Source organism: Mesorhizobium sp. M1328, from assembly GCF_040318075.1.
Lineage (GTDB): Bacteria > Pseudomonadota > Alphaproteobacteria > Rhizobiales > Rhizobiaceae > Mesorhizobium.
In genome coordinates, this window is the sequence record NZ_JAMYLO010000009.1 from 1 (window position 1) to 113,839 (window position 113,839).

Genomic DNA, 113,839 nt, shown 5'->3' on the forward strand with positions numbered 1-113,839 from the left:
GTCGGGTCATCCGATGCTGGCCTCCACTCCAGCCAGCATCTTGAATCACAAAACAGATAAATCTGGAATCCCCTTTGATTCCGTCAAAGGGGGAACCGCTCTAAAGCACGTCGCGTTCGACCTGCCTCATGCGACACGCTTTAGGTTCTTGTTTTGACGCATGTCGTCATCGCAAAACCGCTGCACACCTTGCGCGACATGCATTAACTATCGAGCAGCGCCTGCAGAGTCTCGATGCGGTCGGCTTCGGCCGCCGGCTTGTCCCAGCGCAGCCGCGAAATGCGCGGAAAGCGCATGGCAACGCCGGATTTGTGCCGCGTCGAGCGGTTGAGCCCTTCGAAGGCTACCTCAAGCACCAGCCCGTTCCTGCGGTCGGCACGCACCGAGCGGACCGGGCCGAAGCGCTCGATCGTGTTGTCGCGGACATATTTGTCGATTTGCCTCAGTTCCTCGTCGGTGAAGCCGAAATAGGCTTTTCCCACCGGCACCAGCTCCTCCGATCCTTCCGGCCCGGACCAGACGCCGAATGTGTAGTCGGAATAGAAGCTCGAGCGCTTGCCGTGGCCGCGCTGGGCATACATCAGCACCGCGTCGACCGTGTGCGGATCGCGCTTCCATTTGAACCACGGACCCTTCGGCCGCCCGGCCACATAAGGCGAATCCCAGCGCTTCAGCATGACGCCTTCGATGACCGGATGCAGCGGCTTGCGGCGCAATTCCTCCAGCGCCTGCCAGTCGGTGAATTCGACCAGTGGTGAGATATCGAAGCGACTCGGATCGAGTGTCCTCACGAAGGCCTCAAGCCGGCCGCGCCGTTCGCGGAAGGGCAATCCCCGCACATCCTCGTCACCAATCTGCAGCGCATCGTAGCAGCGCATGAAGGCCGGGTATTGCTGCTGGATCTTGGGTGACACGCTCTTGCGGTTCAGCCGCTGCTGCAGGTCCGAGAAGGTGCCCGTCGCCTGCCTGGGGTCACCGACCAGAAGCTCGCCGTCGAGGGCGCCGGAAAAATCCATCGCCTCGGCAAGGTCCGGAAAGGCGCCGGAGACATCGTCGCCGGTGCGCGAATAGAGCCGGCGAATGCCGCCTTCGCAAACCGCCTGGACGCGGATGCCGTCCCATTTCCATTCGGCCGCGTAGTCGGCCGGGTCGAGCTTTTCGAGATCGCCGTCACCGACGGCATTCGACAGCATCACTGGCCTGAACAGCGCCAGCGCCGTTTTCCTGGGTTTTTCCGCCTTGCCCTCCAGCCAGGCGAACAGCGCCGTATAAGGCGGCGTCAGCCCGTGCCAGAGTTCCTCGATCTCGGCGATATCGACCTTACCGAAATCGGCCAGCGCCTGCTTGGCCAGCCGCGCCGAGACGCCGATGCGCAGGCCGCCGGTGACCAGCTTTATGATGGCGAAGCGCGCCGAAGTGCTGGCGCTGTCGAGCAGCCGGGCCAGCACTTGCGGCCCGTCGGAACGGCTCGCCGCCTGCAGCTTGGCCACCACCTCGGCCAGCGTCGGCTCGTGGTTCGCAATATCGACCGGCGCTTGCGGCCAGACCAGCGACACGGTCTCGGCCAGATCGCCGACATAGTCGTAGGAATAGCCGAACAGCACCGGATCCATGCGCTCGATCACCAGCGTGCGCAGCATCGCCGGCTTGACCGCGGCGATGGACAGATCGCCGGTGATGGCCGCCAGCGCCAGCCCGCGATCCGGATCCTCGACGCTGCGGAAATAGTCGGTCAAAAGCGTCAGCTTGCCATTGCGCGACGGCGTCAGGACGAGACGGTCGAGAAGCTCGGCGAAGCGGTTCATGGGAGGGGCGCCAACAGGATAGGTTTGCGCTCTGTCACACCCCAGAGGGGGGTGTGAAGGATCGCGGCGCCCGCGATTGGTGGTTCAACAATTGCCATCAATCGCCCTCGTCCTCATAACCGACGAGATGCAGTGGCCTGGCGGCGATGCCTTCGAGTTCGCACCAGCGCACCAGCGCCTCCTCGCGGCCATGCGTTACCCAGATTTCTTCCGCGCCGGTCTCCTTGATCGTCGCCGTCAGTTCGTCCCAGTCGGAGTGATCGGAGATGATCAGCGGCAGCTCGACGCCGCCCTGCTTGGCGCGCTGGCGAATGCGCATCCAGCCTGAGGCGAAGCACGACATCGGATCGGGAAAACGCCGCGCCCAGCGATCGGCGAAGGCGGATGGCGGGCCGACGACGATGGCGCCGGCAAAGTCGCTTTTTTGGCCGGTCTCGACGGTCGCCGGTTCCAATGTGCCGAGATCGATATTTTGGCTCTGGTAATACTCGCTGAGCTTGGCCAGCGCGCCATGGATGTAGATCGGCTTTTCGTAGCCGGCATCGCGCAGCAGGCGCATGACGCGCTGCGCCTTGCCGAGCGCATAGGCGCCGACCAGATGCGTGCGCTCGGGAAACTGCTCGGTCGATCTCAGCAGCCGGGCGATCTCTTCGCTATCGGGCGGATGGCGGAACACCGGCAGGCCGAACGTCGCTTCGGTGATGAAGACGTCGCATTTGAGCGGCTCGAACGGCTCGCAGGTCGCGTCCTTCTGGCGTTTATAGTCGCCGGACGCGACGATGCACGTACCTTGATGCGCCACCTTGATCTGCGCCGAGCCCAGCACATGGCCGGCCGGGTGAAAGCTGACGGCCACACCGCCAAGCGCAATCGTCTCGCCGAGCACCGCGGCTTGCGTCGTTCCGGCAAAACCTTCGCCGTAACGCAGGCCCATAATGTCGAGCGTCTGCTGCGTCGCCATCACCGAGCGGTGGCCGGAGCGGGCATGGTCGGAATGGCCATGCGTGATCAGCGCCCGGTTGACCGGCCGCACCGGGTCAATGAAGAAATCGCCGGGCGGGCAATACAGCCCTTCCGGCCGGGGATGAAGCAGGTCGCTGGCGCGCATGGCCCCAAGATAGGCGCTAATTCCGGCGCGGGAAGCCTTTTGTAAGTCACTGCTGACTCCAGCATAGAGCGCAAGCCGGCTGCAACACCCGGCGGAACTCGATCACAATGAAACCGCTCCAGACCTCGTCCGGCGATTTGACCGCCGACCGCCGCGCCGACTATGCCGAAATGCTCTATGCATCCGGCGATCATGCGGCAGCGGCGGAATTGCTGCTCGGCGCGCTCGAACTGGCGCCGCAATGGGCAGCCGGCTGGTTCCGCCTCGGCGAGATGCAGGAGACGGCGGGCGCGCCCGATCTCGCCGCGCAGGCCTGGACGACGGCACTGCGGCTCGACCCGGCGGACAGGCTCGGCGCGGTGCTCAAGCTGCAATTGATCGGCAGGACAGCGGCGGCCCAGGCGCCGCCCAGCGCCTTTGTCGAGACGCTGTACGACCACTATGCCGGGAGCTTCGAGGGTGAGCTGGTCGACAGGCTCGGCTATCGTCTGCCCGAATGCCTCGACCGCGCCATCCGGGCAGCACGGGCGGGCCGGTTTTCGCTGGTGCTCGATCTCGGCTGCGGCACCGGCCTCATGGGCCAGAAGCTGCGGCCGATAGCGGATCGGCTGGAGGGTTACGACATCTCGGCCGGCATGCTGAGGCAGGCGCGCGCCAAGGGTGTCTACGATCTGCTCGTCAAGGCGGACCTGCAGGAGTTTTCCTATTCTGGCCCGAAAGCCGATCTGGTTACGGCGGCCGATGTGTTCATCTATGTCGGCGCACTCGACAAGGTGGTGAATAAGATTGCCGGAATGCTTGCCGGCGGCGGTTTGTTTGCGTTCTCCGTCGAGACGCTCGCCGGCGGCGACTCGTCTGGCAGCGGCGATTTCGCCTTGCTGCCGTCCCGCCGCTACGCGCATTCGCAAAGCTATGTAGAGCGGGTTCTGGACGCCAACGGCTTTTCGGTCCTGTCGCTGCAGGCAACGATTATCCGGCAGGATCGCCGCGAACCGGTCGAAGGGCTGGCCGTAGTGGCAAGCTTGCTTTCCGGCAGCGTAAAATCTGGCTAAGACTCCTGCCGCTGCGCAGGAGCGCGGCAGCTGCGAAAGACAAGGAGCACGTTCATGCGCTGGAACATGATGGTCTTGGCGTCTTGCCTGGCGATGGCCGGCTGCGTCGGCAATTCGATGTCCGAACGGCAGGACGAAAACGTCCAGTCCTCGCTGCTATATGACAAGGTGCCTTGCGATCAATTGCTGGCGCAACGAAACGGCCTGGCGCAGCAATATCATTTGCCGGTGGACGCCAAGCCGTCCTTCTCCAACCCGGCGACGGGCTTTGGCCCGTTCACGCCGGACACGCGCTCAAAAGCCAAGCGTGACGCCGACCAGGCAAGCGGCAAGATCGACGCCATGAACCGGTCGATCAGCCGCCGCGAATGCGGCAAGCCGGCCAAACAGAACAAGTTCGGCCTGACCTGACCGGATCCTAATCCGCCACCTTCCATTGCTCCCGCGAGGCGCTGGCGGGATAGACGCCGAGTATGCGCATCTCGCGCGAGAAAAACCGCAACTCGTCGAGTGCCAGCTTCACCAGCGGATCGTCGGGATGGCCCTCTATGTCGGCGTAGAACAGCGTCGCTGTAAACGCACCGAGCTGGTAGCTTTCCAGCTTGGTCATGTTGATGCCGTTGGTGGCGAATCCGCCCATCGCCTTGTAGAGCGCCGCCGGCACGTTGCGGACGCGGAAGATGAAGGTCGTCATCATCCTGGCGTCGGCCGAGGGGCGTTCGGCCCATTGCTTGTTCTTAGTCAGCACGACGAAGCGGGTGACGTTGCTGTCGGTGTCCTCGACATTCTCCTCGATGATGTCGAGCCCGTAGAGCGTCGAGGCCAGCGCCGGCGCCAGCGCGGCCATGGTGCGGTCCTTCATCGCGGCGACCATCTTGGCGGCGCCCGCGGTGTCGCCGGCAACCGTCGCCTTCCAGCCGTTCTTGCGGATGTATTTGCGGCATTGGCCGAGCGCGTGGATGTGGCTGTGCACGGTCCTGATCTCGTCGCGCCTGACGCCGGGCAGCACCATCAGCTGGAAGTGGATCGGCAGGAAATATTCGCCGATGATGTGCAGCTTCGATTCCGGCAAGAGGTGATGGATGTCGGCGACGCGGCCGGCAATGGTGTTCTCGATCGGGATCATGGCCAGATCGGCCTTGCCGGTCTCGACCGCGTTGAAGGCGTCCTCGAAGGTCGGGCACGGCAACGGCTCCATCGACGGGAACATGTTGCGGCAGGCGGTGTCGGAATTGGCGCCCGGCTCGCCCTGGAAGGATATTTTGTTGGTCTTTTCAGGCATGCGCAGAGTCTCGGGAATTGGGGAAGAATTTCTTAGTTGGAAAGGAGCGCCCTGGCGCGTTCGAGATCGTCCGGCGTATCGACGCCAAGCGGCACCGACTGCACGATCTCCGCATCGATGCGCATGCCGGCCTCCAGCGCCCGCAATTGCTCCAGCCGCTCGCGGCGCTCCAGCGGCGACGGCCTCAGCGCAACGAAGCGTTCGAGTGCGGCGCGGCGATAGGCATAGAGGCCGATATGATGGTAGAGCGGGCCTTCGCCCCAGGGCGCGGTGGCGCGGGTGAAATAGAGCGCCCTGAGCCGTGTCGCCGAGAGTGGCGAGCCGACCAGCTTGACGACATTCGGATTGGTCTTTTCCTCGTCGCGGACGATCTCGACGCAGAGCGTGGCGATATCGACCGCAGCGTCCTCGAAAGGCTTCAGCGCGGCGCCGATAATAAGGGGGTCGATAGTCGGCAGATCGCCCTGCACATTGACGATCGTCTCGACGCTGTTGCCAGGGTCGAGAATGGTCAGCGCTTCGAAGATGCGGTCGGAACCGGTTTCGTGGTCCGCCCGCGTCATCACCGCCTCGAAATCATGCGCGCGCACCGCCTCCGCAACGCCTTGCGTATCGGTGGCGACGACCACCCGGCCGAGCCCCGCTTCGGCGGCGCGGCGGGCGACGTGGACGATCATTGGAGTGCCGGCAATGTCGGCCAGCGGCTTGCCCGGCAGGCGGGTCGAGGCCATGCGGGCCGGGATCAGGATGAGCGTGGACATGAGGCGGGCAGGGGCTCGAAAAAGAGGAGGACAAAAGTGGCAAAAGGTCTCACTGGCAGCGCCCTTATAGGTGTTGCAACGCCGGAGCAAAAGACCTAGTTTCCGCGCGATTTGACCGCCTCGCAGGGTGGTTCACGATACCGACGGACGGAGTGGACGGATCGGTCCGCCGGAAAAGGGAGCCTGGGGCGTATGGATTCCAACGAAGTCAACAAGCTGCTCGCCGCTTTCCTCGGCACCGTGTTCATTGTCTTTTCCGTTGGCATCGTGTCCGACGCGCTGTTTGCCTCTCCAGCGCCGGAAAAGCCCGGCTTCGCCATCGAGGCGACCGAGCCCGCCGAAGGCGGCCCGGCCGCTCCCGCCGCGGAGGCCAAGCCGATCGCCGAGCTGCTGACCACCGCCAACGCCGAAGCCGGCGCCGCCATCTTCAAGAAATGCCAGGCGTGTCATTCCGGCGAAAAGGGCGGCCCCAACAAGGTCGGGCCCGATCTGTGGGACATCATCGACCGTCCGGTCGCCGAGCATGAGGGCTTTGCCTATTCTGCCGGCATGAAAGAGTTCTCCAAGGGCGGCAGCGAGAAGTGGACCTACGACAACCTGAACCACTTCATCACCTCGCCGAAGAAGTTCGTGAAGGGCACGGCGATGGGCTTCGCCGGCCTGCCGAAAGATGAGGACCGCGCCAACGTCATCGCCTATCTGCGCACGCTGTCGGACAATCCGAAGCCGCTGCCGGCACCCGGCGCCTCGGCCGAGAACGCGCCCGCCAAGCCGGCCGAAGGTGCAGCCCCTGCCAAGCCGGCAGAAGGCGCGGCGCCAGCCGCTCCGGCCGCACCCGCAAAATAACAAAACTGTAATGACATAATCCTTGAAAAAGCCGGGTTCAGCCCGGCTTTTTCGTTAGGAAAAATGCATATGCGACGACAAAGCCGCTCGGTTGCGGTTTTCAGCGGCGCCAAATGATCTAGATTGGGCCCAGACGCTATGGTGACGGCGCTATATCGCGAAGGGGAGAACGCATGACGGTTGGCCGAGCGCGGACGCTTCTGAAATCGGTGCTGATGCTGGCTGCTTTTGCCGGCGGCCTGCAGGCGGCCTTCGCGGACGAATGGCGCACGACCTCGTCGCTGATCGGCGAATCCAAATACGGCGACAATTTCAAACACTACGATTATGTCAATCCAGATGCACCAAAGGGCGGCACGCTGAATTCGGTGGCGCCCGGCACGTTTGACAGCTTCAATCCCTACATCGTCCAGGGTTCTGCCGCCGCTGGCTTCGTCCCTTTTGGCGGCGGTCTGCTCTACGACACGCTAATGGAGCAGGCGACCGACGAAGGCAGCACCAGCCATTCGCTGGTCGCTGAAGCCTATAAATATCCGGCCGATTATTCCTCGGCGACCTACCGGCTCGATCCGCGGGCGAAGTGGCATGACGGTCAGCCGATTACCGTCGACGACGTGATCTGGTCGTTCCAGGTGCTAAAGGCCAACAGCCCGCAATATAGCCGTTATTTCGAGAACGTTACCGATGCGGTCGCAATCTCCGATCGAGAGGTCGAGTTCCATTTCAGCCAGAAGGGCAATCGCGAACTGCCCAAGATTCTCGGCGATCTCGTCGTACTGCCCAAGCACTGGTGGGAAGGCAATGACGCCAACGGCAAGAAGCGCGACGTCACCCGGCCGACGCTGGAGCCGCCGCTGGGTTCGGCCGCCTACAAGATCGCCAGCTTCAAGCCAGGTTCGGAAATTGTATGGCAGCGCGTGCCTGACTATTGGGCCGCCAAGTTGCCGGTGAAGATCGGCCGAGAGAATTTCGACACGAAGCGGTACACCTACATCCTCGATGAGAATGCAGCTTGGCAGGCATTCACCAAGGGAGGGCTTGAGGACATCAACGCGGAAAACAGCTCCAGACGCTGGTCGACGGCGTATAACTTTCCCGCGATCAAGCAAGGCGACGTCATCAAGAGGGAGTTCAAGACCGAGTCGCCCGAGCCGATGCAGGGTTTCGCGCTTAATCTGCGACGTCCGCAGTTTCAGGATCGACGCATACGCGAGGCGTTGACCGACGTGCTCGATTTCGAAAGCATGAATCGTACGCTGTTCTTCGGTCTTAACACCCGCACGAGCAGCTATTTCCAGGGCACCGACCTGGCGTCCAGCGGCCTGCCGAAAGGCAAGGAGCTGGAGATTCTCGAGCAATATCGTGACAAGCTGCCGCCTGAAGTGTTCACCGAGGAATTCAAACTGCCGGTCTACGACACGCCGCAGGCGGAGCGTAAATACCTGAAGTCCGCGGTCGACCTGTTCGCCAAGGCTGGTTGGGTCATCAAGGGCGGCAAAATGGTCAATGCCCAAACGGGCCAGCAATTCAAGCTGGAGATCCTGGGACGGGACCCGACAGACGAAGTCATCGCAAATCCCTACGTCGATAATTTGCGAAAGATCGGTATTGATGCCGCACTTCGCATTGTTGACCCCAGTCAATATGTGAACCGCACCCGCAGCTTCGACTTCGACATGGTGACGGGGATCTTCCCACAGTCGGATTCGCCCGGCAACGAGCAACGCGACTTCTGGAGTTCAAAAGCCGCCGACGCACCTGGCTCACGCAATCTGATGGGCATTAAGGATCCGATTGTCGACGCGCTGGTCGACCGCGTTATCTACGCCACCGACCGCGACGATCTGGTTGCTGCCACCCATGCGCTCGACCGAGTTCTATTATGGAACTACTATGTCGTGCCGCAATGGCATAGGCCGGTGGTCTGGCTGGCCTACTGGAACAAGTTCGGCATGCCTGAAAAGCAGCCTGCCTATTTAGGCGTGGACACGGATTCCTGGTGGATCGATCCGGACAAGGAAAAGGCGCTGGCGGCCAAATACAAGAGTGGCAATTGATGGCGGCGCTGCCCCGTCGCTACTTCCTCGCCCTGGGCGGTGCCGCCGCGGCAGCTGCATGGCTGCCCGGCCGGGCTTTCGCCACGATCCCGACCGGCGTGAAACTGCACGGCCTGTCCGCCTTCGGCGATCTCAAATACGCGCCGGATTTCAAGCATTTCGACTATGTCAACCCGGACGCTCCCAAGGGCGGCCGGATGAATTTCGCCCCGCCGAACGCTACCTTCAATCAAAGCTTCCTGACTTTCAACACGTTGAACTCGCTGGTGTTGAAGGGGGATTCGCCGCCGCGCACCGAGCTCTGTTTCGATTCGCTGATGACAAGCGCACTTGACGAGCCGGATGCGGTCTACGGCCTGCTTGCCGAATCCGTTACCTTGTCGCAGGACCGCAATGGCTTCCGCTTCAGCCTGCGGCCACAAGCCCGCTTCCATGACGGCTCGCCGCTAACCGCGGAGGACGTTGCCTTCGCATTGAACCTCTACAAAGAGCGCGGACATCCGAATCTTTCCCAACCGCTGCGGCATATGACGGATGCGGTCGCAATCGATCCGCTTACAGTCAGCCTTGCCTTCAACGGCCAACAGTCCGCGCAGAATATCCTCGCCATCGTTGTTATGCCGATCGTGTCGAAAGCCTTCTACACGGCCAACGATTTCGACGCCTCGACGTTAACCCCACCGCTTAGCTCCGGACCATACAGGGCGGGACGGGTCGCGGCCGGGCAGACTGTCGAATATGAACGCGTCGCCGATTATTGGGGCCGCGATCTGGCCGTGAACCGCGGGCTTAATAATTTCGACCGCATCCGCATCGATTTCTATCTTGATCGCCAGGCAGCGTTTGAAGCTTTCAAGAAAGGGGACACGCATTTTCGCGAAGAATTCACATCGCGGGTGTGGGCGACCGGTTACGACTTTCCAGCGCTGAAGGATGGCAGGGTCATCAAACGGGAATTTCCCGGCGAGAAATCGCCCTCCATGCAGGCTGTCGCGCTGAACCAGCGCCGTCCACAATTCCGCGACATACGCGTGAGACGGGCAATCGCCTATTGCTTCGACTTCGAATGGACCAGGCGGGTGCTGTTTTTCGGCGCCTACGAGCGTTCGCAATCGAACTTCGAACGATCGGATTACAAGGCCGAGGGCCTACCCTCGCCCCAGGAACTGAAACTGCTGGAGCCATTTCGAGCCGAGTTGCCGCCGGAGACCTTTGGCGAACCGGTGATGCAACCCGTCTCCGACGGTTCTGGCCATGACCGTAAGTTGCTGCGCGAGGCTTCGAGGCTGCTTGCCGAAGCCGGCTGGAAGCGAGCGGGCAATTTCGTCGTCAACGATAAAGGCGAGCGGCTGCGGGTGGAAATGCTGGCCGAGGACGAGGGCCTGGTTCGCATGTTGGCGCCCTGGTCCGAGAATATGAAGGCGATTGGCATCGACGCTTCGGTCCGGCAGGTCGATTCGACGCAATTTGAAGCGCGGCAGAGCAATTTCGACTTCGACTTCAACATGCTCGCATGGTTGATCGGGGCGACGCCCACCACCGACGGTTTAGAGATCCTCTATGCTTCGCGGATGGCGAAAACGCCGGGGATGCGCAACTATCCAGGTACGGAAAGCAAAGCCATCGACGCGCTGATCGAGGCAGCCGGCAAGGCGCAGACCCGCATCGAACTCGTCACCGCGCTCAATGCCCTCGATCGGGTCTTGCGCGCGCGGCTCGACTGGATTCCAACATATTATCAGGCGAATCACCGAGCGGCCTATTGGGACATGTTCGGCTTTCCCGCTCAGAAGCCGGATTACGGCTTTCCGGTCGAGACGTTGTGGTGGTTCGACAAAGACAAGGCGGCACAGATTGGCAAAGCCTGAGATTTTCGCACAAGCGAGGCAGAGAGCCTGATGGGCGCCTATATACTGCGCCGCATCCTGTTGATGATCCCGACCCTGTTCGGCATCATGGCGGTGTCATTTGCCGTCATCCAGTTTGCTCCGGGCGGGCCGGTCGAGCAGGTCATCGCCAGGCTGACCAACCAGGGCGGCAGCGATCGCCTCGGCGGCGGCGGGGGTGATGCCGGCGGCGCCAATTTCGATGTGGCCGGCGACGTCGGCTCGAAATATCGCGGTGCGCAAGGGCTCGATCCGGAATTCATCAAGAAGCTGGAGAAACAGTTCGGCTTCGACAAGCCGCCGCTCGAGCGCTTCGGCATGATGCTGTGGAACTATCTCCGTTTCGATTTCGGCGACAGCTATTTCCGCGACATATCGGTGCTCGACCTGATCCTGGAAAAGATGCCGGTGTCGATCTCGATCGGGCTGTGGATCACGCTTTTGTCCTATTTGATCTCGATCCCGCTCGGCATCCGCAAGGCAGTCAAGGACGGCTCCACCTTCGATGTCTGGACCAGCGGCGTCGTCATCGTCGGCTACGCCATTCCGGGTTTCCTGTTCGGCATATTGCTGATGGTGCTGTTTGCCGGCGGCTCGTTCTGGGACTGGTTTCCGTTGCGCGGAATCACCTCGGACAATTGGGACCAATTGTCATGGCCGGCGCGGATCGGCGACTATTTCTGGCACATGACCTTGCCGTTGACGGCGCTGGTGCTGTCGGCCTTCGCCACGACGACGCTTTTGACCAAGAATTCCTTCCTCGAGGAAATCCGCAAGCAATATGTGGTCACCGCCCGCGCCAAGGGCCTGTCGGAACGGCGGGTGCTCTACGGCCACGTCTTTCGCAACGCCATGCTGATCGTCATCGCCGGCTTCCCCGGTGCCTTCATCTCGGCGTTCTTCACCGGTTCGCTGCTGATCGAGAACATCTTTTCGCTCGATGGGCTCGGCCTGCTCGGCTTCAACTCGGTGGTGCAGCGCGACTATCCGGTGGTCTTCGCCAATCTCTACATCTTCTCGCTGCTTGGCCTGTTCGTCGGGCTGTTGTCCGACCTGATCTACACCTGGGTCGATCCGCGCATCGATTTCGAGCGGAGAGACGTCTGATGGCGCAGGCCACAGCCGAAACGGCGCCGGCACGGATCGCGCGGCCCTTTCTGTCGCCGCTCAACCAGCGGCGCCTGCAGAACTTCAAGTCCAACCGGCGCGGCTACTGGTCGTTGTGGATCTTCCTGTTCCTGTTCGTGCTGTCGCTGGGTTCGGAACTGGTCGCCAACGACAAGCCGATCATCGCCTCCTACAAGGGCGAGATCCTGTTTCCGGTCCTGGTCGCCTATCCCGAGGAGAAGTTCGGCGGCTTCTATGCGGTCACCGACTACCGCGACCCGGTCATCCAGGACGAGATCAATGCCAATGGCTGGATGATCTGGCCGCCGGTGCGCTACTCCTACCAGACCGTCAACAACTCCATTCCAGAGGCAGCACCGACCAAGCCGTCCTGGCTCTACGACAAGAAAACGCGCTGCAACCAGTATCCGAAAGGCGAGGCGGACCCCAATTGCATCGTCGGCAACTGGAACTGGCTCGGCACCGACGACCAGGCCCGCGACGTGCTGGCGCGCGTCATCTACGGGTTCAGGGTCTCGGTGCTGTTCGGCCTGATCCTGACCGCCGGCTCGGCGCTGATCGGTGTGGCGGCCGGCGCCTTGCAGGGCTATTTCGGCGGCTGGACCGACCTTCTGTTCCAGCGCTTCATCGAGATTTGGTCGGCCATCCCGGTGCTGTATCTGCTCTTGATCGTTGCTGCCATCCTGCCGCCCGGCTTCTTCATCCTGCTCGGGCTGATGCTGCTGTTTTCCTGGGTGGCACTGGTCGGCGTGGTCCGGGCCGAGTTCCTGCGCGCCCGCAACTTCGAATATGTCAATGCGGCGCGCGCGCTCGGCGTGTCCAACGTCACCATCATGTTCCGGCATCTGCTGCCCAACGCCATGGTGGCGACGCTGACCTTCCTGCCCTTCCTGCTCAGCGGCTCGATCTCGACGCTGACCTCGCTCGACTATCTCGGCTTCGGCCTGCCGCCCGGCGCCGCCTCGCTCGGCGAGCTGTTGAAGCAGGCGCAGCGCAATCTCAACGCGCCATGGCTCGGCATTTCCGGCTTCGTCGTCATCTCGCTGATGCTGTCGCTGTTGGTCTTCGTCGGCGAGGCCACGCGCGACGCCTTCGATCCGCGCAAGACGTTCAGATGAGGGCGATGCGGGCTGGCATTCGGCATGTTATATTCCCGAGAATGGCAATCCGGACAAAAGCGGACGTATCCTCAAGGCGTTGGGGAAGGAAAGGGTTATGAATAGGGTCATCCTTGAACACTACCCGGCATCGAAGCTCCCGGATGAACTGCGAAAAGGCATAGCTCCGAGCGCTTCGGTCAAAGTGACAGTGGAAGAGGAGGCCAACAGGCCTCTTGGCCGCGAACAATTGCTTGAACTCATGCGGAATGCTCAGGCCAACGCGCCGGGAACAAGCCTCGACGAGGCTGTCGCGCGTGTTCGTGCCCTCCGCGATGAGTGGGAGGATTGATGGCTGCAGTCCGGATTTATGTCGATACCAATATTTTCATCTATGCCTTTGAAAACAACGATGCGCTTGCAAAAAAACTGCTTCAGGTCATTTCACTGAACGGGGGCAGAAAGCAGCCTTTCCTGACGACGAGTGAGATCGTCCTCGCAGAGTTGATGGTCGATCCCTTGAGAAAGAACAATGAGCGACTGATCGAACTCTACGACAATATATCAATCGGCAACGCCTTCATCTCAATTGGGGCGGTAACTCGCGAGGTTCTCTGGCACGCAGCACAGTTGCGTTCGGAATTCGTTTCCTTGAGATTACCGGACGCGATCCATCTCTCCACAGCGATGCACTTCGGCTGCACCCAATTTCTGACTGCGGATACGAGATTGAAAGAGACCTATTCTATCGCGCCAAATCGTCTCGTTCCCCCTCAAATGGCAGCCAAAATTTCGATCATACGACCGGAAATTTCCGCCTTGGACAGGGTTGTCGCGGAAATTGAGCCATGACCGCCTCTCTCCTTTCCGTACAAGACCTCAGCGTCGCCTTCACGCAAGGCGGCGACCAGTCGATCGCCGTCGACCATATCTCCTTCGACCTCGCCAAGGGCGAGACGGTCGCGCTGGTCGGCGAGTCCGGCTCCGGCAAGTCGGTCACCGCGCTGTCGGTGCTGAAGTTGCTGCCCTATCCGACCGCCAGCCACCCGTCGGGAAAGATCCTGTTCCTCGGCGCCGACCTGCTTGCCGCCGACGAGAAGGACCTGCGCCGGGTGCGCGGCAACAAGATCACCATGATCTTCCAGGAACCGATGACGTCGCTCAACCCGCTGCATACGATCGAGCAGCAGATCGTCGAGGTGCTAAAGCTGCACCAGGGCCTGGGGGACCGCAAAGCCAAGGCGCGCACGCTGGAACTTCTGCACGAGGTCGGCATCCGCGAACCGGAGAAACGGCTCGACGCCTATCCGCACCAGCTTTCCGGCGGCCAGCGCCAGCGCGTCATGATCGCCATGGCGCTGGCCAATGAGCCTGAACTCTTGATCGCCGACGAGCCGACGACGGCGCTCGACGTCACCGTCCAGGCGCAGATCCTCGAACTGCTCGCCGGCCTGAAAAGCCGCAAGAACATGTCGATGCTGTTCATCACCCACGATCTCGGCATCGTCAGGAAGATCGCCGACCGGGTCTGCGTGATGACCAAGGGCAAGATCGTCGAGACCGGCCCGACCAAGGAGATATTCGCCAATCCGCAGCACGCCTACACGCGGCATCTGCTTGCCGCCGAGCCGAAAGGCAAGCCGCCGGCGGCCAACCAAACCGCCAAGCCGGTGATGGTCGGCAAGGAGGTCAAGGTCTGGTTTCCGATCAAGAAGGGCTTCTTCCGGCGCACCGTCGACAATGTGAAGGCGGTCGACGGCATCGACGTCACGGTGCGGGCCGGCCAGACGCTTGGCGTCGTCGGCGAATCCGGTTCCGGCAAGACGACGCTCGGCCTGGCGCTGGCCAGGATGATCTCGTCGACCGGGACCATCCAGTTCAACGGACGCGGCATCGATCAGCTGTCCTTCAACGAAATGCGGCCGCTGCGGCGCGAGCTGCAGATCGTCTTCCAGGATCCGTTCGGTTCGCTCAGCCCGCGTATGTCGGTCGCCGAGATCATCGAGGAAGGGTTGAAGATCCACGAGCCGAAACTGTCGCCCGATGCGCGCGACGAGCGTGTCGTCGACGTGCTGAAGGAAGTCGGCCTCGATCCGGCGACGCGCAACCGCTATCCGCACGAATTCTCCGGCGGCCAGCGCCAGCGCGTCGCAATCGCGCGCGCCATGGTGCTCAACCCGCGCTTCGTCATGCTGGACGAGCCGACCTCGGCGCTCGACATGAGCGTGCAGGCGCAGGTCGTCGACCTCTTGCGCAGCCTGCAGGCCAAGCATGACCTCGCCTACCTCTTCATCAGCCACGATCTGAGGGTCATCCGCGCGCTGGCCAACGAAGTCATCGTCATGCGCAATGGCAGGATCGTCGAGGCCGGCCCTTCCGAACAGATTTTTGGCAACCCGCGGACCGACTATACAAAGGCGTTGATCTCGGCCGCCTTCAAGATCGAAACGGCGCCGGTCGGCATCGTCAGCGAGTAGATTTTCGCCAGAGATCATGCACAAAATCAAAACGCTGCCGCGCCCTTGCACGTTGGGACGCGAACGCTGTTGGTAAAAAGGGATAAACAATCCGCAATGGAAAAAGGCCGCATACTGCTTGCCCTCACCGGTATTCATCCGCTGCGCTGGCGCGAACTGCTGTCGGCGGAACGCGAAGTGGTGCTCGAGCCGAATGGCGCCGGCGATCCCTCGATCACCTATGCGGTGGTGTGGAAACAGCGGCCGAACCTGTTGTCGTCGCTGCCCAATCTGCGGGCCATCTTCTCGATCGGCGCCGGCGTCGACCACATTTTCGCCGATCCCACCTTGCCCGACGTACCGGTCGTCAAGGTGGTGGCCGACAACCTGACCCAGTACATGACCGAATACGTCGTCTGGCGGGTGCTCGACCACCATCGCCAGGGCATGCTCTACCGCGCCCAGCAGCAGAAGAAGATCTGGCACGAACCGCAGCAGCGGCCGGCCAGCGACATCTCGGTCGGCATTATGGGGCTCGGCACGCTTGGCCGCGCGGCGGCATCGGTGCTGTTGTCACTCGGCTTTCCCGTTAATGGCTGGTCGCGCAGCGACCGGCCGATGCAAGGTGTCTCGACTTACGCGGGCGAGGCCGGCCTGATCCCGTTCCTAAACGCCACCGACATCCTGGTGGTGCTTCTGCCGCTGACGCCACAGACGCACGGCATCATCAATTACGGCGTGCTGAAGGAGCTGCGCAAGCGCAACGGGCTCGGCGGCTCGGTGCTGATCAATGCCGGGCGCGGCAGGCTGCAGAAGGACGCCGACATTTTGCGCGCGCTGGACGACGGCACGCTGAAGGAAGCCAGCCTCGACGTGTTCGAGGTCGAGCCGCTGCCGAAGACCAGCCCGCTATGGAGCCATCCGAAAGTGTTCGTGACGCCGCATGCGGCGGCGACCTCCGATCCGGTCCACCTGGCGCCGATCATGCTGCGCCAGATGGACGCCTTCGAGCGCGGCGAAGCGCTGGAAAATGTGGTGGATCGCGACGCGGGGTATTGATTTTCTAGAGCGCCGCTTTCCAGTCTCAGCCCCAGCCAAGCGGCACGTAGTCGATCTCCATAAACGCCGCGACCTCCGGGATCCAGCGGTCGCGGACGAAGGCGACGTGGTCGGGATGGTCGTTATAGCCGGAATAGGCCCGCTGGTCGGCGAACTCCATCGAGAAGCCGAAGCGGTAGTCGTTCTTGGGGCTGACCTGCCGCAACTGCTCGAAATGCGTGACGCCCTTTATCGCCGTGAGGATCCTCTTGGCGTCGGCGAGGAACCTTTTTTCCTCGAGCGAATGCGGCGGGTGTTTTAGCGTGAACACGACGGTGTGACGGATCATTTTCTGCTCCTGCGATGTCGATCCTGCTATGCGCTGTCGGCCCAGGCGCGGATCAGGTTATAGGCGATCGCCCCCTTCGGCGGCGTCACCAGGCCGCCCGGATGCTCGCGGGCCAGCATCGAGAGCACCTCGTCGCGAAAGAACCAGCGGCAATCTTCCAACTCGTTGAGGTCGGGCTGGATATCGTCGTTGAGCGGTTCGCCGAAGCAGCCGATCATCAGCGAATAGGGGAACGGCCAAGGCTGGCTGGCGTGGTAGACGACGCGGCCAAGCCGGATGCCGGCTTCCTCCAGCGTTTCGCGGCGCACCGCCGCCTCGATCGTCTCGCCCGGCTCGATGAAACCGGCGAGCGCCGAATACATACCGGGCCCGAAGTGCCGGCCGCGGCCGAGCAGGCATTTTTCGGGCGTTGCCGTCAGCATGATCGCCACCGGGTCGGTGCGCGGAAAGTGCTCGGTGCCGCAGGCCGGGCAACGCCGCTTGTAACCGCCCGCCCGCATCTCGGCTTCGGTGCCGCATTTGCTGCAGAAGCGATGGCTGGCATGCCAGGCGAGCAGCGCCGCCCCTTGCGCCAGCGCGCCGGCCGCCGCTTCGTCGATCAGCCCCTGCATATAGACCGAGCGATAGTCGATCGCCTTGATCGCCTCGGGAAGCTGCTCGGGCTCGACCCCGGCCGGCACCGCCAGCACCGGGCCGCTTTCGGAAAAGCCGAGCAGGACGCCGTTTTCGAGCGATGCTTCGAGCGGCCGGCTTTCGGCCGCTCCGAACCAGGGGTCGAATGCGCCTTGCGCAAGCTTCAAATAGAGCCGGCCGCCACGCATCAGCAAAAGCCGCGCCGAGGGATCGGCGAGCGCCTTTTCGACGGAATCATCGGCGCGGTTTTCGGACTGCCGGTCGATAATGTTGCCGGCGAAGCCGACGAACTGGCTCGGCTCGCGCAAGGGCGCGTCAAACAGGCGAAAGCTCATGCAGACTCGGGAAGGTTCAAGGTGGACACGGGAGAGGCTTATAGCGCTGCCTTGATCTTTTCCGCAAACTTGCGAAGGTCGGAGCGCTGATAGGGCTCACGCAGGCCGTGCCCCCACACCGGGCCGGGCCAGCCGGGATCGCCTTCCGAGCGCGCAATGACGTGTACATGCAACTGTCGCACGATGTTGCCGAGTGCGCCGGTGTTGATCTTGGTGCAGCCGGTCACGCGCTTCAGCGCCAGCGCCACCATGTTGGTCTCGAAGGTCAGCATCGCCTGGTCGAGCGGCGTCATATCGTGGATTTCCTCGATGCCCGGCCGCTGCGGCACCAGCAGCAGCCATGGCCAGCGGCGGTCGTTCATGACGCGCAATTCGCACAGGCCGAGCCACATCAGCTGTTCGCTGTCGGCTTCCAGCTGGGCGTCAAGCGTGAATCCGGCCTTGAGGCCCGGCAGCATCGGCGTTTCCCTCACTTTTGACGTTTTTTGAACTCCATCGACGCTAGAGCGGCTTCCGAAGGGCCGCAAGGGGCAGCAAGCAACATTGGCCGTCGTGGCGCTTATTGTGCGCGAAGAAGTGAGGGCCCGGGCAAATTGCATCAGGTTGGGCGCTGCCCCGCCGAGGTCGACAATTTTGATCACGGCCACATTTTGTTCTTGCTTTGTGCCGGCAGCTATGCTACTAATCTCGCTATGGTGATTATTCGCACCAACGACCCGCCCGCCGAGGCGGGTTTTTGGTTTCAGCTGTCGTCGTCGCTCACGACCTCTATCATCCGCACTTGCATTTCATCGCCGGATTGCCGATATGGAGGCTGGGAGGTTGGTGGTGGACGGTCCACTCGCCAACCGGGTCAGGTCCGGAAGGAAGCAGCCCTAACGAGCCCGGAACGGGTCATTGTTCCAGCCTCCCGCCTCTTCGCCTTTTGCCCCGACATTGACGGCGCCAAGCCGTGCGGGCGAAACTATGCGCAGGAATCGGCCGCCTCCAGTGGCAGCCCTTGGAGCTTAACGGGCGAATGAGCGAAGCCGGAAACGAGGCCGGGAAATTGGACAAGCCTGCCGCCTATCGCGTGCTGGCGCGCAAATACCGACCGTCGAATTTCTCCGAGCTGATCGGCCAGGAGCCGATGGTCCGCACGTTGACCAATGCCTTTGCCACCGGCCGCATCGCCCAGGCCTGGATGCTGACCGGCGTGCGCGGCGTCGGCAAGACGACGACCGCGCGCATCCTCGCGCGGGCCCTGAACTACAAAACACCGACGGTCGACCAGCCTTCCGTCGACCTTGCTGTGCTCGGCGAGCATTGCCAGGCGATCATGGAAGGCCGCCATGTCGACGTCATCGAGATGGACGCCGCCTCGCATACCGGAATCGACGACATCAGGGACATCATCGAACGTGTGCGCTACGCCCCGGTGTCGGCGCGCTACAAGGTCTACATCATCGACGAAGTGCACATGCTTTCCACCCAGGCCTTCAACGGCCTGCTGAAGACGCTGGAAGAGCCGCCGCCGCACGTCAAGTTCATCTTCGCCACCACCGAAATCCGCAAGGTGCCGATCACGGTCCTGTCGCGCTGCCAGCGTTTCGACCTCAGGCGCATCGATGCGGCGATGATCAAGGCCGACCTTGCCAGGATAGCCGGTCTGGAGGGTATCGAAGTCGAAGACGATGCGCTGGCGATGATCGCGCGCGCGGCCGAAGGCTCGATGCGCGATGCGCAGTCGATCCTCGACCAGGCGATCGCCCATGGCGGCGGCGCGGTCAGCGCCGAAGCGGTGCGTGCCATGCTCGGCCTCGCCGACCGTGCCCGCATCGTCGACCTGTTCGAACATGTCATGAAGGGCGACGTCGCCGCGGCACTTGCCGAATTCCGTGCGCAGTACGATACGGGCGCCGATCCTGCCGCTGTGCTGACCGACCTTGCCGAGTTCAACCATCTGGTCACCCGTCTGCGTTTCGTGCCGGCTGCCGTCGACGACGCCTCGCTGTCCGAGGACGAGCGCCGGCGCGGCGCCGATTTCGCCAGCACGCTGTCGGTCAAGGTGCTGTCGCGGACGTGGCAGATGCTCTTGAAAGGCATTCCCGAGGTGCAGACCTCCAACCGCCCGGTCAGCGCCGCCGAGATGGTGCTGATCCGGCTGGCCCATGCCGCCGACCTGCCGACGTTGGACGAGGCCCTGAAATCGCTGGAGAACGGCGGTACCCTGCTGGGCGCCGCGCCGCGCGTGAATGGCACGCCGGCAAGCCCCGGCCCTGCAAACCATGCGCCTGCAAGCGGTGGTGCCGGCGCCGTGGCGCAGGCGCGGATGCCGACGGCCAATGGCGGCGCGCAGACGATGCGCCTGATCGAGGCCGAGCCCGTGCCGACGAACTTCGTTGCTCCGCCGGAGCCGGCGGTCGAGGCGCCGCCGGTGCCGGTGAAATCGCTGGCAGACATTGTCGCCCTTGCCGACGCCCAGCGCGACATGGCCTTCAAGGTGCTGGTGAAGCGTTGCGTGCGCCTGGTGCGCATCGAGCCCGGCCGTATCGACGTCAGCCTGACCGACGATGCGCCGAAGATGCTGCTCAATGATTTGACCGCCAAGCTGCGCGCCTGGACCGGCCGGAACTGGCTGGTGTCGCTGTCGAGGGAGGAGGGCGGCCAGACGCTGGCAGAGATGGAATCGACAAAGCGCGAAAACGCCTTCCTCGATGCCAAGAGCGACCCGACGGTCGCCGCCATCCTGGCGCGCTTTCCCGGCGCCAAGATCATCGACGTGCGCATTCCCGACGCGCCGGAAGCCGATGCGGCCGAGGCCGAAATGCCGGTCGAGCCGCCGCCTGACGACGACGAAACCTGAACAACCAGCACCAACTGCAAAGGACAGTGCGATGAAAGATCTTCTTGGCCTGATGGGCAAGGCAAAGGAAATGCAGGCCAAGTTCCAGGCCATGCAGGATGAGATCGCCACGCTGGAAGCCACCGGGCAGGCCGGCGGCGGCCTGGTCAGCGTGACGCTGACCGGCAAATTCGAGATGAAGTCGCTGAAGATCGACCCGGCGCTGTTCAAGGAGGACGAGGTCGAGATTCTCGAGGACCTGCTGCTCGCTGCCCACAACGACGCCAGGACCAAGGTCGAGCAGACCATGCAGGAGAAGACCAAGGCGCTGACCGCGGGACTGCCGATCCCGCCGGGAATGAAGCTGCCGTTCTAAGGTGTGTTGATATTCAGGTGATGCCGGCCTGCAAACGGCGGCTTCCTGCGCTTCCGGTGCTCACGTACGAAAAGTACGCTCCGCTCCGGGTTCTCGGAAGCCACCATTTTCGGCTCGGCCTGACCTGAATCTCAGCACACCTCGAGCTGTGTTTACAGTTACCGCGTCGACTGAACCAATCTCTCCAGGCTTGGGCAAGCCCTCCTGCGGAGATTGCGGCGCCCCAAGGTCACGGCATGAATCCTTGGAACCATGCCGGCACCTGACCGAAGAGGGCAGCGATCCAACGCTCTTCGCCCGCCAGCTGTGTCTATTGGGCAACTCCCCACACTTAATAACGCTTTAGCCATCTTTTTGCCCGAAAGTGTCTCATTCTTGCCGCAACCAGGGGCGGGCTGGCAGCAGAATGAGGGGACGCCTGTTTGATCTCTACCCGATGGAAGACGCCGTTGCGGCTCGGCGTCGTTGTCTCGCCGCTGTTTTTGGCCGCTTGCAGTCAGACCGCCTCGCACGGCATGTCCAGCCTGACCGATGCCATTACGCCGGGTTTCCTGAGCTCGCGCTCCTACAATTCCACGCCCAAGGAGAAGGAGTGCCTGGAGCGGGCAATGTTCTTCGAGTCTAACCGGTCGAGCCGTGACGGCATGATTGCGGTCGGCACGGTGGTGATGAACCGGCTGCGGTCCGGCAAGCACGGCGACACCATCTGCGAAGTGGTTGGCGAGCGCGGCCAGTTCGCGCCGGGCGTCATGACACGGCCGATGAATTCGAAGGCGATGCCCGACGTCGAGGAAGCCGCCGAGGCGGTGCTCAAGGGCGAGCGCAAAGCCAAGCTGAAGAACACGATGTATTTCCACACCGCCGGCCTGCGCTTCCCCTACAAGAACATGCACTACACCATGGTCGCGGGCGGCAATGCCTTTTATGAAAAGCGCGGCCGCAACTGGCAGCCGCTGCCGGACGAGCCCGTGATTGCCATTGCCCAGGCCAAGCCGCAAGCGCCTGCCGCTCAGGCCATACTTGTCGCCTCGGCGGAGCCGGCACGCGAGGTCAAGCCGACATTCGCCAAGGCGACCTATGTGACCGCCGCTGCATCGCAGCCGGCAAAGCAGACAAGGGTGACTGCCGGAATGGCAACCGCGGAGAGGGCGACGGCGGAGAAGCCGATGCTTGTGGCGCTGCAAGAACCAATGCAGGAGCCCGATGCGGCCCGTTTTGGCGGAACCGTGAGCGAGCGGCCTGTCACCTCCTTCCAGGCCGCGCCGGCAGAGCCGACAATGTCATTCGAGGCGACGCCCGAGAACACCGACGCCATCGGCGCGATGATCGCCGGCCAGACCCGGCCGCTAGAAGACAACTGAGGCGGTCAACGTCGGCGCCGCCCCTCATCTGGCTGCCGCCATCTTCTCCCCGTATAGTGACGGGGAGCAGGACGCCTTTGCCAAGGATTTCGCCAATTTCCGGCGCTACAAAAAGGGTGCCGAGGTTGCGGTCAGCCCTTTCTCCCCGTCACTATACGTGGAGAAATGCCCGGCAGGGCAATGAGGGGCGGCGCAAACCCGGGCGATTGCCTCTTTGCGCGTTGAACAGCACGCGCCCCAGCAGTGTTCCAAAACCCGTTGAAAAATCATAGAGCCTGATCCATTCCGAAAGATCGGAATGGGGCTCTATCGTCTTGTTTGACCATGATCTTTTCCGAAAACCGGTTTCCACTTTTCGGGATCATGGTCTAAACCGGTGCGATGTCGAAGCGAATCGCCGGTCCCGAGATCGAACGCCTGATCCAGCTGCTGGCCAAGGTGCCGGGGCTCGGTCCGCGTTCGGCACGGCGCGCCGCGCTCCACCTCATCAAGAAGAAGGAGCAGCTGCTGGCGCCGCTCGCCGCCGCCATGGGCGAGGCGGTCGACAAGGTGCGCATCTGCTCGACCTGCGGCAATGTCGACACCTCAGATCCATGCATGATCTGCACCGACCCGCGCCGCGACCCCACCACGCTCATCGTCGTCGAGGACGTGGCCGACCTTTGGGCGCTGGAGCGGGCGACCGCCATGAACGTGCGTTACCATGTGCTCGGCGGTACGCTGTCGCCGCTCGACGGCATTGGCCCCGATGAGCTCAACATCCGCTCGCTGGTCGATCGCGTCGCCGGCGGCGAGGTCAAGGAAGTGATCCTCGCCGTCAATGCCACCGTCGAGGGCCAGACCACCGCACATTATCTCACCGACCAGCTTTCCGGCTTCGACATCAAGGTGACGCGCCTGGCGCACGGTGTTCCGGTCGGCGGCGAGCTCGATTATCTCGACGAAGGCACGCTGGCCGCCGCACTGCGCTCGCGGACGGCGTTTTGAGGCGAGCTGCGGGGAGGGTGCGAATGATGACTGCAAACTTGGCACTCCGTCCGCAGGAACCCAAACCTCTCCGATTGGCTCTGCTTTCCCTGTTTGCAGCCCTTATCGCCTTCCTCCTCGCCACCCCCGCCTCCGGGGCAAAGATCGACGACCAGTTCCGCGCCTGGCTTGGCAACAACCTCTGGCCCGAAGCCAAGGCCAAAGGTATCTCAAAGAAAACCTTCGATGCCGCCTTCGACGGCGTCAAGCCGAACCTCAAGCTGCCCGACCTGGTGAAGCCGGGCGAGAGGGCGACGACGCCGCAGAAGCAGCATCAGGCCGAGTTCGGTTCGCCCGGCGCCTATTTCGCCGAAAGGATAGTCCGAGCGGTGACCGCCGGCGGCCGCACCCGCGAGGCGGCCAACGCCAGCACGCTTGCCGCGATCGAGAAACGCTACGGCGTGCCTGGCGAAGTGCTGCTGGCGATCTGGGGCCGCGAGAGCGGCTTCGGTGCGGCAAAGCTGCCCTATGACGCCTTCGAGGTGCTGGGCACCAAGGCGTTCATGTCGACGAAGAAGGCGTTCTTCCGCACCGAGCTGCTGGCGGCGCTCGAGATTGTCGAGCGCGGGCTTGCCCCGGTCGACGCGATGAAATCGTCCTGGGCCGGCGCGCTTGGCCAGCCGCAGTTCATGCCGACATCGTTTCTGAAGCATGCCGTCGATTTCGACGGCGACGGCCGCACCGACATCTGGAATTCGACGCCCGACATACTGGCATCGATCGCCAATTATCTCGTGCATTATGGCTGGGTCAGGGGCCGCGGCTGGGGCTTCGAGGTGACGGTGCCGGACAGCGTCTCGTGCTCGCTCGAAGGTCCCGACCAGGGCAGGAAGATTTCGCAATGGGCTGATATGGGCATCAGGCGCGTGTCGGGCAAACCGTTTCCGGCGAGCGAACTGAAAGCCGAAGGTTTTCTTTTGATGCCGGCGGGACGCAGCGGCCCGGCCTTCATCGTCACCCCCAATTTCTATGTGCTGAAGCAGTATAACACCAGCGATCTCTATGCCCTGTTCATCGGCCATGGCGCCGATCGCATCGCCCATGGCGACAGCAATTTCTCGGGCAATTGGGGCGCGGTCGGCGGGCTCTACCGCTCCGACATCGCCGCCCTGCAGCGGGCGCTGGAGGCAAAGGGTTATGATGTCGGCAGCGCCGACGGCCTGCCCGGCTTCAAGACGCGCCGCTCGATCGGCAAATGGCAGGCCAGCAACGGCCGTTCCGCCACCTGCTTTCCCGACGCCGGCCTGGTTACCGCGCTGAAATAGCCGGGTTTTCGCACCGCCGGTCTGGCCCAATCAACCGTTCTGCAAATGCTCGTTGCCGCGCTCGAAACCGCCGGATATGGTGAGCCGGAACTGCACAAAAAATTGCCTAGACAACGGTCCGGGGATCACCGTTCGACGCGGCAAGAAATGCCACAACCCTGAGCCGGGAACTCAGGTCAACAAAAACAGGGAACAGTTAAAATGATGATGGAAAAGTTTGCTCTACGCTCCCGCTTCTTGCTCGCGGGCGCGGCAATGTCCGCGCTACTTCTGGCCGGTGCGCCTGCCTTCGCGGTCACGCCCGCCGACACGCTGGTCGAGGGTTTCGCCATCGACGACATCATCTCCATGGATCCGGGCGAGGCATTCGAATTGTCGACCGCCGAAATCACCGGCAACACCTATGATCTTCTGGTGCGCCTCGACCTCAGCGACACCTCCAAGGTCAAGGGCGATCTCGCGGAAAGCTGGAGCGTCTCCGACGATGGCCTGACCTACACATTCAAGCTCAAGCCCGGCCTCAAATTCGCTTCCGGCAATCCGATCACGGCGGCGGACGTCGCCTATTCGTTCGAGCGCGCCATCAAGCTCGACAAGAGCCCGGCCTTTATTATCGGCCAGTTCGGCATCGATGGCGGCAACGTCACCGAGAAGGCCAAGGCTGTTGATGATACGACGTTCCAGTTCACCGTCGACAAGGCCTATGCGCCGAGCTTCGTGCTGAACTGCCTGTCGGCGACGGTCGCCTCGGTCGTCGACGCCAAGCTGGTCAAGGAGCATGTCGCCGCGGTCACGCCGAGCGCCGATTACAAATGGGACAATGATTTCGGCAATGCCTGGCTGAAGACCGGCTATGCCGGCTCCGGTGCCTTCAAGCTGCGCGAATGGCGCGCCAACGAGGCCGTCGTCCTCGAGCGCAACGACAATTACAACGGTGAAAAGGCAAAGCTTGCGCGGGTCATCTATCGCAACATGAAGGAAAGCTCCGGCCAGCGTCTGGCGCTGGAAGCCGGCGACATCGACGTTGCCCGCAATCTCGAGCCGAACGACCTCGATGCGATCGCCAAGAATGCCGACCTCACCACCACCAGCGCACCGAAGGGCACGGTCTTTTATATCAGCCTCAACCAGAAGAACCCGAATCTCGCCAAGCCCGAGGTTCGCCAGGCCTTCAAATATCTGGTCGACTACGACGCCTTGAGCTCGACCATCCTCAAGGGGATCGGCGAGATCCACCAGACCTTCCTGCCCAAGGGCGTGCTCGGCGAACTGGACGAGAACCCGTTCAAGTTGGACGTCGCCAAGGCCAAGGAACTGCTTGCCAAGGCGGGTCTCGCCGACGGCTTCAGCGTCACCATGGACGTGCGCACCGGGCAGCCGACGACGGGCATGGCGGAATCCATCCAGCAGACGCTGGGACAGGCCGGCATCAAGCTGGAGATCATCCCCGGCGACGGCAAGCAGACGCTGACCAAATACCGCGCCCGCAACCACGACATCTATATCGGCCAGTGGGGCCAGGACTATTTCGACCCGAACTCCAACGCCCAGACCTTTGCCAGCAACCCCGACAATTCGGATGAAGGCAAGACCAAGACGCTGGCCTGGCGCAACGCCTGGGACATTCCGGACCTGACCAAGCAGACCGAAGCGGCTCTGCTCGAGAAGGACGCGGCCAAGCGCGCCGCAATGTACCAGGATCTCGAGAAGAAGATCCTCGATACCAGCCCGTTCGTCATCATCCACCAGCAGCTGGAAGTGGCCGGCCTGCGCAAGAACCTCAAGGGCTTTGCCCTCGGCCCGAGCTTCGACACCAACTTCGTCGGCCCCGTCTCGAAGGAGTGACGGCGGCGGACGCGCCGTATGAGTGTGGCTGAAAGCGAAGCGATGGCAGGGCGCGGCGGCGCCCGCGCCGTTGCCGTGGCCTCATCGATCGCCAGGTTCCTGGTCATCGCGATAACGACCTATCTCGGTCTGCTCGCGGTGACCTTCTTCATCGGCCGTGTGATCCCGATCGACCCGGTGCTGGCGGTGCTCGGCGACCGGGCGCCGGCCAATGTCGTCGAACGCACGCGCCGCGAGATGGGCCTCGACCTGCCGCTGGTCGAGCAGTTCTACATCTATGTCAAACATGCCCTGAACGGTGATTTCGGCACCTCGGTGCTGACCACCAATCCGGTGATGACGGACATCCGCCGCGCCTTTCCGGCGACGCTCGAACTGGCAACGCTGGGGACGCTGATCGGTTCGGTGATCGGCGTGCCGCTCGGCGTGCTGGCCGCCGTGCGGCGCGGCAGCATCATCGACCAGATCGTGCGCATCATCGGTCTTGTCGGCTATTCCGTGCCGATCTTCTGGCTGGGATTGCTGGCGCTGGTGCTGTTCTATGCCAAGTTGCAGTGGGTCGCCTTTCCCGGCCGCCTCGATGTCGTCTACGAATACACCTTCACGCCGATTACCGGCTTTTACCTGCTGGATGCACTCTGGCAGCGGCAGTGGGACGTATTTGCCGATGCCTTCCGCCACATCATCCTGCCGGCCTCGCTGCTCGGCTATTTCTCGCTCGCCTATATCAGCCGCATGACGCGCTCCTTCATGCTGAACGAACTTACCCAGGAATACATCGTCGCGGCGCGCGCCAAGGGCCTGTCGGAAACGCGCATCATCTGGGGTCACGCGCTGCGCAACGCTGCGGTGCCGATGGTCACGGTGATCGCTCTGTCCTATGCCGGGCTGCTCGAAGGCTCGGTGCTGACCGAGACGGTGTTTTCGTGGCCGGGCATCGGCCTCTACATCACCAACTCGCTGCAGAACGCCGACATGAATGCTGTGCTTGGCGGCACCATCATCATTGGCTCGGTCTTCATCGCCATCAACCTATTCTCCGACCTGCTCTACCGGGTGCTTGACCCAAGGACCAAGGCGGGATGAGCACCGAAGCGATTCAAACCCGCCGCGACTGGCTGCTCAGCGAGCGGCCGGCGTCGCGCGTGCAGGCAAGGCTCGGCCGCGCCTATGTGGCATGGCGGCGCTTTTCCGCCAACCGGCTGGCATTCATCGGTCTGCTCATCATCATCGCGCTGCTGGTGGTCGCGGCCTTCGCCGATGTGCTGGCGCCCTATTCGCCGACATTCGGCGACCTCAAAGGCTCGCGGCTGCTGGCGCCGAGTGCCGCGCACTGGTTCGGCACCGACGATCTCGGCCGCGACATCTATTCGCGCATCATCTTCGGCTCGCGCTGGACACTCTACGTCGTCATTCTGGTTGCCATCATCGCCGCGCCAATCGGCTTGCTGGTCGGTACCGTCGCCGGCTATGCCGGCGGCTGGACCGATGCGATCCTGATGCGCATCACCGACATCTTTCTCGCCTTTCCGAAGCTGATCCTGGCGCTGGCCTTCGTCGCCGCGCTCGGCCCCGGCATCGAAAACGCCGTGCTCGCCATCGCCATCACCTCGTGGCCGCCCTATGCCCGCATCGCGCGCGCCGAAACGCTCACGGTGCGCAATTCGGACTACATCAAGGCCGTGCAGCTGATGGGCGCCTCGCCGTTCCGCATCGTGCTTCGCCACATCATGCCGCTCTGCATCTCCTCGCTGATCATCCGGGTGACGCTCGACATGGCCGGCATCATCCTGACCGCCGCCGGCCTCGGCTTCCTCGGCCTCGGCGCGCAGCCGCCGCTGCCGGAATGGGGCGCGATGATCGCATCGGGCCGCCGCTTCGTGCTCGACCAGTGGTGGGTTGCGGGCGCGCCGGGCTTTGCCATTCTCATCGTCAGCCTCGGCTTCAACCTGCTCGGCGACGGCCTACGCGACGCGCTCGATCCCCGAAGCGGTGACCAATGAGCACGCTTCTCGAAGTCGACGACCTGCGCGTCACCTTCCCGACGCGCACCGGCCTGATCGAGGCGGTGCGCGGCGTTTCCTTCTCGCTCGGCCGCGAGCGGCTCGGCATCGTCGGCGAGAGCGGTTCGGGCAAGTCGCAGACCGGCCGCGCCATCATGGGCGTCACCCCGCCGCAGGCCGAGGTGACCGCGAAGACGCTCGCTTTTGACGGCATCGACCTGCTTGCCGCCTCGTCGCGCGAGCGCCGCGCGCTGCGCGGCAAGCGTATCGCCATGATCCTGCAGGATCCGAAATATTCGCTCGACCCGGTGATGAGCATCGGCCGCCAGATCGTCGAGACGCTGCGCACGCATGAGAAGGTCTCCAAGGCCGAGGCTCGAGACCGCGCGCTGGCCATGCTGGAGGCCGTGCAGATCCGCGATCCGGCCCGTGTCTTCGACCTGCATCCGCACGAGGTCTCCGGCGGCATGGGCCAGCGCGCCATGATCGCCATGATGCTGATCGCCGGGCCGGAAATGATGATCGCCGACGAGCCGACCTCGGCACTCGACGTCACCGTGCAGCTCGACGTGCTCGGCATCCTCGACCGGCTGGTCAGCGAGCGCGGCATGGGGCTGATTTTCATCTCGCACGATCTGCGCCTGGTCTCGTCCTTCTGCGATCGTGTCATCGTCATGTATGCCGGCAAGGTGGTCGAACAGCTCAAGGCCTCGGAGCTCGGCCGCGCCCAGCATCCCTATACGCGCGGCCTGCTCAACTGCATGCCCAAGATCGGCGCCGACCGCCACCCGCTGCCGGTACTCGACCGCAAGCCGGAGTGGGCGGCATGACGGCAGCCCTTTCCGTCGACAGGCTGGAGGTGATGTTCGACCGCTTCCGCGCGCTGAAAGGCGTCAGTCTCGAAGTCGAATCCGGTGAATCCTTCGGCCTCGTCGGCGAGTCCGGCTCCGGCAAGTCGACGCTGCTCAGGGCAATCGCCGGCCTGGCGCCGGCCGCATCAGGCACCATTACCGTCAACGGCAAAACGCTCGGCGTGCGCCGCGACAAGGCGTTCTACCGCGAGGTGCAGATGGTGTTCCAGGACCCGTACGGCTCGCTGCACCCACGCCAGACCGTCGACCGCCTGCTGCAGGAGCCGCTCGCCATTCACGGCTTCGCCGACGGCGAAAAGCGCATCCAGCGGGCACTCGACGAGGTCGGCCTGGGCACCGGCTTCCGTTTTCGCTATTCGCATCAATTGTCCGGTGGCCAGCGCCAGCGCGTGGCGATCGCGCGCGCCCTGATTCTGGAACCGTCGATCCTGCTGCTCGACGAGCCGACCTCGGCGCTCGACGCTTCGGTGCAGGCGGAGGTGCTGAACCTGCTGGAAGAGATCAGGCGGCGGCGCAAGCTGACCTTCCTGATGGTCAGCCACGACCTCGCCATCATCACTCACATGTGCGAGCGGCTGATGGTGATGCAGAACGGCGAGGCCGTCGAAAATCTGGCGGCGAGTGACCTTGTCGAGCGTCACGTGACCAAGGACTATACGCGCAACCTGTTGAGGGCGAGCGACGGGTTTGTCAGGGCTTAGCGGTATCTTTCTATTCCACGTGCTGCGACTCAATTCGCAGCCGTGCGGTCAGGCCACGCTGCCTATAGGAACCTCGTCGCCACCGTTTGCGCTCTCCTCGTTTTCAGGCGTTCCTTTCGGCTCCTTGATCCTGAACCACGTCACATAGAGCGCTGGCAAGAACAGCAGTGTGATCGCCGTGCCGGCGATGATGCCGCCCATCATGGCATAGGCCATCGGCCCCCAGAACACTTCGCGTGCGATCGGGATCAGCGCCAGGCTCGCGGCCGCCGCGGTCAGCGCGATCGGCCGCATGCGATGCTCGGTCGCCTCGATGACGGCGGCCCAGCGGTCCTTGCCCTCGTTCACAAGATCCTCGATCTGGACGATCAGGATGACAGAATTGCGGATCAGGATGCCGATCAGCGCCAGCACGCCGAGGATGGCAACGAAGCCGAGCGGTGCCCCGCTCGGCACCAGCGCGGCCACCACGCCGATCAGGCCGAGCGGCGCCACCGCCACGACAAGGAACAGGCGCTGGAAGCTCTGCAACTGCACCATCAGGATGGTCGCCATGATGAACAGCATCAGCGGCACCACGGCGGCTATCGGCCCCTGGCTGTTGGCGCTTTCCTCGACCGAGCCGGCGGTGGCGATCGAATAGCCCGGTGGCAATTTGGCGATGAAGGCGTCGACCGACGGTTTCACCTCGTTGACCACGGTGGCGGGCAGCACGTCGCCGACCAGCCCGGCGCGCACGGTGATGGTCGGGATGCGGTCGCGGCGCCACACTGTCGGCTGTTCGAGCTCGTAGCGGAAGTTCGCCACCGCGGCCAGCGGGATCGCCTCGCCGGTTCCGGTTGGCAATTGCATGTTCTGCAGTGTGCCGATCGAACCCCGTTCGGCCTCGCGCGAACGGGCCACCACATTGATCAGATAGGTCGCGTCTCGCACCTGGGTGATGGTGGAGCCGCCGACCGTGCTGTTCAGCGCGCTGGCGATATCCGAAGAGGTGATGCCGAGTTGCCGTGCCTTGTCCTGCAGCACGTCGACCCTCAGCACGCGCTCGGGTTCATTCCAGTCGAAAGTGGGTGCGGCCAGCTGCGGATTGGCGGAAATGATGCCGGCGAATTCCTGCGCCAGTGTCCGTACCGTCTGGACGTCAGGACCACCGACGCGGTACTGCACCGGCCGCCCGACCGGCGGCCCGAGTTCGAGCGGCTTGACAAAGGCGTCGGTGCCGACGAACTCGTCGCGCAGCAGCTTTTCGAGCGCCGGCTTGACCCGATTGCGCGCCTCGATGCTCTTGGTGACGATGACGGTCTGGCCGAAATAGGGATTGGCCGGTTGCACGTCATAGGCCAGCACGAAGCGAACCGCGCCCTGGCCGATATAGGAGCTGAAGTGGTCGATATCGGGATTGCCGACCAGCGCCCGCTGTTCGAACCGCTCCATCTGGTCCCGGGTCTCGGCAATTGAGGAGTTCTGCGGCAGATTCCAGTCGACGATCAGTTCGGGACGGTCGGATGGTGGAAAGAACTGCTGCTGGACGAGGCCAAAGCCGGCCAGCGACGCCGCGAACAACAGCACCGTGGCGATGATGGTCAGCCAGTGATGGCGCACCGAGCCGACGAGGACGCGCCGGAACAGCGCGGTGAAGCGGCCGGGCTTTTCATGGTGCTGCTTCATCGTCGCCGGCAGGATGGTGACGCCGAGCAGCGGCGCAAACAGCACCGCGACGATCCATGACACCAGGAGCGACACGGCGATGACGACGAACAGCGTGAAAGTGTATTCGCCGGCGGCGCTGTTGTTGAGGCCGATCGGGATGAAGCCCGCGACCGTCACCAGCGTGCCGGTCAGCATCGGAAAGGCGGTCGAGGTATAGACATATGTCGCCGCCTTGCGCAGATTGTCGCCGACCTCCAGCCGCGCCACCATCATCTCCACGGCAATCATGGCGTCATCGACCAGAAGGCCAAGCGAGATGATCAGCGCGCCCAGCGAAATGCGCTGCAGCGATATGCCGAGATAGGCCATGGCCGTGAAGGTGATGGCCAGCACCAGCGGGATCGACAGCGCCACGACGAAGCCGGCGCGCATGCCGAGGCTGATGAAGGACACGGCAAGCACGATGGCGACCGCCTCGAACAGGGCGCGCGTGAAACCGGAAACCGCCTCCTCGACGATGACAGGCTGGTCGGCGACCAGATGCACGCCGACGCCGACCGGCAGGTCGGCCAGTACCTTGTTCATCTCCTCGTGCAGGGCCTCGCCGAACTCCAGCAGATTGGCATTGGGCTTCATGCCGATGGCAAGGCCGATCGCGTCCTGCCCGTTGAAGCGGAACAAGACCGTCGGCGGGTCGACATAGCCGCGCGAAATCGTCGCCACGTCGCTCAGCCGGAAGAAGCGATCGTTGACGCGCAAATTGATGGCGCGAAGGCTCTCTTCCGAGGTGAACTGGCCGCCGACGCGCACACTGATGCGCTCCGGCCCGGACTGGATGACGCCGGATGGGGTGATTGCGTTCTGCGCCTGCAGGCTGGCCACGATCGCTTGCTGGTTGAGGCCGAGGGCCGCGATCTGGCGGGTCGAGAATTCGAGGTAGATCGCTTCGTCCTGGGCACCGACCAGATCGACCTTGCCGGCATTCGGCACGGTCAGGATCTTCGTCCTGACATCCTCGACATAGTCGCGCAACTGGCGCGGCGTCAGCCCGTCGGCGGTGAAGGCATAGATGTTGCCGTAGACGTCGCCGAAGCGGTCGTTGAAGAATGGTCCCTGCACGCCTTGCGGAAACTGCGCCCAGATGTCGTTGACCATGTTGCGCACCTGCAGCCAGGTCGGCACGACGTCGCGCGCCTTGGTCGTCGGCTTCAGGTTGACGAAGATGACGGTCTTGCCGGCAGAGGTGACGGATTTGGTATAGTCGAGGCTGTCGAGCTCTTCGAGCTTCTTCTCGATGCGGTCGGTCACTTGCCGCACCGTCTCGTTGACCGATGCGCCCGGCCAGTTGGCCTGGATGACCATGGTCTTAATGGTGAAGGCGGGGTCTTCCTCGCGGCCGAGATTGAGATAGGCAAAGACGCCGGCCACGACGAAGACCAGCATGAAATACCACACCAGCGAGCGATGGCTCAGCGCCCAGTCGGAGAGGTTGAAGCCCTCCATATGGCCTCTCCCTCAGAGATCTTGACCTTCTGTCCCTCGGTCAGGCTGTGGACGCCGGCGGTGACGACGCGCATGCCTGCATTGAGGCCCTCGGCGACGGTGAAAGTGGCGGCACCCTTGGAGGCAATTTTGATGTCACGGGCACTCACGCTCGACGTCTGCTGGTCGACGACCCAGACCTTTTCTCTGCCGTTCTTCTCCAGCAGCGCCGACAGCGGCAACTCGATCGTCGGCGTGATCTTGGCAATGCGGGTCGCCGTCACCGTCGAACCAAGCCTGAATGCCGGCGGCGGATCGATGAGCATCAGCCGGACGCGGCGCGTGCGGGTAGAACCTTCGGCCTGAGGGGAGATCTCGCGCAGCTTGGCGTCGCTGAGTATCGTAGGCAGGCATTGCAGGATGATCTGGAAGGGGGTGCCGAAGGCGAGATCGCCGGTCAACTGGTCGGGAATGTCGACGACTGCTTCACGCGGGTCAGAGCGCGCCACCGTGACGACGGTCTGGCCGGGCGAGACCGTCTGGCCGACCTCGGCGCCGACGGCGGTGACCACGCCATCGAAGTCCGAGAACAACCTGGTATAGCCAAGCTGTTCCTGCGATTTGGCCAGTGCGGCATTGGCCCGCTCGACACCGGCCGCGGCGGCCTGCCTGGCTTGGCGCGCGGCGTCGAAGACGGCCTGCAAGGTGTTGGCGGCGACAAGCAACTGGCGCTGGCGCTCCTCGCTTGCGGCGGCATTGGCAAATTGCGCCTGCGCGTTGGAGAGTTCTGCCTTCGCCGCCTGCACGGCAAGCTCCAGCGCCGTCGGATCGAGCGCCGCGATCGTCGTGCCCCTGGTGACGATATCGCCGACCTTGACATCGCGGACGACGACCCGTCCAAGCAGGCGGAAGGCAAGGTCGGCGCTGAACTGCGGTTCGACAGATCCGGCGAATCCGAAGGTCTCTACGGTGCGGGGCTCGACCACCACCGACAGCACAGGCCGGATGATCTCGGGCGGCTTCTCTTCCGATTGCGAGCAGGCGCCGAGCACGAGCCCAAACAGGGCAGGAACAAGCGGGGCAGGGCTGCGCAGGAGCCGGTTCATTGCTCCGCTCCCGCTATCTCGACGGTCTGGCCGGGGCTGAGCAACTGGCCGCCGGCGGTGACGACGGTTTGGCCTGCCTCGAGCCCCTTGTCGATGATGACCGAGCCGGATCCGAAGGCCAGCACCTCCACCTGTCTCGCTGCCACCGCCTTGGTCGCTTGATCGACGACCCAGACGGCCGGCTTGCCCGCGTTCAAGGTCAATGCCTGCCACGGCACGATGACGGCCTTCGACGGCTGGGCGCTGACCGACCCGATGACGGCCGCGCCGAGCGGCATGCCCGCGGGCGTGTCGGGAATGGCGACCTTGACCCGGATCGAGCCTGAAGTCGGATCGACCGCCGGCGAGATTTCACGCACCTTGCCCATCGCCTTGATCTGCGGATCCGACAACAGCGTGATTGTCACCGCGGGTGCTGCCGGCGTCTTTGCTACCATCGTTTCCTCTACGTTGAAGACCGCATCGCGGTCGCCGTCCTCGGCAAGGGTGAAGACGGTCTGCGCCGCCTGCACCACCTGCCCGGCTTCGACCTGGCGCACTGTGATCACGCCTGCCGCACCCGCCTTGAGTTCGGTGAAGGAAAGGTCCTCTTTTGCATTGGCGAGCGCGCTCTGAGCGGCATCGACGCTGCCTCGCGCCACCTTCGACGCCTGCTCGGCCGCATCATAGTCGCGCCTCGTGGTGTAGCCCTGGGCAAGCAGTGTCTTTTGCCGTTCGAAGGCGGCGGCGGCCTGGGTCAATTGCGCCTGCGCGGCGTCGAGATCGGCCTGCGCCGAGCGCAGGTCGAATTCCTGTTCCTGCGGATCGATGCGGGCGAGCACGGTACCTTGATCGACATGTTGCCCGACGTCGACAAGCCGTTCGGCGACGCGGCCGCCGACCCGGAACGAAAGATTGTTTAGCGTGCGCGCCGCGATCACGCCGGTGAGCGAAGTCCTTGGCGCATAGTTGGCGGTCGCCACGGTCTCGGTGAGGACCATGATCGGCAGTTTCTTCGCCGCAGCCTCCTGCTTCTGGCAGCCGGCCAGAAGCAAAGGCAGCATTGCCATTGCGCAGGCTAGAATTGTGGAGGCAGGAAAAGACAAATGGCTGGGGGTTTTGACCGACGGCGGCGAGACGGACAATGTCGCGTTCCTGCTCATAACTCCCTCAACCGCGCGGACCGCCCCCTGTAGCAAGACGGCGCGGACAATGGCGAGGATAATTGATCCCCGCAAAAAGGAAACCTCTTCTCGTACGCGTATAGGCGGTTGGGTAAGCTGGCCAGTTAACGCATCGGCGACAGGCCCAATCACCCGCCGCCAGTGCCAACTTGAGGAAAACCTGAAATAAGCCCAGAAGAGTCTCAACAGCCATCAAACGAGAGCGGGCGCTGGCCCGGTAAGGGATACGATGACAAATTCAGCCATTTCCGAACGCAAGAGCCAGTCGATTTCGCGCGGCGTCGGCATGACCACGCAGATCTATGCCGATCGCGCCGAAAACTCGGAGATCTGGGATGTGGAAGGCCGCCGCTACATCGATTTCTCGTCCGGCATCGCTGTCGTCAACACCGGCCACCGTCATCCGAAGGTGATCGAAGCGGTCAAGGCGCAGCTCGACCGCTTCACCCACACCTGCTACCAGGTCGTGCCCTATGAGAGCTATATCAGGCTGGCCGAACGGCTGAACGGCATGCTGCCTGGTAAGTTCGACAAGAAGACGATTTTCGTCACCACCGGCGCCGAGGCGGTGGAGAATGCGATCAAGATTGCCCGCAACGCCACCGGCCGGCCGGCGGTCATCGCTTTTTCCGGCGGCTTTCACGGCCGCACCTTCATGGGCATGGCGCTGACCGGCAAGGTCGTGCCCTACAAGGTCGGCTTCGGCGCCATGCCGGCGGATGTCTTCCATGCACCGTTCCCGGTGGCACTGCACGGCGTGTCGGTCGCCGATTCGCTGGCCGCGCTCGACCGGCTGTTCAAGGCCGATGTCGATCCGGCCCGCGTCGCCGCGATCATCGTCGAGCCGGTGCAGGGCGAGGGTGGCTTCTACGAGGCGCCGCGCGATTTCATGACTGCATTGCGCAAGATCTGCGACCAGCACGGCATGCTGCTGATCGCCGACGAGGTGCAGACCGGCTTTGCCCGCACCGGCAAGATGTTCGCCATGGACCACCACGAGGTGGCGGCCGACATCACCACCATGGCCAAGAGCCTGGCCGGCGGCTTCCCGTTGGCGGCGGTCACCGGGCGTGCCGAGATCATGGATGCACCGAACCCCGGCGGGCTCGGCGGCACCTATGGCGGCAGCCCGATCGGCGTCGCCGCGGCGCATGCCGTGCTCGACGTCATCGACGAGGAGAAGCTCTGCGACCGCGCCAATACGCTGGGCAACCGGCTGAAGCAGCGCCTGCAATCGATCCGCGACGAAGCGCCGGAGATCGTCGACATCAGAGGCCCAGGCTTCATGAACGCGGTCGAGTTCAACGATGTGACGAAGGGCCTGCCGTCGCCGGAACTCGCCAATGCGGTCCGGCTGAAGGCGCTCGACAAGGGCCTGATCCTGCTGACCTGCGGCGTCTACGGCAACGTCATCCGCTTCCTCGCGCCGATCACCATCCAGGATGGCGTCATGAACGAGGCGCTCGACATTCTGGAAAGTTCGATCCGCGAGGCCCGCGCCGCCTGAGCGATACGATTATCCTGCCGCGCGGGCAGGCTCTGCCTGCTGGAAGGCGGCGAGCGCTGCCTTCAGCCCGTCGGGCCCGGTCGCAACAATCTGCGGCGACGGCGAAAAGCCGGCGCCGAGCATCTTGCGGCCAAGCATGTGGTCGCCGGGCCGGTTGACCGATTCGATGCCGAGCAGCCGGCTTCCGGCGTAGTGGTAGATGGAGAATTTGTTCTCGGCCACGTCGCCCAGCACGACATGGCTGTCGCCGCCCGAAATCAGGCCGACCATCTGCAGCTTCATGTCGCCGATATCGGACCAGAACCACGGCACCGCTGAGTAGTTATCGGCGTGGCCGACGATGGTGCGCGCGGCGAGCCGCGCCTGGTCAGTGGCGTTCTGCACCGATTCCAGCCGCACATCGCCACCGGTGAACCAGTGCCGGTAGGAGGCGGCATCGCCGATGGCAAGGATTTCCGGCACCGACGTGCGCATCTGCTGGTCGACGCGGATGCCGTTGGCGATGGCAATGCCGGCGGCTTCGGCCAATTCGACATTCGGCACGACGCCGATGCCGATGACGACCATCTGCGCCGGCAATCTTTCGCCGGATGAGGTGATTGCAGCCGAAACACGGCCGTTCTCGCCCTCCAGCCGTTCGATGGTGGTGCCAGTGAGGATGCGCACACCGGTGGCTTCCAGCCGCTGGCGGACATGGCCGGCGATGACCGGCGCCACGGCGCGGCCGAGCAGCCGGTCGACCGCCTCGACCACCGCAACCTTGCGGCCGGCCGCGGTGAGCGTCGCGGCAATCTCCAGGCCGATGAAGCCACCGCCGAGGATGACGACGTCCTCGCTTTGCGCGCTCAATTCGCGGATCAGGCGGGCATCGCCGAGCGAGCGCAGCGACACAACGCCGGAAAGCTCCGAACCCGGCAGCGGCAGCAGGCGCGGCCGCGCGCCGGTGGCGAGGACAAGCCGGTCGAACGGCAACACACCGCCGCCCGATATCTCCAGCCTGCGGCCGCCTACATCGATGCGCTCGATCCGGAGGCCTGGCCGGTAGTCTATGGCGCTGCCGGTATAAAAAGCCTCGCCGCGCAACGGCTGCGGCTTTGCTTGCTGATCCTTGATGAAGGTCTTCGACAGCGGCGGCTTGTGGTAGGGCAATTCGTTTTCGTCGCCGACCAGGATCACCGGGGCTTCATAGCCCTCTTCGCGCAGGCTGGCGGCCGCTTGCACGCCCGCATGTCCCGCACCGACAATGACGATCCCGTTCTTCATAACAGCCCGATTCCTCATCCAAATCTAGGACGTCTCGCCAGGTGGCGATTGTCCGGCGCCGCCGCAAGAGCGCCGATCCGGGTCGCACCCGGAACGGCCGCCTGTCAACCGCGTCATGCGCCGGCATTCCCTATACATCGATGTTAAAGTTGACAGTTCTAGTTTAGAATAATTCTAAACTATTGTTTCAATTGAATTTTTTCTGCGCCACCAGTTGACATCCGGCGTCTTCGCCGTTTTATGGAAGCTCGCGCGTCAGCGCATCCCTTTGATGTCTGGGCCTTGAACCCTTTCGATTGGAGGCATTTCGGTGTCTTTCTTCCGCGAAGCGCGCGATGGCGCGACCCCTCTTTGCCCGCTGGCAGCTGCCCGCCGCGGCGCCGGCATTTCATTGATTCCCGAGGAGAGACAGTCATGAGAACGATGATGACCGCGCGGTATGGCGGCAGGCTTGCGGCGATCGGCGCCGCCGCGATGCTTACTGCGGCGGTGTTCGTGCTGCCGGCCAAGGCGCAAACCGATGCCAAGGCGGTCATCAAGACTTATTCCGACATCGCGCTCGCCAAATACGAGGATTCGCTGATCACGGCCGAGGCGCTCGACAAGGCTGTCGATGCGCTGCTCGCCAAGCCATCGGCCGAAACGTTGAACGCCGCCCGCGAGGCCTGGAAGGCATCGCGCGTTCCCTATCAGCAGACCGAGGTCTATCGCTTCGGCAATGCCATCGTCGACGACTGGGAAGGCAAGGTGAACTCTTGGCCGCTCGACGAGGGCTTGATCGACTATGTCGCCAAGAGCTACGGCACCGAGTCGGACGCCAACGCGCTCTACACCGCCAATGTGATCGCCAACAAGTCGATCGAGATCAACGGCAAGAAGGTCGACGCCACCAATCTGACGCCGGAGTTCCTCTCCGGCACCCTGCAGGAGGCCGGCGGTATCGAGGCCAATGTGGCGACCGGCTATCACGCCATCGAATTCCTGCTTTGGGGGCAAGACCTGCACGGCACCGGTCCGGGCGCCGGCGAGCGGCCCTACACCGATTACGACCTCGCCAATTGCACCGGCGGCAATTGCGACCGTCGCGGACAGTACCTGAAATCGGCGAGCGACCTTCTGGTTTCCGATCTCAAGGATATGGTCAACGACTGGAAGGAAGGCGGCGCCGCCCGCAAGAACCTTGTCGATGGCGAGCAGAATGCCGCCATTTCGACCATCTTCACCGGCATGGGCTCGCTGTCCTACGGCGAGCTCGCCGGCGAGCGGATGAAGCTCGGCCTCTTGTTGCACGATCCGGAAGAGGAGCACGATTGCTTCTCCGACAACACCTACAACTCCCACCTATATGACGCGATCGGCATCCGTGCCGCCTATCACGGCAGCTACACGCGGCTTGACGGCACTGTCGTCGAGGGGCCGTCGGTGGCCGACATGGTCAAGGCGGCCGATCCGGCGATCGACAAGGAATTGTCGGCTAAACTGGATGTCACCATCGCCAAGATGGAGGCCATCAAGGCGCGGGCGCTTGCCGGCGAGGCCTATGACCAGCAGATCGCCGAGGGCAACGCTGACGGCAACGCCACCGTGCAGGCGGCGATCGACGCGCTGGTCGATCAGACCAAGTCGATCGAACGCGCCGTCGGCACCCTGAAGCTCAATGCCATCGCCTTCGAGGGCTCGGACAGCCTCGATTCACCGGACAAGGTGTTCCAGTAAACTTCGAAACCAACAGCCACGCGGCGCAATGAGCGCCGCTAGCCAGAGCGACAAATGCTGATCTGCCATTGCAACATCATCACCGAAAAGGAGATAGAGCAGACGATCGTCGGACTGCTGGATGAGGACCCCTGGCAGCTGATCGTGCCGGCGAAGGTCTATCATGCCATGCACAAGCGCGGTCGCTGTTGCGGCTGCTTCCCAAATGTGGTCGAAACGATCATTCGGGTCACCGAAAATTACCACGCCCGCTCGGCGGCGAGCGGCGTGGACATCGTTTCACACCTGGATCGCGTCAGAGGCCTGCGCGTCCAATACGGGAGCAGAACCCATGAAAGGCGAACAGCAGATCATAGAGCGGCTTAACGAGGCTCTGTTTCTGGAACTTGGAGCGGTCAATCAGTACTGGGTGCATTTCCGGCTGCTGGAAGACTGGGGATACGCCAAGCTGGCGAAGAAGGAACGCGCTGAATCGATCGAAGAAATGCACCATGCCGATCGGCTCGTGGCGCGCATCATCTTCCTCGAGGGCCATCCGAACCTGCAGTCCGTGGCGCCGCTGCGCATCGGGCAGAATGTCAAGGAAGTGCTCGAATCCGATCTTGCCGGCGAATATGACGCGCGCACCGCCTACAAGCGTTCGCGCGAGGTTTGCAACGAAGCAGGCGACTACGTGACGATGAAGCTGTTCGAGGAATTGCTGGCTGACGAGGAAGGTCATATCGACTTCCTCGAGACGCAACTCGACCTGCTCGCCTCGATCGGCGAGGAAAAGTACGGCCAGCTCAACGCGGCGTCGGCCGACGAGGCGGAATAAGGATATGCGGGAATGCGGCGCTCCCTAGAGTTCTTGCGCCGCTTGCGGCCGGCCGAAGGTTGCGGCCTGCCGCCTCAGAAGAAGCCGCGATACGGTATCCTTCGCGGCGCTTTTCTTGTCGTGGTGGCGACGCTCACAGCCTCGGCGCTGGCCGGAGCGCCGCGACCGGCGGGGCTTGCCACCAGCCGCACCGATCTGACGCCGAAGGATCTGGCGCGCGTCACCGCCATTACCAGGCCGACCAGCGATTTTTCCAAGCCCGAGCAATTCGAGCTGATGCAGGGCGGCGCCGGCACCTCGAAGAAGGACGTCAACAAGGACGCCTTCTCGCAATCCTCCGCCAACATCAGCTTCGAGGAAGAGGGCACCTTCAAGCTCGGCAACGCCATTTTCCGCAAGAACTGGGTGTCGTCGCCATCCTCGACACAGGCCTCGGATGGGCTCGGTCCGCTGTTCAACGAGCGCGCCTGCCAGAACTGTCATCTGAAGGACGGTCGCGGCCATCCGCCCGAAGGCGACAGCGGCACCACCTCGATGTTCCTGCGCCTGGCAAGGGAAGCCAGTACCGAGGAGGAGAAAGCCGCGCTCGCCGATCACAAGGTGCTCAACTTCCCCGACCCGGTCTATGGCACGCAACTTCAGGAGCTAGCCGTTCCCGGCCTGCAGGGCGAAGGCAGGATGCATGTCGATTATCAGGAGCAAAAAGTAAAACTGGCGGATGGTAGCGCAGTGTCGCTGCGCAAGCCGAGCTATTCGGTCGAGGGCCTCGCCTACGAGCCGCTCGATCCACACACCACGCTGTCGCCGCGCATGACGCCGCCGATGATCGGCCTTGGCCTGGTCGAGCAGATCGCTCCTGCCGACATCCTTGCCCGCGCCGATCCGGCCGACCGCGATGGTGACGGCATTTCCGGCAGGCCCAACATAATACGCGACGGCAGCAGCGGTGAACTGACGCTCGGCCGTTTCGGCTGGAAGGCGCAGGCCGCATCGATCCGCCAGCAATCGGCGGACGCTTTTGCCGGCGATATCGGCATTTCGACGCCCGAGGTGCCGAAGCACTGGGGCGATTGCACTGCCGTAGAAAAGACCTGCCTTGCCCTACCCAACGGTGTGCAGGAGCGCCTCGGTCCGGTCGAAGCGCCGCCGCCCGTCATGGACCTCGTGACCTTCTATTCGCAAAACCTTGCCGTGCCGGCCCGGCGCGACCTCGACAGACCGGACGTGCTCGCCGGCAAAAAACTGTTCTACGATATGGGCTGCATCTCCTGCCATACGCCGAAATTCGTCACCCGCCGCGGCACCCCGAACAAGGCGCAGGCCTTCCAGCTGATCTGGCCGTATTCCGATTTCCTGCTGCATGACATGGGACCGGGCCTTGCCGACGGCCAGGCGGTGGGCGAGGCCACGGGAAGCGAATGGCGCACGCCGCCGCTGTGGGGCATCGGGCTCACCCAGACCGTCAGCGGCAACACCTTCTTCCTGCATGACGGGCGCGCGCGCAGCCTGGCCGAGGCGATCCTGTGGCATGGCGGCGAGGGCCAGAAGGCGCGTGACCGCTTTGCCGCTGCCGATGCGGCCGACCGCGCCGCGCTGATCAAGTTTCTGGAGTCGCTCTGATGCCGAAGCGTCTTGCGTCTGCACTCGTTCTGATGCTGGTCCTCGCCGGTGCGCTGCCGGCATCCGCGGTGGTGAAGGCTTCGGATGTGATCCAGCGGGCGATCGACGGCTTCGTCCGCCCGGCCTATGCCAGGCTGCATGACCATGCGGACAGCTTGACCGAGGCCATGCACACGCTTTGCCAGACGCCCTCGCAAGACAATCTCGATGCGGCGCGCGCCGAATTCTCGGGTGTCGTGGATGCCTGGTCGGTGGTGGAAATCATCCGTTTCGGGCCGATCGCGGAAAACAACCGGCTTGAGCGCATGCTGTTTTGGCCGGACCGCAAGAGCATCGGCCTGAAGCAGGTGCAGGCAGCACTTGCCGGCAAGGATCCGACAGCCGCCGATCCGGCCCAGCTGGCGACAAAGAGCGTCGCCATGCAAGGGCTCGGCGCACTGGAATTCGTGCTCCATGGCGACGGCGCCGATCAATTGGCCGGCAGGGACGACGCCTATCGCTGCGCCTATGGCGCGGCCATTGCCGGCAATATCGAGGCAATCGCCGGCGAGGTCGGCAATGCCTGGACCAAGCCCGACGGCTTTGCCGCGCTCTGGGCCAATGCGGGTCCGCAGAACGCGCTCTATCACGACGGCGCCGAAGCGGTGACCGAACTGGTCGGCGTCTTCATCAACGAGCTGGAAATGGTGCGCGACGTGCGCCTGAAAAGCTTCCTGGGCGCCAAGCCGGAGGCCGACAAACCGAAACAGGCGATCTATTGGCGCTCGCAAAACACCGCCCGCTCGCTGACCGGGAATCTGGCGGGAATGGACGCGCTATTCCAGGCCTCGCAGCTTGGCGAAGCGCTGTCGCCCGATGCGCGCTGGATGGCGGAATCGGTCCACATCCAGCTCACCAACGGGATCGAGGCGGCCAAGGCATTCAGGGGTCCGATCGACAAGGCACTTGCCGATCCGGCGCTGCGCCAGAAGCTCGACTATTTCTCGCTGGTGACATCCAGCCTGACGAGCCTGATCGGCACCAGGCTGACCGCCGAATTCGGCCTGACCGCCGGCTTCTCGTCACTGGATGGCGACTGATCATGAGGACGCCGCTGATCGATCGGCGCGATTTCCTGAGGGCCGCAGGCGCTGGTTTCGTCGCGGCGATGGCGCCGTCAGCCTGGGCAAAGACACTCGACGCCGACGCGGTCTTCGCCACCGCTTTCGTCAAGCGCGACGGCGGCTATGGCGCGGCCATCCTGTCCGAGGCCGGCAAGTTGTTGCACACGATCGATCTGCCCGATCGGGGCCACGACGTTACCTTCGACCCGGTGTCCAAGCGTTCGGTGGTGTTTGCCAGGCAGCCGGGCACCTTTGCTGTCGTCTTCGACCATACCGGCCGCGGTGAACCGCACACCATTGCCAGCGTTGCCGGCCGGCACTTCTTCGGCCATGGCGTGTTCTCGGCCGACGGTGCGCTGCTCTACGCCACCGAGAACGATTTCGACAATGCCGCCGGCGTCGTCGGCATCTATGACGCGCATGCGAAATTCAAGCGCATCGGCGAGTTCCCGACCTATGGCACAGGCCCGCACGAGCTTTTGCTGCTTTCCGACGGCAGGACGATTGCTGTGGCCAATGGCGGCATCGAGACGCATCCGGATTATGGCCGCGCCGAGCTCAATATCGCAACGATGAAGCCGTCCCATGTTCTGGTCGACCGCCTTACCGGCGATCTCACCGAAAAGCACGAATTGCCGCCGGCCCTGCACCAGCTATCGATCCGCCATATGGATGCCGACCGCTCCGGCACCGTCTGGTTCGGCTGTCAGTATAGGGGGCCGGGCACCGATCGCCCCCCGCTGGTCGGCCGCGCGGCGCGTGGCAAGGACTTGCAATTGCTCGACATGTCGCAGGATGTGCTCTCCGGCTTCAGGAACTATATCGGCTCGGTCGCCGCCAACCCTGCCGCCGGCACTATCGCCGTGTCTTCGCCTGAGGGCAATTCGCTTGCCGTGATCGACGCGGCCAGCGGCCGCATCGTCGCCACCAAGGCGCTGGTCGAGGTCTGCGGCGTTGCACCCGATGGGGAGAGCTTCATGGCGACGACCGGCGCCGGCGAAATCGTCGAGGCCGGTGGCTCGATCCGTTCCGAGCCGGACTATGTCTGGGACAATCACGTGCTGCGTATCGAGCAGGTCGGCTAGTCCCGATACTTATTGTGGCGATTGCGTGCGTTGAAACTTACATTCGTGGACCCGCGCCGAAGCAAAGTCGCCTGACGATTTATCCATTATTCCCTTGCGGGGATCAGCCCTGGCGGGCAGAGGGAAGCTGTTTTCGAAACTGTCTCAACCGGCCGCTTCATGAAATTGCTTGCCATCGACTGTGCCGCCAATCTCTGCGCCGCCTGCGTCTACGACGCGGCGGACGGGAAAGAGCTCGGCCGTTCGGTGCTCGATCTCGGCAAGGGTCATGCCGAGCATCTGATGGGTGTCATCGAAGGGGCGTTGAAGGCGGCCGGAACGGACTTTAGCGGCCTCGGCGCCATTGCCGTTTCCACCGGTCCGGGCTCCTTCACCGGTCTGCGCGTCGGCGTCTCGGCGGCGCGCGGCCTTGCGCTGGCACTGAAAATCCCGGCGATCGGCGTGACGACTCTGGAAGCACTGGCGGCGCAAGCGAGAGTAACGTTTCCCGGCCGCGCCGTTCTCGCCGCGCTCGATGCAGGGCGCGAGGAAATCCATGCGGCACTTTACGATGAAGCATCCGTTTTGACTTACGGTCCCTCGGTGACCACGCTTTCGCAAGCCGCCGCCATCGCGGTTGACTGCTCCGCGGTTCTTGCCGGCACCGCGACATCGCAAATTGCCGCCTCGGTCGGGCGCGCTTTTGATACAGGCCCGATCGGGGCCACCGCCGACATCGCCGTCTATGCCCGGCTGGCCGCGGCCCAAGGTGCCGGTAAAAAGGGCGAGGGCGAAAAGCCGAAGCCGCTCTATCTGCGCGGCGCCGACGCCAAGCCGCAGGCCGGCTTTGTTTTATCGAGGCAAAAAAACTGATGCGCATTCCGTTCCTCCAGCCGCGCCGCAGGGACTATGCGCTCGAGCCGCTGACGATTGCCGACAGCGCGGCCATGTCGGTGCTGCATCGCGAGGATTTCGCGCGGCCGTGGACCGACGACGAATTCGCCGCACTGCTCGAGCAGGATACGGTGTTCGGCTATGCCGCGCGCGAGACCGGACAGGGTGCCAAGCCGCCGGTCGGCTTCGTGCTCGCGCGGCTGGCGGCCGGCGAGGGGGAGATCCTGACGGTCGCGGTGGCACGTTCGCATCGGCGCCGGGGGCTCGGCTGGCAATTGATGGACGCGGTGCTGCGTGAACTGCACGCACAGCGCGCCGAGGCACTTTTCCTCGAGGTAGACGAGACCAATGTCGCCGCGATCGCGCTCTACCGGCGGCTCGGCTTCCGCGAGGTCGGCAAGCGCGCCAACTATTACAAGTCGCCGGAGCACGGCCCGACCGGCGCGCTTGTCATGCGCCGCGATCTTCGCTAGCCAAACGCCGGGGTGGTGCGGATGATCGGAAAAATCAGGATTTTCCTGGCGCTGGGGCTGGTTGTCGTCGGCTCATTGGTGCTTGTGCCGCTGCAGATCCTGTCGATGAGGACCGGACTCTGGCGCGAGACCTTCATCCTGAAGATCTGGCACAGGATGATCGTCAGGGCGCTGGGGCTGCGCATCCATGTCAAGGGAGCGCTGTCCGGCCAGCGCCCATTGCTGATTGCTGCCAACCACATCTCCTGGACCGACATCATGGTGCTGGGGTCGATGGTCGACGTGACGTTCATCGCCAGGGCCGACATGGCCGGCTGGCCGCTGATCGGCATGCTGTCGAAGCTGCAGCGCACCGTCTTCATCGAACGTGAGCGTAAGCGTTCGTCGGGCGACCAGGCGAGCGAGATCGCCGGCCGCATGGCCAAGGGCGACGCCATGGTACTGTTCGCCGAAGGCTCGACCGGCGACGGCAACATGATCCTGCCGTTCAAGAGCACGCTGTTCGGCGCCGCTACAATGGCGATTGCTGAAGGGGCGGCCGAACAGGTCTTCATCCAGCCGGTGGCCATCGTCTATACGCGCCTGCATGGCGTGCCGCTCGGCCGCCGGCATCGGCCGGTTGCCGCCTGGATTGGCGATGAGGAGCTGATGCCGCACCTCAAGGTGCTGATGGCCGAGGGCGCCCTCGACGTCGAGGTGCATTTTGGCGAGGCGATTGCTTTCTCCAAGGGCTCCAGCCGCAAGGAGACGGCAAAGCAGATGGAACGCCAGGTGCGCGAGATGGTGCAGGCGGCGCTCGCCGAACCGCGCCCAAGCCGGTAAGCTGCGCGGGTTCCGGCCAGATTCGTCTGTTTTTTGTCAGGGAAAGGCGCTAGAAGCCGCGAAATGGAATTGAACACGATAGAACGCGACGACATCGGCGCTGCCGCCGAAGACCTGGTCGTTCCGGCTGCCGCGACCAGGAAGGTCTTCGTCAAGACCTATGGCTGCCAGATGAACGTCTACGATTCGCAGCGCATGACCGATGCTCTGGCGGCCGACGGCTATGCCGCGACAGACGCCATCGGCGAGGCCGATCTGGTGCTGCTCAACACCTGCCACATCCGCGAAAAAGCGGCGGAAAAAGTCTATTCCGAACTTGGTCGCATCCGTGAGTTGAAGGCGGAACGTGCCAAGGCCGGGCGCGAAATGCTGGTCGGCGTCGCCGGCTGCGTGGCGCAGGCCGAGGGTGCCGAGATCATCCGTCGCTCGCCGGCCGTCGATCTGGTCATCGGTCCGCAGACCTACCACCGGCTGCCCGGTGTGCTGGCGAGGGCGCGTGGCGGCGAAAAGATCGTCGAGACCGACTATGCCGTCGAGGACAAGTTCGAGCATCTTCCGCAGCCAAAGCGCGCCGAACTGATCAGGCGCGGCGTGACGGCGTTCTTGACCGTTCAGGAAGGCTGCGACAAGTTCTGCACCTTCTGTGTCGTGCCCTATACGCGCGGCTCGGAAGTCTCGCGGCCGGTGGCACAGATCGTCGCCGAGGCCGAGCGCCTGGCGGATGCCGGCGTGCGCGAGGTGACGCTGCTCGGCCAGAACGTCAATGCCTGGCACGGAAGAGGCGAAAACGGCGAGGAATGGGGCCTTGGCCGGCTGCTGTTCAGGCTGGCCGAGATTCCGGGTCTGGCGCGGCTGCGCTACACGACCAGCCATCCGCGCGATATGGACGATGAATTGATCGCCGCCCATCGTGATTTGCCTGCGCTGATGCCCTATCTACATTTACCGGTGCAATCCGGCTCCGACCGCATACTCAAGGCGATGAACCGCAGGCATATGGCCAAGGACTATCTGACGTTGATCGACCGCATCCGTGCCGCACGGAACGACATCGCACTGTCCGGCGATTTTATCGTCGGCTTTCCCGGTGAGACGGAAGCGGATTTCGAGGCGACCATGCAGTTGGTGGAAGACGTCAACTATGCCTCGGCCTTCTCGTTCAAATATTCTCCGCGCCCCGGCACGCCGGGCGCGGAGATGAGCGATCACGTGCCGGAGGCCGTCAAGGACGAGCGCCTGCAGCGGCTGCAGGCGCTGCTTCTGAAACAGCAGCAGGATTTCGGCGCAAGCCTGGTCGGCAGGACTATCGACACGCTGATCGAAAAGCCGGGCCGCCAGGCCGGCCAGAAGGTTGGCCGCTCGCCCTGGCTGCAGCCGGTTATTGTTGATGAAAAGGCCGGCGAAATCGGTGACATTATCCAGGTACGAATCACGAAGACGGGCTACAACAGCCTGTTCGCCGAATTGGCCTGAAGGCCTCGGCAGATGAGGAGAGACGGTTGAGCGCTGCTGAAGTCAAGAATCTGCCCCAGAATCTACCCTCCGGGGCCTCGGATATGGCGCACATCGTACTGACTTTCGACAATAACAAGCTTGCCAGCGCCCTTTACGGCCAGTTCGACGAGAATCTGGCCAGGCTCGAGCAGAAGCTCGGCGTCGACATCCGCTCGCGCGGCAATCAATTGACCATCAAGGGCTCTTCCTCGGCCGCCGAGCAGGCACGCCGCGCCTTGGACAATCTTTACGGCATTCTGCAGAAAGGCACCGATATCGGCCAGTCCGATGTCGACGGCGCCGTGCGCATGGCGATCGCCACCGACGACCAGCTGACGCTGCCGACGCTGGAGCGCAAGGGCAAGGTGTCCGCCGCCCAGATATCGACGCGCAAGAAGACCATCTATGCCCGCTCGCTCAACCAGGACGCCTACATGCGCGCGCTGGAGCGGTCGGAACTCGTCTTCGGCATCGGCCCGGCCGGCACCGGAAAGACCTATCTGGCGGTGGCGCATGCGGCAATGCTGCTCGAACGCGGCATGGTCGAACGCATCGTGCTGTCGCGCCCCGCGGTCGAGGCCGGTGAGCGGCTTGGCTTTCTGCCGGGTGACATGAAGGAGAAGGTCGATCCCTATCTGCGGCCGCTCTATGATGCGCTCTACGACATGATGCCGGCCGACAAGGTCGAGCGGGCGATTGCCGCCGAGGTCATCGAGATTGCGCCGCTGGCATTCATGCGCGGCCGTACGCTGGCGCACGCTGCCGTCATCCTCGACGAGGCGCAGAACACCACGCCGATGCAGATGAAGATGTTCCTGACCCGGCTCGGCGAGAACTCGCGCATGATCGTCACCGGCGATCCGACCCAGATCGATCTGCCGCCAAACACCAAGTCCGGCCTGGTCGAGGCGCTGAGAATCCTCGACGGCGTCACCGGCATGGTGACCGTACGCTTCAATGAAGGCGACGTCGTCAGGCATCCGCTGGTCGCCGAGATCGTCAAGGCCTACGACCGTGACGGCAAGCTGGCCAGGGGCTTGGGTGTCGAAAGTTGATATGATTATGCGGCCGCATGGCTGAGGAGCAAAAGGCGGGGGGGCCGCTTCCCGTCGAAATCGATGTGGCGATCGAGGCGGGCGACTGGCCCGACGAGGCGGTGCTGATGCGGCTTGTCGACCGCGCCGTCTCGGCCGCCTTTGCCGAAACCGGTGCAGACGGCCGTTCCGAGCTCAGCATCGTCTTTTCCGACGATGCCCATATCCGTACGCTCAATGCCGCCTGGCGCGGCAAGGACAAGCCGACTAACGTCCTGTCTTTCCCGGCTTTTCCGTTTGCCAGGGGCGGGCCTCTGCCGCCGATGCTCGGCGACATCGTGCTGGCCGCCGAGACTGTCGTGCGCGAGGCGGCACTGGAAGACAAGCCCGTCGAGGACCATATCTCCCATCTCGTCATCCATGGCCTGCTGCATTTGCTCGGCTATGATCACGAAACCGATGCCGAAGCGGAACTGATGGAAGCGACAGAGCGCGCAGCACTTGCGAGGCTTGCCATTCCCGATCCCTACACGTAATTACAAAAGACCAATTGACCGGACGATGATGAACGACAAACCAGAGACTGCCGCCCGCTCCGACGCCGGCAGTGCGATCAAGCCTTCCGAAACGACGGAAGAGGGCTCGAGTCCGAGTACCACGACCGGCAGCTTCGCCAGCGAGGCATCGCCTGCCGGTCCTTCCCTGTTCGATCGCGTGCTCGGGCTTTTCAGGCACCGCAACGGCACCAGCCTGCGCGAGGAGATTGCCGGTGCGCTCGCCGAAACGGCGAGCGATGCAGAATCCTTCTCGCCCGGCGAACGCGCCATGCTCAACAACATCCTGCGCCTGCGCGAAGTGCGGGTCGAGGACGTCATGGTGCCGCGCGCCGACATCGAGGCGGTCGAGATCACCACGAAGCTGGGTGATCTTCTGGGGCTGTTCGAGCAGTCCGGCCATTCCCGCATGCCGGTCTATTCCGAGACGCTCGACGACCCGCGCGGCATGGTTCATATCCGCGACGTGCTGGCGCACATCACCAAGGTCGCCCGCGTCAGAAAGGGCAGGACGACCAGGAAAACCCCGGTCGCGACGGTTCTCGATCTCGCCCAGGTCGATCTGGCGCGCACCATCGGCGATCTCAACCTGATCCGACCGGTGCTGTTCGTGCCGCCGTCGATGCTCGCCTCCGACCTGATGGGGCGAATGCAGACGACGCGCACCCAGATGGCGCTGGTCATCGACGAATATGGCGGCACCGACGGTCTCGTCTCGCTCGAGGATATCGTCGAGATGGTGGTCGGCGACATCGAGGACGAGCACGACGAGGACGAGCCGATGATTACCCAGGCCGGCGAAGGCGTCTTCATCGTCGACGGCAAGGCCGAGATCGATGACGTCGCCAAGATGATCGGCGAGGATTTCGCCGCCGGCGAGCACGGCGAATATGTCGACACGATCGGCGGCATGATCTTCAACACGCTTGGTCGGGTGCCGGCGCGCGGCGAAGTGGTGCAGGCCATACCCGGCTTCGAGTTCCATGTGCTCGACGCCGATCCGCGCCGCGTCAAGCGCGTGCGCATCGTCGAGACCTTGAAGGGCGAGCGGCGGCGCCGCGCCGTCCGCACCGAGCAGGCTTAGGGTTCATTTGGAACCGGGGCTCCGGCCTGATAAATCTTGCTTCCTGATTCGCACGACTCGGAAGCATAGATGGAGCGCCAGGCCGGCCGGATAATTCTGCTTTGGGGCTGGCGGCGCGCGCTGGTGGCGTTTCTTGCCGGGGCGCTGGCGGTTCTTGCCCAGGCGCCTTACGATTTCTTCGCCGTCTGTTTCGTTTCGTTCCCGCTGCTGGTGTGGCTCCTCGACGGCGCGACCGGCGAAGCCTCGGACGGTTTTCTGCGGCGCTTGCGGCCGGCTTTCGCCACCGGCTGGTGGTTCGGTTTCGGTTACTTTCTTGCCGGTCTCTGGTGGGTCGGCTCGGCGCTGCTGGTCGAGGCCGACAGCTTTGCCTGGGCCTTGCCGTTCGCGGTGGTCGGCATCCCCCTCGCGCTGGCCTTCTTTTACGGTTTCGCTGCCGTGGTTGCCCGGCTGTTGTGGAGCAACGACATTGGCCGCATCGCCGCGCTCGCCTTCGGTTTTGCGCTGGCGGAATGGCTGCGCGGCTTCCTGTTCACCGGCTTTCCGTGGAATGCCGTCGGCTATGCGGCGATGCCGGTGCCTTTGCTGATGCAGAGCGTATCGGTGACCGGCATGGTCGGCATGAACGCCCTTGCGGTCTTCGTCTTCGCGCTCCCGGCCCTGCTTGCGGCGCGCCAGCAGCTTCGCCTCGGCGCGGCATTGCTTGTCGTTCTCGTCGCCGCCGATGCCGGCTTCGGTTATATCAGGCTCGCCGCCCCCGAAAAGCCGGCGGCCCGCAGCCTCGACGTCCGTATCGTGCAGCCTGCCGTCGACCTCACGGAAAAATGGGATGCCTCGGTGCGTGACCGCATCTTCGCCACCATGATGGGCCTTTCGGCCAAGGCGCCGGAACCCGGCCATGACAGGCCGCAATTGATCCTGTGGCCGGAGACCTCCGTGCCGTTTCTGTTCACCGAACGTCCGGATGCCCTGCCTGCCATCGGAGAGATGCTTGGCGATGGCCAGATGCTGGTTGCCGGCGTCGTTCGCGAGGAAGGCGGCTCGGCGACCGGCAGCCGTTACTACAACTCGGTAGTGGCGATCGACGAAAGGGGCGAAATCGTCGATGCCGTGGACAAGGTCCATCTGGTACCCTTTGGCGAATATCTACCTTTCGCCGATCTGCTCGGCCGCTTCGGGCTTGAGCAGCTTGTTGCCGGCCCGATGACCTTCGCGGCCGGCAATGAGCGGCACCCGATCGCGCTGCCCGGCGGCATCCTGGCGCTGCCGTTTATTTGCTATGAGGTCATCTTTCCCGATCTGATCGCAGTTGACGCTACGTCAGCCGAGCTTATTGTGAACGTCACCAATGACGCCTGGTTCGGCGACACGCCGGGGCCGTACCAGCACTTCAGGCAGGCGCAGATCCGGGCGGTGGAGAATGGGGTGCCCCTGTTGCGCGCGGCTAATAACGGCATTTCGGCCGTTGTCGACCCGCGCGGTCGCATCGTCGACGCGCTGGCAATCGATGCACGCGGCGCCATCGATGTGCGTGTGCCGATCTCCAACCAAGCCATCGTTTCCTCCGGCCAACGACGCATTAACGGAATGCTGATCATGTTTTTGCTTGCCGTTGCGGCATGCATTTTGAACGTAAGGCAAAGGCTACGGGCGAATTGACAGCCGACGCATTAGAAACTCATACTGTAAGCGCCTGAAAAATTATCGAAGTCGATAGGTCGTTCTGTTGGGGCACGGGCCGCCGTCTTCGTTTGGGCAGCAAAATAGAAAAAGCCGGAAAAATTCGGCGAGGAAAAAATGACAGAAGAAAACAAGAAAAAGCCGAATCCGATCGACATCCACGTCGGAAGCCGTATCCGGCTTCGCCGCAATATGCTGGGAATGAGCCAGGAAAAACTGGGCGAAAACCTCGGCATAACGTTCCAGCAGATCCAAAAGTACGAAAAGGGCACCAATCGCGTCGGCGCCAGCCGTTTGCAGGCAATCGCCTCCATACTCGGCGTGCCCGTCGCCTTCTTTTTCGAGGATGCGCCCGGTCAGGAGCCCGTGGGCAACCGTGGATTTGCCGAGGATGCGTCGATGACCTCCGCCGTCGCGTTCTGCGGCAGCCCGGAAGGCCTCCAGCTGAACCGCGCCTTCGTCAAGATCGCCGACGTGAAAGTGCGCCGCAAGATCATTGAGCTTGTGAAGTCGCTCTCCGCCGACGAGGTCGATTGACTGGCCCGTGAAGAGTTCAAAGAGGAAGAGGTCGTCGTAGCTGGGATGTAATTTCTCGCGGCTGCGCGCATCGAGGGATGTGCATTCCGCAGATGCGCTAAAGCGCGGATCGATTTTGCCCGACACGCTTCCTCGAAGCCATTTTCCTCAGTCTGTTGGTGCAAGGGCTGATGGCAGTGCGCCCTGCCGCCATCTCGGGATGCAAAGATAATAACGTCAAAATTCATGCCAGAACGGCTGCACGGCTTGACGAGCGGCGCCCGGCACCGTTAACAACTGGCGCGCCAAAATCGGCAGCCTGCCGATATTTTTTCAAGAGGGGACACCCGTGACGCGGCACAATTACTTCTTCACCTCGGAATCCGTTGCCGAGGGCCATCCCGACAAGGTCTGCGACCGTATCTCCGACGAGATTGTAGATCTCGTCTATCGCGAAGCCAGAAAGACCGGCATGGACCCGTGGAAGGTCCGCGTTGCCTGCGAGACGCTTGCGACGACCAATCGCGTTGTCATCGCCGGTGAGGTGCGCGTCCCCGAGACGCTGCTCAAGAAGGACAAGGAGGGCAACATCCTGAAGGATGCGGCCGGTCATCCGCTTGTCAACCCGGCCAAGTTCAAGTCGGTCGCCCGCAAGGCAATCCGCGAAATCGGCTACGAGCAGGCAGGCTTCCACTGGAAGACGGCCAAGATCGAGGTCCTGCTGCACGGCCAGTCGCCGGATATCGGCCAAGGCGTCGACAACGCCTCCGACCGGCAAGGCGAGGAAGGAGCCGGCGACCAGGGCATTATGTTCGGCTATGCCTGCCGCGAGACGCCGGACCTGATGCCGGCGCCGATCTACTACAGCCACAAGATCCTCGAACTGCTGGCCGCTGCGCGCCATGAAGGCAGCGGTGATGCAGGCAGGCTCGGGCCGGATGCCAAGAGCCAGGTTACAGTCCGCTATGTCGACGGCAAAGCGGCGGAAGTGACGCAGATCGTGCTGTCGACCCAGCATCTCGATGAGACGTGGGATTCGAAGAAGGTGCGCAACGTCGTCGAGCCCTATATTCGCGAAGCACTGGGCGACCTGAAGATCGCCGATAATTGCAACTGGTACATCAACCCGACCGGCAAGTTCGTCATCGGCGGGCCTGACGGCGACGCCGGCCTGACCGGCCGCAAGATCATCGTCGACACCTATGGTGGGGCTGCGCCTCATGGCGGCGGCGCTTTTTCTGGCAAGGACACCACCAAGGTCGACCGCTCGGCGGCCTATGCGGCGCGCTATCTCGCCAAGAACGTGGTTGCCGCGAAGCTTGCCGATCGTTGCACTATCCAGCTTTCCTATGCGATCGGTGTCGCCCAGCCGCTGTCGATCTACGTCGACCTGCACGGCACCGGCAAGGTCGACGAGGCAAAGCTCGAGCGTGCGCTGCGCACCGTGATGGACCTGTCGCCGTCCGGCATCCGCCGCCACCTCGATCTCAACAAGCCGATCTATGCCAAGACGTCGTCCTACGGCCATTTTGGCCGCAAGGCCGGCCGCGACGGATCCTTCTCCTGGGAGAAGACCGATCTCGCCAAGGCGCTCAAGGACGCTCTCGCCGAACCAGTCGCCGAAGCAGTCGCCGCCTAACCGCGGCGCCTATGGACCCGAAGGACCGGCCAAGCCGTGCGACCGAGGCATTTTTCGGTCGCCGGCGCGGCAAGACCATTCGACCGCGACAGGCGGCGGCGCTGGAGAGCGGCTTCGCCGTTTACAGGCTCGATCTGACGGTCGAACCGCCAGCCGATCTGCGCAGCCTTTTCGAAGCCGAAGTTTCGGCTGTCCAGCTCGAAATCGGTTTTGGCGGCGGCGAACATCTTCTGCACCGTGCCACGGCCAGCCAGGCGACCGGCTTTATCGGCGTCGAGCCCTTCGTCAACGGCATGGCCAAGATGATGATGGCGGTCCGGGAGCGGCCGCTTGCCAATCTGCGCGTCTATGACGACGACGCCACACGCCTGCTGGACTGGCTGCCGCAGGCTTCGCTTGACGGCATCGATCTTCTCTACCCGGATCCGTGGCCGAAGAAGAAACACTGGAAGCGGCGCTTCGTCAGCCCGATCAATCTCGACCGCTTCGCGCGCGTCCTGAAGCAAGGCGGAAAGTTCCACTTTGCGTCCGACATCGACAGCTATGTGAACTGGACACTGCTGCATTGCCGGGCGCACGGCGCCTTCATGTGGCAGGCAAGCGAAGCAACCGACTGGCACCGGCCCTATGATGGCTGGCCGGGGACGCGCTATGAGGCCAAGGCCATTCGCGAAGGCCGACGGCCCGCCTATCTCACCTTCGTGCGGAAATAAGCAGGAAATCCGAGCTGAGCAAAAGGCGAGCGGGCCGAAGGCTCTCGTCGCTCACATGGCTCAGAAGCGACGGATCTTGTCGAAGGCGGCCGGCTCCATGCCTAGATTGCGCAAATCATGCGCATGCGGCTTGCGACCGCTTTCCACAGCCCGCGACGCTGCTACGGCGCTGCCGAACACGCTAAAGACATCGCCTATGGCTGAAAAAAATCCACGATTGTTCATGGTGGTACCCTTTCGAGCGCAGTGAGCGCTCCAATTGTGCAATGCAACATAGATAGTCGTGCGTCGCCGGTGCTCAAAGGGGGATCACTGCATGGGCGCCATGCATTTGGCGCAGCGCTGCGGACTCGACCCTTGCTGTTATGCACGACGGGCTTGAAACGAGCACCATGATCGTCTATATCAGCTTCAAATTCTTGGTCGGTATGACGAAGAGTGGGTCCACCCGGTCCCGCTCTTTTTTATTACCTGCCGGCCAAACAGGAATCGAGCGACAGGGACCGAATGACAGTGACGGCAAGCGAAGGCGACGACCGCATCATCCGCGAAAGCGGCATCGATGCGCGCATCGCGCTGATCGTTCAGCCGGTACTGCGCGCCATCGGCTTCCGCTTGGTGCGTGTGCACCTGTCGGGCCAGAACGGGCTGACGCTGCAGATCATGGCCGAGCGCGAGGACGGCACCATGACGGTCGAGGATTGTGAAGAGGTCAGCCGGGCGGTGTCGCCGGCGCTCGATGTCGATGATCCGATCGAGAAGGCTTATCATCTCGAAGTATCGTCGCCGGGCATCGACCGGCCGCTGGTCCGCAAATCGGACTTTGCAGCCTGGACCGGCCATCTGGTGAAGATGGAAACGTCGGTTCTCGTCGCCGACCGCAAGCGCTTCAAGGGCAAGATCGCCGAAAGCGACGCGGACGGTGTGCTGATCGAGCGCGACAAGGCCGCTTACGGCGAGGAGCCTACGGTGCGTGTCCCCTACGATGCGATTGCCGAAGCGCGGCTGATTCTGACCGACGACCTTATCCGCGATGCGCTGTCGAAGGACAATCGGGCGCGCAAGGAAGCCAGGAAACGCCGCGGCGAACCCGAAGATGCACCAGAGGGTGCGGAAGACGAAACCGAACAGGAAATGTGATTGGGCTGCCGGCCGTAAAGGTTGGCAACAAGCTCGGGAGAAAGAAGATGGTTGTAAGCGCCAACAGGCTTGAACTGCTGCAGATCGCCGATGCGGTCGCGCGTGAAAAGTCGATCGACAAGTCGATCGTCATCGCCGCCATGGCCGATGCGATCCAGAAGGCCGCGCGCTCGCGTTACGGCCAGGAAACCAACATCCGCGCCGACATCAACGCCAACACCGGCGAGATGAAGCTGCAACGGCTGATGGAAGTGGTCGAGAAGGTCGACGATTACGCGACGCAGATTGCCATTTCCTCGGCGCGCGAGCGCAATCCGGACGCCCAGCTCGGCGATTTCATCGCCGAACAGCTGCCGCCGATGGATTTCGGTCGCATCGCCGCCCAGTCGGCCAAGCAGGTTATCGTGCAGAAGGTGCGCGAGGCCGAGCGCGACCGGCAATATGACGAATACAAGGACCGTATCGGCGAGATCGTCAACGGCACCGTCAAGCGCGTCGAATACGGCAACGTCATCGTCGATCTCGGCCGCGGCGAGGCGATCATCCGCCGCGACGAGCTGATCCCGCGCGAAAACTACAAGTATGGCGATCGCGTCCGCGCCTATGTCTATGACGTGCGCCGCGAACAGCGCGGCCCGCAGATCTTCCTGTCGCGCACCCATCCGCAGTTCATGGCGAAGCTGTTCACTATGGAAGTGCCGGAAATCTACGACGGCATCATCGAGATCAAGTCGGTCGCCCGCGATCCGGGTTCGCGCGCCAAGATCGCTGTCATCTCGCGCGACAGCTCCATCGATCCGGTCGGCGCCTGCGTCGGCATGCGCGGCAGCCGCGTCCAGGCGGTCGTCGGCGAATTGCAGGGCGAGAAAATCGACATCATTCCGTGGTCGCCTTCGGCCGCGTCCTTCATCGTCAATGCGTTGCAGCCGGCGGAAGTCGCCAAGGTCGTGCTCGACGAGGATGCCGAGCGCATCGAGGTCGTCGTTCCCGACGATCAGCTGTCGCTGGCCATCGGCCGCCGTGGCCAAAACGTCCGTCTTGCGTCGCAGCTCACCGGCTGGGACATTGACATTCTGACCGAGCAGGAAGAGAGCGAACGGCGCCAGAAGGAATTCGTCGAACGGTCGTCGCTGTTCATGGAAGCCCTCGACGTCGACGAGATGGTCGGCCAGGTGCTCGCTTCCGAAGGCTTCACCAGCGTCGAGGAGGTCGCGTATGTCGACTCCGGCGAAATCGCGTCGATCGACGGCTTCGACGAGGACACGGCTTCGGAAATCCAGACCCGCGCCCGCGAATATCTGGAAAAGATCGAAGCCGAGCATGACGAGAAGCGCAAGGCGCTCGGCGTCAAGGACGAGCTGCGCGAGATTCCCGGCATCACCACCGCCATGATGGTGACGCTCGGCGAGGACGGCGTGAAGACGATCGAGGATTTCGCCGGCTACGCCGCCGACGACCTGACCGGCTGGAAGGAACGCAAGGACGGCGAGACGAAGGTATTCCCGGGTGTGCTCGCCAATCATGGTGTGTCGCGCGCCGATGCCGAGCAGATGGTCTTGGCCGCCCGCCTAAAGGCTGGCTGGATCACCGAAGACGAGCTTGCTGCCGAGGGCGTGCCGGCTGACGAAACCGTCGGTGCGTGAGGTGAAACCGCATCGCACCGAACCCGCCCTTGGACGAGATGAACGATCGCACCTGCATCGTCACCCGCAGGCAAGCCGAACCGGATGAGCTGATCCGTTTCGTCGTCGGCCCGGATTCGGCCGTCGTTCCGGACATCAAGAGAAACCTGCCCGGCCGCGGTTGCTGGGTGACCGCCGACCGCCTACATATAGACAAGGCAGCGGCGAAGAACCTGTTTGCCCGTGCTTTTAAGGCGCAGGTGACCGTGCCAGCCGATCTTGGCGGCATGGTCGACGCGCTGCTTTCCAGGTCCGCTCTGGGCATGCTTGGCCTGGCCCGCAAGGCGGGCGCCATAGCGCTCGGAGCGACCAAGGTCGAGAGCGCCGTGCGCGGCGGACTTGCACTTTTCGTGCTCCACGCGACCGAGGCTTCCGACGATGGCGTCCGCAAGATAAGCCAGGCGCGACGGGCAACCGTCCACCTCGGCGGGCCTGCGATCCGCGCTTACAAACTTTTCTCCGAGGCCGAGTTGAGCTTGGCATTGGGGGGTACAAATGTGATACATGCTGCCGTTCTCGCGGGAGACGCGGGCAGGGCGGTCCAGAAGCGTATGGTTGCGCTCGACCGATATCGGGGCGGTTCCCCGGACGATCTGGCAATGCTTGCGGCCGTTGCTGACGAAGATGATGCCGCAGAGGATATGGAATGAGCGATACGAAATCGGGCGACGACAAGACGCTGAGTGTTACGCCGAAGAAGACCTTGACGCTGAAGCGCCCCGGTATGGAACAGGGCACTGTGCGCCAGAACTTCTCGCACGGCCGCACCAAGTCGGTGGTTGTCGAGACCAAGAAGCGCAAGTTCTCGCTGCCCGGCGACAAGCCGGAGCCGGCGGCAGCGCCTGTGTCCGTCTTCACGCCGAAGCCGGTCGCGGCAGCGCCTGCCGTGCAGGAAGCTCCCAAGGCGGCGCCGCCTCCGCCGCCAGTCGAACGCAGCGGCATGGTGCTGAACGAATTATCGCGCCAGGAAATGGAAGCACGCCGCCGGGCTCTCGAAGGCTCGAAGGTGCGCGACGTCGAGGATCGCCAACGCGCCATCGAGGAGGCCAAGCGCCGCAGCGAGGACGAAGAGCGCCGCCGCCGCGAGCGCGAGGAATCGGCCCGCCGTCAGGCCGAGGAAGAGGCGCGGCTGCAAGCCGAGGCCGAATCCCGCCGCCGTGCCGAGGAAGAGGCACGCCGCCGTGCGCCCCTGGCCGCCGAACTGGCGACAGTCGATGACGAGGAAGAGGTCAAGCCGAAGCGGACGGGTGCCGGTGCACCAGTGCGCCGTCTGGTCACGCCCGAAGTGGCGCGTCCAGCCAAGCCGACCAAGGGCGAGGAAGACCGCCGCCGCGGCAAGCTGACGCTGAATTCGGCGCTCTCCGACGAGGATGCGCGCGCCCGCTCGCTGTCGTCGATGCGCCGCCGTCAGGAGAAATTCAAGCGCGCGTTGCATAACGAGCCACGCGAGAAAGTCATGCGTGAAGTGATCCTGCCCGAAACCATCACCATCCAGGAGCTGGCGCAGCGCATGTCCGAGCGCGCTGTCGACGTGGTCAAGTTCTTCATGAAGCAGGGCCAGATCCTGAAGCCTGGCGACGTCATCGACGCCGACACGGCCGAACTGGTCGCGACCGAATTTGGCCACACGGTCCGTCGCGTCGCCGAGTCCGACATCGAAGAGGGCTTGTTCAACATCGCCGATCGTCCCGAGGACCTGCAGCCGCGTCCGCCGGTGGTAACGATCATGGGCCATGTCGATCACGGCAAGACCTCGTTGCTCGATGCAATCCGAAATGCCAACGTGGTGTCCGGCGAAGCCGGTGGCATTACCCAGCATATCGGCGCCTATCAGGTCGAGAAGAACGGTAACAAAATTACCTTCATCGACACGCCCGGCCACGCCGCCTTCACGGCGATGCGTGCCCGCGGCGCCCAGGCGACCGATATTGCCATTCTCGTGGTGGCGGCCGACGACAGCGTGATGCCGCAGACGATCGAATCGATCAATCACGCCAAGGCGGCCGGCGTTCCGATCATCGTGGCGATCAACAAGATCGATAAGCACGACGCCGACCCGCAGAAGGTGCGCTCGGAACTGCTGCGCCATGAGGTGTTCGTCGAATCCATGGGCGGCGAGGTGCTGGATGTCGAGGTGTCGGCGACTAAGGGCATCAATCTCGACAAGTTGCTCGAAGCGATCCTGCTGCAGGCCGAAATCCTCGACCTGAAGGCCAATCCGGACCGCACCGCCGAAGGCGTTGTCATCGAAGCCCAACTCGACAAGGGCCGCGGCCCAGTCGCAACCGTGCTGGTGCAGACCGGCACGTTGATGCCGGGCGACATTCTCGTCGCCGGCAACGAGTGGGGCCGGGTACGCGCGCTGGTCAACGATCGCGGCGAGCAGGTCAAGGAAGCGCCGCCGGCAATGCCGGTGGAAGTCCTCGGTCTGCAAGGTACGCCGCTGGCCGGCGACCGCTTCGCCGTTGTCAACAACGAGGCCCGCGCCCGCGAGATCACTGAATATCGCCAGCGCCTGGCGCGCGAGAAGGCGGTGGCCAGGCATGCCGGCCAGCGCGGCTCGCTTGAACAGATGATGTCGCAATTGCAGACCAGCGGATTGAAGGAATTCCCGCTGGTCATCAAGGGCGACGTGCAGGGCTCGATCGAGGCGATCAACGCGGCGCTCGACAATCTCGGCACCGACGAGGTACGCGCCCGCATCGTCCATGCGGGGGCTGGCGGTATCACCGAAAGCGACGTGTCGCTGGCGGAAACCTCCGGGGCTGCGATCATCGGCTTCAACGTTCGCGCCAATGCGCAGGCCCGCGCGGCCGCAGCTGCGGCAGGCATCGAGATCCGCTACTATTCGATCATCTACAATCTGGTCGACGATGTGAAAGCGGCGCTCTCCGGCCTGCTCTCGCCGGAGCGTCGCGAGACCTTCATCGGCAATGCCGAGATCCTCGAAATCTTCGACATCACCAAGGTCGGCAAGATCGCCGGCTGCCGTGTCACCGAAGGCAAGGTCGAGCGTGGTGCGGGCGTCCGCCTGATCCGCGACAACGTCGTCATCCACGAAGGCACGCTGAAGACCCTGAAGCGCTTCAAGGATGAGGTTTCGGAAGTTCCGGGCGGCCAGGAATGCGGCATGGCCTTCCAGAACTACGAGGATATGCGCGTCGGTGACGTCATCGAGTGCTTCCGCGTCGAGATGGTGACCAGGACGCTCTGAATTCGAGCACCTTGAGTTCGACCACATATTGAGACCGGGCGGTGGTCGAAAGGCCGCCGCCCAAACCATATGAGACATGCGGCGCGGTTCCATCCCGCGCTTCACGATTTCAGGACCGAGGAAAATGCCCCGTTCGACCCCGTCAGGCCCATCCCAGCGCATGCTGCGCGTCGGCGAGCAGGTGCGCCATGCGCTGTCCGAAACCTTGCAGCGCGGCGAGATCCTCGACCCGCTGATCGAGAACACAGTGGTCTCGGTCTCCGAGGTGCGCATGTCGCCCGATCTGAAGATCGCCACCGCCTTCGTCTCGCCGCTCGGCGCCAAGGATGCCGGTGCGGTGGTCGAAGCGCTCAACAAGCATGCGAAGTTCGTCCGCGGCCGCGTCTCCGGCGCGCTGCGGCAGATGAAGTACATGCCGGAATTCCGCTTCCGGCTCGATACCAGCTACGACAATTTCCAAAAGATCAACGAATTGCTGCACTCGCCCGAAGTGGCGCGCGATCTCAGCGCCGACGACAAAGACAAAGACGACAAGAAGGACGGCGAATAGTGGCGCGCCGCGGCAAGAAGAAGGGCCGGCCGATCTCGGGCTGGCTGGTACTGGACAAGCCGGTCGGCATGGGCTCGACCGAAGCCGTCTCCAAGATCAAATGGCTGTTCCAGGCGGAAAAGGCCGGCCATGCCGGCACGCTCGACCCGCTTGCGTCGGGCATGCTGCCGATCGCGCTTGGCGAAGCGACCAAGACCGTGCCTTACGTCCAGGACGGCGCCAAGGTCTACCGCTTCACGGTTGCCTGGGGCGAGGAGCGTTCGACCGACGACCTCGAAGGCCCGGCGACCAAAAGCTCGGACCGCCGTCCGGCGGAATCCGAAGTGCTGGCGCTGCTTTCGAAATATACCGGCGTGATCATGCAGACACCGCCGCAATTCTCGGCCATCAAGATCGCGGGCGAGCGCGCCTACGACCTTGCCCGCGATGGCGAGACGGTCGACATTCCAGCACGCGAGGTCGAGATCGGCCGGCTCGACCTGGTCGAGCATATGGCCGATCGCACCATCTTCGAGGTCGAATGCGGCAAGGGCACCTATGTCCGCTCGCTGGCCCGCGACATGGGCCGCGACCTTGGCTGTTTTGGTCACATCGCCGAGCTGCGGCGGGTCGAGGTCGAGCCGTTTACGCAGGAAGATTTCGTCACCCTGGCCGAGTTGGAAGCCGCCCGCTTCGGCGAACGGAGCGAGGAAGGTTCGCAAGCAGCGGACGCGCCGATCGACTTCGGTGCCATCGATGCACTTCTGGTCGACACCGCGGCGGCGCTCGAATGCTTGCCGCAGGTTGCGATCAGCGACGATGCGGCAACCAAAATCCGCCTTGGCAATCCGGTCATCATTCGCGGCCGTGACGCGCCGGTAGAAGCTGAGGAGGCCTGCGCCACCGCGCGCGGCAAGCTGGTCGCCATCGGCGCCATCGAGCAAGGCATGTTCAAGCCAAAGCGGGTCTTTGTCGGGTAACAGCTGTCGCCCGGCGCATGATCTCCAAACCGGATTCTATTTTGGGAAAGGATCATGCGCTAAATCAACAGGGCTACGGCGCCGTTTGCCGTCCGAAAGGATGCGCTGTGCTGTAGTGCCGTTCGATGCTGCACTCGAGGGGGCACATGGCAAAGGCTGACACGGTCAACAAGCGAGCGGCGCTCAAAACACGGCGGCCGCCGGTCGGGGCTTCGCCGGGCACGCTGATCGCCGACCCGGCGGCGCGCCGCTCCGAGCTCAGGCTGACTTTGATCTCGCCTGAAAAGTTCAAGACGATCGACAATGCCAGCATCGACGACGTCAACACCCATTGCCACAATTGGCCGATCATCTGGCTCGACTGCACAGGCCTCGCCAACATCCAGCTGATCGAGGAGATCGGCCGGATCTTCAACCTGCATCCGCTGGCGCTGGAAGATGTCGTCAACACCGGTCAGCGGCCCAAGGTGGATTTCTTCGAGGACCATGCCTTTGTCGTCGTCAGGATGATCGACGACGTCACCGCGCACCGTTACGAACAGATCGCCGTCTTCTTCGGCAAGAACTTCGTCGTCACCTTCCAGGAGCGCGAAGGCGACCCGTTCGATCCCGTGCGCAAGCGGATCGCAAGCTCGGTGCCCAACCGCTTGCGCTCGCGCGGCGCCGACTATCTCGCCTATGCTCTGATCGACGCTATCGTCGACAGCTATTTCCCGCCGATCGAGGCTGCTGGCGAATTGGTCGACAGCATCGAGGACCAGATGCTGAACCAGGCGCACAAGCACCAGATGCGGCAACTTCACGAATTGCGGCGCGACGCCAATGTGCTGAAGGGCGTGCTTTGGCCGATGCGCGACGCGCTGGCGACCATGATCCGCAACGACGTCTCTTATGTGAAGGCCGAAACCAAATTATTCCTGAACGACACGCTGGATCATTCGCTGCGATTGATCGAACTGGTCGAAACCCAGCGCGATATGCTGACCGGCCTGATCGAGATGCACCTGTCGCTCAGCCAGGCGCGCACCAACGACGTCATCAGCTATTTGACCATCGTCTCGGTGATCTTCATGCCGCTCACCTTTCTCGTCGGCGTATGGGGCATGAATTTCGACCCCGACACCTCGCCGTGGAATATGCCGGAGCTGAAAGCCTATTACGGCTATCCCCTGTCGCTCGTCTTCATGGCGATTGTTGCGGTCGGGCTCTACGCATACTTCAAATGGAAGAAATGGCTCTGACTAGGCGGAAGTGCCCGTTTATGCAGCAAAAAGCCGGCTTGTGAATTGGGCTGGCCTTTTTGTCGGAATTGCACTATATGCGCCGCAGCTTCGCGCTTTGACGCGTTGCTTGCACCGGCCCCTGCTGGACGACATCCCGGCTGAGGGCGTCCCGTTTCCTCAAACAGACAAGGAAAAACACGATGTCGATTACTGCCGAACGCAAGAAGGAATTGATGGGCGAATTCGCAACCGCCAAGGGCGATACCGGGTCTCCGGAAGTCCAGGTGGCCATCCTTTCCGAGCGCATCAAGAACCTGACCGACCATTTCAAGGACCACAAGAAGGATAACCATTCCCGCCGTGGTCTGCTCGCTCTCGTTTCCCAGCGCCGCAGCCTGCTTGATTATCTCAAGCGCAAGGACGACGCGCGCTATCAGACGCTGATCGAGAAGCTCGGTCTGCGCCGTTGACGAATTGACCGGCGGGTTCTTTCGAGAGCCCGCCGGTCGCGCATTGGAGCATCGGATCATCCAAGGCTCCAATGAAGAAAGCAGAGCGCCGCGCACCGGTTTGGATGCGCAAAGGACGCTCTGAAGTTTTAGATTTGCGCAGGATACTTTCCGAAAACCTGGTTTTCGGGTTCACGCGCAAGGCCAGTCGGATCGATTGGCCAACCCGGTTTCGAAACAGCAGAGGGCCACTCGAAACCGCCCATGGACGGTCATGGGGCAGGATTGCAGGACGCTCGTGCGGCAAATGCGCCGAATAGCCGAGCTTCCCGTTGTCTTGCCCGTGGCTGCCCGAGAAAGGAAGCCAAGGGAAAGGGGCATCCGCGCACGCTGAAACGGCGCGGCCCTTTCCGCATACGAAGGACAAGACATGTTCAATTACCACAAAGTGGAAATCGAATGGGGCGGCCGTCCGCTCATTCTCGAAACCGGCAAGATCGCACGTCAGGCTGACGGCGCGGTGCTGGCCACCTATGGCGAAACCAAGGTTCTCGCCACCGTCGTCTCGATGAAAGAGCCGAAGCCCGGCCTCGATTTCTTTCCGCTGACGGTCAACTACCAGGAAAAGACTTACGCCGCCGGCAAAATCCCGGGTGGCTATTTCAAGCGTGAAGGCCGTCCGAGCGAGAAGGAAACGCTCGTTTCCCGCCTGATCGACCGCCCGATCCGCCCGCTCTTCGCCGAAGGCTACAAGAACGACACCCAGATCGTCGTCACCGTCGTCCAGCACGATCTCGAAAATGACCCGGACATCCTGTCGATCGTCGCCACCTCCGCCGCCCTTACCTTGTCCGGCGTGCCGTTCATGGGCCCGGTTGGCGGCGCACGCGTCGGCTACATCAACGGCGAATACGTGCTCAACCCGCATGTCGACGAGATGCAGGAATCGAAGCTCGACCTAGTCGTTGCCGGCACCGCCGACGCCGTGCTGATGGTCGAGTCCGAAGCCAAGGAACTCGGCGAGGATCTGATGCTCGGCGCCGTCATGTTCGGCCACAGGGGCTTCCAGCCGGTGATCGACGCGATCATCAAGCTGGCCGAAGTCGCCGCCAAGGATCCGCGCGACTTCACCGCGCCGGACTATTCCGCACTTGAAGCCGAGATGCTCAAGATCGTCGAAGGCGAGCTTCGCGACGCCTACAAGATCACCGACAAGCAGAAGCGCTATGCCGCCGTCGACGCTGTCAAGGCGAAGGTCAAGGCCGCGTTCGCGCCGGCAGAAGGCGAAGAGGCCAAATACACGTCCGAACAGATCGGCACCGTGTTCAAGGAGCTCCAGGCCAAGGTCGTGCGCTGGAACATCCTCGACACCGGCTCGCGCATCGATGGCCGCGACCTGAAGACGGTCCGCAAGATCGTCTCGGAAGTCGGCGTCCTGCCGCGCACGCACGGCTCGGCGCTGTTCACCCGTGGCGAGACCCAGGCGCTGGTCGTCGCCACGCTCGGCACCGGCGAGGACGAGCAGTATGTCGATTCGCTGACCGGCATGTACAAGGAGAAGTTCCTCCTGCACTACAACTTCCCTCCCTATTCGGTCGGTGAAACCGGCCGCATGGGTTCGCCGGGCCGCCGCGAAATCGGCCATGGCAAGCTCGCCTGGCGCGCCATCCGGCCGATGCTGCCGACCGCCGACCAGTTCCCCTATACGTTGCGCGTCGTTTCGGAGATCACCGAGTCCAACGGCTCGTCCTCGATGGCTACCGTCTGCGGCACCTCGCTGGCTCTGATGGACGCAGGCGTGCCGCTGGCCAAGCCGGTCGCCGGCATTGCGATGGGCCTGATCAAGGAAGGCGAGCGCTTCGCCGTGCTCTCCGACATCCTTGGCGACGAGGACCACCTCGGTGACATGGACTTCAAGGTTGCCGGCACCGCCTATGGCATCACCTCGCTGCAGATGGACATCAAGATCGAGGGCATCACCGAGGAGATCATGAAGATCGCCCTCGACCAGGCCAAGGATGGCCGTCAGCACATTCTCGGCGAAATGGCCCATGCGCTGTCCGGCGCACGTGCCGAGCTCGGCGAGTTCGCGCCGCGCATCGAGGTCATGCACATCCCGACCGACAAGATCCGCGACGTGATCGGCTCGGGCGGCAAGGTCATCCGCGAGATCGTCGAAAAGACCGGCGCCAAGATCAACATCGAGGACGACGGCACGGTCAAGATCGCTTCGGCCAATGCCAAGGAGATCGAGGCGGCGAAGAAGTGGATACACACCATCGTCGCCGAGCCGGAAGTCGGCGAAATCTACGAAGGCACGGTCGTCAAGACCGCCGACTTCGGCGCTTTCGTCAACTTCTTCGGTCCGCGCGACGGCCTCGTCCACATCTCGCAGCTCGCCAATGACCGCGTCGCCAAGACTTCCGATGTGGTCAAGGAAGGCGACAAGGTCTGGGTCAAGCTGATGGGCTTCGACGAGCGCGGCAAGGTCCGCCTGTCGATGAAGGTCGTCGACCAGGCTACCGGCAAGGAAATCGTCCGCGACAAGAAGAGCGAAGGCGAAGAGAACGCCGCCTAAGCGGGGTTGCGTTCCGTCGAACGCATAGAGCAATCGAAGCGGGCGCGCCGGAAGGTCGCGCCCGTTTGCGTTTCAACAACAGCCTTGCAGTTCAAGAGTGGTGAATGTCCGCCGAGCCGCTGAAAACGCTTTTCCATCCGTTCGAGGCCGGTGCTGTTTCCCTGCCACGAAAGGATGAACGCATACTCTTTCTCGGTGCCGAGCCCGGCTTTCGCTTGCCCGAAGGGTTTGATGCCAAGCTTCATCTCGTCCAAGGCTTCAGGCCGCACTTTCGCGCCTTGCAGGCGTCCGGCTTCGCGGTCACGCCGCAGGTCGAAGGCGACGCTTTCGACGCGGCATTTGTGCTCGCTGGCCGCCATCGCGGCCAAAACGAGTTGCGCGTTGCCGAAGCGGTCAAACGCGCAGCACCAAGCGGGTTGATCGTCGTCGCCGGCGGCAAGGACGATGGTATCGCCAGCCTGCGCAAGTATGTCGGCGCCCTTGTGCCGCTCGAAGGCCACCTGCCGAAGCATCACGGCATTGCCTTCTGGTTTCGCCGGCCGGCCGATACCGTTGCCGCCGCAACGCTTCGCGCCGCCAATCCGGACTTGGTCGTCGAGGACCGCTTCCGCACGGCCCCAGGCATGTTTTCGTTCGACAAGATCGATGCGGGATCGAAGCTGCTGGTCGAAAATCTGCCCAACGATCTGCGTGGCAGCGTTGCGGATTTCTGTGCCGGTTGGGGCTATGTCGCCGCCGAAGTCGCCGCCCGCTCACCCGGCATATCGGCGCTTGACCTTTACGAAGCGGATTTCGAGGCGCTGGAGGCGGCGAAGGCCAATGTCGGCAACACAGGCGTGGAGCCACATTTCTTCTGGATAGATCTTTTGAGCGAGCCGGTCGAGCGCCGCTATGACGCGGTCGTCATGAACCCGCCCTTTCACCGCAGCCGAGCGACTGAGCCGGAGATCGGTGCCGGCATGATCCGCGCGGCAGGCAAGGCGCTGAAGCCGGGCGGCCGGCTGTTCATGGTGGCGAACCGTCAGCTTCCCTACGAACCGGTGCTGGCGGCCGCCTTCTCCAGCCATACGGAGCTCGCCCGCGACGGCATGTTCAAGGTCTTCGCGGCGCGGCGCTGAAACGCTGCGGGGCAAGCCGGCGACACGTCGCTCGCGCTATTCCCGCCCGCCGTCGGTCTGCTTCAACTCGTCAAGCGTCGGCATGGACACGATGTGATAGCCGGAATCGACATAGTGGATTTCGCCGGTGACGCCGGAGGACAGATCGGACAGCAAATAGAGCGCGGAACCGCCGACTTCGTCGATGGTCACTGTGCGGCGCAGCGGCGAGTTGCGCTGCTGATAGGAGAACATGTGGCGTGCGTCGGAAATCCCGGCGCCCGCAAGCGTCCGCACCGGTCCAGCCGATATGCCGTTCACCCTGATGCCGCGCGGGCCGTAGTCGTTGGCTAGATAGCGGACGCTGGCCTCCAGCCCGGCCTTGGCGACGCCCATAACGTTGTAATTCGGCATGACGCGGACCGAACCGGCATAGGTCAGCGTGATCATCGAACCGCTATCCTTCATCAACGTGGCGGCGTGACGGGCGACCTCGGTGAAGGAGTAGCAGGAGATCACCATGGTGCGGATGAAGTTGTCGCGGCTGGTGTCGGCGTAGAGGCCTTTCAGCTCGTTCTTGTCGGAAAAGCCGATGGCATGGACGACGAAATCCAGCCCGCCCCACGCCTTGCCCAAAGTCTCGAAGGTGGCAGCGACCGATGCGCTGTCCTCTACGTCGCAAGGCACCACCAGGGATGCGCCCAGTCTCTCGGCGAGCGGCTTGACCCGGCGCCCGAAGGCCTCACCCTGATAGGTGAAGGCGAGGTCTGCGCCATGTTCGGACAGTTTGCGGGCGATACCCCAGGCGATCGAATGATCGTTGGCAACACCCATGACAAGCCCGCGCTTGCCCTTCATCAATCCGTCCATGGTCGGCAAATCCTTATGCGGAATAGCGCTGGAAAATCAGCGTTGCGTTGGTGCCCCCGAAACCGAACGAATTGGACAAAACGGTGTCGATCCTGGCATCGTCGATGCGCTTGCGCACGATCGGCATGCCCTCGAATTCCGGATCGAGGTTGTCAATATGGGCGCTCTCGCCGATGAAGCCGCCTTGCATCATCAGGATCGAGTAGATCGATTCCTGCACGCCGGCCGCACCCAGCGAATGGCCGGTCAGCGATTTGGTCGACGTGATGAAAGGCATCTTCTCGCCGAACACCTCGCGGATGGCGCCCATTTCCTTGGAGTCGCCGACCGGCGTCGAGGTGCCGTGCGTATTGATGTAGTCGACCGGCGAGGACACCGTTGCGAGCGCCTGCTTCATGCAGCGCGCCGCGCCTTCGCCCGACGGCGCCACCATGTCATAGCCGTCCGAGGTCGCGCCATAGCCGACGATCTCGGCATAGATCTTGGCGCCGCGTGCCTTGGCATGCTCGAGCTCTTCAAGAATCAGCACGCCGGCGCCGCCGGCAATGACGAAACCGTCGCGATCGACGTCGTAGGCGCGGGAGGCGACCGATGCCCTGTCGTTGAACTTGGACGACATGGCGCCCATGGCGTCGAACAGGTCCGACATCGTCCAGTCGAGATCCTCATGGCCGCCGGCGAAGACTATGTCCTGCTTGCCCCACTGGATCAACTCGTAGCCATTGCCGATGCAATGCGCAGACGTCGAGCAGGCCGATGATATGGAGTAGTTGACGCCGTGGATCTTGAACCAGGTGGCAAGCGTCGCCGAAGCGGTCGACGACATCGCTTTTGGCACCGCGAATGGCCCGATCCGCTTGGGGCTGCCGTTTTTGATCGTCGTCTCGGCCGCCTCGACGATTGCACGGGTCGACGGTCCGCCGGAGCCCATCACGATGCCGGTGCGCTCGTTGGTGATGTCGGTCTCGTCGAGGCCGGCGTCTGCGATCGCCTGGTCCATTGCGACATGGTTCCAGGCAGCACCCTGCGACAGGAAGCGCATGGCGCGACGGTCGATCATGCCCGATGGATCCAGCGTCGGCGCGCCCCACACCCGGCAACGGAAGCCATGTTCGGCGAAAGAGTCGGAGAAACTGATGCCGGACCTTGCATCGTGCAGCGAGGTCTGCACCTCGTTGGCATTGTTACCGATCGACGACACGATGCCGAGACCTGTGACTACGACCCGTCTCATTCGCAACTCCTTCCAGCGCGGACTCCGAACCTGAAATCAATTTCCGGAACGGAACCATGCGCAAAATTAAAGTGCTACAGCGTCCATCAGACGTCCAAGACGTCGTACTGTAGGGTCTTCGTTCAGACGGCGGCCGGTTGCTTGGACAGACCGACCTTCAGATCCGTTGCCGCGTATATGGGCTCGCCATCTGCCTTCAGCCAGCCATCGGCGATGCCAAGCACAAGCCGACCGCGCATCACTCGCTTGAAGTCGACGCCATACTCCACCTTCTTGACCGAAGGCGTGACCATGCCTTTGAACCTCACCTCACCGGTCGACAGCGCCATCCCCTTGCCGGGTTCACCGAGCCATCCGAGATAGAACCCCGTCAACTGCCACATGGCGTCCAGGCCCAGGCATCCCGGCATGATCGGATTGCCGATGAAATGGCAGGCGAAAAACCACAAATCCGGCCTGATATCGAATTCCGCGCGGATGAAACCCTTGTCGAACGCACCGCCAGTTTCGCTGATCTCGGTGATGCGGTCGAACATCAGCATCGGCGGATAGGGCAGCTGCGCATTTCCCGGTCCGAACAGCTCGCCGCGGGCGCAGGCAAGCAATTCCTCGTAACCGTAGCTGGATTTCGAACCCGCCATCAATCTCGTCCCCGTGATCGTCCCGGGCGATAGGCGCCCTTGTCGGTGGTTTCCTAACACAATCTGTTTCAGGCCGGAAACCGGCGTTTGCGCTTAACCTGCCCGTCTGCCCGGGTCAATGCGCGCTATTGATCGCATTCGGCCGACAGAATATATGTCAGGACACGTCCAGTTTCGGCAGATGCTCTATTTCTGCCATTTTGGACGTGTCTGAGGCGGAACTGTGAGCGCGACGGATAGATGGATCTGGGTTGCCGGAAGGATAATGTCGCTGTGGACAAGCGGGTTCGCGAGGCCGGTCTGAGGCCGACACGCCAGCGCATCGCGCTGGCCGATCTGCTTTTCGCCAAGGGCGACCGCCATCTTTCGGCCGAGGAGTTGCACGAGGAGGCGCTTGCCGCCGGCGTGCCGGTGTCTCTGGCCACCGTCTACAATGCTCTGCACCAGTTCACCCAGGCTGGCCTTTTGCGCATCCTCGCCGTCGAGGGATCGAAGACCTATTTCGACACCAACACCTCCGATCACCATCATTTCTACATCGAGGGCGAAAACAGGATCTTCGATATCGACAGCGGCCCGGTGACGGTTTCCAACCTGCCGGAACCGCCGGAAGGCATGGAGATCGCCAATGTCGATATCGTGGTGAGACTGCGTCCGAAACGCTGCGACTGACCGGCGCCTTATGAAATTCCTGGATTTGACGCTCCGGCTCGAATGGGTTGCCGTCGCGGTGGCGGCTCTTGCCTTCTATGCAATCGCCGGTGTTTCCTGGTGGCTATTTGCAGTGCTCATTCTGGCGCCCGACCTGTCGATGCTGGGTTACATGGCCGGGCCGCGCGTCGGGGCCGTCGCCTACAACGCCATGCACATACTGATTTTGCCCGTTCTGCTGGCGCTTGTCGGCAACGTCTTTGACAATGCAATGGCGACAGCTGTTGCGCTGATCTGGATCGCCCACATCGCCATCGACCGCGCTCTGGGCTATGGCTTGAAGCTGTCGAGCAGTTTCCAGGATACCCATCTCGGCCGCATCGGCCGCTAAACCATCCCCGAACCGAAGATCAGCGAAACAAAATGCCGGATCCGGTGCTTACAGCGCTGGCCCGACCTCCGGTTCGGAAACGTCAGTTCTTGACCTTTTCGCCGGGATAGGCACCCCAGACGAGCGACTGGGCGAGCCAGCCGGTATGGCCGTCGAAGGTCATTTCGCACCATTGGCCATCGCAGGACTTGATTGTGCCCATCACCCCCGGTTCGAGGATCGCGATGACGCCTGCATCTTTTGCCGGGTCGTCGAGGAGGTTGACGCGGGCGTCCTTGCCGCGCTGCCAGGGCGCGACGATCGCCGTGCGGCGGCCCGACAGCAGCGACTGATTGATCCAGCCTTCCGAGCCGTCCGCATCGCGCACGCGGCGCCACGTATCGAACTCCTGGATGATCTCCATCGGCAGGCCTGGCTTCATATACATCCAGTCGACGGAATAATTGACGCCCGGCCCGACGCGCGAGTTGACGCGGCCGGATTTCAGACTGACGAAGCGCGGCAGCGGCAAGCCGCTTGGTCCGAGCGTGACGCTCTGGGCGGGTGCGGCGGCACTTTGCGCCATCACCAGTGGGCTATGGATGAGAGCGCCGAGGAATGCTGCACTGAGGGTCAGGCGGAGCGACGCGAAACCAGACACTTTCGTTCCTTTCGGCGCCGGCCCATCGGCCTTCGCCCCTTTTTCTTTGTCTTCGGCGGAACCGCTTGTTACATGGATGACCAGTACCGCGATCGGCTCTCAGTTTCGCCGTTCTTGGTTAAAGAGGTCTCAACGAGATCGGGTTCGAGGAAACAATGGTAGGCAAGAAGAAGCCCCTCGTCGTCATCACGCGCAAGTTGCCCGACCCAGTCGAGACCCGCATGCGCGAGTTGTTCGACGCCCGCTTGAATGTCGAGGACAGGCCGATGACGCAGCCGGAACTGGTGGCGGCGGTCAAGGAGGCCGACGTGCTGGTGCCGACCGTGACCGACAATATCGACGCGGCGCTGATTGCCCAGGCCGGCGACAACCTCAAGCTGATCGCCAATTTCGGCAATGGCGTCGACAAGATCGACGTTGCGGCAGCGGCCAAGAAAGGGATCACCGTCACCAACACGCCGAACGTGTTGACCGAAGATACGGCCGACATGACCATGGCGCTGATGCTGGCGGTGCCGCGGCGGCTGGCCGAAGGCGCCAACGTGCTGACCGGCGACAAGAAATGGGCGGGCTGGTCGCCGACCTGGATGCTCGGCCGGCGCATCTGGGGCAAACGGCTCGGCATTGTCGGCATGGGTCGCATCGGCACTGCCGTCGCCAGGCGCGCCAAGGCCTTTGGCCTCTCGATCCACTACCACAACCGCCACCGGGTGCTGCCGGCAATCGAAGACGAGTTGGAAGCGACGTATTGGGAAAGCCTCGACCAGATGCTCGCCCGCATGGACATTATCTCGGTCAATTGCCCATCGACACCGGCAACTTTTCATCTGCTGTCGGCACGGCGGCTGGCGCTTCTGCAACCGTCAGCTTACATAGTCAACACCGCGCGCGGTGATATCATCGATGAGGAATCGCTAGTCAAGCTCATCCATGACGGCAAGATCGCCGGCGCCGGCCTCGACGTCTACGAGCACGAGCCGGCGCTGAACAGCAAGCTGCTGAAGCTCGCCCACAAAGGCAAGGTCGTGCTGTTGCCGCATATGGGTTCGGCGACGCTCGAAGGCCGTATCGACATGGGCGAGAAGGTGATCATCAACATCCGCGCCTTCTTCGACGGTCATCGCCCGCCCGACCGCGTGCTGCCGCTGCGGGCGTGACCTGCCATCATGCCGGCATGGTCTTGCCGCGGCAACCACGCGTTCGTCTTTGGATAATGTTGGCTTACGAAAGCACCTTGCGCATAGTGATTGAGGTCGGCCGGTCGTAGCCCTTGTGCGCTGTCTGTTCGGTTTCACGAAAACCGAGGCGGGCAAAGGCTGCGTGATTTCCTATCAGCTCGATCCGGGTCTGGAGCTCGATGGCGGTCCTGTTGTGGCTACGGGCAAGATCTTCGACGGCCTGCATCAGCCGTTTTCCAACGCCTTGTCCCTGAAGAGCCGGCTCGACCGCGAGCTTTCCAATATAGAGGTCGTCTGCGCGCTTCAGGACGAAGACGCAACCGACGATCTCGCTTTGCTTCAGCGCCAGGAATGCTGTCTCCTCGATCGCTTTAGCCCTGATATTTTCGACAGTGAGCCGATGCGCCGAGGACGGCGGGTCAATAACCCCGTCCATGAAGGCGAAGGCGCGCAGGACAAGTGCCAAGACCTCGTCCCAACGGTCGAAATCGGCCGCAAGCTGCACGATGGAAACGTCGGCAGGCAGGCTCACCGGTTGGTTCGCTTGTAGCGGATCGTGTCGAAGCGTGCCGCCAGCGCATCGTAGAGCAGCAGTCGTCCGACCAGCGGCTCGCCAATCCCGGTGATCAGCTTGATCGCTTCCATTGCTTGCAGCGTGCCGATGACCCCGGTCAGCGCGCCGACAATGCCGGCCACCGCGCAGGACGGCACCAGTCCCGGCGGCGGCGCCTCGGGAAAGAGATCGCGGTAGCTTGGGTTCAACGTGCCGTCCGGGCCGGTTTCGAACGGCTTCAGCACGGTGACCGAGCCGTCGAAGCGGCCAACGGCGGCATGCACGAGCGGCCGGCTCTCGGCGGCGCAGGCGTCGGCCACCGCGTAGCGTGTCTCGAAATTGTCGGAGCCGTCAACGACGATGTCATAACGGGCGATGAGAGCAGGGGCGTTGTCCACGGTCAGCCTGAAATTGTGCTCTTCCACGACGACGTTTGGATTGATGCGGATGATCGCCGCTCTGGCGCTGTCGGTTTTCGCTATGCCGACATCGCCCGTGGCGTGGATCACTTGTCGTTGCAGGTTGGAAAGCGAAACGATGTCGTCGTCGACGATACCCAGAGTGCCAATCCCTGCGGCGGCGAGATATTCGAGCACCGGCGCTCCCAATCCGCCGGCGCCGATGACCAGCACCCGCGCCCGCTTCAGCCGCTGCTGGCCGGCGCCGCCGATTTCGGGCAGCACGATATGGCGGGCGTAGCGTTCGAGCTCTTCATCGGTGAGGGCGGCTGTGATCATCGCCGGACCATATAGCGGAGGAGAAAGCTTGTCAGCGCCATGCATGCCGCTCAGAAGTGCGCCATGAACCAAGTTCAAATGGTCGGCCTGACTGTGCCGTGATCGACGGTCAGGAATTGCGCGCGTCCCTTGAGGCTGTCAAACAACGCGGCATCGGTCCCGGTCATGAAGGCCTGGCAGTTCAGTTCCTCCAGGATCGAGAACAAGGCCGCCCGTCGACCGCCGTCGAGATGGGCGGCAATCTCGTCGAGCAGCAGGATCGGCGTCATGCCCGATATTTCGCCGGTTAGCCGCGCATGTGACAAGACAATGCCGACCAGCAGCGCCTTCTGCTCGCCGGTCGAACAGAGCTCGGCCGGCATCGCCTTGGGCCGGTGGCGCACCACGAGGTCGGAACGGTGCGGGCCGTCGAGCGTGCGTCCGGCGGTGCGGTCGCGGTCGCGCCCCTGGGCAAGCGCGCGACGGAACCGTTCCTCTACGTCGACGGCCGGCAAAATACCGATTTCGCCTTCCAGTTCGCCCGAGATGCCGATATCGGCTTGCGGAAACGGTCCGTCGCCGGGCAGCCGGTCGATCATGGCGGCGAGCAGGCGCACCAGTTCGGCACGCGCCGCGGCAATTGCCACGCCAGTCTCGGCCATTTGCATCTCGATCGCATCGAACCAGGCACCGTCGCGCGAACCGTCGGCGAGCAGTCTGTTGCGGCCGCGCATTGCCTTTTCGTAGTCAAGCGCGCGCTGGCCGTGGCTGGGATCGATCGCCAGTACCAGCCGGTCGAGGAAGCGCCGACGATCGGCCGCCGGCCCGGGGAACAGGCCGTCCATGGCCGGTGTCAGCCAGACCACGCGCAGCCATTCCAGCATGTCTTCGGCTGAGCGTGCCGCCGCGCCGTTGATCCGCACCCGCCTGCCGCCTTCGCCGTCGCTGCCCGGTATCCCGGTACCGATCTCGACCTGGCCTTCCGGCCCGTCAAGCCGAGCATGCAGCGCAAAGCCACCGTCGCCGCCTTCGCGCGCCACCTCGGCATAGGGTGCGCGGCGCAGGCCGCGGCCTGGCGTGAGCAGCGAGATCGCTTCAAGCAGATTGGTCTTGCCGGCGCCATTGTCGCCGGAGAAAACCACAGCGCCGGGATCAAGGTCGATTGCCAACGCCGCATAGTTGCGGAAATTCGTAAGTGTGAGCTTACTTATGTAGGTCTGCTGCGGTTTTGCAGATCTGGTCACGACAGCAAGATGGCCCCGTTCGGGCCCTACACCCGCATCGGCATCAGCACGTAGAGCGCGGTCTCGTCGGCCATGTCGTGGATCAGCGTCGGGGAACCGGCATCCGCCAGCATGAACTTCGCCTCCGTGCCGGTCAGTTGCGCGGCAACGTCGAGCAGGTATTTGGCGTTGAAGCCGATTTCGATCGGATCGGACGAATAGTCGGCCGCCAGTTCCTCGGTGGCACTGCCCGAATCCGGGTTGTTGACCGCAAGCGTGACCTGCCCTTCGGCGATCGAAAGTTTCACCGCCCGGCCGCGTTCGGACGAAATGGTCGAAACGCGATCGACGGCAGCCGCGAAACTCTGACGATCGATAATCAGCTTCTTGTCGTTGCCGGTCGGAATGACGCGCTGGTAGTCCGGGAAAGTGCCGTCGATCAGCTTGGAGGTCAAGATGACGCTGCCGATGGTGAAACGGATCTTGGTGTCCGACAGCTCGGTGGTCACTGCAACATCGGGATCGTCGACCAGCTTTTGCAGCTCGCTGACCGTCTTTCGCGGGATGATGACGCCAGGCATGCCCTCAGAGCCTGCCGGCGCATCGATCTCGGCGCGCGCTAGCCGGTGGCCGTCGGTCGCGACCGAGCGCAGCTTCAGCTTGCCGCCGGCCTCGTGCGTGTGCAGATAGATGCCGTTCAGATAATAGCGCGTCTCCTCGGTCGAGATGGCGAACTGGGTCTTTTCGATGAGGCCCTTTAGTCCAACGGAATCGAGCCGGAAAATATGCGAGAACGACCCGGCTGAAAGCTCGGGAAAGTCGGACTGCGGCAGGCATTGCAGGCGGAAGCTCGAGCGCCCCGACGTCACCGTCATGGCGTTGCCGTCTTCGTCGGTCTTCAGCGCCACCTCCGCGCCGTCGGCAAGCTTGCGCACGATGTCGTAGAGCAGATGCGCCGGGACCGTCGTCGCCCCGCCACGTTCGACCTTTGCCGGCGTTGCTTCGGTCACCTCCAGGTCGAGGTCGGTCGCCTTCATTTCAAGGCTGGCCCCCTCGGCGCTGAGCAGCACGTTCGACAGGATCGGAATGGTGTTGCGCCGCTCGACCACGCGGTGAACATGGTTGAGCGACTTCAGGAGATTTGACCGTTCCAGGATAACACGCATGACGAAACAGGCTCGCTTGAATGAATGAACGGGTCTCCGGCAAGCGGCGCCCCGCGAAAGGTCTGAACAGGCTCAGAATCTGCGTAAACTGACAGGAAAAACCCGGCAAACGCAAGCCCGCGCCACCGGTTCGGGCCGGCTGCGCGGGCTTTCTGGGGATAAAAAGGCCGAAGTCCGCGAGCCGGGGTTTTTCGGGCCGTCAGGCCTGGTCGTTGATCAGCCTTCTCAGCAATTCGAGTTCCTGCGCCAGTGTGTTGTCGGCACCGGAAAGATCCTCGATCTTGCGCACCGCATGCAGCACGGTCGTATGGTCACGGCCGCCGAACCGCCGCCCGATCTCCGGCAGCGAGCGCGGCGTCATCACCTTCGACAGATACATGGCGACTTGCCGTGGCTTGACAATGGTGCGTGTGCGCCGGTTGGACAGAAGTTCGGTCTTCGACACGTTGTAGTGGCGCGCGACGATGCGCTGGATGTCCTCGATACGCACCCGCTTGGGCTCGCCCGAACGATAGATGTGGCCGAGGATCTCGTCGATGCGGTCGATGGTGATCTGCGGTTCGAAGGATTGGCGAAACAAAAGCTGGTTGAAGGCACCTTCGAGCTCGCGCCCGCTGCCGGTCACCGTGCGGGCGACGTGGTTGAGGATCTCTTCGGAAATATCGAGCGACGCATCGTCGAGCTTGGCGGTGGCCAGCCTGAGCTTGAGCATACCGATGCGCATGGCGAAATCCGGGGCTGACATTTCCAACGCGACGCCGCCATTGAGGCGCGAGCGGACGCGTGGCTCCAGCGACTCCAATTCCGACGGCGGCCGGTCGGCAGCGACCACCACTTGCTTGGCGCTGTCGAGCAGCATGTTGATCAAATGGCAGAATTCGTGCTGGATCGACTTGCCCTGCAGGAACTGCATGTCGTCGATGATGAGGAGGTCGATGTCGCGCAGCTGTTCTTTCAGCGTCAGTGCGTTGTTGTCACGGATCGCGGTGGCGAACCGCCACATGAAATACTCAGCCGTCAGATAGACGACCCGCGATTTCGGATTCTGCTTCAGCGATTCTGCGGCGATGGCCTGCAACAGATGCGTTTTGCCCAGCCCGACCGTCGCGTGAAGAAAGAGCGGATTGAAACGCACCGCGCTCGACTGCGATTCCGCGACCGCCTTGGCGGCGGCAAAAGCCACTCGGTTCGATGGTCCTTCGATGAAGGAGGTGAAAGTGTAGCGTGGATCGAGCGGCGAACCGAGCACATTGTGCCGGAACTCGGTCTCTGCCGGCATCCCCGGGCGGGGTGCCGGGACCCGTTCGACCCTGCTGGGGCTCGCCGTGCCGGCAGAGAGCGCGGTTTGCGTCTGCCTGGTCATCTTGCGCGCCGGGGCCACTTCTGGCTCGACGCTGTTGCGGCCCTGGCGTGTGGCGGTACGAACGACGATCTCGATCTTGAGGATCTCCGGATCCTCGTGCTTCCACAACTCGGTGATGAGATCGAGATAGTGGCCGTTGATCCATGAACGCAGGAATGCGGTTGGCACCGAGATGCGAACAATGCCCTTGGAGGATTCAGCGACCTTCATGCGCCCGAACCAGCTCGAATAGACCTCGGTTCCCAGACGCGCCTTTAGCTGGGCCTTGACCCGATCGAACTTCTGTTCAGCTTCATTGGAAGCCGCCATGTCGTTCCTTCCGATTAACGTTCCAGGAAATGGGAGGTCGCCTGTAAGCTCCCTTTCGATGCCGCCGCTCTGCATGATCGAGTTCCTTGTCTCTTGTACCTGTTTTCCGCCGGGGATGCGCCTCCTGCATCCATGTTTCCGGCGACCGTGTCTTCGCTGCGACACCATCGCCGCCGCCGGCTGATGAATCGCCTCCTTGTCGGTCCGGCGCCGAAGAGCCGATCCGCTTTGGTCATGTCAGGGCAACAAAATGCCGTCCGGCGAAAAACCGCCGGCGCACCGTCGACCTGCCATGTACAATTACGCCAGTCCCCTACCGTATCGAAAAGACAAACCAACCCCGTCCGCGGAGTTGAATCCGCGCTGTAAACTCTGCCAATTTGAGCTGGCCGGTTTCAGGCTGGTCAAGGGCCAAGGGCCCGTCCCTTCGATGGACAGACATTACCGAAATCGCTGTGGATAGGGCAAGGCCACCCCTAACGGATTTTTAAGGAATCTGACTAGCAAGGGACGTTTCGAACGCCATGCTGCAACAGTTGATTTTGACAAAGCCATTGTGATTCAAACCCTTTTCCGGCGAATATGAAAAAGGCCACACAACGCGAAATTTTCTGAAATAATTCACTTGACAGCCAATTGTCGCCTATCGGCTGCAGCTGATGTGAACAAGCTGTGGATCACCATCGGTAAGCTTCTGAAAAGAAACGGTAATCTGTGACGCTCGGAAATTTTCGTATTGGCGGTTTCGGAGGCTCCGAATATGAGCGGGCATGTATATGCCGGCAAAGCATTTCGAACTTTGAAATGCTCGCGGAGCGCCGTTTTGCGGGCTTTCTTTTAAGTACTTGCCGGCAAACGAAAAAACCCGGCGCGATTGGCCGGGTTTGAAGAAGCGCAGTTCAGGAATGGATATATTAGGCTGACAGCACCTTGACCCGTTGGGCCAGCCGCGACACCTTGCGCGATGCCGTGTTCTTGTGCACCACGCCCTTGGTCGCGGCGCGCATCAATTCCGGCTCGGCCACCTTGAAGGCAGCCTGTGCGGCCGCCTTGTCGCCAGCCGCGAGCGCCTCTTCGACCTGGCGGATGTAGGTCCGGACGCGGGAGCGGCGGTTCTTGTTGATCGCTGCGCGACGGGCGATCTTGCGCGTTGCCTTTTTGGCCGAGGAGGTATTGGCCATGGTGCCTCTCTTCTGATCTGGTGGGCGCTTGCGGGATACCGCAGGGCGCAAAAAACAAACGGGCAGCCACAGGGCCGCCTCGGTTGGTGCGGCTTATAGTTCAGCTTTTCCGGCGCGTCAACGCTGCAGCGCTTTCTTTTTGACCGGCGCCTTCGTCATCTCATCGGTTCGTGAAATTCGGCTTCCGCTTGCCGGTGAAGGCCGCCATGCCTTCCTTCTGGTCATCCAGCGCAAACAGCGAATGAAACAGCCGGCGCTCGAACCGCAGACCCTCGGTGAGCGTCGTCTCATAGGCGCGGTTGATGGCCTCCTTTGCCATCATCACCGACGGCAAGGAAAAACTAGCAATCTTGGCCGCTGCCTTAAGCGCTTCCTCGATCAACTCGCCGGCTGGCACCACGCGCGAGACCAGGCCGGAACGCTCGGCCTCGGCTGCGTCCATCATCCGCCCCGTCAGGCACATATCCATCGCCTTCGACTTGCCGACGAAGCGGGTCAGGCGCTGCGATCCGCCCATGCCAGGCATGACGCCCAGCGTAATCTCGGGTTGGCCAAACTTGGCGGTGTCGGCGGCGATGATGAAATCGCACATCATCGCCAGTTCGCAGCCGCCGCCCAGCGCATAGCCCGCCACCGCCGCGATGATCGGCTTTCGTGCCCGCGTAAATTCTTCCCAGCCGACGAAGAAATCCTGCAGATAGGCATCCACGTAGGAGATCGACTGCATTTCCTTGATATCGGCACCTGCCGCGAAAGCCTTGTCCGAACCAGTGATGACCATGGCGCCGATGTCTGCATTTGCGCCCATGCTGTTCACCGACGCGACCAGTTCCGCCAGCACTTGTGAATTCAGCGCATTGAGCGCCTGCGGCCGGTTCAACGTAATCAGCCCGACCTTGCCGCGGGTTTCGACGATGATGGTTTCGTAGCCCATGCTTTGCTCCTCCTCCTCGCTTCTGGTTCAAGCCTGACAGGTCCGGCAGTGGAAAGTCGAGCGACCGCTTTGCACGATACGCTCGATGTGGCCGCGACAACCAGGCTTGGAGCAGGCTTCCCCCTCGCGATCGTAAACCGCGAAGGAATGCTGGAAGTAGCCCAGCGATCCATCGGTCTGCATATAATCGCGCAACGACGAGCCGCCGGCGGCGATCGCATCGGCGACGACCGAGCGGATTGCTTCGGCCAGGCTTTCGCTCTGCTCTTTGGCTTTCTTGCCGGCTCTCGCGAGGGTGCCCGCTTCGCGCAGCGGCGACAGGCCGGCCCGCCAAAGCGCTTCCGAGACGTAGATATTGCCTAGCCCGGCGATCAGCCGTTGGTCCAGAAGTGCCGCTTTCAGCGGTGACTTGCGACCTTTCAGCAACGAAGCGAGCAGCGCGCCGTCCAGTGCATTGCCCGTAGGCTCGACGCCTAATCCCGCCAGCATCGGATGCATGTCGGGCTCGCCTTCCGAAAACAGCATAAACCCGAAGCGGCGCGGGTCGTTGAAGATCACGCGAGAGCGGACGCCGGCAGGTGATACGATTTCGAAGACGACGTGATCGTGAGCGGTGTTTTTCGAACGTTCGTAGTGGAACGCGCCGGGCGTTGCGCTCTCGTCGGCCGTTTCGATGCGAAACGACCCCGACATGCCGAGATGGCAGATCAGAACCGGGCCGTTGTCCACGTGCATCGTCAGATATTTGGCACGGCGGCCGAGCGCCGCAATCGTCTTGCCGGTCAGCCGCTCCGAAAATCTCTCGGGGAACGGAAACCGCAAGTCCGGCCGGCGTGCCTCGACACCGACAATGCGGGCACCTTCAAGGGCCGGCTGCAGACCGCGCCTGACTGTCTCGACCTCCGGTAGCTCAGGCATGGCCACCTATCGCGGCATGGAAGGAGGTGCCGTGACGGCCGCGCGCCAGCCCGAGATGTTCGGCCACGGTTTCGCCGATGTCGGCAAATGTTGTCCTCAGTCCGACGTCTGCGCCTTTGAAACCCGGCCGTGTCCCGATAACCGGAATACGCTCGCGCGTGTGGTCGGTGCCGCGCCACGTCGGATCGTTGCCGTGATCGGCGGTCAAAATGAGCAGATCGCCTGGCCTCAGCCGTGCGAATGCCTCGGGCAGGCGCCGGTCGAAAGCTTCGAGTGCGGCGGCATACCCCGCAACGTCGCGCCGATGCCCGAACTCGGTGTCGAAGTCGACAAAGTTCGCGAAGACGAGGTCGCCGTCGCGGGCGTCTTCCATGGCACCAAGCGCTTTGTCGAACATCGCCATGTTGCCGGCAGCCTTGCGGACTTCCGAGATCCCCCGATGGGCGAAAATGTCGCCGATCTTGCCGACCGCGATAACCCGGCTGCCGCGCGCCGTCAGCCGGTCGAGCAGCGTCGGTTCCGGCGGCGGTACGGCATAGTCGCGACGATTATGCGTTCGCTCGAACGTAGCGGCGATTTCACCGATAAACGGCCGTGCGATGACGCGGCCGATATTCAGCGGATCGACGAGCCTGCGCACCACTTTGCAGAACTCGTAAAGCCGTTCCAGGCCGAAATGGACCTCATGCGCGGCGATCTGCAGGACGGAGTCGATCGAGGTGTAGCAGATCGGTTTGCTGGTGCGAATATGGTCTTCGCCGAACCGTTCGATGATCTCGGTGCCCGGAGCATGGCAATTGCCGAGGATGCCGGGCACCTTCCCTTCACGCACCATTGCTTCGGTCAACTCGGCCGGAAAGGCGGGAATCGTGTCCGGGAAGTAACCCCAGTCGAAACGGACCGGCAGGCCGGCTATCTCCCAATGGCCCGATGGCGTGTCCTTGCCGCTCGAAACCTCTTGGGCCGCGCCGTGAAAGGCGGCGGCAAGCGGGGCACTGCCGCCATTCTCGAACCTGAAACCCGTCGCCGTTGCCGCGGCCTGGCCGAGGCCGAGCGCGAGCATGTTTGGTACGAGAAGGGGTCCGTCACGCAGGCCTTCGCGATCGGCGCGGCCTTCCGCGCAGGCCCGCGCGATGTGTGCGAACGTGTTGGAGCCGGTGTCGCCATAGCGTTCGGCATCGGCCGCGCCGCCGATGCCGAAAGAGTCAAGGACAAAAAGGAAGGCGCGTGCCATTAAAAGGTTCATCATTGCCTGTGTGTTGGCTCAGACATAGGGTTCCGCGCCGCCATTGGCAATTCGGAAACCCAAACAGCACGGCTTGGCGTGCTGGTCCGAGAGAGACGAATCGCGGCATGGTCGATCTGCCGATGGAAATGCGCGGCGTGGAGCCGTCCGCAGCGATCTGGACCCCGAAGCCAAGCGCCGGCTCACCGTGTTTCTCACCAATCTCAGATCAACCGCGCCGGACATTTACGATCTTCTGGAGCAGAGACACTCCGGCGGGTTCGCCGTTGCCGGTCCGAGGGACTATGTGCTGGCTGCGGCCATCGTGCGCCTAGTCTCGGCCCGCGGTCGCAAGCATTAGCAACAGCCCGGTTGGCGGGCTTCAGGCGTCAGCAATCGCTACACGGAATGGTCGGGCTCCGGCGCGGCCGCAGATAATAAGTTTCCGCCATCGATATCGAATTGAAGACCGAACTCAACCCGAACCGGCTTTGGCCGTCCGCCGACCAGGTGATGATTGGCTTGTAGGCGAGATCGCTTTCGACCCGAATGAGGAAAGTGCCTTTGATCTTGAGCGCGCTCGGGACCGTTGTGGTGGAATCCTTGACGGCGTCGACGCTAGAGACACCATCGACCACTTTGCGCGACCACACGACCAGGACTTTCGGCGTCGTCTCGTTCGTCACCTGTATCGCCGTGATAATGATCTTCGGTTTCGAGCGGTTGTAGGGCTGAAGCGTGGAACTGCCGATCGCCATGATGGCATCGACATCGGCCGCCTTGATGGTCTGCTGCTGCGTGACGAGGTCCGCTACCATGCTGCCGATGCGGCTGACCTTCTTGCTGGTCTCGATGGCTTGCGAGGCCTCCATTGTCATAAAGTACATGATCAACAGGACAGGCACGATGAGGGCAAACTCGACAGCCGCAATACCGCGGCGGTCCGAGCAAAGCCGGACTACTCTTGTACAAATCCCTGCGATGCCCAGCTGTGCCCCCGCACGAATCATGGCTTTGCCCTTTTCAAGCGACTACGTGGTTCAGTTGTCGAACGGCTCGTTCTGCCAAGTGATCGAAGCAAAATGCAGCGTTTTGCCGTCCTTCAGGTTGGCCATCGATTTGGCCATGAAGTCGGTCATCACCGGCCATTTGTAAAAAACCCGCAGCATGTTTCTCGACTCCGCCAGGCCAGGTGCGACGGTGAAGGTCTGTGTGCTCGTGCCCTTGGTCAGCACGACATCGCCATCCTGGATCTTGAAACCGGCCAGCGCCGCATCGGCGAAGGTCGGATATTCGCGCAAATCCACCAGCAATCCGGGACAGGTGCTGGCAACCATGATCTCCAATTTTGTGCAGATCATGTCCCGCAGCTTGGTCCCGGACACATCGGCCGGTCTTAGTTGGCCGGTACGCAGTTGGCGCGCGATGTCGTCTGTGGCGTTTGCCATCACCTCCTGTGCGGCAAAAGAAATGCAGCTCTCCAGGATGGCGAAGACAAGAAGCGCGAAAGGAATTGCAAGCATGGCGAATTCGATCGCCGTGCTTCCGCGTCGGTCGCCCAAAAACCGTCCGGGAAAACCTGCTCGTCGTGCCTTGCTCATGTTCTCTACACGCCGATGCCGCTTCTGTATCGGTCCCACCCTTAGTCGGAACCGATTGAAGTCCGGTTGGAATGACCGTTAAATTCAACGGGAAGGCCTTAACCCGGCGATAACCGAAGCACGTTCCCGCCAAAGGCGGAGACGTCGGCTAGCTAATGCCCGGCGCTCATTTCGGCTTCAGAGGCCTTCTCGGCATCGCTCTTATACGAGCTTTCGCAATATGGCGCGCAGGACATGGTCTGTACTTCGGAACGCCGATAGATGCGCACCGACGACGCTGCCTGGCGCACGACGGTTATTTGCTCATCGACGATCGGGTTGCCCTCCTGGTCGAGGACGACGAGATTGGTGACACCAAATCCCTTGCCGGTCAGTACGATCGTCGATGCGTCCTGCACGGAGGCGTCGGCGATCGCCGGATTGCCGACGACAATCGTATCGGCGGCGCGCGACAATTTGATAATCTTTGCCTGGTTCATCGTCACCTCGATGCCGGCGCCGGCCTTGGCTGGAACGGCGAAAGCCGCTGCGGCAAAAAGCACGGCAACTGGAAATGATGATCTCGGCCCGGCCATTGAGGCGCTCCCCTGGCAAACTGTTCAACAGAACATGAACGAGATTGGTGAACCAACCGTTAAGCGGCTGGAGTTCAGGATTAAGCCGGAACCGGTATTTGGGCTCAGCCGGCACGGCTGGAACGTCTTTGCCGAATTGCGCCTTTTGCGCCCTTTTGTCAGCCCGTGGGCCCAGCGGCGGGTATTTTAGTTCTGGGTTAACCACGCAATGTCGTCGAAGCGGGAAAGGAATCGGTAAGCCTGTTTATTAAGCCGATTGAAACAGCTTCTCCTTAGATTTGCAGCATCCGATCAACCACCAAGAGAAGTTGACGGAAGTGCTGTAACAATTGGAGTAGGAGCTCGAATGTCTAACCTCATCGCACGTTTTGTGAAGGACGAATCCGGCGCGACCGCTATCGAATACGGTCTGATCGCCGCTCTTATCGCACTCGCCATCATGGTCGGCGCCGGCCAGCTCGGCAACTCGCTGAACGCCAAGTTCACCGCCATCTCCACTAAGGTGAACGGTAGCTGACCGTAACAGGTTCGGTTGTTCTCAAATAAGGGCCGCCGCATTGGCGGCCCTTATTTAGTCCCGGCGTGATTTGAAATTTAGGCCTCGTCAATCATTAATCGAATAGGACTAGGCTGGGGGCCAGATGCAATTTGGTCATAGGCGCGCTGATGCTTGAAGCCGTGATCTTCGTCGTGTTTCCGTTCTGCATGCTTTTTGCCGCGATCTCGGACATGCTTTCGATGACGATCGCCAATCGCGTGCCGGTGTTGCTTGTGGTTGTCTTCGCCTTGGTTGCACCTTTGACCGGCATGGACTGGGCCACCTATGGCTGGCATTTCGCCGCCGCCGGCCTGGTTCTCGCGGTGACGTTCGGCCTGTTCGCGCTGGGCGGCATGGGCGGCGGCGACGCCAAGCTTCTGGCCGCCACTGCCATGTGGATGGGACTGAACATCCATCTCATCGAGTACCTCGTCGCCTCGACATTCATCGGCGGCCTGCTGACGCTAGCCATCCTCGCCTATCGAAAATCGCCGCTTGCCGCCGTCACAAGCCACAATCCGTTCCTGCGCCATTTCGCCGATGAGGCGACCGGCGTTCCGTACGGCATCGCGCTTGGCATTGGCGGTCTGCTCACCTATTCCGACTCGCCGTTGATGGCCTGGGCACTTACCAGGCTGGCGGGCTGAATTTCGCTTTATGCCGTTGGCGCCGAGCAGGCGAGTTGGCCACGTTTTCCTTCGGGCCGGGCCTGTCGCTCTAATTTATGTAAACGTTAAATTAATCACGATCGTAAGTATAACATTAACCTTGTTTTGACGATTGCCGCTGCAAAGTCCGGCTTGGCTACGTGGTTTGCCAAGGCGAGGTTCGGACAGATGCCAGCATCCCGATTGATTATTCTGAGCGTGGCGATAGCCGCGGCCGGTGGTGCAGGCTATGTCGCGAAGAACATGGTCGTGGCTCCGCCGCCTCCGGTTGTCGATTCCGGTCCTCAGGCGCCGGCGATCGCGCTGCAGGATGTGCTGGTCCTTTCCGGCGACGTTCCGATGGGCAGTCCGCTTGAAAACAACATTTCCTGGGAGTCATGGCCGTCCGCCGGCATCAACGCAAATTTCATCACCCGCGCCGCCGAGCCTGAAGCGCTGGACAAGCTGAAGGGCGCCGTCGCCCGCGTGGCGCTGTACGCCGGCGAGCCGCTGCGGCGCTCGAAGCTGATCGGTGAAGGGCAAAGCTTCATGTCGTCGATCCTGCCCTCCGGCATGCGGGCCGTCGCCACAAGCATCTCGGCGGACACCTCGGCCGGCGGCTTTATTCTTCCCAACGATTTCGTCGACGTCATCATGACCCGCAGAGCCGATCCCGCCAATGGCGGTGGTCCGGGCTTCACGACCGAAACTATCCTGAAGAACATTCGCGTCCTGGCGATCGACCAGACCATTCAGGAGGACGAGGAAGGCAAGAAGACCAGGGTTGGCCAGACCGCCACCCTGGAACTGACGCCGCAGCAGTCCGAGATCATCACCGTCGCACAGCAGATGGCGGATCGCCTGACTCTGGCGCTGCGCTCGATCAAGGACAGTCAGGACAAGAATGTGGGCGAAGCCGACTACCTGGTTTCCGGCAATGGCCGGCGCGGAACGGTGCGGTTGATCAAGTCGGGCGAAGTTTCCGAAGTGGGGGCAAGGAAATGAGTCTAAAAACCAAACTGCCGCTCACGCTGGCTGCGGCGATCGGCCTGTTTCTCCTTGGAACGAATGCATATGGCATCCTCGATGCCAGTGCGGCGAACAATGCCAGGGTCACGGCTTCGACTGCCACCCAGCGGGTCAAGCTCGGGCTCAACAAATCGGTGGTCATCGACCTGCCGAGCGATGCCTATGATATTCTCGTCGCCAACCCCGCTGTAGCCGACGCGGTGACCCGCACCGCCCGGCGTATCTATCTGTTCGGAAAGGCGGTCGGCGAGACCAACATCTTCGTCTTTGGCCCGAATGGCGAGCAGATCGTCAGCCTCGACCTGGCGGTCGAACGTGATGTCGCCGGGCTGGAGGATTATATCAAGCGCTTCATCCCGTCATCGGAGGTCAAGGTCGAGTTGCTGAACGACAACGTCGTTCTGACCGGGACCGTGGACACTCCTCTGGACGCCAAGCGCGCGGCCGATCTGGCAACCATTTTCGTGTCCGGCGGCGAGGCGACCACGGGTCAATATTCGCAGACCGCTGCCGGCGGTTCGGCTGAAGCCGGCGTCGCGATCGATAACCCGGATGCCGAGCGCCGCGTCAGCAAGATCGTCAACCTGCTGCAGATTATCGGCGACGACCAGGTGACGCTGAAGGTGACGGTCGCGGAAGTCAGCCGCTCGGTGATGAAGCAGCTCGGCGTCAACATGGTCGGCAACGGCAGCAGCAACGGCATTAGTTGGGGCGCGGTAAGCGACAATTTCACTGGTTTGGGCAAGTCGCTGTCGAACTCGGGCCTCTCTATCGGCAGCTCGACGCTGCAGGCCTACATCAATGCCATGGAACAGTCCGGCGTCATGAAAACCCTCGCCGAACCAACATTGACGGCCGTATCTGGCGAGAAGGCGACCTTCAAGGTTGGCGGCGAATACAACATGGTGACCAGCGTTTCCCAAGCCGTATCCAACGATAACCAGACCGGTCTGAAGACGTATTCGGTCGAGAAGATCGAATACGGCATTGGCCTGGAATTCCAGCCGGTGGTGCTGTCTCCCGGCCGCATCAGCCTGAAAGTCAGAACCTCGGTCTCCGAGCCGACAACGGAGGGGTCTGTGTCTTTGTCCGAAGGCGTAACAAGCCCGGGCATGAATGCCCTGTCGCTCCGCAAGCGCTTGGCCGACACAACAGTGGAACTGCCTTCGGGCGGCTCGATGATGATTGCCGGCCTTGTCCGCGACGATCTCAGGCAAGCCGTCAACGGCTTGCCTGGTCTGACAAAGATTCCAGTGCTTGGCGCGCTGTTCCGCAGCAGGGATTTCGTCCGCAACGAGACCGAGCTCGTCATCATCATTACGCCCTATCTGGTGAAGCCGGTGGCGCGCAACGATCTTGCCAAGCCGGATGACAATTTCAACGCCGCCAGCGATGGCGCCGGCATTTTCCTTGGCCGCGTCAACCGTGTCTACGGCACCATGCAGACCGACAAGCCCAACGGCCGCTATCACGGCGTTGTCGGCTTCATCTACAAGTAAGCGGGGAAGTGGACATGTCTCAGTCAGTATCGAAGGCAAGGGCGGTCACCGCGATACAGTCCGTCCATTCGCGAATCTGGCGGCCGGCCGTTCCCATCATGGCGATCGCGGTGGCGGCATTGCTGGCCGGCTGCGCCAATCGCGACAGCGTCACGGTGGGTGCCATACCTGACGATTATCGCACCACCCATCCGATCGTCATCGCCGAGAAGATCCAGAAGATCGACCTTCCGGTCGGCGCCGGCGACCGCGGCATGACCAGGTCCCAGCGCGACACGCTCCTGGGCTTTCTGGACGGGTACGACAGGAGCGCAGCTCCGGTACTGACGATCGAGATTCCGAGTGGCTCGGCCAACGAAATCGCAGCGGCCGCGGCCGGCCGCGATTTCGCCAGGCTAGCCATAGCGAGCGGCATCAGCCGGAAGCGGATCGCCATGCGATCCTATCAGTCTGTTTCGGCCGAAGCGTCCGCACCGGTCCGTGTTGCCTACGTCTCGGTTAAGGCTCAGACGGATAGATGCGGGCGCTGGCCCGAAGACCTGCTGCAGACTTCGGAAAACAAGCACTATGCCGATTTCGGCTGTTCGTATCAGAACAACCTGGCTGCCCAGATGGCCAATCCGGCCGATCTGATCGGGCCACGCAAGCCGACGCCGATCGACGCGGAAAATCGCGGCGCGGTGATCGACGTCTATCGTGACAGAGGTATTTCGGACGAATTCCTCGGCAATTCGGAAGTCGAATATTAACGAGTGTTGAGGCTCAACAAACCCTAAGCCGCGCAAGTCACGGAAAGTGATGACAATGAGCAATCTTGCCTATGACACAGAGGTACCGGGCGGCGAAACCTCGGAGCAGGATATTGCCGCGATGCAGGCGTTGCGGCCGATCCCGCGCATTTCGATCCAGGCATTTTGCGAGACCGAAGGCGTAGCCAATCCGGTCGAGCGCGCCGGCGAGGATCGCCGCATGGCCAAGGCACATTTGAAGGTGCATATGGGGGGCATCCCCACCGCCATCGAATTCTATCAGTCTGCGCCGACACCGAACCTGATCCTGCTTGAATCGCGCAGCGAGCCGAAGCTGTTGCTGGAACAACTCGCCCAGCTTTCCGAGCATTGTGATCCGACCTCCAAGGTGGTGGTTGTCGGCCACTACAACGATGTCGGCCTGTACCGCGAACTCATCCGTTCGGGCATTTCCGAATATGTCATCGCGCCCGTATCGATGGCCGACATCGTCAGCGTGGTGTCTTCGATCTTCGTCGATCCGGAAGCTGAGCCGATCGGCCGCTCGATTGCCTTCATCGGCGCCAAGGGCGGCGTCGGCTCCTCGACCATTGCCCATAATGTGGCCTGGGCCATGTCGTCCCTTTTCAAATCCGAAGTGGTTGTCGCCGATCTCGACCTCGCTTTCGGAACGGCCAATATCAATTTCGACCAGGATCCGGCGCAAGGCATTGCCGAGGCGGTCTTCTCGCCGGAACGCGTCGACGAGGTCTATCTCGACCGGCTGCTCGCCCAATGCGCCGAGCACCTGTCGCTGCTTGCGGCACCTTCGACCCTGGAGCGGGTCTACGATTTCGATCCTGACGCCTTCACCCAGCTTATCGACATAGCCCAGCGTAGCGCGCCGCTCCTCGTGCTCGATGTTCCCCACGTGTGGGCCGGCTGGACCAAGAACACGCTGGTCAAGGCCGACGAGATCGTCATCACGGCGACGCCCGAACTGGCCAATCTGCGAAACACAAAGAACCTGGTCGACATGCTGAAGCGGCTTCGTCCGAACGATCCTGCGCCAAAGCTTGTAATCAACCAGGCCGGTGTGCCGAAACGTCCCGAGATTACGCCGTCCGACTTCTCCGAATCGCTCGGCCTTTCGCCGATGTCGATCATCCCGTTCGAGCCGCTTTTGTTCGGAAATGCTGCCAACAATGGACGTATGCTCGGTGAAATGGATGCCAAGAGTCCGGTCGTCGCCATGATCAACGAGATCGCCCATGTGCTGACAGGGCGCAGCGAAATCAAGGTGAAGAAAAAGGCTGGGCTCGGCAACCTGATCGGCAAGCTTTCGCGCAACAAGAAGTGATGCCTCAGCGGTGGAATTGGTAAGCGATCATGTTTGGTAAAAGAGGCAGCGACGACGGCAACCGGACCATTCCGGAATTCCGTCAGCCAGCACCCGCACCTGCTGCGCCGGCGGCCGCGAACCCTGTGGAAGCTGCTGTCACTGCCAGGCCGGCGGCGCTGCCGCCATCCGGCGCGCCTGCCGCGCCGGCGGTTCGCCGTGCGGTCGAGCCGCCGCCATTGGCCCCGGAGCCGAAAACTATCCAGCGCCAAAAGAGCGAAACCTACTACGACACCAAAAGCCAGGTCTTCGCCGCACTCATCGATACGATCGATCTGTCGCAGCTCGCCAAGCTCGATCCCGAAAGCGCGCGCGAGGAAATCCGCGACATTGTCAACGACATCATCGCGATCAAGAATTTCGCGATGTCCATCGCTGAGCAGGAAGAGCTTCTCGAGGATATCTGCAACGACGTTTTGGGCTACGGGCCGCTGGAGCCACTGCTTGCTCGCGACGATATTGCCGACATCATGGTCAATGGCTCCAAGAACGTCTACATCGAAGTCAACGGCAAGGTCGAGCAGACCGGCATCCGTTTCCGCGACAACCAGCAGCTCCTCAACATCTGCCAGCGTATCGTCAGCCAAGTCGGCCGCCGCGTCGATGAATCAAGCCCGATCTGCGATGCGCGTCTTCCTGATGGCTCCCGTGTCAACGTCATCGCACCGCCCCTGGCTATCGACGGCACCGCACTTACCATCCGCAAGTTCAAGAAGGACAAGCTGACGCTCGACCAGCTGGTCAAGTTCGGCTCGATTTCGCCGCAAGGGGCCGAGATTCTCAAGATCATCGGCCGTGTCCGCTGCAACATTGTCATCTCGGGCGGTACCGGCTCAGGCAAGACGACGCTGCTCAATTGTCTGACCAACTATATCGACCGCGAGGAACGCGTCATCACCTGCGAGGACTCAGCTGAGCTGCAATTGCAGCAGCCACATGTGGTGCGTCTCGAAACCCGTCCGCCCAACCTCGAAGGCGAGGGCGAAGTGACCATGCGCGACCTGGTCAAGAACTGTCTGCGCATGCGCCCCGAACGTATTATCGTCGGCGAAGTGCGCGGACCCGAAGTGTTCGACCTGCTGCAGGCGATGAACACCGGCCATGACGGCTCGATGGGAACGATCCACTCGAACAGCCCGCGCGAATGCCTCAACCGTATAGAGTCGATGATCGCCATGGGCGGCTACACGCTGCCGCAAAAAACCGTGCGCGAAATCGTCGTCGGCTCCGTCGACGTGATCATACAGGCTGCACGCCTGCGCGACGGATCGCGGCGCATCACCCACATCACCGAGGTGATCGGCATGGAGGGTGACGTCATCATCACCCAGGACATCGTTCTCTATAACATCAAGGGCGAGGACGCGAACGGCAGGCTGCTGGGCGAGCACGTGTCGACTGGCATCGGCCGTCCGCATTTCTGGGAGCGCGCCCGCTATTACGGCGAGGAGCAGCGCCTCGCCGTTGCGCTAGAGGCAATGGAGAAACGCGCTGACTGATCCGTCTGGAAGCCTGGGGGCCAGGGTCGATGTTCGGAATTGACGGCACCGCATTGGCATTCGTCGTGCTCGCCGGCTTCAGCGCCGGCGCTGTGGCCTATGCTTTCCTGTTCAACCGGATCAGCACCGAGAAGCAGGTCGGCAAGCGGCTTGAATCGATCAAGACCGCCGAGACGGATCGTTCCGTCGTCAAGGCTTCGCGCGATCGCGTGGCGGAAGCGGCCAAGCGTCGCAAGTCCGTCCAGGATTCGCTGAAGGATCTCGATCAAAAGCAAAAGTCCAATCAGAGCCTGGTCAAGAAACCACCGCTGAAGATCCAAATCCGTCAGGCCGGCATGAAGATCTCGCTTGAGCGCTTCTATGTCTACTCGGCGGTCTGCGGCATCGTCTTGACGGCTCTTGTCTATTTCATCGGCGCACCGTTGCTGGTCTTGCCGGCTGCGCTGCTGGTCGGCGTTTTGGGTCTCCCCCGCTGGTTCGTCTCGTTTCGCCGCGCGCACCGCGTCAAGGCGTTCCTCAACGAATTTCCGAACGCGCTCGATATCATCGTGCGTGCGGTAAAATCCGGCCTGCCGCTGAACGATGCCGTGCGCCTGATCGCCAACGAATCCCCCGAACCGGTCAAGACCGAGTTCCGCCGCATAGTCGATTCGCAGCAAATGGGTTTGTCGATCCCCGACGCGGCCATGCGCATGCCCGAAACGATGCCGTGCACCGAGGCGAGCTTCTTCGGCATCGTCATCCAGATCCAGTCTCAGGCCGGCGGCAATCTTTCCGAAGCGCTGGGCAATCTTTCGCGTGTACTTCGCGACCGCAAGAAAATGAAAGCCAAGGTCCAGGCGTTGTCCATGGAAGCCAAGGCATCCGCCGTGATCATCGGCGCGTTGCCTTTCGTCGTCGCCTTTCTCGTCTATTTGACGAGCCCGAACTACATCATGCCCCTCTTCGTCACCAGCACCGGCCATCTGATCCTCGGTTGTTCCGGCATCTGGATGTCGATGGGCGTCCTGGTAATGCGCAAGATGATGAACTTCGAAGTCTAGGACTCGCGTATGACCGATCACGTCATCAGAACTCTCACCGACCCGTCCCTGCTGATCGCACTGCTGGTCGGCATCGCGGTGTTTGCGACCGTCTTCACGCTGCTGCCCGCCTTTGGCGGGAACCAGCTCAAGGCGCGCATGAAATCCGTAGCGCTGGAGCGCGATGAGCTGCGCGCCAAGCAGCGCGCGCGACTGGCAGTCGAAGCCGACCGCCGCCGCAAGGGCCTGCGCGAAGAACAGTCGGTCGGCATGCGCAATATTGTCGATCGCCTGGATCTCAGGCGTGCGCTGGCGGATGAAGGTACCTTGCAGAAATTGAAAGTGGCGGGTTTTCGCGGGCAAAATCCGCTGACGCGCTTCCTTTTCTTCCGTCTCGTCCTGCCCTTCATAGGCTTTGCATTGGCGGCGATGTATCTGTTCGTGCTCGGAGGATTGCCGGAGCAGCCGATTTTCGTGAAGCTGTTCGTGTGCATCGTGGTTGCCTATGCGGGGTTCTACGCACCGGTGCTCTACGTCAACAACCGCGCTACCAAGCGCAAGCAGTCGATCCAGATGGCGTGGCCGGACGCGCTCGACCTGTTGCTGATATGCGTCGAGTCCGGCATGTCGGTGGAAGCAGCGCTTCGCAAGGTCGCCGATGAGATCGGCGCGCAATCGGTGGCATTGGCGGAAGAATTCATCCTGACCAACGCCGAACTTTCCTATCTCCAGGAGCGCAAGCAGGCCTACGAGAACCTTGCAAGCCGAACCGGCCTGGAATCCGTCAGGTCGGTGTCCCAGGCGTTGGTTCAGGCTGAGCGCTACGGTACGCCCGTGGCGCATGCGTTGCGCGTGCTTGCCAGTGAGAGCCGCGACATGCGCATGAATGCCGCCGAGAAGAAGGCGGCCGCGCTGCCGCCGAAGCTCACCGTGCCGATGATCCTGTTCTTCCTGCCGGTACTGTTCGCCATCATTCTGGGTCCCGCCGGCATCCAGGTGAGCCAGCGCGGCATCTTTGGCGACCAGCCGAAATCCAGCAGCGAGTAGCGCCAGCCGCGTCGCCACAAAGCTGATATGATTCAGAGCCGCGCTGCCGGTGCAGCGCGGCTCTTTGCGTTTGACATGTTGCGGAATTTCGCGCGCCGGTTCGGCGCTCGAGCCAGTCAGTTGGTGGCGGGCTTTGCCTTGTCCTGCTCCTTGAGCTGGCTCCAGGCATTCTGCTGTGCCAGCATCTGGCGAAGGTAAGCGACGTTCGCCTGCGCCTGATCCGGCGACAGCTCTTGCGAGGCGATCTTCTCGGCCTCGTCGAAACGGCCTTGCAGACCGACGACCAGCGCCAGGTTCTGGCGGACGCGGCTGTCGGCATTCGGCTGCTGGGCGGCCGAGCGCATATAGGTTTCGGCCGTGCGCAAATCGCCTTCCAGCACGTACGACATGCCGAGATTGGAAAGGATCGTCGGTTCGTTCGGCCTGAGGTCCAGCGCCTTGCGATAGCCTTGGCGCGCCTCATCCTTTTGGCCGAGCTGGTCGAGAATGGCAGCTTCCGCCGATACCAGTTTCCAATCAGGATATTCGGGGGTCTGCGCGCGGCGCACGGCATCGAGAGCCGGCTCGAACTGTCCGTTGGCGGCAAGCGCCTTGCCATAGGCGGCGAGCACGTCGCGATCCTTCGGCAAGGCGATCGCCAGCTTGCGCATCACCGCAAGCGACTGGTCTGCGTCGCCGTCCATCTGCAGCGCCGCGGCATAGTTTGTCGCGATCCGCTTGTCGGTGGGGTTTTTCGAATAGGACTGGCCGAGCGCCATCGTAGCGTTGTGCAGTTCGCCCGCCGACATTGTTTCCAGCGGCTTGCCGCTTGGACGAGAAATCGAGCCAGTCGTCAATTTGCTGGTTCCGCAGCCGGCGACGCCTGCAGCAAGCACCATCATCAACGCCGTGGTGATCAGCCTATTTGCGCTGGCGTTCATCCTGCGGTTGGTCGGCATCGGCACCAGGGCTCCGTTCATCGCGTGACCATTTGCGTGGCCATCTTCCCTCCCGCAGAAATATTCTGTTAACCCTAACGGAGAGTTAAGAAACGCCGACTCGGAAGCCCGGAGACCAGCGAATGCCTGTCGAACTCGTCGAGAAAGAATTGAGCAATGCGCTGCCGGTTCATCTGGTAGCGAAGGATGCTCTGGCGGCGGCGGGCCTTGCGCCATCCTCGGTCGCCTGGGCCAAGGCCAACGCCTTTTCCGGCGAGGCCGGCAGGACGGTGATCGTGCCTGGCGACAACGGCGCGATTGCCGGAGCCCTGTTCGGCACCGGTGATGGCGAGGGCGCACTGGCCATCGGCGCACTTGCGAGAGCCTTGCCCGAAGGCGACTGGCATTTTGCGTCGGCACCCGCCAAGCCGGAGCTTACGGCACTCGCCGTGGCGCTCGGCGGCTATGTCTTCACCCGCTACGGCAAGAGGCCAGGCAAGACGCTGCGCCTCGCGCTGCCGGCTGGCACCGACGTCGCCCGCATCCGCCGCCTCGCCGATGGCATTTTCCTGGCGCGCGATCTGGTTAACACGCCGACCAGCGATATGGGTCCCGGGCAGTTGGAGAAAGCCGCCCGGACCTTGGCCGCGACGCACAAGGCCGAAATATCGGTGACCAAGGGCGACGATCTTCTTACCGCCAACTTTCCGATGATCCACGCCGTCGGTCGGGCTTCTGCCGACGCGCCTCGCCTGATCGACATGATTTGGGGGCCGAACAATGCCCCCAAGATAACGCTGGTGGGCAAGGGCGTCTGCTTCGATACAGGCGGCCTCGACATCAAGCCGTCCTCGGGCATGCTTTTGATGAAGAAGGACATGGGCGGCGCTGCCAACGTGCTGGGCCTCGCTTCCATGATTATGGCCGCCGGGCTGAAAGTCCGCCTGCGCGTGCTCATTCCCGCTGTCGAGAATTCGATAGCCGGCAACGCCTTCCGGCCAGGCGACGTGCTGGTGAGCCGCAAGGGCATCACCGTCGAAATCGGCAACACCGACGCCGAAGGACGGCTGGTGCTCGCCGATGCCTTGGCCTTGGCCGATGACGAGGAGCCGCAGATGCTGGTCGATATGGCAACGCTGACAGGCGCTGCCCGTGTTGCGCTCGGTCCCGACTTGCCGCCGTTCTATACCGGTGACGAGGCGCTTGCATCCGAGCTGGCGGACGCCTCCGTTGCGGTCGAGGATCCGCTGTGGCGCATGCCGTTGTGGAAGCCCTATGACGCCAAGCTGGCGTCGAAGGTGGCCGACATCAACAACGTCACATCGGACGGTTTCGCCGGCTCGATCACCGCGGCGCTTTTCCTGAAGCGCTTCGTGGAAAAGACCGCCGGCTGGGCGCATTTCGACATCTTCGCCTGGAACCCGTCCGATCGCCCGCACGGCCTTGCCGGTGGCGAGGCGCAAGGCATCAGGGCGCTGGAGCGGGTCATTTCGAACCGCTTCGGCTGATGTCTCGGGCATAGCCGACGAAAGTATTGACTGAAACGGAACCGAAACAATTTTCCGTCATGCTGGCCGGATGTCGATTATCATGCGTCCAAGCCAGGCCTTGCGACTGTGGCAGCAGGTGGTGCTGTCGGAGGTGCGCGACGACGCGCCCGACCTTACCATGCGCCAGACGGCGATCCTGTTCACCATCTATCTCGATCCGCCGCCACACACGGTGCGCGGGCTCGCTGCCCGCCTCAACGTCACCAAGCCGGTGATCACCCGTGCGCTCGATACGATGGGGGCGCTGAAACTGGTGTCGCGCCACCGCGACGAGCTGGACAAGCGAAACGTGCTGGTGAGGCGCACAGTCGAAGGCGCGCTCTTTGTCGAGCGCTTTGGCGATGTTATCATTGCCAGAGCCCAAGAGTTGCCCATTTGACCAAATTGTCCATTTGAACGAGTTGCCGATTTGACCGCCAGGGATGCCCGCCTCCATGCCTTCCGCTCCGATCTCGCCGACGCCAGGCTGAGAGGCGAGATTTCCGCCGACCGTTTCGTCGCCGGCCGGCCGGCTCGCATCACCGCTTCCGTCGCAGACATCCGCAAGGCGCCGCGGCCGGATGCCGGCGTCAACACACAGCTTCTGTTCGGCGACGATATTCTCGTCTTCGAGGACGCCGAAGGCTGGGCCTGGATCCAGGCCGAACGCGACGGTTATGTCGGCTATGTCGCCGACACGGCACTGGGCGCGCGGGACCATGCGCCGACCCATGTCGTTTCGGTGCCGCGCACCTTTCTCTATCCAGGACCCGACTTGCGCTTCCCGGTGAGCGGACAGCTCTCGATGGGATCGTTGGTGACGGTGACGGGCTCAGCCGAAACGCGCGGCACGCATTATGCGCTGTTGCCGTCCGGCCAGGCGGTCATCTCGGGTCATCTCAGGCCTGTCGCCGAGGCAGCCGCCGACTACGTTGCTGTTGCCGAGAGCTTTCTCGGCACGCCCTATTTGTGGGGCGGCGCCTCGGGCTTCGGCATCGACTGTTCCGGCCTGGTGCAGCTTGCGATGCACATGGCTGGCAGGCAAGTGCTGCGCGACACCGACATGCAGGCGGCGACCATCGGCGAGCCGCTCGACCCCGGGCCGGATTTTGCCGGGTTGCGGCGCGGCGACCTGGTCTTCTGGAAAGGTCACGTCGCTGTTATGACCGACGCAGAGGCGATGATCCACGCCAACGGGCACACCATGCTGGTATCGCGTGAGGGGTTGAAGGAAGCGATCGCCCGTATCGGCTATCTCTATGGCGGCCCGACCGGGTTTCGCCGGCCGTAACGCGAATCGATCACCTTTTGTTCCGATTCTGCTTGGCGATTGCGCGTCGCCGCGCTACCTCTGGCGCGTGACAGAGCAGCCGCGCCTTGCCGAACAGAATGCCGCCGTCGTCCTGCCCGAGCCATTTGTCAAATGGTTTGCGGAAAAGGGCTGGTCGCCGCGCGCCCACCAGATCGATTTGCTGGCCAAAGCCCAGGGCGGCCAGTCGGCATTGCTGATCGCGCCGACCGGCGCCGGCAAGACGCTGGCCGGGTTCTTGCCATCGCTGACCGAACTGGCTGGCCGACCGAGGAGAAGGCCGGGGCAGGCGCATCGAGGCATCCACACACTCTACATCTCGCCGCTGAAGGCGCTGGCCGTCGACATCGAGCGCAATCTCGGCAAACCCGTCGCAGAAATCGGGCTGCCCGTCACCGTCGAGACGCGCACTGGCGACACGCCCGCACACAAGCGCCAGCGGCAGAAGCTGGCGCCGCCCGACATTCTCCTGACCACGCCCGAGCAATTGGCGCTGCTGATTGCCGCGCCCGATGCCAGGCGCTTCTTCGAGGACCTGCGCTATGTCGTGCTCGACGAATTGCATTCGCTGGTGACCTCGAAGCGCGGGCATCTCCTGTCGCTCGGGCTGGCCCGGCTGCGCTCGTTTGTGCCCGCCCTGCAGACGATAGGCCTGTCGGCGACGGTCGCCGAGCCCGACGAATTGCGGCGCTGGCTGGTCAACCAGAATCCACCGGGGCCGATGGCCGAACTGATCGTCGTCACTGGCGGCGCCAAGCCCGAGATCTCCATTCTCGATTCGGAGGAGCGCGTGCCGTGGGCGGGACATTCGGCCCGCTACGCAACGCCGGAGATCTACGACGAGATCAAGCGCCACAAGACAACCCTGCTGTTCGTCAACACGCGCAGCCAGGCGGAACTGCTGTTCCAGGAGTTGTGGCGGGTCAACGAGGACACCCTGCCGATCGCGCTGCATCACGGCTCGCTCGATGTCGCCCAGCGCCGGCGCGTGGAGAAAGCGATGGGCGAAAACGCCCTGCGCGCCATCGTCGCCACATCGACGCTCGACCTCGGCATCGACTGGGGCGACGTCGACCTGGTCGTCCATGTCGGCGCGCCGAAAGGTGCCAGCCGGCTGGCACAGCGCATCGGCCGCGCCAACCACCGTATGGACGAGCCGTCGAAGGCGATCCTGATCCCGGCCAACCGCTTCGAGGTGCTGGAATGCAGGGCGGCGCTCGACGCCAATTATCTCGGCGCCCAGGACACCCCGCCGTTGGTCAATGGCGGTCTCGACGTGTTGGCGCAGCACGTACTGGGCTGTGCCTGCGGTGCGCCGTTCCATGCCGATGCGCTGTTCGAGGAAGTGCGGACGGCTGCACCCTATGCCGATCTCGATCGGCCGACATTCGATCGCGTCGTCGATTTCGTCGCCACCGGCGGCTATGCGCTGAAGAACTACGAACGCTACGCCCGTATTCGTCTCAACAGGGACGGGCTGTGGCGGGTCTCAAATCCTCGCGTCGCCCAGCAATACCGGCTCAATGTCGGCACCATCATCGAAGTGCCGGCGCTCAACGTCCGCTACGTGCAGGCCGGCAGCAGAGGCGCGGCCTCGCGTGGCGGCCGGGTTCTGGGCAAGATCGAGGAGGCCTTCCTCGAGACGCTGACGCACGGCGATACCTTCATGTTCGCCGGCAAGGTGCTGCGCTTCGAAGGCATCCGCGAGAATGAGTGCTTCGTCTCGAACGCACCCGGCAGCGACGCCAAGGTACCTTACTATGGCGGTGGCAAATTCCCGCTTTCGACGTACCTAGCCGAACAGGTCCGCGCCATGCTGGACGACCCGCAGCGCTGGAAGAAGCTGCCGGAGCAGGTCGCCGACTGGCTGCGTTTCCAGGCCGACAAGTCGGTGCTGCCGAAACGCGACGATCTGCTGATCGAGACCTTTCCGCGCGGCAACCGCTACTACCTGGTGGCCTATCCGTTCGAGGGCAGGCTGGCGCACCAGACGCTCGGCATGCTGCTCACCCGCCGCCTCGACAGGGCGGGAGCCAAGCCGCTCGGCTTCGTCGCCACCGACTATGCGCTTGCCATATGGTCGCTGGCCGATATGGGCCACATGTTCAGGGCGAAGAAACCGTCGCTGGCTGCGCTCTTCGATCAGGACATGCTGGGCGACGACCTCGAAGCCTGGCTCGCCGGCAGCTGGCTGTTGAAGCGCACCTTTCGCAATTGCGCGCTGATCTCGGGATTGATCGAGAAACGCCACCCGGGCCAGGAGAAGAGCGGCCGCCAGGTAACCGTGTCGACGGATCTCATCTACGACGTACTGCGCAGCCACGAGCCCGACCATGTCCTTTTGCAGGCGACGCGTGCCGATGCCGCGACCGGTCTGCTGGATGTCAGCAGACTTGCCGAGATGCTCTCGCGCGTCCAGGGTCGAATCATGCATAAGAACCTCGAGCAGATCTCGCCGCTCGCCGTGCCGATCATGCTCGAGATTGGCAAGATGCCGGTGCACGGCGAGGCCGATGACACGCTGCTGATGGATGCAGCCACGCTGGTCGAGGAGGCCATGGGGACGAAATGACTGTCGCGCTGGCCATGGCTGCGCCTCTAGCGGATGCGGGCGCTGTCCGTATCGCCGGCGAACGCGCGATCTGCGACCGTCGCGGCGTGCTCTATTTTCCCGAATTCCGGCTTCTGGCCGTGTCCGATCTGCATCTGGAAAAAGGCTCCTCACTGGCCAGGCGCGGCACGCTGGTCCCACCTTACGACACCGGCGCGACGTTGCTCCGGCTGCAGGCGGTGATCGCCGATTATCAGCCTGCGATCGTCATCAGCCTGGGCGACAGTTTTCATGATGGCGGCGGCGCAGCGCGTATGCACGCGAGCTTTCGCGAAAGGCTGGAAGGGCTGATGGTCGGGCGCGACTGGTTCTGGGTCGCCGGGAACCATGATCCTGAAGCACCGGCCGACCTGCCCGGCGAGACCGTGCGCGAGCTGGCCATAGGCTCGCTACTCTTCCGGCACGAGCCTTCGGCGGTGAGAGTGGAAGGCGAGATATCAGGCCATCTGCATCCGTGCGCCCGCATCGTGCAGCAAGGCCGTTCGGTGCGGCGTCGTTGCTTTGCCGGCGATGGCGGCCGCATGATCATGCCGGCTTTCGGCGCCTATACCGGCTCGCTCAACGTGCTCGATCGCGCCTATCTGGGACTGTTCAAGCGCGAAACGCTGATGGCCTATATGCTTGGCAAGGAACGCATCTTCGCGATTTCCCACGCGATGCTCAGGCCGGGCTGAACCTACCTGCCGTAGTACAACGTGACCGTGTGTTTCGCCTCGGCGAAGAACAGCCAGCGCTCGACCAGCATTCCGGCGAGTTGCACGATTGCGGCGAGTATCGACGAAGCCGCCGCATAGGGCCACGGCAAGGCGAACGCGGCAATCAGCAGCAGGGCCGGCAAAGCAAAGGCCAGCGCTTGTGTGATCTGACGGAGTTTAGCACTATGCTTGCGCGCGATCCGAAAACCCATTTCCTTGAGCAGATAGTTTTCTTCCGTATGCGGCCACTCGATCGACCGCACCGTGCCGCCGGCCAAGCCCGTTGCCGTGTTGGCCGTGGTCGGGATCTCCAGCCGGTCGTTGTACCGCCAGGTCACCAGCTTCCAGCCCCAGCCGGCAAACGTTGCAAGCAGCGCACACGCCAGCACAGCCGCCGAGCCGACGCCGAATCCCTGCAGCAACGCGTTAAGCAGCACACTGCCGGTCATCGTCGCGAAGATCAGGTAGGCGGGCAGGGTGAAGCGGCTGTGCCATTGGGCGATCGGCTTCAACGACGCGTAGATCATGCCGGTAGTGCAAACGGTGGCGACCGCGCCGATGGCAGCGAGCAGCCCGGCGACAGCCACCCAGCCGCTCGTTCGGCCGAGGACCACCCAGCCAATACCGAACAGTCCCGCCGGCACGAAGGTGGCGACCGAGGCAATGCCTTCGCGCGACAGCCATGAGCTTCGCCATTGCGAGAAGGCACGCCAGGCGCGTTCGGGCCGACCGAGATGGCCGGCCGACGACAGCAGGCCTGCCGAGATCAGGCCAAGCGCCAGCCCCATGCCGGTAAGGCCAAGCCAGAAATCGGGCGGGATAAAGCCCTGTCCGGCCAGCACGCCAAGCAGCGCGAGCAGGCCGTAACCGGCGCCCGTGGCGGTGGTGAAAAAGACGACGGAGAATGCTGGATGCATGAAGGCACGGGTCAGTTCGAAAGCATGCGGTCGACCCAGCCGAGGAAGCCGCCTTCGGCCCGCACCGCTTCAAGCGCCGGCGCCGGTACCGATGCGGCGCGGGTGGTGTGGGCACGTGGCGGCAGATATTTGTTGGTCGGCTTATAGCCCATTTCCGGCATCAGATCGACACCGCCGCGCTCGGCCACCAGTTGCGAGATAGCCGATGCCGGATCGCCCAGATCGCCGAAATGCCGCGCGCTGGTCGGACAGGCGGCAACGCAGGCAGGCACGCGATCTTCTTCCGCCAGATTGTCGTTGTAGATGCGGTCGACGCACAACGTGCATTTCTTCATCACGCCAACATCGGTGTCGAATTCGCGCGCACCGTAGGGACAGGCCCAGCTGCACAGTTTGCAGCCGATGCACTTGTCCTCGTCGACCAGCACGATGCCATCCGACGCCCGTTTGTAGGAGGCGCCGGTCGGGCAGACCGTGACGCACGCCGGTGTCTCGCAGTGCAGGCAGGAGCGTGGGAAATTGACCGTGCGCCCACCCATCTCGGTCATGTGCTCATAACTGTGCACGCGGTTGAACCAGACACCGTCAACATTGCCGCCATAGGGGTCGATGTCGGTTAGCGGCGCCATATGGCCGCCGGTGTTCCATTCTTTGCAGGCGGTAACGCAGGCCTGGCAGCCGACGCAGGTGTCGAGATCGATGACAAGGCCGAGCTTCTTGTCGGTATGGGCGGGAAGGCAAGTCATTCGGCGGCTTCTCTTTTCATGCGGAACTCGGCGCCGAAACTCAGTTTGTCGGGCGAGGGCTCAGACTCCGGCGGCTGCCGGAACCGCTCGAACTGCGGTTCGGTGAAGCCAGCTTCCTCGGGCGCGCATTTGACGATGCGCACGCGCAGGTCGAACCACGCCGCCTGACCGGTCACCGGATCGGAATTCGAATAGCGTTTGCCGCTGGCATCGGCGGAGGTCTGGTCGCCGATGATGTGGTTGAGCAGGAAGCCGCGATTGGATTCGGCCGCGTCATCCTTGAGCCCCCAGCTGCCGCGCCGTTTGCCGATGGCGTTCCAGGTCCACACCGTATCTGCGTTGACGCCGTCGACCAGCTTGATCTGTCCTTTTACCTTGCCGTTGATGCTCTCGATCCACACCCAGTCGTCATCGACAAGCCCGAGGCTGGCTGCGGTCCGGTGATGCACGAACAGCCGGTTCTGGCTGGTGATCTGCCGCAACCACGCGTTCTGAGAACCCCATGAATGGTACATATGCATCGGCCGCTGCGTCAGCGCGTGGAGCGGATAGACTTGGCTATCGACCGCAGCCTCTTCGAAGGGCGCGTACCAGAACGGCAGCGGATCCATATAGGTCTCGATACGGCTGCACTCTGCCTTCGGCGGCAGCACCCCGCCATGGCCGCGCGCCGCAAGGCGAAAGCGCTGCATCGGCTCGGAATAGAGTTGGAAGGCGATCGGCTCGGCCTTCGGGATGAAGCCCATGCTCTCGGCGAATTCGAGATACGAGCGGTTGGCCATCTTATAGTAGCGCTGATCGACGGCGAAATCCTGGTGCCAGAAGCCGCCATTATCGATGTAGCGCTGCAACTGGTCGGGATTGACCTCGCCCTTGCCAACCGAGGCCCCGTCCTTTCCGCGCCAGCCGGCGAGCGGACCGACACCTGGTGTGCGCTCGTGATTGACGATGTAGTCGGCATAGTCGCGGTATTTGGCGGAACCATCGTCGTCGACGAAGCCGGGCAGGCTGAGCCGCGCGCCGAGTTCGATCAGCACCGTCTGGAACGGCCTGACCTCGCGGTCCGGCTCGACGACGGGATGGCGGATGGCGTCGCCCGGCCCGTCGGCGTGGCTGATCGGCCGGTCGAGCAGACTGATACAGTCATGACGCTCGAGATAGGTCGTATCCGGCAGCACCAGATCGGCGAACGGCACGGTCTCGGAATAATAAGCGTCGGAATAGATGATGAACGGGATCTTGTACTCGCCCGACGCATCCATGTCGGTCAGCATCGCCATCGTCTCGACCGTGTTCATCGACGAGTTCCAGGCCATGTTCGACATGTACATGAATAGCGTGTCGATCGTGTAGGGATCGCCGGCCCAGGCGTTGCGGATGACCGTGTGCATGAGGCCGTGTGCTGCAAGCGGCGCATCCCAGGAGTAGGCCTTGTCGATACGAATGGGCTTGCCGGCTTCATCGATCAGCAGGTCCCCCGGTCCGCAGACGAAACCGAGCGGCATGCCGTCCAGCGGCGTCATCGGCTTCACATTCTTGCCGGCTGGCTTCGGACCCGGCGGTGCACACCGTGGATAAGGCGGTTTGAAGCGGAAGCCGCCCGGCACGTCCACCGTGCCGAGAAGCACCTGAAGCAGATGAATGGCGCGGCAGGAGTGAAAACCGTTCGAATGGGCCGAGATGCCGCGCATCGCATGCATCGACACCGGCCGGCCCTTGATGGTCTCGTGCCGGCGGCCGGCCCAGTCCGTCCAGGCCACCGGCAATTCGATTTGCTGTTCGAAGGCGACATGAGCGAGTTCTGCAGCAATGCGTCGGATCGTGTCGGCGGAGATGCCGCACCGGTCAGCGACGGCGTCGGGTGAATAGCTCTCGTCCAGATAGCGGTCGGCGACGAGTTGGAAGACCGGCACGCCGCGGCGGCCGTCAACTAGAACGCTGCCGGTCAATGCCGGTTTCGCATCGGCATTGCTGGCATCGACAGGCATCTTCGCCACCCTGTCCCAAGCCAGTGGATTGCCGCCATCATCGCGCATGAACAGCCCGTCGTCGGCCGCACCAGGCTCCTGAATGACGAGAAGATGGGCGTTGGTGTAGCGCAAGAGGTAGTCGAGATCGACGCGCCCTGCCTTCAGCAATTCGTGGATGAGGGCAAATACGAACAGGCCGTCGGTGCCAGGCCGGATGCCGATCCAGTCGTCGGCAATTGCATTATAGCCGGTGCGGCAGGGATTGATCGAGACCACCTTGGCGCCGCGCGCCTTGAGCTTGCCGAGGCCGATCTTGATCGGATTGGAATCATGGTCTTCGGCAACCCCGAACAGCATGAAATATTTGGTGTTGTCCCAATCGGGTTCGCCGAACTCCCAAAACGAGCCGCCAATCGTGTAGAGGCCGCCGGCCGCCATATTGACCGAGCAGAAGCCGCCATGGGCGGCAAAGTTCGGCGTGCCGAACTGGCTCGCCCACCAGCCGGTCAGCGATTGCGACTGGTCGCGCCCGGTGAAGAAGGCGAGTTTCTTCGGATCGGTTCGGCGGATATTCGAAAGCCGCTTCGTCGCGATCGACAAAGCTTCCTCCCACTCGATCTCGCGGAACTCACCCGAGCCGCGCGGGCCGGTGCGTAGCAGCGGCTTCTTCAGCCGGGCCGGGCTGTAATGCTGCATGATGCCGGCGCTGCCCTTGCCGCACAGCACGCCGCGGTTGACCGGGTGGTCCTTGTTGCCGTTGATGTAGCGGACCTTGCCGTCCTTGATATGGACGTCGATGCCGCAGCGGCAGGCGCACATATAGCAAGTGGTCTTGGCGACGCTGTCGGAGACATCGGGCGAAGTATCGACGCCGTCGCCTTCAGCGGGCGCGCGCGTATCGGCAAGCGGCCGTTGGGATGGTGCTGAGTTGGCGCCGCGCAGCGGTTCGTTGGTCATGATCCGGCGATGTTTTTGCGTTCCGCGGCCTTGGCTCTCGTCTTCGGGCCTGGGCCGCGCATGTAATGCTGTTCCGGCCGATAGCGTTCACCGACGAGCCGCCATGGCAGGCTGCGGGTCCAGTGCGCAAACACGGATTTGAACAGCCTCACCAATTTCTAGCCTCGACTGTTCTGGCGCGACTTTTTTCCAATTTCGGGCCAAAATCTAGAACAAAGCAATCAATCTGTCTAACAACTTGCTCTTGTAATTCCAATCGGATTTGCTTCTTAATGCCGGCATGACTCTGGACCAATTGCGGATCTTCGTCGCCGTCGCCGAACGGGCGCACATGACCAAAGCGGCCGAGTTGGTGGGCATCTCACAGTCGGCGGCATCCGCCGCGATCCGCTCGCTCGAGCAGCAGCATGGCGTCCAGTTGTTCAATCGCGTTGGCCGCAACATAGAGCTCGCCGAGACCGGGCGCCGGTTCCTGCCGGAGGCCAAGGCGGTTCTCGAGCGGGCGGCGGCCGCCCACAACGTGCTGGAGCATGTCTCGCAGACGATATCAGGCAGTCTCTCGATCGCTGCCAGCCAGACCATCGCCAGCTATTGGCTGCCGCGCCGGCTCGCCTCTTTCCACGAAGCCTATCCTGCCGTCAGGCTGAGCGTGAGCATTGGCAACACCAGGCAGGTCGAGACCAATGTGCTTGATGGCGCAGCGGATTTTGGCCTGGTCGAGGGGCGCACCGAATCCGACATATTGCGGCGTGCCAAGGTCGATATCGATCGCATGATACTGGTCGTGGCGCGCTCGCATTCCGAGATCGCCGAAGTTTCGCCTGGGCATCCGGACCTTGGGGGGCTTCGCTGGATCATTCGCGAAGGCGGGTCGGGCACGCGCGAGGCGCTGGAGGACCTTGCCCGACGCGACGGGATTTCGTTTGCGGACCTGCAGATATTCCTGGTGTTGCCGAGCAATGAGGCTATTCGCCAGGCAGTCGAGGCCGGCGCCGGCGCCACCATCATTTCGGAACTCGTCGTCGCGCGCGCGGTCGCCGAAGGCAGCCTGCGTTCCGTGCCGATCGATCTGCCGAAGCGCGAATTTGCCATGATCACGCATCGCGACCGGCAGCCAAGCCTGGCCCAGATGGCGCTCAAGGCGCATCTCGGCGGCAAAGCTGAGAGAGCCACGCCGCTTTAAGCCGATCAGCCGAACTTCCGCTGCGCGTCGAGCGCCAGCCCAAGCCCGACCGAGCCGAACACGTCGCCTTCGATTACCGACGCCTGCGGCACCAGAGCCAGGATCTGCTGCCTGGCCAGCGGGATCGCGGTCGATCCGCCGGTCAGGAACACCGCCGTGATATCGGAGGGCTTCACCTGCGCGTCGCGGACGGTCTGCTCGACGGTACCTGCAACGCGCTCAATATCCCGAGCGATAGTGGCTTCGAGACCTTCGCGCGTGATCTCTGCCGTGAACCTCACCTCCGGTAGCGCGACCTCGATACCGGCCGACGATCGGTGCGTCAGCTCGATCTTGGCCCTTTCGACCAGCGCCGCCAGAGCGTGGCCGTAACGATGCTCGACGATGTGGATGAAGCGTTCGACCAGGTCTGCGCGCTCCGCCTCGTAGCGGATCTGGCGCAGATGCGTCATCGCCCTTGCGGTGTAGACCAGGTTGATGCGCTGCCATGTAGCCAGGTCGATGAAGTAGCTCGCCGGCAGATTGCGCTTGCCGTCCTTGGTTGACGTCAGATAGCCGAGCTGCGGCATTACATGGGCGATGCTCAGCAGCCGGTCGAAGTCGGTGCCGCCGATGTGGATGCCGCGGCTGGCCAGGATATCGTCCTTGCGGTCGAGCGAGCGGGCGCGCTCGGGCGAGACCCGCACGATAGAGAAATCGGACGTGCCGCCGCCCATGTCGACGATCAGCGCCAGTTCCTCGCGCGTCACTTTCTGCTCGTAATCGAGTGCCGCCGCGATCGGCTCGAATTGGAAGGCGATATGCTTAAAGCCTTGGGCGCGAGCGGCATTTTCGAGTTCGTGCTCGGCCCCGGCGTCGGCCCCGGCGTCGTCGTCTACGAACTGTACCGGCCGTCCGAGCACGACGCTTTCGACGGTGTCGAGGGCGTTTTCTTCGAGCTTCTTTTTCAGGTGGCCGACAAATAGGCCGACAATTTCCATGAAGCCGATCGAGCGCGCCTTGATGCGCGTCTTTTCATGAGCGAGCGAGCTGCCGAGCACGCTCTTCAGCGAGCGCATCAGGCGGCCTTCGATACTGTCCGTATAGTTGGCGATGGCGCGTCGCCCGAAATAGGTGCGGTTGTCCTCGAAATTGAAAAACACCGCACTGGGCAGCGTGACCTGGCCGTCTTCCAACGGCACCAGCCGCGGCTGCCCGTTCCTGACCACGCTCACGGTGGAATTTGAAGTGCCGAAGTCGATCCCGGCAAATGCTGGTCGCATCGTGCGTTCCTGTATTTCTGATTTGGGGAGCAGCAGCTCGTGTCCGGTCGGGCCGGGGGTCGCGGTCTAGCCCATACCCTCGGAAAGGGAAACCACTTTTACGAGAGTTCAGTCTTTCCTGAAGACCAGTCTTCCGAGCCAGCCTGTCAGCATGGCCAGCGATACGGCAAAGACACCGTAGAGGAAGGAGTAGTCGTGCGCGACGCGGAAGATCGACTGTTCGAAACCGGACTTGCGGATTTCGAGCTGGGCGGAGCTTTCCTTGATGAACAGGCCGCTCTTGAACAGGAAGGCGCGGGCCTTGTGGGTGCCGACCGGAACGTTGGGAGCGAGCCTGACGGTGGCGCGGAACAGGTTCTGCGACAGGAACTGCACACCGCCGACATTCTCGCTGTAGAGGCCTGTTGCCGCCTTGCGCTCGCGCAGCGCGGCGGTGAACTCCTCGATTGTCGCCGGGCTGTCCTCGGCGTCGGCCGGCTGCAAATAGAGGTTGGAGGCGCCAAGCGACAGCTGCCTGTAGCTGTTCGGATCGGTGACGTCCTGCAGCGGCCGCGTCGTCGCCACCGAATAGGAGACAGGTACGTTTTCGAAGGTCTCCGACTCCAGATTGACCCAGACGCCGAGCACCCGGTCCTTGCGGCGCACGACGACCGGTCGGGCCGGGCCTTCCAGCACAACGATCACGTCGTAGCGCCCTTGCCGTGCGACAAGCGGATCGGCATTTTCCAGCGATCCGAAGATGGTCAGGTCGGCGCCGGAAAAGCCGGCGGTAATCGAGACATTGTCGGTGGAAAGGCCGATCTGGATGTTTTCGGTTAGTGGCGTCTGTGCCTTCGCCGGTGACGCCGCGGCCAGCAGCGACAGCAAGGCGGCGGCCGCGAGCGTCCTCAAGCCAGCCATCAGCTCAGGCCCACGCCGGACAGCGAATAGAGATTGGGAGGCGTGACGAAAAGATCGATGGCGAGCCGGATGGCGACCGCCAGCACAAGCAGCGCCAGCAGTGCCCTGAGTTGTTCGCCCCGCAGCCTCTGACCGGCCTTGGCGCCATATTGTGCGCCGGCGACGCCGCCTGCCATCAACAGGAAGGCGAGCATGACGTCGACCGTCTGGTTGGTGGTGGCGTGGACCAGCGTGGTGTAGGCCGAGGTGAAGATGATCTGGAACAGCGAGGTGCCGATGACGACGTTGGTCGGCACTTTCAAAAGGTAGATCAGGGCGGGCACCATGATGAAGCCGCCGCCGACTCCCATGATCGACGACAGGAAGCCAATCGCCGCGCCCAGCCCAAGCACCGGAATAACGCTGACAAAGAGCTTCGAGGCCCTGAACCGCATCTTCAGCGGCAGGCGGTGGATCCAGTTGTGCTGGCCGGATTTCTTCAACACCGGTGCGGCGCCGCTGCGGGTGGCGCGCAGTGCATTGACACTCTCGACCAGCATCAGCCCGCCGACAGTGCCGAGCAGCACGACGTAGAGCAGCGATATGAACAGGTCGAGCTGGCCGAGCCGGCGCAGGAGTGCAAAGACATAGATGCCGCCGGTCGAACCGACGATGCCGCCGGCCAAAAGCACGCCGCCGAGCTTGAAGTCGAGCGTGCCGCGCTTCATGTGCGACAGGGCGCCGGAAAAGGAGGAAGCGATGACCTGGTTGGCGCCGGTGGCGACCGCGATTGCCGGCGGTATGTTGTAGAAGATCAGCAGCGGCGTGATGAGAAAGCCGCCGCCCACGCCGAACATGCCCGACAGGAAACCCACCGCTGCGCCCATTGCCAGCAGCACGAAGACGTTGACGGAAATTTCCGCGATCGGGAGATAGATGCCCACCCGTCAGTCTCGATCAGTTTGCCTCCTGGCGAATGCAACCGTTGCGGGCATTTTGCGTCAGAAGGTTATCTCGTTCTTGCGCCGGCCGGGCGGTGAAGTCAAACTTCGTCGCGCTGCCGAAACAAAAAACAACTCAATCAGTTAACAGGCAAATCTGTGGCAGGGACGTCGCGGAAACGACGCATCCGCCGTTATTTGCGCGCGAGCAGCGCCTTGACCAGTTTTTCGTCGATCGCGCCGGTTGCCTTCATGTCGTTGTCGGCCTGGAAGGCCATGATCGCGTTCTTGGTTTTCTGGCCCATCATGCCGTCGGGATTGCCGGCTTCGTAGCCGTTCTTGTTGAGAATGCGCTGGATGTTCTGGACCGCTTTCTTCATGTCGATGCCGGCCGTCGTCTGCGGTGTGCCATCCTGCCACGATTCAGGAATGTCGGCCGAATTGGCGGCTGGATCGAGCGGCTTGGCCTTCCACAGTTCAGCCGCGGCCCGCGCACGCTCCAGCTGCTCGGGCCTCAGCGCCTTGGCGATCTCGTCGCGCTTGGCCGCCGCATCCTTGTCGCCGGTCTTGGCGACGAGCGCGAACCATTTGTAGCTCTCCTCGAGGTTCTGCTTCATGCCGACGCCCTTCGCCGCGAGGATGCCGAGATTGAACTGGCTGTCCTTGACACCGAGATCCGCCGCCGCCTGGAACCAGCGCGCTGCCGATTCATTGTCGGTCACGCCATCCGCCGCCATCGCAAACAGCACGGCCAGATTGTGCATGGCGCTGGCATTGCCCTGCTCTGCGGCAAGCTGGTACCAGGTCTTCGCTTTCTTGATGTCGCGTGCGACGCCGATGCCCTTCTCGTAGAAATTGCCGATGCGGTATTCTGCCGGTGCGAAACCGAGGTCGGCAGCTTTCTCATACCATTTGGCCGCCGCCGCCATGTCTTCCTTGACACCGCGCGACTCGGCGTAGCGCGAGCCGATCTCGAACAGCGCCTTGGCGTCGCCGCCGGCCGCTGCATCGCGCAGGGCGACCGGACCGGCATCGGCCGGAACGTCGATCTCGGCGCCTGCTGCCGCGGCAGCATCCGCTGGCGGCACCGTGCCCGTCGTGTCCTGCGTCGCAGCGGTGGTGATAACAGGCGCGGCAGCCATTGGCTCGGCGTAGCTGACCGTCGCCGCTGCAGGCGCGGGCACTGCGGCCGTGGTGTCTGGCGCCGCTAGGTCAGCGGATGCCGCGGCAGCCGAGGGCGCCGTCGATGCCTCGGTTGCCGCTGTGGCGGGGCCAGTTTGCGCCGCCGTGTCGTCCTTGGTCATCGATGCGGATGGTTCTGCCTGCCTGACGGTGGGCGACGGCGCGCTCTCCTGTGCTGTCGTCTGCGCGTCCGCCTTCGGCTCGCTGGCAACGCTGGCCAATGCAGTTTCCACCGGCTGTACGGCCACGGCCGGTGCCGCCTCATTGTTGGCGACTTCGACCGGGTCGGAGAAGAAGGCTTTGCCCAGTTGCAGGCCGGCAAGCGCCAGCATGATGGCGATTGCCCCCATCAGGATCGGCTTGCGCCGCGCCTTGAGCAGGTCGCCGATCCTGAGTGCCTTGACCGGGCCTTTCATCGTCGACTGGCGCTTGAGGGCGTCCGCCTCGGCGGCCGCCGCTTGCGCAGCCCGTCTGGCTGCCGCGATGAAGTCCGATTTCGCCGCCTCAGCGCCGCCTTCCCGGGACGGCTGCCCGCGCTCGTCGCGCACGCGCTTCATGATGGCGCTGAGGTCGGGTGCGCCGGAGCCGGGTTCCAGTGGCCGGTTGGCGAGCTTGGGGTCGAGGGGCTCGTCGAGATCGACGCTCGGTATCTCGGCGCTCGGCGCCGAGCCTGCAAGCGGCGGCATCTCGGCGTCCTTCTTGCCCTTCAAGGCGCGCGCCAGCCCGCCTAACATCGATTTCCTGCCGCCGCCTTGCTCGGTTTTTTCACGCGTCGTGTCTGAACCGAGAGCCGCCAGGGCGGCTGCGGCGGCGGCCTCAGCCGGCGTACGCGGACCTGGTTCGTCGCGCACGAGCGCCGCGGCGCGGCCGTCGAGATCGGCCATGCTGCCCGTCAACGGCAGCGGCTGGTCGAGGTCCATCGACGGTGCGTCCTGCACCGAGATCTTGGATGCCCGGCCGAAGCGCTTGCTCAACTCCGCGCTTGCCGGTTCGCCGGTCTCCAGTGAACCAAGCCTGTCAACGATCTTGAGCAGCGTATCGTGGATAGCCTCGAACGTCCTCGAATTGCGCTCGTCCGAACGGCGCGTCAGTGCCTCAAGCGTCTTCAGGTCCTGGGCGAGGCCGGTAACGGCCGCCGTGTTCGCGCTTGATCCGGCCAGCGAGCGGACGGCGCTCTCAGCCGCCTCGCGCGCCGCGCCGAGGATGGAATCGCGGGTTCCGGCCAGCGACTTCTCGATTTCGTTGAGGCGCGGGCTGATGTCGTCGAATTCCGGCAGCGGCGTGCCGGGCTTGGAAAGATGCGCCGTCAGGCCGGCGACCTGCGCTTCAAGGCTGCGGATCAACGCCGGGTCGATGCTGGCGACCTGTGCCGCGGACGAATCCAGCCGGCTTGAGATGTCTTCGAGCCGGCTCTCCAGGCCACGGATCGCCGCCTCGTTGGCAGGATCCGGAACGCGCGTCTCCATCCGCTTGGCCAGCGCGGTGAAGCGGGCGTCGATGGCATCCATGATGCCGGCGCTGTCGACCTGCGGCATGCGCTGGTCGAGCCTGTCGGCGACCTCGTCCAACCGGCGC

103 protein-coding genes, 1 other RNA gene and 1 pseudogene (1 of these 105 cut by a window edge) are annotated in these 113,839 nt (G+C 62.9%); 69 read left to right on the forward strand and 36 right to left on the reverse strand.

Going from position 1 to position 113,839, the window contains the following annotated elements; genetic code table 11:
- Window positions 1-203 precede the first annotated feature (203 nt).
- Window positions 204-1,805 carry a cisplatin damage response ATP-dependent DNA ligase gene (locus NKH23_RS17320; RefSeq protein WP_352721706.1) on the reverse strand — a complete coding sequence of 534 codons (1,602 nt, stop codon included), beginning with the start codon at window positions 1,803-1,805 and terminating at the stop codon, window positions 204-206.
- Between the two features lie 97 nt (window positions 1,806-1,902).
- Window positions 1,903-2,913: a ligase-associated DNA damage response exonuclease gene (locus NKH23_RS17325; RefSeq protein WP_352721707.1), complete on the reverse strand. Its 1,011-nt coding sequence runs from the start codon at window positions 2,911-2,913 to the stop codon at window positions 1,903-1,905.
- 107 nt (window positions 2,914-3,020) lie between these two features.
- On the opposite strand from NKH23_RS17325, the gene NKH23_RS17330 reads away from it, so the two are divergent.
- Window positions 3,021-3,965, forward strand: coding sequence for a class I SAM-dependent DNA methyltransferase (locus NKH23_RS17330; RefSeq protein WP_352721709.1), 945 nt, complete (start codon window positions 3,021-3,023; stop codon window positions 3,963-3,965).
- Between the two features lie 54 nt (window positions 3,966-4,019).
- Window positions 4,020-4,376, forward strand: a complete 357-nt coding sequence (locus NKH23_RS17335; RefSeq protein WP_352721710.1) for a hypothetical protein — start codon at window positions 4,020-4,022, stop codon at window positions 4,374-4,376.
- A 7-nt stretch (window positions 4,377-4,383) separates the two neighbouring features.
- Here the strand turns inward: NKH23_RS17335 and NKH23_RS17340 are convergent, their stop codons facing one another.
- Both NKH23_RS17340 and NKH23_RS17345 read right to left on the reverse strand, forming a co-directional pair.
- On the reverse strand, window positions 4,384-5,247 hold the full coding sequence (locus tag NKH23_RS17340; RefSeq protein WP_023717847.1) for a prephenate dehydratase: 864 nt from the start codon (window positions 5,245-5,247) through the stop codon (window positions 4,384-4,386).
- A 32-nt stretch (window positions 5,248-5,279) separates the two neighbouring features.
- Window positions 5,280-6,008: a 3-deoxy-manno-octulosonate cytidylyltransferase gene (locus NKH23_RS17345; protein ID WP_352721714.1), complete on the reverse strand. Its 729-nt coding sequence runs from the start codon at window positions 6,006-6,008 to the stop codon at window positions 5,280-5,282.
- Between the two features lie 192 nt (window positions 6,009-6,200).
- Here NKH23_RS17345 and NKH23_RS17350 point away from each other — a divergent pair, with 192 nt between their 5' ends.
- The 9 genes from NKH23_RS17350 to NKH23_RS17390 all read left to right on the forward strand — a co-directional run bounded on the left by NKH23_RS17350 (window position 6,201) and on the right by NKH23_RS17390 (window position 16,537).
- Entirely contained in the window at window positions 6,201-6,854 is a 654-nt protein-coding gene (locus NKH23_RS17350) for a c-type cytochrome (protein ID WP_352467475.1), read from the forward strand.
- Between the two features lie 173 nt (window positions 6,855-7,027).
- The gene (locus NKH23_RS17355) at window positions 7,028-8,911 is read left to right on the forward strand and encodes an extracellular solute-binding protein (protein ID WP_352914387.1); all 1,884 of its coding nucleotides are present in this window, start codon (window positions 7,028-7,030) and stop codon (window positions 8,909-8,911) included.
- Entirely contained in the window at window positions 8,911-10,779 is a 1,869-nt protein-coding gene (locus NKH23_RS17360) for an extracellular solute-binding protein (protein WP_352914384.1), read from the forward strand. Before NKH23_RS17355 ends, NKH23_RS17360 begins: the two co-directional genes overlap by 1 nt.
- A 30-nt stretch (window positions 10,780-10,809) precedes the next feature.
- A complete protein-coding gene (locus tag NKH23_RS17365; protein ID WP_292662264.1) occupies window positions 10,810-11,904 on the forward strand; it encodes a microcin C ABC transporter permease YejB in 1,095 nt (364 codons plus the stop codon).
- On the forward strand, window positions 11,904-13,043 hold the full coding sequence (locus NKH23_RS17370; RefSeq protein ID WP_292662261.1) for an ABC transporter permease: 1,140 nt from the start codon (window positions 11,904-11,906) through the stop codon (window positions 13,041-13,043). The genes NKH23_RS17365 and NKH23_RS17370 overlap by 1 nt, the downstream gene beginning before the upstream one ends.
- Window positions 13,044-13,140: 97 nt before the next feature.
- The gene (locus NKH23_RS17375; protein ID WP_236379202.1) at window positions 13,141-13,374 is read left to right on the forward strand and encodes a hypothetical protein; all 234 of its coding nucleotides are present in this window, start codon (window positions 13,141-13,143) and stop codon (window positions 13,372-13,374) included.
- Window positions 13,374-13,874, forward strand: coding sequence for a type II toxin-antitoxin system VapC family toxin (locus NKH23_RS17380; protein ID WP_352721718.1), 501 nt, complete (start codon window positions 13,374-13,376; stop codon window positions 13,872-13,874). The genes NKH23_RS17375 and NKH23_RS17380 overlap by 1 nt, the downstream gene beginning before the upstream one ends.
- Window positions 13,871-15,499: an ABC transporter ATP-binding protein gene (locus tag NKH23_RS17385; protein ID WP_352721720.1), complete on the forward strand. Its 1,629-nt coding sequence runs from the start codon at window positions 13,871-13,873 to the stop codon at window positions 15,497-15,499. The genes NKH23_RS17380 and NKH23_RS17385 overlap by 4 nt, the downstream gene beginning before the upstream one ends.
- Before the next feature lie 96 nt (window positions 15,500-15,595).
- Entirely contained in the window at window positions 15,596-16,537 is a 942-nt protein-coding gene (locus NKH23_RS17390; protein WP_352721722.1) for a 2-hydroxyacid dehydrogenase, read from the forward strand.
- A 25-nt stretch (window positions 16,538-16,562) separates the two neighbouring features.
- On the opposite strand, the gene NKH23_RS17395 is transcribed toward NKH23_RS17390, so the two are convergent.
- Genes NKH23_RS17395 through NKH23_RS17405 form a run of 3 tightly spaced genes read right to left on the reverse strand, consistent with a single transcriptional unit; the run spans window position 16,563 to window position 18,291 of the window.
- Window positions 16,563-16,865: a Dabb family protein gene (locus NKH23_RS17395; protein WP_292662251.1), complete on the reverse strand. Its 303-nt coding sequence runs from the start codon at window positions 16,863-16,865 to the stop codon at window positions 16,563-16,565.
- Window positions 16,866-16,891: 26 nt separating this feature from the next.
- Entirely contained in the window at window positions 16,892-17,833 is a 942-nt protein-coding gene (gene nudC, locus NKH23_RS17400) for an NAD(+) diphosphatase (protein ID WP_352721723.1), read from the reverse strand.
- 38 nt (window positions 17,834-17,871) lie between these two features.
- Entirely contained in the window at window positions 17,872-18,291 is a 420-nt protein-coding gene (locus NKH23_RS17405) for an HIT family protein (protein WP_023676868.1), read from the reverse strand.
- Between the two features lie 359 nt (window positions 18,292-18,650).
- On the opposite strand from NKH23_RS17405, the gene ffs reads away from it, so the two are divergent.
- The 11 genes from ffs to NKH23_RS17460 all read left to right on the forward strand — a co-directional run bounded on the left by ffs (window position 18,651) and on the right by NKH23_RS17460 (window position 30,106).
- An RNA gene (ffs, locus tag NKH23_RS17410) (signal recognition particle sRNA small type) lies at window positions 18,651-18,747 on the forward strand.
- 104 nt (window positions 18,748-18,851) lie between these two features.
- Window positions 18,852-20,678, forward strand: a complete 1,827-nt coding sequence (locus tag NKH23_RS17415) for a DNA polymerase III subunit gamma/tau (RefSeq protein ID WP_352721725.1) — start codon at window positions 18,852-18,854, stop codon at window positions 20,676-20,678.
- Window positions 20,679-20,709: 31 nt separating this feature from the next.
- Entirely contained in the window at window positions 20,710-21,033 is a 324-nt protein-coding gene (locus NKH23_RS17420; RefSeq protein ID WP_292662242.1) for a YbaB/EbfC family nucleoid-associated protein, read from the forward strand.
- A gap of 422 nt (window positions 21,034-21,455) precedes the next feature.
- Complete coding sequence (locus NKH23_RS17425; protein WP_352914379.1) at window positions 21,456-22,394, forward strand: cell wall hydrolase; 939 nt, start codon at window positions 21,456-21,458, stop codon at window positions 22,392-22,394.
- 381 nt (window positions 22,395-22,775) lie between these two features.
- On the forward strand, window positions 22,776-23,381 hold the full coding sequence (recR, locus tag NKH23_RS17430; RefSeq protein WP_352493754.1) for a recombination mediator RecR: 606 nt from the start codon (window positions 22,776-22,778) through the stop codon (window positions 23,379-23,381).
- A gap of 26 nt (window positions 23,382-23,407) precedes the next feature.
- On the forward strand, window positions 23,408-24,685 hold the full coding sequence (locus NKH23_RS17435) for a lytic murein transglycosylase (RefSeq protein ID WP_502912361.1): 1,278 nt from the start codon (window positions 23,408-23,410) through the stop codon (window positions 24,683-24,685).
- A gap of 201 nt (window positions 24,686-24,886) precedes the next feature.
- Window positions 24,887-26,530 (forward strand): ABC transporter substrate-binding protein, encoded by a 1,644-nt coding sequence (locus tag NKH23_RS17440; protein ID WP_352721731.1) that lies wholly within the window; start codon window positions 24,887-24,889, stop codon window positions 26,528-26,530.
- An 18-nt stretch (window positions 26,531-26,548) separates the two neighbouring features.
- The gene (locus NKH23_RS17445; RefSeq protein WP_352721733.1) at window positions 26,549-27,616 is read left to right on the forward strand and encodes an ABC transporter permease; all 1,068 of its coding nucleotides are present in this window, start codon (window positions 26,549-26,551) and stop codon (window positions 27,614-27,616) included.
- On the forward strand, window positions 27,613-28,533 hold the full coding sequence (nikC, locus tag NKH23_RS17450; RefSeq protein WP_352721734.1) for a nickel transporter permease: 921 nt from the start codon (window positions 27,613-27,615) through the stop codon (window positions 28,531-28,533). Before NKH23_RS17445 ends, nikC begins: the two co-directional genes overlap by 4 nt.
- A complete protein-coding gene (locus NKH23_RS17455) occupies window positions 28,530-29,363 on the forward strand; it encodes an ABC transporter ATP-binding protein (RefSeq protein ID WP_352721735.1) in 834 nt (277 codons plus the stop codon). The genes nikC and NKH23_RS17455 overlap by 4 nt, the downstream gene beginning before the upstream one ends.
- A complete protein-coding gene (locus NKH23_RS17460) occupies window positions 29,360-30,106 on the forward strand; it encodes an ABC transporter ATP-binding protein (protein ID WP_352914374.1) in 747 nt (248 codons plus the stop codon). The genes NKH23_RS17455 and NKH23_RS17460 overlap by 4 nt, the downstream gene beginning before the upstream one ends.
- A gap of 48 nt (window positions 30,107-30,154) precedes the next feature.
- Here NKH23_RS17460 and NKH23_RS17465 read toward each other — a convergent pair whose 3' ends face one another.
- Genes NKH23_RS17465 through NKH23_RS17475 form a run of 3 tightly spaced genes read right to left on the reverse strand, consistent with a single transcriptional unit; the run spans window position 30,155 to window position 35,387 of the window.
- Window positions 30,155-33,259: an efflux RND transporter permease subunit gene (locus NKH23_RS17465; protein WP_352721737.1), complete on the reverse strand. Its 3,105-nt coding sequence runs from the start codon at window positions 33,257-33,259 to the stop codon at window positions 30,155-30,157.
- Window positions 33,226-34,344, reverse strand: coding sequence for an efflux RND transporter periplasmic adaptor subunit (locus NKH23_RS17470; protein ID WP_353035105.1), 1,119 nt, complete (start codon window positions 34,342-34,344; stop codon window positions 33,226-33,228). The genes NKH23_RS17465 and NKH23_RS17470 overlap by 34 nt, the downstream gene beginning before the upstream one ends.
- Window positions 34,341-35,387 carry an efflux RND transporter periplasmic adaptor subunit gene (locus NKH23_RS17475; protein ID WP_352978676.1) on the reverse strand — a complete coding sequence of 349 codons (1,047 nt, stop codon included), beginning with the start codon at window positions 35,385-35,387 and terminating at the stop codon, window positions 34,341-34,343. The genes NKH23_RS17470 and NKH23_RS17475 overlap by 4 nt, the downstream gene beginning before the upstream one ends.
- A 349-nt stretch (window positions 35,388-35,736) precedes the next feature.
- On the opposite strand from NKH23_RS17475, the gene NKH23_RS17480 reads away from it, so the two are divergent.
- On the forward strand, window positions 35,737-37,014 hold the full coding sequence (locus NKH23_RS17480; RefSeq protein ID WP_352715831.1) for a 4-aminobutyrate--2-oxoglutarate transaminase: 1,278 nt from the start codon (window positions 35,737-35,739) through the stop codon (window positions 37,012-37,014).
- A gap of 9 nt (window positions 37,015-37,023) precedes the next feature.
- On the opposite strand, the gene NKH23_RS17485 is transcribed toward NKH23_RS17480, so the two are convergent.
- A complete protein-coding gene (locus tag NKH23_RS17485; protein WP_352715830.1) occupies window positions 37,024-38,277 on the reverse strand; it encodes an NAD(P)/FAD-dependent oxidoreductase in 1,254 nt (417 codons plus the stop codon).
- Between the two features lie 426 nt (window positions 38,278-38,703).
- On the opposite strand from NKH23_RS17485, the gene NKH23_RS17490 reads away from it, so the two are divergent.
- The 17 genes from NKH23_RS17490 to trmB all read left to right on the forward strand — a co-directional run bounded on the left by NKH23_RS17490 (window position 38,704) and on the right by trmB (window position 55,497).
- Window positions 38,704-39,993 carry an imelysin family protein gene (locus NKH23_RS17490; RefSeq protein WP_352978713.1) on the forward strand — a complete coding sequence of 430 codons (1,290 nt, stop codon included), beginning with the start codon at window positions 38,704-38,706 and terminating at the stop codon, window positions 39,991-39,993.
- A 54-nt stretch (window positions 39,994-40,047) separates the two neighbouring features.
- Window positions 40,048-40,359, forward strand: a complete 312-nt coding sequence (locus NKH23_RS17495) for a (2Fe-2S)-binding protein (protein ID WP_023676882.1) — start codon at window positions 40,048-40,050, stop codon at window positions 40,357-40,359.
- Window positions 40,325-40,810: a bacterioferritin gene (gene bfr / locus NKH23_RS17500; RefSeq protein ID WP_023676883.1), complete on the forward strand. Its 486-nt coding sequence runs from the start codon at window positions 40,325-40,327 to the stop codon at window positions 40,808-40,810. Before NKH23_RS17495 ends, bfr begins: the two co-directional genes overlap by 35 nt.
- 12 nt (window positions 40,811-40,822) lie before the next feature.
- Window positions 40,823-42,430 (forward strand): di-heme oxidoreductase family protein, encoded by a 1,608-nt coding sequence (locus NKH23_RS17505; protein ID WP_352715828.1) that lies wholly within the window; start codon window positions 40,823-40,825, stop codon window positions 42,428-42,430.
- Complete coding sequence (locus NKH23_RS17510; RefSeq protein WP_352715826.1) at window positions 42,430-43,509, forward strand: imelysin family protein; 1,080 nt, start codon at window positions 42,430-42,432, stop codon at window positions 43,507-43,509. Before NKH23_RS17505 ends, NKH23_RS17510 begins: the two co-directional genes overlap by 1 nt.
- Window positions 43,510-43,511: 2 nt before the next feature.
- Window positions 43,512-44,618, forward strand: a complete 1,107-nt coding sequence (locus NKH23_RS17515; RefSeq protein WP_353035107.1) for a DUF1513 domain-containing protein — start codon at window positions 43,512-43,514, stop codon at window positions 44,616-44,618.
- Between the two features lie 159 nt (window positions 44,619-44,777).
- Entirely contained in the window at window positions 44,778-45,470 is a 693-nt protein-coding gene (gene tsaB / locus NKH23_RS17520; RefSeq protein WP_352715823.1) for a tRNA (adenosine(37)-N6)-threonylcarbamoyltransferase complex dimerization subunit type 1 TsaB, read from the forward strand.
- Window positions 45,470-45,964: a ribosomal protein S18-alanine N-acetyltransferase gene (rimI, locus tag NKH23_RS17525; RefSeq protein ID WP_352715821.1), complete on the forward strand. Its 495-nt coding sequence runs from the start codon at window positions 45,470-45,472 to the stop codon at window positions 45,962-45,964. Before tsaB ends, rimI begins: the two co-directional genes overlap by 1 nt.
- A 21-nt stretch (window positions 45,965-45,985) precedes the next feature.
- Window positions 45,986-46,786 carry a lyso-ornithine lipid O-acyltransferase gene (gene olsA, locus NKH23_RS17530; RefSeq protein ID WP_352715819.1) on the forward strand — a complete coding sequence of 267 codons (801 nt, stop codon included), beginning with the start codon at window positions 45,986-45,988 and terminating at the stop codon, window positions 46,784-46,786.
- A gap of 63 nt (window positions 46,787-46,849) precedes the next feature.
- On the forward strand, window positions 46,850-48,259 hold the full coding sequence (gene miaB / locus NKH23_RS17535; RefSeq protein WP_352715818.1) for a tRNA (N6-isopentenyl adenosine(37)-C2)-methylthiotransferase MiaB: 1,410 nt from the start codon (window positions 46,850-46,852) through the stop codon (window positions 48,257-48,259).
- 83 nt (window positions 48,260-48,342) lie between these two features.
- Window positions 48,343-49,335, forward strand: a complete 993-nt coding sequence (locus NKH23_RS17540) for a PhoH family protein (protein WP_352464821.1) — start codon at window positions 48,343-48,345, stop codon at window positions 49,333-49,335.
- A gap of 17 nt (window positions 49,336-49,352) precedes the next feature.
- Window positions 49,353-49,850, forward strand: coding sequence for an rRNA maturation RNase YbeY (gene ybeY, locus NKH23_RS17545; RefSeq protein ID WP_352715815.1), 498 nt, complete (start codon window positions 49,353-49,355; stop codon window positions 49,848-49,850).
- Window positions 49,851-49,878: 28 nt separating this feature from the next.
- Complete coding sequence (locus NKH23_RS17550; protein WP_254816261.1) at window positions 49,879-50,952, forward strand: hemolysin family protein; 1,074 nt, start codon at window positions 49,879-49,881, stop codon at window positions 50,950-50,952.
- 69 nt (window positions 50,953-51,021) lie between these two features.
- On the forward strand, window positions 51,022-52,608 hold the full coding sequence (gene lnt / locus NKH23_RS17555; RefSeq protein ID WP_352715814.1) for an apolipoprotein N-acyltransferase: 1,587 nt from the start codon (window positions 51,022-51,024) through the stop codon (window positions 52,606-52,608).
- Window positions 52,609-52,746: 138 nt separating this feature from the next.
- On the forward strand, window positions 52,747-53,166 hold the full coding sequence (locus NKH23_RS17560) for a helix-turn-helix domain-containing protein (protein ID WP_352715811.1): 420 nt from the start codon (window positions 52,747-52,749) through the stop codon (window positions 53,164-53,166).
- Window positions 53,167-53,494: 328 nt separating this feature from the next.
- Complete coding sequence (gene metK / locus NKH23_RS17565) at window positions 53,495-54,784, forward strand: methionine adenosyltransferase (protein ID WP_352715809.1); 1,290 nt, start codon at window positions 53,495-53,497, stop codon at window positions 54,782-54,784.
- 11 nt (window positions 54,785-54,795) lie between these two features.
- Window positions 54,796-55,497, forward strand: coding sequence for a tRNA (guanine(46)-N(7))-methyltransferase TrmB (gene trmB, locus NKH23_RS17570; RefSeq protein ID WP_352715807.1), 702 nt, complete (start codon window positions 54,796-54,798; stop codon window positions 55,495-55,497).
- Between the two features lie 60 nt (window positions 55,498-55,557).
- Here the strand turns inward: trmB and NKH23_RS17575 are convergent, their stop codons facing one another.
- Window positions 55,558-55,722 (reverse strand): hypothetical protein, encoded by a 165-nt coding sequence (locus NKH23_RS17575; RefSeq protein ID WP_352914345.1) that lies wholly within the window; start codon window positions 55,720-55,722, stop codon window positions 55,558-55,560.
- 282 nt (window positions 55,723-56,004) lie between these two features.
- On the opposite strand from NKH23_RS17575, the gene rimP reads away from it, so the two are divergent.
- The 10 genes from rimP (at window position 56,005) to NKH23_RS17625 (ending at window position 68,410) form a co-directional block, all read left to right on the forward strand.
- On the forward strand, window positions 56,005-56,637 hold the full coding sequence (gene rimP, locus NKH23_RS17580) for a ribosome maturation factor RimP (RefSeq protein WP_023676900.1): 633 nt from the start codon (window positions 56,005-56,007) through the stop codon (window positions 56,635-56,637).
- Window positions 56,638-56,684: 47 nt separating this feature from the next.
- Complete coding sequence (gene nusA / locus NKH23_RS17585) at window positions 56,685-58,280, forward strand: transcription termination factor NusA (RefSeq protein WP_023676901.1); 1,596 nt, start codon at window positions 56,685-56,687, stop codon at window positions 58,278-58,280.
- 38 nt (window positions 58,281-58,318) lie between these two features.
- Window positions 58,319-58,969: an RNA-binding protein gene (locus NKH23_RS17590; RefSeq protein WP_023719562.1), complete on the forward strand. Its 651-nt coding sequence runs from the start codon at window positions 58,319-58,321 to the stop codon at window positions 58,967-58,969.
- Window positions 58,966-61,533, forward strand: coding sequence for a translation initiation factor IF-2 (gene infB / locus NKH23_RS17595; protein ID WP_352715804.1), 2,568 nt, complete (start codon window positions 58,966-58,968; stop codon window positions 61,531-61,533). Before NKH23_RS17590 ends, infB begins: the two co-directional genes overlap by 4 nt.
- Before the next feature lie 124 nt (window positions 61,534-61,657).
- Window positions 61,658-62,083 (forward strand): 30S ribosome-binding factor RbfA, encoded by a 426-nt coding sequence (gene rbfA / locus NKH23_RS17600; protein ID WP_352715802.1) that lies wholly within the window; start codon window positions 61,658-61,660, stop codon window positions 62,081-62,083.
- Complete coding sequence (truB, locus tag NKH23_RS17605; RefSeq protein ID WP_352978682.1) at window positions 62,083-63,042, forward strand: tRNA pseudouridine(55) synthase TruB; 960 nt, start codon at window positions 62,083-62,085, stop codon at window positions 63,040-63,042. Before rbfA ends, truB begins: the two co-directional genes overlap by 1 nt.
- Window positions 63,043-63,188: 146 nt before the next feature.
- The gene (corA, locus tag NKH23_RS17610; RefSeq protein WP_352715797.1) at window positions 63,189-64,283 is read left to right on the forward strand and encodes a magnesium/cobalt transporter CorA; all 1,095 of its coding nucleotides are present in this window, start codon (window positions 63,189-63,191) and stop codon (window positions 64,281-64,283) included.
- A 140-nt stretch (window positions 64,284-64,423) separates the two neighbouring features.
- Window positions 64,424-64,735 carry a 30S ribosomal protein S15 gene (rpsO, locus tag NKH23_RS17615; RefSeq protein ID WP_280940423.1) on the forward strand — a complete coding sequence of 104 codons (312 nt, stop codon included), beginning with the start codon at window positions 64,424-64,426 and terminating at the stop codon, window positions 64,733-64,735.
- Between the two features lie 409 nt (window positions 64,736-65,144).
- Window positions 65,145-67,292 carry a polyribonucleotide nucleotidyltransferase gene (pnp, locus tag NKH23_RS17620; protein ID WP_292654001.1) on the forward strand — a complete coding sequence of 716 codons (2,148 nt, stop codon included), beginning with the start codon at window positions 65,145-65,147 and terminating at the stop codon, window positions 67,290-67,292.
- Window positions 67,293-67,396: 104 nt separating this feature from the next.
- Complete coding sequence (locus tag NKH23_RS17625; RefSeq protein WP_352715794.1) at window positions 67,397-68,410, forward strand: class I SAM-dependent methyltransferase; 1,014 nt, start codon at window positions 67,397-67,399, stop codon at window positions 68,408-68,410.
- A gap of 36 nt (window positions 68,411-68,446) precedes the next feature.
- On the opposite strand, the gene fabI is transcribed toward NKH23_RS17625, so the two are convergent.
- From fabI to fabA, 3 genes are all read right to left on the reverse strand, one after another.
- The gene (gene fabI, locus NKH23_RS17630; RefSeq protein WP_353025645.1) at window positions 68,447-69,259 is read right to left on the reverse strand and encodes an enoyl-ACP reductase FabI; all 813 of its coding nucleotides are present in this window, start codon (window positions 69,257-69,259) and stop codon (window positions 68,447-68,449) included.
- Between the two features lie 13 nt (window positions 69,260-69,272).
- Window positions 69,273-70,493: a beta-ketoacyl-ACP synthase I gene (gene fabB, locus NKH23_RS17635; RefSeq protein ID WP_254816276.1), complete on the reverse strand. Its 1,221-nt coding sequence runs from the start codon at window positions 70,491-70,493 to the stop codon at window positions 69,273-69,275.
- A 122-nt stretch (window positions 70,494-70,615) separates the two neighbouring features.
- Window positions 70,616-71,134, reverse strand: a complete 519-nt coding sequence (gene fabA, locus NKH23_RS17640) for a 3-hydroxyacyl-[acyl-carrier-protein] dehydratase FabA (RefSeq protein WP_352715788.1) — start codon at window positions 71,132-71,134, stop codon at window positions 70,616-70,618.
- Between the two features lie 240 nt (window positions 71,135-71,374).
- On the opposite strand from fabA, the gene irrA reads away from it, so the two are divergent.
- Complete coding sequence (irrA, locus tag NKH23_RS17645) at window positions 71,375-71,806, forward strand: iron response transcriptional regulator IrrA (RefSeq protein WP_023676913.1); 432 nt, start codon at window positions 71,375-71,377, stop codon at window positions 71,804-71,806.
- Window positions 71,807-71,816: 10 nt separating this feature from the next.
- Window positions 71,817-72,176, forward strand: a complete 360-nt coding sequence (locus NKH23_RS17650) for a DUF4260 domain-containing protein (protein ID WP_352715784.1) — start codon at window positions 71,817-71,819, stop codon at window positions 72,174-72,176.
- An 82-nt stretch (window positions 72,177-72,258) separates the two neighbouring features.
- On the opposite strand, the gene NKH23_RS17655 is transcribed toward NKH23_RS17650, so the two are convergent.
- Window positions 72,259-72,816 (reverse strand): SH3 domain-containing protein, encoded by a 558-nt coding sequence (locus NKH23_RS17655; protein WP_023676915.1) that lies wholly within the window; start codon window positions 72,814-72,816, stop codon window positions 72,259-72,261.
- Between the two features lie 155 nt (window positions 72,817-72,971).
- Between NKH23_RS17655 and NKH23_RS17660 the strand changes: the two genes are divergently transcribed.
- Window positions 72,972-73,973: a 2-hydroxyacid dehydrogenase gene (locus NKH23_RS17660; protein ID WP_292654007.1), complete on the forward strand. Its 1,002-nt coding sequence runs from the start codon at window positions 72,972-72,974 to the stop codon at window positions 73,971-73,973.
- Window positions 73,974-74,037: 64 nt separating this feature from the next.
- Here the strand turns inward: NKH23_RS17660 and NKH23_RS17665 are convergent, their stop codons facing one another.
- The 9 genes from NKH23_RS17665 to NKH23_RS17705 form a co-directional block, all read right to left on the reverse strand.
- Window positions 74,038-74,526, reverse strand: coding sequence for a GNAT family N-acetyltransferase (locus NKH23_RS17665; RefSeq protein WP_352715782.1), 489 nt, complete (start codon window positions 74,524-74,526; stop codon window positions 74,038-74,040).
- Window positions 74,523-75,284: a molybdopterin-synthase adenylyltransferase MoeB gene (locus NKH23_RS17670; RefSeq protein WP_352715781.1), complete on the reverse strand. Its 762-nt coding sequence runs from the start codon at window positions 75,282-75,284 to the stop codon at window positions 74,523-74,525. The genes NKH23_RS17665 and NKH23_RS17670 overlap by 4 nt, the downstream gene beginning before the upstream one ends.
- Before the next feature lie 74 nt (window positions 75,285-75,358).
- A complete protein-coding gene (recF, locus tag NKH23_RS17675; protein ID WP_352715778.1) occupies window positions 75,359-76,507 on the reverse strand; it encodes a DNA replication/repair protein RecF in 1,149 nt (382 codons plus the stop codon).
- A gap of 26 nt (window positions 76,508-76,533) precedes the next feature.
- A complete protein-coding gene (dnaN, locus tag NKH23_RS17680) occupies window positions 76,534-77,652 on the reverse strand; it encodes a DNA polymerase III subunit beta (RefSeq protein WP_023676920.1) in 1,119 nt (372 codons plus the stop codon).
- Between the two features lie 199 nt (window positions 77,653-77,851).
- Window positions 77,852-79,399, reverse strand: coding sequence for a chromosomal replication initiator protein DnaA (gene dnaA, locus NKH23_RS17685; RefSeq protein WP_376702025.1), 1,548 nt, complete (start codon window positions 79,397-79,399; stop codon window positions 77,852-77,854).
- An 839-nt stretch (window positions 79,400-80,238) separates the two neighbouring features.
- The gene (gene rpsT / locus NKH23_RS17690; RefSeq protein WP_023676922.1) at window positions 80,239-80,505 is read right to left on the reverse strand and encodes a 30S ribosomal protein S20; all 267 of its coding nucleotides are present in this window, start codon (window positions 80,503-80,505) and stop codon (window positions 80,239-80,241) included.
- 160 nt (window positions 80,506-80,665) lie between these two features.
- Entirely contained in the window at window positions 80,666-81,439 is a 774-nt protein-coding gene (locus NKH23_RS17695; RefSeq protein WP_352914324.1) for an enoyl-CoA hydratase, read from the reverse strand.
- 27 nt (window positions 81,440-81,466) lie between these two features.
- Complete coding sequence (mutM, locus tag NKH23_RS17700; RefSeq protein ID WP_352914322.1) at window positions 81,467-82,357, reverse strand: bifunctional DNA-formamidopyrimidine glycosylase/DNA-(apurinic or apyrimidinic site) lyase; 891 nt, start codon at window positions 82,355-82,357, stop codon at window positions 81,467-81,469.
- Window positions 82,350-83,591 (reverse strand): phosphopentomutase, encoded by a 1,242-nt coding sequence (locus NKH23_RS17705; RefSeq protein WP_352978687.1) that lies wholly within the window; start codon window positions 83,589-83,591, stop codon window positions 82,350-82,352. The genes mutM and NKH23_RS17705 overlap by 8 nt, the downstream gene beginning before the upstream one ends.
- 154 nt (window positions 83,592-83,745) lie before the next feature.
- Between NKH23_RS17705 and NKH23_RS34620 the strand changes: the two are divergent.
- A pseudogene (locus tag NKH23_RS34620) lies at window positions 83,746-84,020 on the forward strand (phosphate/phosphite/phosphonate ABC transporter substrate-binding protein); the annotation flags it as partial.
- On the opposite strand, the gene NKH23_RS17710 reads toward NKH23_RS34620, so the two are convergent.
- From NKH23_RS17710 to NKH23_RS17720, 3 genes are all read right to left on the reverse strand, one after another.
- The gene (locus NKH23_RS17710; protein WP_352914318.1) at window positions 83,972-84,592 is read right to left on the reverse strand and encodes a TadE/TadG family type IV pilus assembly protein; all 621 of its coding nucleotides are present in this window, start codon (window positions 84,590-84,592) and stop codon (window positions 83,972-83,974) included. The pseudogene NKH23_RS34620 and the gene NKH23_RS17710 overlap by 49 nt on opposite strands.
- 30 nt (window positions 84,593-84,622) lie before the next feature.
- On the reverse strand, window positions 84,623-85,183 hold the full coding sequence (locus tag NKH23_RS17715; RefSeq protein ID WP_352978689.1) for a TadE/TadG family type IV pilus assembly protein: 561 nt from the start codon (window positions 85,181-85,183) through the stop codon (window positions 84,623-84,625).
- Window positions 85,184-85,335: 152 nt separating this feature from the next.
- Window positions 85,336-85,758: a pilus assembly protein N-terminal domain-containing protein gene (locus NKH23_RS17720; protein WP_352715763.1), complete on the reverse strand. Its 423-nt coding sequence runs from the start codon at window positions 85,756-85,758 to the stop codon at window positions 85,336-85,338.
- 346 nt (window positions 85,759-86,104) lie between these two features.
- Here NKH23_RS17720 and NKH23_RS17725 point away from each other — a divergent pair, with 346 nt between their 5' ends.
- The 9 genes from NKH23_RS17725 to NKH23_RS17765 all read left to right on the forward strand — a co-directional run bounded on the left by NKH23_RS17725 (window position 86,105) and on the right by NKH23_RS17765 (window position 95,166).
- Complete coding sequence (locus NKH23_RS17725; RefSeq protein ID WP_023676929.1) at window positions 86,105-86,275, forward strand: Flp family type IVb pilin; 171 nt, start codon at window positions 86,105-86,107, stop codon at window positions 86,273-86,275.
- Between the two features lie 149 nt (window positions 86,276-86,424).
- Window positions 86,425-86,943 carry an A24 family peptidase gene (locus NKH23_RS17730; RefSeq protein ID WP_023676930.1) on the forward strand — a complete coding sequence of 173 codons (519 nt, stop codon included), beginning with the start codon at window positions 86,425-86,427 and terminating at the stop codon, window positions 86,941-86,943.
- A 189-nt stretch (window positions 86,944-87,132) separates the two neighbouring features.
- Entirely contained in the window at window positions 87,133-87,948 is an 816-nt protein-coding gene (gene cpaB, locus NKH23_RS17735; RefSeq protein WP_023676931.1) for a Flp pilus assembly protein CpaB, read from the forward strand.
- Window positions 87,945-89,471: a type II and III secretion system protein family protein gene (locus NKH23_RS17740; protein ID WP_352715760.1), complete on the forward strand. Its 1,527-nt coding sequence runs from the start codon at window positions 87,945-87,947 to the stop codon at window positions 89,469-89,471. Before cpaB ends, NKH23_RS17740 begins: the two co-directional genes overlap by 4 nt.
- 14 nt (window positions 89,472-89,485) lie before the next feature.
- A complete protein-coding gene (locus NKH23_RS17745) occupies window positions 89,486-90,220 on the forward strand; it encodes a CpaD family pilus assembly protein (protein ID WP_352715757.1) in 735 nt (244 codons plus the stop codon).
- Between the two features lie 55 nt (window positions 90,221-90,275).
- Window positions 90,276-91,559: a CpaE/TadZ family protein gene (locus NKH23_RS17750; RefSeq protein WP_352464866.1), complete on the forward strand. Its 1,284-nt coding sequence runs from the start codon at window positions 90,276-90,278 to the stop codon at window positions 91,557-91,559.
- 29 nt (window positions 91,560-91,588) lie between these two features.
- Window positions 91,589-93,097, forward strand: coding sequence for a TadA family conjugal transfer-associated ATPase (locus NKH23_RS17755; RefSeq protein ID WP_352715754.1), 1,509 nt, complete (start codon window positions 91,589-91,591; stop codon window positions 93,095-93,097).
- 29 nt (window positions 93,098-93,126) lie between these two features.
- Entirely contained in the window at window positions 93,127-94,140 is a 1,014-nt protein-coding gene (locus NKH23_RS17760) for a type II secretion system F family protein (protein WP_352715752.1), read from the forward strand.
- 9 nt (window positions 94,141-94,149) lie between these two features.
- Window positions 94,150-95,166, forward strand: a complete 1,017-nt coding sequence (locus NKH23_RS17765; RefSeq protein ID WP_352715749.1) for a type II secretion system F family protein — start codon at window positions 94,150-94,152, stop codon at window positions 95,164-95,166.
- A 116-nt stretch (window positions 95,167-95,282) separates the two neighbouring features.
- Here NKH23_RS17765 and NKH23_RS17770 read toward each other — a convergent pair whose 3' ends face one another.
- Window positions 95,283-96,104 carry a tetratricopeptide repeat protein gene (locus tag NKH23_RS17770; RefSeq protein ID WP_352715853.1) on the reverse strand — a complete coding sequence of 274 codons (822 nt, stop codon included), beginning with the start codon at window positions 96,102-96,104 and terminating at the stop codon, window positions 95,283-95,285.
- A gap of 122 nt (window positions 96,105-96,226) precedes the next feature.
- On the opposite strand from NKH23_RS17770, the gene NKH23_RS17775 reads away from it, so the two are divergent.
- The 5 genes from NKH23_RS17775 (at window position 96,227) to pdeM (ending at window position 102,206) form a co-directional block, all read left to right on the forward strand.
- On the forward strand, window positions 96,227-97,591 hold the full coding sequence (locus NKH23_RS17775) for a leucyl aminopeptidase family protein (RefSeq protein ID WP_353035110.1): 1,365 nt from the start codon (window positions 96,227-96,229) through the stop codon (window positions 97,589-97,591).
- 70 nt (window positions 97,592-97,661) lie between these two features.
- Window positions 97,662-98,012: a MarR family winged helix-turn-helix transcriptional regulator gene (locus NKH23_RS17780; RefSeq protein WP_023676939.1), complete on the forward strand. Its 351-nt coding sequence runs from the start codon at window positions 97,662-97,664 to the stop codon at window positions 98,010-98,012.
- A 30-nt stretch (window positions 98,013-98,042) separates the two neighbouring features.
- Window positions 98,043-98,903, forward strand: coding sequence for a C40 family peptidase (locus NKH23_RS17785; protein WP_352715744.1), 861 nt, complete (start codon window positions 98,043-98,045; stop codon window positions 98,901-98,903).
- A 67-nt stretch (window positions 98,904-98,970) separates the two neighbouring features.
- Window positions 98,971-101,493, forward strand: coding sequence for a ligase-associated DNA damage response DEXH box helicase (locus NKH23_RS17790; protein ID WP_352978694.1), 2,523 nt, complete (start codon window positions 98,971-98,973; stop codon window positions 101,491-101,493).
- On the forward strand, window positions 101,490-102,206 hold the full coding sequence (gene pdeM, locus NKH23_RS17795; RefSeq protein WP_352715740.1) for a ligase-associated DNA damage response endonuclease PdeM: 717 nt from the start codon (window positions 101,490-101,492) through the stop codon (window positions 102,204-102,206). The genes NKH23_RS17790 and pdeM overlap by 4 nt, the downstream gene beginning before the upstream one ends.
- 2 nt (window positions 102,207-102,208) lie before the next feature.
- Here the strand turns inward: pdeM and NKH23_RS17800 are convergent, their stop codons facing one another.
- The 3 genes from NKH23_RS17800 to NKH23_RS17810 are packed head-to-tail and all read right to left on the reverse strand — an operon-like array spanning window position 102,209 to window position 106,817.
- A complete protein-coding gene (locus tag NKH23_RS17800; protein ID WP_352715737.1) occupies window positions 102,209-103,144 on the reverse strand; it encodes a dimethyl sulfoxide reductase anchor subunit family protein in 936 nt (311 codons plus the stop codon).
- An 11-nt stretch (window positions 103,145-103,155) separates the two neighbouring features.
- Complete coding sequence (locus NKH23_RS17805; RefSeq protein ID WP_352470094.1) at window positions 103,156-103,890, reverse strand: 4Fe-4S dicluster domain-containing protein; 735 nt, start codon at window positions 103,888-103,890, stop codon at window positions 103,156-103,158.
- A complete protein-coding gene (locus NKH23_RS17810; RefSeq protein ID WP_352715734.1) occupies window positions 103,887-106,817 on the reverse strand; it encodes a molybdopterin oxidoreductase family protein in 2,931 nt (976 codons plus the stop codon). The genes NKH23_RS17805 and NKH23_RS17810 overlap by 4 nt, the downstream gene beginning before the upstream one ends.
- Window positions 106,818-107,097: 280 nt before the next feature.
- Between NKH23_RS17810 and NKH23_RS17815 the strand changes: the two genes are divergently transcribed.
- On the forward strand, window positions 107,098-108,000 hold the full coding sequence (locus NKH23_RS17815) for a LysR substrate-binding domain-containing protein (RefSeq protein WP_352715731.1): 903 nt from the start codon (window positions 107,098-107,100) through the stop codon (window positions 107,998-108,000).
- A 5-nt stretch (window positions 108,001-108,005) separates the two neighbouring features.
- Here the strand turns inward: NKH23_RS17815 and NKH23_RS17820 are convergent, their stop codons facing one another.
- From NKH23_RS17820 to NKH23_RS17835, 4 genes are all read right to left on the reverse strand, one after another.
- Window positions 108,006-109,262 (reverse strand): Hsp70 family protein, encoded by a 1,257-nt coding sequence (locus NKH23_RS17820; protein WP_352715728.1) that lies wholly within the window; start codon window positions 109,260-109,262, stop codon window positions 108,006-108,008.
- A gap of 108 nt (window positions 109,263-109,370) precedes the next feature.
- Window positions 109,371-110,162 carry a TIGR02186 family protein gene (locus tag NKH23_RS17825; protein WP_352715726.1) on the reverse strand — a complete coding sequence of 264 codons (792 nt, stop codon included), beginning with the start codon at window positions 110,160-110,162 and terminating at the stop codon, window positions 109,371-109,373.
- Window positions 110,162-111,085 carry a sulfite exporter TauE/SafE family protein gene (locus NKH23_RS17830; protein ID WP_352715723.1) on the reverse strand — a complete coding sequence of 308 codons (924 nt, stop codon included), beginning with the start codon at window positions 111,083-111,085 and terminating at the stop codon, window positions 110,162-110,164. The genes NKH23_RS17825 and NKH23_RS17830 overlap by 1 nt, the downstream gene beginning before the upstream one ends.
- A 191-nt stretch (window positions 111,086-111,276) precedes the next feature.
- Window positions 111,277-113,839, reverse strand: the 3' portion of a protein-coding gene (locus NKH23_RS17835) for a peptidoglycan-binding protein (RefSeq protein ID WP_353035112.1). 1,298 nt of this gene lie beyond the right edge of the window; the window shows 2,563 of its 3,861 coding nt (coding positions 1,299-3,861); its start codon lies off the right edge, out of view; its stop codon occupies window positions 111,277-111,279.

Excerpts from the sequence above, each read along its gene's own strand:
- NKH23_RS17320 (WP_352721706.1), bottom strand. The coding sequence starts at position 1,805 with ATGAACCGCTTCGCCGAGCTTCTCGACCGTCTCGTCCTGACGCCGTCG.
- NKH23_RS17325 (WP_352721707.1), bottom strand. The coding sequence starts at position 2,913 with ATGCGCGCCAGCGACCTGCTTCATCCCCGGCCGGAAGGGCTGTATTGC.
- NKH23_RS17330 (WP_352721709.1), top strand. The coding sequence starts at position 3,021 with ATGAAACCGCTCCAGACCTCGTCCGGCGATTTGACCGCCGACCGCCGC.
- NKH23_RS17335 (WP_352721710.1), top strand. The coding sequence starts at position 4,020 with ATGCGCTGGAACATGATGGTCTTGGCGTCTTGCCTGGCGATGGCCGGC.
- NKH23_RS17340 (WP_023717847.1), bottom strand. The coding sequence starts at position 5,247 with ATGCCTGAAAAGACCAACAAAATATCCTTCCAGGGCGAGCCGGGCGCC.
- NKH23_RS17345 (WP_352721714.1), bottom strand. The coding sequence starts at position 6,008 with ATGTCCACGCTCATCCTGATCCCGGCCCGCATGGCCTCGACCCGCCTG.
- NKH23_RS17350 (WP_352467475.1), top strand. The coding sequence starts at position 6,201 with ATGGATTCCAACGAAGTCAACAAGCTGCTCGCCGCTTTCCTCGGCACC.
- NKH23_RS17355 (WP_352914387.1), top strand. The coding sequence starts at position 7,028 with ATGACGGTTGGCCGAGCGCGGACGCTTCTGAAATCGGTGCTGATGCTG.
- NKH23_RS17360 (WP_352914384.1), top strand. The coding sequence starts at position 8,911 with ATGGCGGCGCTGCCCCGTCGCTACTTCCTCGCCCTGGGCGGTGCCGCC.
- NKH23_RS17365 (WP_292662264.1), top strand. The coding sequence starts at position 10,810 with ATGGGCGCCTATATACTGCGCCGCATCCTGTTGATGATCCCGACCCTG.
- NKH23_RS17370 (WP_292662261.1), top strand. The coding sequence starts at position 11,904 with ATGGCGCAGGCCACAGCCGAAACGGCGCCGGCACGGATCGCGCGGCCC.
- NKH23_RS17375 (WP_236379202.1), top strand. The coding sequence starts at position 13,141 with ATGAATAGGGTCATCCTTGAACACTACCCGGCATCGAAGCTCCCGGAT.
- NKH23_RS17380 (WP_352721718.1), top strand. The coding sequence starts at position 13,374 with ATGGCTGCAGTCCGGATTTATGTCGATACCAATATTTTCATCTATGCC.
- NKH23_RS17385 (WP_352721720.1), top strand. The coding sequence starts at position 13,871 with ATGACCGCCTCTCTCCTTTCCGTACAAGACCTCAGCGTCGCCTTCACG.
- NKH23_RS17390 (WP_352721722.1), top strand. The coding sequence starts at position 15,596 with ATGGAAAAAGGCCGCATACTGCTTGCCCTCACCGGTATTCATCCGCTG.
- NKH23_RS17395 (WP_292662251.1), bottom strand. The coding sequence starts at position 16,865 with ATGATCCGTCACACCGTCGTGTTCACGCTAAAACACCCGCCGCATTCG.
- nudC (WP_352721723.1), bottom strand. The coding sequence starts at position 17,833 with ATGAGCTTTCGCCTGTTTGACGCGCCCTTGCGCGAGCCGAGCCAGTTC.
- NKH23_RS17405 (WP_023676868.1), bottom strand. The coding sequence starts at position 18,291 with ATGCTGCCGGGCCTCAAGGCCGGATTCACGCTTGACGCCCAGCTGGAA.
- NKH23_RS17415 (WP_352721725.1), top strand. The coding sequence starts at position 18,852 with ATGAGCGAAGCCGGAAACGAGGCCGGGAAATTGGACAAGCCTGCCGCC.
- NKH23_RS17420 (WP_292662242.1), top strand. The coding sequence starts at position 20,710 with ATGAAAGATCTTCTTGGCCTGATGGGCAAGGCAAAGGAAATGCAGGCC.
- recR (WP_352493754.1), top strand. The coding sequence starts at position 22,776 with ATGTCGAAGCGAATCGCCGGTCCCGAGATCGAACGCCTGATCCAGCTG.
- NKH23_RS17435 (WP_502912361.1), top strand. The coding sequence starts at position 23,408 with ATGACTGCAAACTTGGCACTCCGTCCGCAGGAACCCAAACCTCTCCGA.
- NKH23_RS17440 (WP_352721731.1), top strand. The coding sequence starts at position 24,887 with ATGATGATGGAAAAGTTTGCTCTACGCTCCCGCTTCTTGCTCGCGGGC.
- NKH23_RS17445 (WP_352721733.1), top strand. The coding sequence starts at position 26,549 with ATGAGTGTGGCTGAAAGCGAAGCGATGGCAGGGCGCGGCGGCGCCCGC.
- nikC (WP_352721734.1), top strand. The coding sequence starts at position 27,613 with ATGAGCACCGAAGCGATTCAAACCCGCCGCGACTGGCTGCTCAGCGAG.
- NKH23_RS17455 (WP_352721735.1), top strand. The coding sequence starts at position 28,530 with ATGAGCACGCTTCTCGAAGTCGACGACCTGCGCGTCACCTTCCCGACG.
- NKH23_RS17460 (WP_352914374.1), top strand. The coding sequence starts at position 29,360 with ATGACGGCAGCCCTTTCCGTCGACAGGCTGGAGGTGATGTTCGACCGC.
- NKH23_RS17465 (WP_352721737.1), bottom strand. The coding sequence starts at position 33,259 with ATGGAGGGCTTCAACCTCTCCGACTGGGCGCTGAGCCATCGCTCGCTG.
- NKH23_RS17470 (WP_353035105.1), bottom strand. The coding sequence starts at position 34,344 with ATGAACCGGCTCCTGCGCAGCCCTGCCCCGCTTGTTCCTGCCCTGTTT.
- NKH23_RS17475 (WP_352978676.1), bottom strand. The coding sequence starts at position 35,387 with ATGCTGCCTTTGCTTCTGGCCGGCTGCCAGAAGCAGGAGGCTGCGGCG.
- NKH23_RS17480 (WP_352715831.1), top strand. The coding sequence starts at position 35,737 with ATGACAAATTCAGCCATTTCCGAACGCAAGAGCCAGTCGATTTCGCGC.
- NKH23_RS17485 (WP_352715830.1), bottom strand. The coding sequence starts at position 38,277 with ATGAAGAACGGGATCGTCATTGTCGGTGCGGGACATGCGGGCGTGCAA.
- NKH23_RS17490 (WP_352978713.1), top strand. The coding sequence starts at position 38,704 with ATGACCGCGCGGTATGGCGGCAGGCTTGCGGCGATCGGCGCCGCCGCG.
- NKH23_RS17495 (WP_023676882.1), top strand. The coding sequence starts at position 40,048 with ATGCTGATCTGCCATTGCAACATCATCACCGAAAAGGAGATAGAGCAG.
- bfr (WP_023676883.1), top strand. The coding sequence starts at position 40,325 with ATGAAAGGCGAACAGCAGATCATAGAGCGGCTTAACGAGGCTCTGTTT.
- NKH23_RS17505 (WP_352715828.1), top strand. The coding sequence starts at position 40,823 with ATGCGGCGCTCCCTAGAGTTCTTGCGCCGCTTGCGGCCGGCCGAAGGT.
- NKH23_RS17510 (WP_352715826.1), top strand. The coding sequence starts at position 42,430 with ATGCCGAAGCGTCTTGCGTCTGCACTCGTTCTGATGCTGGTCCTCGCC.
- NKH23_RS17515 (WP_353035107.1), top strand. The coding sequence starts at position 43,512 with ATGAGGACGCCGCTGATCGATCGGCGCGATTTCCTGAGGGCCGCAGGC.
- tsaB (WP_352715823.1), top strand. The coding sequence starts at position 44,778 with ATGAAATTGCTTGCCATCGACTGTGCCGCCAATCTCTGCGCCGCCTGC.
- rimI (WP_352715821.1), top strand. The coding sequence starts at position 45,470 with ATGCGCATTCCGTTCCTCCAGCCGCGCCGCAGGGACTATGCGCTCGAG.
- olsA (WP_352715819.1), top strand. The coding sequence starts at position 45,986 with ATGATCGGAAAAATCAGGATTTTCCTGGCGCTGGGGCTGGTTGTCGTC.
- miaB (WP_352715818.1), top strand. The coding sequence starts at position 46,850 with ATGGAATTGAACACGATAGAACGCGACGACATCGGCGCTGCCGCCGAA.
- NKH23_RS17540 (WP_352464821.1), top strand. The coding sequence starts at position 48,343 with ATGGCGCACATCGTACTGACTTTCGACAATAACAAGCTTGCCAGCGCC.
- ybeY (WP_352715815.1), top strand. The coding sequence starts at position 49,353 with ATGGCTGAGGAGCAAAAGGCGGGGGGGCCGCTTCCCGTCGAAATCGAT.
- NKH23_RS17550 (WP_254816261.1), top strand. The coding sequence starts at position 49,879 with ATGAACGACAAACCAGAGACTGCCGCCCGCTCCGACGCCGGCAGTGCG.
- lnt (WP_352715814.1), top strand. The coding sequence starts at position 51,022 with ATGGAGCGCCAGGCCGGCCGGATAATTCTGCTTTGGGGCTGGCGGCGC.
- NKH23_RS17560 (WP_352715811.1), top strand. The coding sequence starts at position 52,747 with ATGACAGAAGAAAACAAGAAAAAGCCGAATCCGATCGACATCCACGTC.
- trmB (WP_352715807.1), top strand. The coding sequence starts at position 54,796 with ATGGACCCGAAGGACCGGCCAAGCCGTGCGACCGAGGCATTTTTCGGT.
- NKH23_RS17575 (WP_352914345.1), bottom strand. The coding sequence starts at position 55,722 with ATGAACAATCGTGGATTTTTTTCAGCCATAGGCGATGTCTTTAGCGTG.
- rimP (WP_023676900.1), top strand. The coding sequence starts at position 56,005 with ATGACAGTGACGGCAAGCGAAGGCGACGACCGCATCATCCGCGAAAGC.
- nusA (WP_023676901.1), top strand. The coding sequence starts at position 56,685 with ATGGTTGTAAGCGCCAACAGGCTTGAACTGCTGCAGATCGCCGATGCG.
- NKH23_RS17590 (WP_023719562.1), top strand. The coding sequence starts at position 58,319 with ATGAACGATCGCACCTGCATCGTCACCCGCAGGCAAGCCGAACCGGAT.
- infB (WP_352715804.1), top strand. The coding sequence starts at position 58,966 with ATGAGCGATACGAAATCGGGCGACGACAAGACGCTGAGTGTTACGCCG.
- rbfA (WP_352715802.1), top strand. The coding sequence starts at position 61,658 with ATGCCCCGTTCGACCCCGTCAGGCCCATCCCAGCGCATGCTGCGCGTC.
- corA (WP_352715797.1), top strand. The coding sequence starts at position 63,189 with ATGGCAAAGGCTGACACGGTCAACAAGCGAGCGGCGCTCAAAACACGG.
- pnp (WP_292654001.1), top strand. The coding sequence starts at position 65,145 with ATGTTCAATTACCACAAAGTGGAAATCGAATGGGGCGGCCGTCCGCTC.
- NKH23_RS17625 (WP_352715794.1), top strand. The coding sequence starts at position 67,397 with ATGTCCGCCGAGCCGCTGAAAACGCTTTTCCATCCGTTCGAGGCCGGT.
- fabI (WP_353025645.1), bottom strand. The coding sequence starts at position 69,259 with ATGGACGGATTGATGAAGGGCAAGCGCGGGCTTGTCATGGGTGTTGCC.
- fabB (WP_254816276.1), bottom strand. The coding sequence starts at position 70,493 with ATGAGACGGGTCGTAGTCACAGGTCTCGGCATCGTGTCGTCGATCGGT.
- fabA (WP_352715788.1), bottom strand. The coding sequence starts at position 71,134 with ATGGCGGGTTCGAAATCCAGCTACGGTTACGAGGAATTGCTTGCCTGC.
- irrA (WP_023676913.1), top strand. The coding sequence starts at position 71,375 with ATGGATCTGGGTTGCCGGAAGGATAATGTCGCTGTGGACAAGCGGGTT.
- NKH23_RS17650 (WP_352715784.1), top strand. The coding sequence starts at position 71,817 with ATGAAATTCCTGGATTTGACGCTCCGGCTCGAATGGGTTGCCGTCGCG.
- NKH23_RS17660 (WP_292654007.1), top strand. The coding sequence starts at position 72,972 with ATGGTAGGCAAGAAGAAGCCCCTCGTCGTCATCACGCGCAAGTTGCCC.
- NKH23_RS17670 (WP_352715781.1), bottom strand. The coding sequence starts at position 75,284 with ATGATCACAGCCGCCCTCACCGATGAAGAGCTCGAACGCTACGCCCGC.
- dnaN (WP_023676920.1), bottom strand. The coding sequence starts at position 77,652 with ATGCGTGTTATCCTGGAACGGTCAAATCTCCTGAAGTCGCTCAACCAT.
- dnaA (WP_376702025.1), bottom strand. The coding sequence starts at position 79,399 with ATGCAGAGCGGCGGCATCGAAAGGGAGCTTACAGGCGACCTCCCATTT.
- rpsT (WP_023676922.1), bottom strand. The coding sequence starts at position 80,505 with ATGGCCAATACCTCCTCGGCCAAAAAGGCAACGCGCAAGATCGCCCGT.
- NKH23_RS17695 (WP_352914324.1), bottom strand. The coding sequence starts at position 81,439 with ATGGGCTACGAAACCATCATCGTCGAAACCCGCGGCAAGGTCGGGCTG.
- mutM (WP_352914322.1), bottom strand. The coding sequence starts at position 82,357 with ATGCCTGAGCTACCGGAGGTCGAGACAGTCAGGCGCGGTCTGCAGCCG.
- NKH23_RS17705 (WP_352978687.1), bottom strand. The coding sequence starts at position 83,591 with ATGGCACGCGCCTTCCTTTTTGTCCTTGACTCTTTCGGCATCGGCGGC.
- NKH23_RS17710 (WP_352914318.1), bottom strand. The coding sequence starts at position 84,592 with ATGATTCGTGCGGGGGCACAGCTGGGCATCGCAGGGATTTGTACAAGA.
- NKH23_RS17715 (WP_352978689.1), bottom strand. The coding sequence starts at position 85,183 with ATGAGCAAGGCACGACGAGCAGGTTTTCCCGGACGGTTTTTGGGCGAC.
- NKH23_RS17720 (WP_352715763.1), bottom strand. The coding sequence starts at position 85,758 with ATGGCCGGGCCGAGATCATCATTTCCAGTTGCCGTGCTTTTTGCCGCA.
- NKH23_RS17725 (WP_023676929.1), top strand. The coding sequence starts at position 86,105 with ATGTCTAACCTCATCGCACGTTTTGTGAAGGACGAATCCGGCGCGACC.
- NKH23_RS17730 (WP_023676930.1), top strand. The coding sequence starts at position 86,425 with ATGCTTGAAGCCGTGATCTTCGTCGTGTTTCCGTTCTGCATGCTTTTT.
- cpaB (WP_023676931.1), top strand. The coding sequence starts at position 87,133 with ATGCCAGCATCCCGATTGATTATTCTGAGCGTGGCGATAGCCGCGGCC.
- NKH23_RS17740 (WP_352715760.1), top strand. The coding sequence starts at position 87,945 with ATGAGTCTAAAAACCAAACTGCCGCTCACGCTGGCTGCGGCGATCGGC.
- NKH23_RS17745 (WP_352715757.1), top strand. The coding sequence starts at position 89,486 with ATGTCTCAGTCAGTATCGAAGGCAAGGGCGGTCACCGCGATACAGTCC.
- NKH23_RS17750 (WP_352464866.1), top strand. The coding sequence starts at position 90,276 with ATGAGCAATCTTGCCTATGACACAGAGGTACCGGGCGGCGAAACCTCG.
- NKH23_RS17755 (WP_352715754.1), top strand. The coding sequence starts at position 91,589 with ATGTTTGGTAAAAGAGGCAGCGACGACGGCAACCGGACCATTCCGGAA.
- NKH23_RS17760 (WP_352715752.1), top strand. The coding sequence starts at position 93,127 with ATGTTCGGAATTGACGGCACCGCATTGGCATTCGTCGTGCTCGCCGGC.
- NKH23_RS17765 (WP_352715749.1), top strand. The coding sequence starts at position 94,150 with ATGACCGATCACGTCATCAGAACTCTCACCGACCCGTCCCTGCTGATC.
- NKH23_RS17770 (WP_352715853.1), bottom strand. The coding sequence starts at position 96,104 with ATGCCGACCAACCGCAGGATGAACGCCAGCGCAAATAGGCTGATCACC.
- NKH23_RS17775 (WP_353035110.1), top strand. The coding sequence starts at position 96,227 with ATGCCTGTCGAACTCGTCGAGAAAGAATTGAGCAATGCGCTGCCGGTT.
- NKH23_RS17780 (WP_023676939.1), top strand. The coding sequence starts at position 97,662 with ATGTCGATTATCATGCGTCCAAGCCAGGCCTTGCGACTGTGGCAGCAG.
- pdeM (WP_352715740.1), top strand. The coding sequence starts at position 101,490 with ATGACTGTCGCGCTGGCCATGGCTGCGCCTCTAGCGGATGCGGGCGCT.
- NKH23_RS17800 (WP_352715737.1), bottom strand. The coding sequence starts at position 103,144 with ATGCATCCAGCATTCTCCGTCGTCTTTTTCACCACCGCCACGGGCGCC.
- NKH23_RS17805 (WP_352470094.1), bottom strand. The coding sequence starts at position 103,890 with ATGACTTGCCTTCCCGCCCATACCGACAAGAAGCTCGGCCTTGTCATC.
- NKH23_RS17810 (WP_352715734.1), bottom strand. The coding sequence starts at position 106,817 with ATGACCAACGAACCGCTGCGCGGCGCCAACTCAGCACCATCCCAACGG.
- NKH23_RS17815 (WP_352715731.1), top strand. The coding sequence starts at position 107,098 with ATGACTCTGGACCAATTGCGGATCTTCGTCGCCGTCGCCGAACGGGCG.
- NKH23_RS17820 (WP_352715728.1), bottom strand. The coding sequence starts at position 109,262 with ATGCGACCAGCATTTGCCGGGATCGACTTCGGCACTTCAAATTCCACC.
- NKH23_RS17825 (WP_352715726.1), bottom strand. The coding sequence starts at position 110,162 with ATGGCTGGCTTGAGGACGCTCGCGGCCGCCGCCTTGCTGTCGCTGCTG.